This is a genomic window from Vibrio metoecus, from assembly GCF_009665255.1.
In the GTDB taxonomy this organism is placed as follows: Bacteria; Pseudomonadota; Gammaproteobacteria; order Enterobacterales; family Vibrionaceae; genus Vibrio; species Vibrio metoecus_B.
Map to the genome: position 1 here is coordinate 173014 of NZ_CP035687.1, position 115343 is coordinate 288356.

At 47.0% G+C, this 115343-nt stretch carries 101 protein-coding genes and 2 pseudogenes (2 of these 103 only partly in view); 50 read left to right on the top strand and 53 right to left on the bottom strand.

What is annotated here, in order from left to right:
• The 4 genes from phnW to rnk all read left to right on the top strand — a co-directional run.
• Nucleotides 1-305 carry the 3' end of a 2-aminoethylphosphonate--pyruvate transaminase gene (gene phnW / locus EPB59_RS14340; RefSeq protein ID WP_000786496.1) on the top strand. It extends 799 nt beyond the left edge of the window, so only the last 305 of its 1104 coding nucleotides appear in the window; its start codon lies beyond the left edge, outside the window; its stop codon occupies nt 303-305.
• Nucleotides 306-321: 16 nt separating this feature from the next.
• Nucleotides 322-1719 (top strand): aspartate aminotransferase family protein, encoded by a 1398-nt coding sequence (locus EPB59_RS14345; RefSeq protein ID WP_154173430.1) that lies wholly within the window; start codon nt 322-324, stop codon nt 1717-1719.
• Nucleotides 1720-1725: 6 nt separating this feature from the next.
• Nucleotides 1726-2541: a phosphonoacetaldehyde hydrolase gene (gene phnX / locus EPB59_RS14350; RefSeq protein WP_148532412.1), complete on the top strand. Its 816-nt coding sequence runs from the start codon at nt 1726-1728 to the stop codon at nt 2539-2541.
• A gap of 164 nt (nt 2542-2705) precedes the next feature.
• Nucleotides 2706-3113: a nucleoside diphosphate kinase regulator gene (rnk, locus tag EPB59_RS14355; RefSeq protein WP_000080747.1), complete on the top strand. Its 408-nt coding sequence runs from the start codon at nt 2706-2708 to the stop codon at nt 3111-3113.
• A gap of 124 nt (nt 3114-3237) precedes the next feature.
• On the opposite strand, the gene EPB59_RS14360 is transcribed toward rnk, so the two are convergent.
• From EPB59_RS14360 to EPB59_RS14380, 5 genes are all read right to left on the bottom strand, one after another.
• A complete protein-coding gene (locus EPB59_RS14360; protein ID WP_154173433.1) occupies nt 3238-5208 on the bottom strand; it encodes an alpha-amylase family glycosyl hydrolase in 1971 nt (656 codons plus the stop codon).
• Between the two features lie 37 nt (nt 5209-5245).
• Nucleotides 5246-6376, bottom strand: coding sequence for an ABC transporter ATP-binding protein (locus EPB59_RS14365; protein ID WP_053044879.1), 1131 nt, complete (start codon nt 6374-6376; stop codon nt 5246-5248).
• A gap of 128 nt (nt 6377-6504) precedes the next feature.
• Nucleotides 6505-6990 carry a glycosidase gene (locus EPB59_RS14370; protein WP_095464945.1) on the bottom strand — a complete coding sequence of 162 codons (486 nt, stop codon included), beginning with the start codon at nt 6988-6990 and terminating at the stop codon, nt 6505-6507.
• Between the two features lie 83 nt (nt 6991-7073).
• Entirely contained in the window at nt 7074-8084 is a 1011-nt protein-coding gene (lpxD, locus tag EPB59_RS14375; RefSeq protein ID WP_154173435.1) for a UDP-3-O-(3-hydroxymyristoyl)glucosamine N-acyltransferase, read from the bottom strand.
• Nucleotides 8085-8103: 19 nt separating this feature from the next.
• The gene (locus tag EPB59_RS14380) at nt 8104-9138 is read right to left on the bottom strand and encodes a hypothetical protein (protein WP_001904779.1); all 1035 of its coding nucleotides are present in this window, start codon (nt 9136-9138) and stop codon (nt 8104-8106) included.
• Between the two features lie 400 nt (nt 9139-9538).
• Between EPB59_RS14380 and EPB59_RS14385 the strand changes: the two genes are divergently transcribed.
• The 6 genes from EPB59_RS14385 to EPB59_RS14410 are packed head-to-tail and all read left to right on the top strand — an operon-like array spanning nt 9539 to nt 16452.
• Complete coding sequence (locus EPB59_RS14385) at nt 9539-10768, top strand: maltose ABC transporter substrate-binding protein (protein ID WP_154173437.1); 1230 nt, start codon at nt 9539-9541, stop codon at nt 10766-10768.
• Between the two features lie 2 nt (nt 10769-10770).
• Nucleotides 10771-12054: a carbohydrate ABC transporter permease gene (locus EPB59_RS14390; protein ID WP_154173439.1), complete on the top strand. Its 1284-nt coding sequence runs from the start codon at nt 10771-10773 to the stop codon at nt 12052-12054.
• Between the two features lie 2 nt (nt 12055-12056).
• Entirely contained in the window at nt 12057-12890 is an 834-nt protein-coding gene (locus EPB59_RS14395; protein ID WP_000359543.1) for a sugar ABC transporter permease, read from the top strand.
• Nucleotides 12891-12905: 15 nt separating this feature from the next.
• On the top strand, nt 12906-14699 hold the full coding sequence (locus EPB59_RS14400) for a glycoside hydrolase family 13 protein (RefSeq protein WP_154173441.1): 1794 nt from the start codon (nt 12906-12908) through the stop codon (nt 14697-14699).
• A 38-nt stretch (nt 14700-14737) separates the two neighbouring features.
• Entirely contained in the window at nt 14738-15586 is an 849-nt protein-coding gene (locus EPB59_RS14405) for an ROK family protein (protein WP_154173443.1), read from the top strand.
• A gap of 53 nt (nt 15587-15639) precedes the next feature.
• Nucleotides 15640-16452 (top strand): TrmB family transcriptional regulator, encoded by an 813-nt coding sequence (locus EPB59_RS14410; RefSeq protein ID WP_000138029.1) that lies wholly within the window; start codon nt 15640-15642, stop codon nt 16450-16452.
• 84 nt (nt 16453-16536) lie between these two features.
• On the opposite strand, the gene yjjG is transcribed toward EPB59_RS14410, so the two are convergent.
• Entirely contained in the window at nt 16537-17211 is a 675-nt protein-coding gene (yjjG, locus tag EPB59_RS14415; protein ID WP_055049887.1) for a pyrimidine 5'-nucleotidase, read from the bottom strand.
• 101 nt (nt 17212-17312) lie between these two features.
• Between yjjG and EPB59_RS14420 the strand changes: the two genes are divergently transcribed.
• The 6 genes from EPB59_RS14420 to msrB all read left to right on the top strand — a co-directional run bounded on the left by EPB59_RS14420 (nt 17313) and on the right by msrB (nt 23225).
• Nucleotides 17313-18221, top strand: a complete 909-nt coding sequence (locus tag EPB59_RS14420; RefSeq protein ID WP_000958247.1) for a LysR family transcriptional regulator — start codon at nt 17313-17315, stop codon at nt 18219-18221.
• A gap of 134 nt (nt 18222-18355) precedes the next feature.
• Nucleotides 18356-18532, top strand: a complete 177-nt coding sequence (locus EPB59_RS14425) for a hypothetical protein (RefSeq protein ID WP_195707158.1) — start codon at nt 18356-18358, stop codon at nt 18530-18532.
• A gap of 4 nt (nt 18533-18536) precedes the next feature.
• The gene (gene elbB / locus EPB59_RS14430) at nt 18537-19187 is read left to right on the top strand and encodes an isoprenoid biosynthesis glyoxalase ElbB (protein WP_000754779.1); all 651 of its coding nucleotides are present in this window, start codon (nt 18537-18539) and stop codon (nt 19185-19187) included.
• A 335-nt stretch (nt 19188-19522) separates the two neighbouring features.
• Nucleotides 19523-19933 (top strand): large-conductance mechanosensitive channel protein MscL, encoded by a 411-nt coding sequence (gene mscL / locus EPB59_RS14435; protein WP_000054763.1) that lies wholly within the window; start codon nt 19523-19525, stop codon nt 19931-19933.
• A gap of 230 nt (nt 19934-20163) precedes the next feature.
• A complete protein-coding gene (locus tag EPB59_RS14440; RefSeq protein ID WP_154173447.1) occupies nt 20164-21912 on the top strand; it encodes a formate--tetrahydrofolate ligase in 1749 nt (582 codons plus the stop codon).
• A 176-nt stretch (nt 21913-22088) separates the two neighbouring features.
• The gene (gene msrB / locus EPB59_RS14445; RefSeq protein ID WP_195707159.1) at nt 22089-23225 is read left to right on the top strand and encodes a peptide-methionine (R)-S-oxide reductase MsrB; all 1137 of its coding nucleotides are present in this window, start codon (nt 22089-22091) and stop codon (nt 23223-23225) included.
• Between the two features lie 80 nt (nt 23226-23305).
• Here msrB and folE read toward each other — a convergent pair whose 3' ends face one another.
• Nucleotides 23306-23959 carry a GTP cyclohydrolase I FolE gene (gene folE / locus EPB59_RS14450; RefSeq protein WP_033929320.1) on the bottom strand — a complete coding sequence of 218 codons (654 nt, stop codon included), beginning with the start codon at nt 23957-23959 and terminating at the stop codon, nt 23306-23308.
• Between the two features lie 151 nt (nt 23960-24110).
• On the opposite strand from folE, the gene moeA reads away from it, so the two are divergent.
• The 4 genes from moeA to sseA all read left to right on the top strand — a co-directional run bounded on the left by moeA (nt 24111) and on the right by sseA (nt 27488).
• A complete protein-coding gene (gene moeA, locus EPB59_RS14455) occupies nt 24111-25346 on the top strand; it encodes a molybdopterin molybdotransferase MoeA (protein ID WP_148515722.1) in 1236 nt (411 codons plus the stop codon).
• Between the two features lie 8 nt (nt 25347-25354).
• Nucleotides 25355-26110 (top strand): molybdopterin-synthase adenylyltransferase MoeB, encoded by a 756-nt coding sequence (gene moeB, locus EPB59_RS14460; protein WP_195707160.1) that lies wholly within the window; start codon nt 25355-25357, stop codon nt 26108-26110.
• A gap of 157 nt (nt 26111-26267) precedes the next feature.
• Nucleotides 26268-26636, top strand: coding sequence for a VOC family protein (locus EPB59_RS14465; protein ID WP_154173453.1), 369 nt, complete (start codon nt 26268-26270; stop codon nt 26634-26636).
• A gap of 21 nt (nt 26637-26657) precedes the next feature.
• Entirely contained in the window at nt 26658-27488 is an 831-nt protein-coding gene (gene sseA, locus EPB59_RS14470) for a 3-mercaptopyruvate sulfurtransferase (protein WP_154173455.1), read from the top strand.
• Nucleotides 27489-27683: 195 nt separating this feature from the next.
• Here the strand turns inward: sseA and EPB59_RS14475 are convergent, their stop codons facing one another.
• On the bottom strand, nt 27684-28979 hold the full coding sequence (locus EPB59_RS14475) for a glycoside hydrolase family 18 protein (RefSeq protein WP_154173457.1): 1296 nt from the start codon (nt 28977-28979) through the stop codon (nt 27684-27686).
• Between the two features lie 123 nt (nt 28980-29102).
• On the bottom strand, nt 29103-30095 hold the full coding sequence (locus EPB59_RS14480; RefSeq protein ID WP_055049896.1) for a sugar-binding transcriptional regulator: 993 nt from the start codon (nt 30093-30095) through the stop codon (nt 29103-29105).
• 616 nt (nt 30096-30711) lie between these two features.
• Here EPB59_RS14480 and tal point away from each other — a divergent pair.
• The 3 genes from tal (at nt 30712) to EPB59_RS14495 (ending at nt 34453) form a co-directional block, all read left to right on the top strand.
• A complete protein-coding gene (tal, locus tag EPB59_RS14485; protein WP_000066344.1) occupies nt 30712-31662 on the top strand; it encodes a transaldolase in 951 nt (316 codons plus the stop codon).
• Between the two features lie 96 nt (nt 31663-31758).
• Nucleotides 31759-33753, top strand: coding sequence for a transketolase (tkt, locus tag EPB59_RS14490; RefSeq protein WP_195707161.1), 1995 nt, complete (start codon nt 31759-31761; stop codon nt 33751-33753).
• Between the two features lie 187 nt (nt 33754-33940).
• Nucleotides 33941-34453: an RNA methyltransferase gene (locus EPB59_RS14495; protein WP_033928005.1), complete on the top strand. Its 513-nt coding sequence runs from the start codon at nt 33941-33943 to the stop codon at nt 34451-34453.
• 466 nt (nt 34454-34919) lie between these two features.
• Here EPB59_RS14495 and EPB59_RS14500 read toward each other — a convergent pair whose 3' ends face one another.
• From EPB59_RS14500 to EPB59_RS14535, 9 genes are all read right to left on the bottom strand, one after another.
• Nucleotides 34920-36608 (bottom strand): AAA family ATPase, encoded by a 1689-nt coding sequence (locus EPB59_RS14500; RefSeq protein WP_241666249.1) that lies wholly within the window; start codon nt 36606-36608, stop codon nt 34920-34922.
• An 8-nt stretch (nt 36609-36616) separates the two neighbouring features.
• Nucleotides 36617-37111, bottom strand: a complete 495-nt coding sequence (locus EPB59_RS18675) for an AAA family ATPase (RefSeq protein ID WP_241666250.1) — start codon at nt 37109-37111, stop codon at nt 36617-36619.
• 153 nt (nt 37112-37264) lie between these two features.
• Complete coding sequence (locus tag EPB59_RS14505; protein ID WP_154173461.1) at nt 37265-38305, bottom strand: AbrB family transcriptional regulator; 1041 nt, start codon at nt 38303-38305, stop codon at nt 37265-37267.
• A gap of 12 nt (nt 38306-38317) precedes the next feature.
• Complete coding sequence (locus EPB59_RS14510) at nt 38318-39289, bottom strand: D-2-hydroxyacid dehydrogenase family protein (protein WP_154173463.1); 972 nt, start codon at nt 39287-39289, stop codon at nt 38318-38320.
• Between the two features lie 36 nt (nt 39290-39325).
• Entirely contained in the window at nt 39326-40015 is a 690-nt protein-coding gene (locus tag EPB59_RS14515; RefSeq protein ID WP_154173465.1) for a DUF4336 domain-containing protein, read from the bottom strand.
• 34 nt (nt 40016-40049) lie between these two features.
• Entirely contained in the window at nt 40050-40571 is a 522-nt protein-coding gene (locus EPB59_RS14520) for a GNAT family N-acetyltransferase (RefSeq protein WP_154173468.1), read from the bottom strand.
• Nucleotides 40572-40580: 9 nt separating this feature from the next.
• On the bottom strand, nt 40581-41126 hold the full coding sequence (locus tag EPB59_RS14525; protein WP_154173469.1) for an isochorismatase family protein: 546 nt from the start codon (nt 41124-41126) through the stop codon (nt 40581-40583).
• A 141-nt stretch (nt 41127-41267) separates the two neighbouring features.
• Nucleotides 41268-41705, bottom strand: coding sequence for an NUDIX hydrolase (locus EPB59_RS14530; protein WP_154173471.1), 438 nt, complete (start codon nt 41703-41705; stop codon nt 41268-41270).
• 29 nt (nt 41706-41734) lie between these two features.
• Nucleotides 41735-42085 (bottom strand): GlpM family protein, encoded by a 351-nt coding sequence (locus EPB59_RS14535; RefSeq protein ID WP_154173473.1) that lies wholly within the window; start codon nt 42083-42085, stop codon nt 41735-41737.
• 191 nt (nt 42086-42276) lie between these two features.
• Here EPB59_RS14535 and EPB59_RS14540 point away from each other — a divergent pair, with 191 nt between their 5' ends.
• A complete protein-coding gene (locus tag EPB59_RS14540; protein ID WP_154173475.1) occupies nt 42277-43002 on the top strand; it encodes a tRNA (adenine(22)-N(1))-methyltransferase in 726 nt (241 codons plus the stop codon).
• Nucleotides 43003-43011: 9 nt separating this feature from the next.
• Complete coding sequence (locus tag EPB59_RS14545; protein ID WP_053055830.1) at nt 43012-43953, top strand: LysR family transcriptional regulator; 942 nt, start codon at nt 43012-43014, stop codon at nt 43951-43953.
• Here the strand turns inward: EPB59_RS14545 and EPB59_RS14550 are convergent.
• The 7 genes from EPB59_RS14550 to EPB59_RS14580 all read right to left on the bottom strand — a co-directional run bounded on the left by EPB59_RS14550 (nt 43950) and on the right by EPB59_RS14580 (nt 50627).
• Nucleotides 43950-44240, bottom strand: a complete 291-nt coding sequence (locus tag EPB59_RS14550) for a putative quinol monooxygenase (protein ID WP_000581562.1) — start codon at nt 44238-44240, stop codon at nt 43950-43952. The two genes, EPB59_RS14545 and EPB59_RS14550, sit on opposite strands and share 4 nt — an antisense overlap.
• A 3-nt stretch (nt 44241-44243) precedes the next feature.
• Nucleotides 44244-44897 (bottom strand): oxygen-insensitive NAD(P)H-dependent nitroreductase NfsB, encoded by a 654-nt coding sequence (locus tag EPB59_RS14555; RefSeq protein ID WP_055049908.1) that lies wholly within the window; start codon nt 44895-44897, stop codon nt 44244-44246.
• 234 nt (nt 44898-45131) lie between these two features.
• Nucleotides 45132-48290, bottom strand: a complete 3159-nt coding sequence (locus EPB59_RS14560) for an efflux RND transporter permease subunit (protein ID WP_055049909.1) — start codon at nt 48288-48290, stop codon at nt 45132-45134.
• 1 nt (nt 48291) lies between these two features.
• A complete protein-coding gene (locus EPB59_RS14565) occupies nt 48292-49296 on the bottom strand; it encodes an efflux RND transporter periplasmic adaptor subunit (protein ID WP_154173477.1) in 1005 nt (334 codons plus the stop codon).
• 108 nt (nt 49297-49404) lie between these two features.
• The gene (locus tag EPB59_RS14570; protein ID WP_154173479.1) at nt 49405-49863 is read right to left on the bottom strand and encodes a YeeE/YedE family protein; all 459 of its coding nucleotides are present in this window, start codon (nt 49861-49863) and stop codon (nt 49405-49407) included.
• 10 nt (nt 49864-49873) lie between these two features.
• Nucleotides 49874-50254 carry a YeeE/YedE family protein gene (locus tag EPB59_RS14575; protein ID WP_233420218.1) on the bottom strand — a complete coding sequence of 127 codons (381 nt, stop codon included), beginning with the start codon at nt 50252-50254 and terminating at the stop codon, nt 49874-49876.
• Between the two features lie 55 nt (nt 50255-50309).
• Complete coding sequence (locus EPB59_RS14580) at nt 50310-50627, bottom strand: ArsR/SmtB family transcription factor (protein WP_000165909.1); 318 nt, start codon at nt 50625-50627, stop codon at nt 50310-50312.
• A gap of 154 nt (nt 50628-50781) precedes the next feature.
• Between EPB59_RS14580 and EPB59_RS14585 the strand changes: the two genes are divergently transcribed.
• Together EPB59_RS14585 and EPB59_RS14590 are read left to right on the top strand one after the other, a co-directional pair.
• Nucleotides 50782-50967: a YgaP family membrane protein gene (locus EPB59_RS14585; protein WP_000151361.1), complete on the top strand. Its 186-nt coding sequence runs from the start codon at nt 50782-50784 to the stop codon at nt 50965-50967.
• A 69-nt stretch (nt 50968-51036) separates the two neighbouring features.
• Nucleotides 51037-52740 carry an FAD-dependent oxidoreductase gene (locus EPB59_RS14590; RefSeq protein WP_154173481.1) on the top strand — a complete coding sequence of 568 codons (1704 nt, stop codon included), beginning with the start codon at nt 51037-51039 and terminating at the stop codon, nt 52738-52740.
• Between the two features lie 69 nt (nt 52741-52809).
• Here the strand turns inward: EPB59_RS14590 and EPB59_RS14595 are convergent, their stop codons facing one another.
• The 7 genes from EPB59_RS14595 to EPB59_RS14625 all read right to left on the bottom strand — a co-directional run bounded on the left by EPB59_RS14595 (nt 52810) and on the right by EPB59_RS14625 (nt 58533).
• Nucleotides 52810-54555, bottom strand: coding sequence for a lysophospholipid acyltransferase family protein (locus EPB59_RS14595; RefSeq protein WP_000250863.1), 1746 nt, complete (start codon nt 54553-54555; stop codon nt 52810-52812).
• Complete coding sequence (locus EPB59_RS14600) at nt 54555-55004, bottom strand: hypothetical protein (RefSeq protein ID WP_154173483.1); 450 nt, start codon at nt 55002-55004, stop codon at nt 54555-54557. Before EPB59_RS14600 ends, EPB59_RS14595 begins: the two co-directional genes overlap by 1 nt.
• A 3-nt stretch (nt 55005-55007) precedes the next feature.
• On the bottom strand, nt 55008-55451 hold the full coding sequence (locus tag EPB59_RS14605) for a YHS domain-containing (seleno)protein (protein WP_055049917.1): 444 nt from the start codon (nt 55449-55451) through the stop codon (nt 55008-55010).
• A gap of 11 nt (nt 55452-55462) precedes the next feature.
• Entirely contained in the window at nt 55463-56209 is a 747-nt protein-coding gene (locus EPB59_RS14610; RefSeq protein WP_148535274.1) for an NRDE family protein, read from the bottom strand.
• Nucleotides 56209-56751, bottom strand: a complete 543-nt coding sequence (locus tag EPB59_RS14615) for a hypothetical protein (RefSeq protein ID WP_154173485.1) — start codon at nt 56749-56751, stop codon at nt 56209-56211. Before EPB59_RS14615 ends, EPB59_RS14610 begins: the two co-directional genes overlap by 1 nt.
• 70 nt (nt 56752-56821) lie before the next feature.
• Nucleotides 56822-57955, bottom strand: a complete 1134-nt coding sequence (locus EPB59_RS14620; protein ID WP_154173487.1) for a D-alanine--D-alanine ligase — start codon at nt 57953-57955, stop codon at nt 56822-56824.
• Nucleotides 57952-58533, bottom strand: coding sequence for a DedA family protein (locus tag EPB59_RS14625; protein WP_154173489.1), 582 nt, complete (start codon nt 58531-58533; stop codon nt 57952-57954). The genes EPB59_RS14620 and EPB59_RS14625 overlap by 4 nt, the downstream gene beginning before the upstream one ends.
• A gap of 250 nt (nt 58534-58783) precedes the next feature.
• Here EPB59_RS14625 and EPB59_RS14630 point away from each other — a divergent pair, with 250 nt between their 5' ends.
• Complete coding sequence (locus EPB59_RS14630; RefSeq protein ID WP_000005282.1) at nt 58784-59221, top strand: DUF3069 domain-containing protein; 438 nt, start codon at nt 58784-58786, stop codon at nt 59219-59221.
• A gap of 166 nt (nt 59222-59387) precedes the next feature.
• On the opposite strand, the gene EPB59_RS14635 is transcribed toward EPB59_RS14630, so the two are convergent.
• Nucleotides 59388-60827: a sucrose-specific PTS transporter subunit IIBC gene (locus EPB59_RS14635; RefSeq protein ID WP_154173491.1), complete on the bottom strand. Its 1440-nt coding sequence runs from the start codon at nt 60825-60827 to the stop codon at nt 59388-59390.
• Between the two features lie 300 nt (nt 60828-61127).
• Here EPB59_RS14635 and EPB59_RS14640 point away from each other — a divergent pair, with 300 nt between their 5' ends.
• Together EPB59_RS14640 and EPB59_RS14645 are read left to right on the top strand one after the other, a co-directional pair.
• A complete protein-coding gene (locus EPB59_RS14640) occupies nt 61128-62120 on the top strand; it encodes a LacI family DNA-binding transcriptional regulator (RefSeq protein ID WP_000157568.1) in 993 nt (330 codons plus the stop codon).
• 75 nt (nt 62121-62195) lie between these two features.
• Complete coding sequence (locus tag EPB59_RS14645; RefSeq protein ID WP_154173493.1) at nt 62196-63836, top strand: glycoside hydrolase family 32 protein; 1641 nt, start codon at nt 62196-62198, stop codon at nt 63834-63836.
• 127 nt (nt 63837-63963) lie between these two features.
• On the opposite strand, the pseudogene EPB59_RS14650 reads toward EPB59_RS14645, so the two are convergent.
• A pseudogene (locus EPB59_RS14650) lies at nt 63964-64883 on the bottom strand (aminoimidazole riboside kinase).
• A 397-nt stretch (nt 64884-65280) separates the two neighbouring features.
• Between EPB59_RS14650 and glpD the strand changes: the two are divergent.
• Nucleotides 65281-66819 carry a glycerol-3-phosphate dehydrogenase gene (gene glpD / locus EPB59_RS14655; RefSeq protein ID WP_154173495.1) on the top strand — a complete coding sequence of 513 codons (1539 nt, stop codon included), beginning with the start codon at nt 65281-65283 and terminating at the stop codon, nt 66817-66819.
• Nucleotides 66820-66894: 75 nt separating this feature from the next.
• On the opposite strand, the gene EPB59_RS14660 is transcribed toward glpD, so the two are convergent.
• Nucleotides 66895-68457 carry a methyl-accepting chemotaxis protein gene (locus EPB59_RS14660; protein WP_154173497.1) on the bottom strand — a complete coding sequence of 521 codons (1563 nt, stop codon included), beginning with the start codon at nt 68455-68457 and terminating at the stop codon, nt 66895-66897.
• A gap of 234 nt (nt 68458-68691) precedes the next feature.
• The gene (locus tag EPB59_RS14665; protein WP_154173499.1) at nt 68692-69306 is read right to left on the bottom strand and encodes an OmpA family protein; all 615 of its coding nucleotides are present in this window, start codon (nt 69304-69306) and stop codon (nt 68692-68694) included.
• A gap of 218 nt (nt 69307-69524) precedes the next feature.
• Between EPB59_RS14665 and EPB59_RS14670 the strand changes: the two genes are divergently transcribed.
• Nucleotides 69525-69998, top strand: coding sequence for an FKBP-type peptidyl-prolyl cis-trans isomerase (locus EPB59_RS14670; protein ID WP_000034752.1), 474 nt, complete (start codon nt 69525-69527; stop codon nt 69996-69998).
• Between the two features lie 55 nt (nt 69999-70053).
• On the opposite strand, the pseudogene EPB59_RS14675 reads toward EPB59_RS14670, so the two are convergent.
• A pseudogene (locus EPB59_RS14675) lies at nt 70054-70691 on the bottom strand (beta-phosphoglucomutase family hydrolase).
• A 147-nt stretch (nt 70692-70838) separates the two neighbouring features.
• On the opposite strand from EPB59_RS14675, the gene EPB59_RS14680 reads away from it, so the two are divergent.
• The gene (locus EPB59_RS14680; protein ID WP_154173500.1) at nt 70839-72605 is read left to right on the top strand and encodes a methyl-accepting chemotaxis protein; all 1767 of its coding nucleotides are present in this window, start codon (nt 70839-70841) and stop codon (nt 72603-72605) included.
• Nucleotides 72606-72943: 338 nt separating this feature from the next.
• The gene (dcuC, locus tag EPB59_RS14685; protein WP_055027746.1) at nt 72944-74311 is read left to right on the top strand and encodes an anaerobic C4-dicarboxylate transporter DcuC; all 1368 of its coding nucleotides are present in this window, start codon (nt 72944-72946) and stop codon (nt 74309-74311) included.
• A gap of 113 nt (nt 74312-74424) precedes the next feature.
• On the opposite strand, the gene EPB59_RS14690 is transcribed toward dcuC, so the two are convergent.
• The 3 genes from EPB59_RS14690 to narQ all read right to left on the bottom strand — a co-directional run bounded on the left by EPB59_RS14690 (nt 74425) and on the right by narQ (nt 78172).
• Nucleotides 74425-75795 (bottom strand): L-serine ammonia-lyase, encoded by a 1371-nt coding sequence (locus tag EPB59_RS14690; protein WP_154173501.1) that lies wholly within the window; start codon nt 75793-75795, stop codon nt 74425-74427.
• Between the two features lie 75 nt (nt 75796-75870).
• The gene (locus EPB59_RS14695) at nt 75871-76494 is read right to left on the bottom strand and encodes a response regulator (protein WP_055033638.1); all 624 of its coding nucleotides are present in this window, start codon (nt 76492-76494) and stop codon (nt 75871-75873) included.
• Nucleotides 76484-78172: a nitrate/nitrite two-component system sensor histidine kinase NarQ gene (narQ, locus tag EPB59_RS14700; protein ID WP_241666263.1), complete on the bottom strand. Its 1689-nt coding sequence runs from the start codon at nt 78170-78172 to the stop codon at nt 76484-76486. The genes EPB59_RS14695 and narQ overlap by 11 nt, the downstream gene beginning before the upstream one ends.
• Before the next feature lie 233 nt (nt 78173-78405).
• Between narQ and napF the strand changes: the two genes are divergently transcribed.
• From napF to EPB59_RS14730, 6 genes are all read left to right on the top strand, one after another.
• On the top strand, nt 78406-78900 hold the full coding sequence (gene napF, locus EPB59_RS14705; protein WP_055049929.1) for a ferredoxin-type protein NapF: 495 nt from the start codon (nt 78406-78408) through the stop codon (nt 78898-78900).
• A 26-nt stretch (nt 78901-78926) separates the two neighbouring features.
• On the top strand, nt 78927-79205 hold the full coding sequence (locus EPB59_RS14710; RefSeq protein ID WP_055033640.1) for a chaperone NapD: 279 nt from the start codon (nt 78927-78929) through the stop codon (nt 79203-79205).
• A 100-nt stretch (nt 79206-79305) separates the two neighbouring features.
• Nucleotides 79306-81795, top strand: coding sequence for a periplasmic nitrate reductase subunit alpha (gene napA / locus EPB59_RS14715; RefSeq protein ID WP_055049930.1), 2490 nt, complete (start codon nt 79306-79308; stop codon nt 81793-81795).
• Nucleotides 81796-81861: 66 nt separating this feature from the next.
• The gene (locus EPB59_RS14720) at nt 81862-82317 is read left to right on the top strand and encodes a nitrate reductase cytochrome c-type subunit (protein WP_002045214.1); all 456 of its coding nucleotides are present in this window, start codon (nt 81862-81864) and stop codon (nt 82315-82317) included.
• A 17-nt stretch (nt 82318-82334) separates the two neighbouring features.
• Nucleotides 82335-82910, top strand: a complete 576-nt coding sequence (locus tag EPB59_RS14725; protein ID WP_000670282.1) for a NapC/NirT family cytochrome c — start codon at nt 82335-82337, stop codon at nt 82908-82910.
• 11 nt (nt 82911-82921) lie between these two features.
• Nucleotides 82922-83050, top strand: coding sequence for a TIGR02808 family protein (locus tag EPB59_RS14730; protein WP_000105479.1), 129 nt, complete (start codon nt 82922-82924; stop codon nt 83048-83050).
• A 101-nt stretch (nt 83051-83151) separates the two neighbouring features.
• On the opposite strand, the gene EPB59_RS14735 is transcribed toward EPB59_RS14730, so the two are convergent.
• Nucleotides 83152-84429, bottom strand: a complete 1278-nt coding sequence (locus EPB59_RS14735) for an HD-GYP domain-containing protein (RefSeq protein WP_154173505.1) — start codon at nt 84427-84429, stop codon at nt 83152-83154.
• 308 nt (nt 84430-84737) lie between these two features.
• On the opposite strand from EPB59_RS14735, the gene EPB59_RS14740 reads away from it, so the two are divergent.
• From EPB59_RS14740 to fbpC, 6 genes are all read left to right on the top strand, one after another.
• Complete coding sequence (locus tag EPB59_RS14740; RefSeq protein WP_154173507.1) at nt 84738-85364, top strand: response regulator transcription factor; 627 nt, start codon at nt 84738-84740, stop codon at nt 85362-85364.
• A 2-nt stretch (nt 85365-85366) separates the two neighbouring features.
• On the top strand, nt 85367-86950 hold the full coding sequence (gene uhpB, locus EPB59_RS14745) for a signal transduction histidine-protein kinase/phosphatase UhpB (protein WP_154173509.1): 1584 nt from the start codon (nt 85367-85369) through the stop codon (nt 86948-86950).
• Nucleotides 86951-87017: 67 nt separating this feature from the next.
• A complete protein-coding gene (gene uhpC / locus EPB59_RS14750) occupies nt 87018-88328 on the top strand; it encodes an MFS transporter family glucose-6-phosphate receptor UhpC (RefSeq protein WP_154173511.1) in 1311 nt (436 codons plus the stop codon).
• Nucleotides 88329-88440: 112 nt separating this feature from the next.
• Nucleotides 88441-89475, top strand: coding sequence for an ABC transporter substrate-binding protein (locus EPB59_RS14755; RefSeq protein ID WP_154173513.1), 1035 nt, complete (start codon nt 88441-88443; stop codon nt 89473-89475).
• A gap of 109 nt (nt 89476-89584) precedes the next feature.
• Nucleotides 89585-91681: an ABC transporter permease gene (locus EPB59_RS14760; protein WP_195707162.1), complete on the top strand. Its 2097-nt coding sequence runs from the start codon at nt 89585-89587 to the stop codon at nt 91679-91681.
• Nucleotides 91682-91692: 11 nt separating this feature from the next.
• A complete protein-coding gene (gene fbpC / locus EPB59_RS14765; RefSeq protein WP_154173517.1) occupies nt 91693-92748 on the top strand; it encodes a ferric ABC transporter ATP-binding protein in 1056 nt (351 codons plus the stop codon).
• Nucleotides 92749-92833: 85 nt separating this feature from the next.
• On the opposite strand, the gene EPB59_RS14770 is transcribed toward fbpC, so the two are convergent.
• The 8 genes from EPB59_RS14770 to EPB59_RS14805 form a co-directional block, all read right to left on the bottom strand.
• Nucleotides 92834-94609 (bottom strand): class I poly(R)-hydroxyalkanoic acid synthase, encoded by a 1776-nt coding sequence (locus EPB59_RS14770; RefSeq protein WP_154173519.1) that lies wholly within the window; start codon nt 94607-94609, stop codon nt 92834-92836.
• Nucleotides 94610-94666: 57 nt separating this feature from the next.
• Nucleotides 94667-95014, bottom strand: coding sequence for a phasin family protein (locus tag EPB59_RS14775; protein WP_000287819.1), 348 nt, complete (start codon nt 95012-95014; stop codon nt 94667-94669).
• 29 nt (nt 95015-95043) lie between these two features.
• Nucleotides 95044-96249 (bottom strand): acetyl-CoA C-acetyltransferase, encoded by a 1206-nt coding sequence (locus EPB59_RS14780; RefSeq protein ID WP_154173521.1) that lies wholly within the window; start codon nt 96247-96249, stop codon nt 95044-95046.
• 12 nt (nt 96250-96261) lie between these two features.
• Nucleotides 96262-97002, bottom strand: a complete 741-nt coding sequence (locus EPB59_RS14785) for an SDR family oxidoreductase (RefSeq protein WP_055049940.1) — start codon at nt 97000-97002, stop codon at nt 96262-96264.
• Between the two features lie 669 nt (nt 97003-97671).
• A complete protein-coding gene (gene secF / locus EPB59_RS14790; RefSeq protein WP_055049941.1) occupies nt 97672-98574 on the bottom strand; it encodes a protein translocase subunit SecF in 903 nt (300 codons plus the stop codon).
• 2 nt (nt 98575-98576) lie between these two features.
• Nucleotides 98577-100415, bottom strand: a complete 1839-nt coding sequence (gene secD, locus EPB59_RS14795) for a protein translocase subunit SecD (protein ID WP_154173524.1) — start codon at nt 100413-100415, stop codon at nt 98577-98579.
• A gap of 70 nt (nt 100416-100485) precedes the next feature.
• The gene (locus EPB59_RS14800) at nt 100486-100941 is read right to left on the bottom strand and encodes a hypothetical protein (protein WP_154173526.1); all 456 of its coding nucleotides are present in this window, start codon (nt 100939-100941) and stop codon (nt 100486-100488) included.
• 77 nt (nt 100942-101018) lie between these two features.
• A complete protein-coding gene (locus tag EPB59_RS14805) occupies nt 101019-101678 on the bottom strand; it encodes a hypothetical protein (protein ID WP_195707185.1) in 660 nt (219 codons plus the stop codon).
• Nucleotides 101679-102084: 406 nt separating this feature from the next.
• Here EPB59_RS14805 and EPB59_RS14810 point away from each other — a divergent pair, with 406 nt between their 5' ends.
• Together EPB59_RS14810 and glgC are read left to right on the top strand one after the other, a co-directional pair.
• Nucleotides 102085-103959: a sensor domain-containing diguanylate cyclase gene (locus tag EPB59_RS14810; protein ID WP_154173529.1), complete on the top strand. Its 1875-nt coding sequence runs from the start codon at nt 102085-102087 to the stop codon at nt 103957-103959.
• 202 nt (nt 103960-104161) lie between these two features.
• Entirely contained in the window at nt 104162-105391 is a 1230-nt protein-coding gene (gene glgC, locus EPB59_RS14815; protein WP_055049946.1) for a glucose-1-phosphate adenylyltransferase, read from the top strand.
• 103 nt (nt 105392-105494) lie between these two features.
• On the opposite strand, the gene EPB59_RS14820 is transcribed toward glgC, so the two are convergent.
• The gene (locus tag EPB59_RS14820; RefSeq protein ID WP_154173531.1) at nt 105495-108635 is read right to left on the bottom strand and encodes a chitinase C-terminal domain-containing protein; all 3141 of its coding nucleotides are present in this window, start codon (nt 108633-108635) and stop codon (nt 105495-105497) included.
• Between the two features lie 551 nt (nt 108636-109186).
• Between EPB59_RS14820 and EPB59_RS14825 the strand changes: the two genes are divergently transcribed.
• Both EPB59_RS14825 and EPB59_RS14830 read left to right on the top strand, forming a co-directional pair.
• Entirely contained in the window at nt 109187-110335 is a 1149-nt protein-coding gene (locus EPB59_RS14825; protein WP_154173533.1) for an iron-containing alcohol dehydrogenase, read from the top strand.
• Nucleotides 110336-110457: 122 nt separating this feature from the next.
• The gene (locus EPB59_RS14830; RefSeq protein ID WP_176467023.1) at nt 110458-111075 is read left to right on the top strand and encodes a lysoplasmalogenase; all 618 of its coding nucleotides are present in this window, start codon (nt 110458-110460) and stop codon (nt 111073-111075) included.
• On the opposite strand, the gene EPB59_RS14835 is transcribed toward EPB59_RS14830, so the two are convergent.
• The 3 genes in view from EPB59_RS14835 to EPB59_RS14845 are tightly spaced (each overlapping or abutting the next) and all read right to left on the bottom strand, a layout consistent with a single transcriptional unit that may run on beyond the window.
• Nucleotides 111072-112334, bottom strand: coding sequence for a sigma-54-dependent transcriptional regulator (locus EPB59_RS14835; protein WP_154173535.1), 1263 nt, complete (start codon nt 112332-112334; stop codon nt 111072-111074). The two genes, EPB59_RS14830 and EPB59_RS14835, sit on opposite strands and share 4 nt — an antisense overlap.
• Entirely contained in the window at nt 112309-114678 is a 2370-nt protein-coding gene (locus EPB59_RS14840; RefSeq protein WP_154173537.1) for an ATP-binding protein, read from the bottom strand. Before EPB59_RS14840 ends, EPB59_RS14835 begins: the two co-directional genes overlap by 26 nt.
• Nucleotides 114675-115343 carry the 3' portion of an ABC transporter substrate-binding protein gene (locus tag EPB59_RS14845; RefSeq protein WP_195707163.1) on the bottom strand. It continues 624 nt past the right edge of the window, so only the last 669 of its 1293 coding nucleotides appear in the window; its start codon lies beyond the right edge, outside the window; the stop codon is at nt 114675-114677. The genes EPB59_RS14840 and EPB59_RS14845 overlap by 4 nt, the downstream gene beginning before the upstream one ends.

Genomic DNA, 115343 nt, shown 5'->3' on the forward strand with positions numbered 1-115343 from the left:
GCTATCAGCGTTATCAGACCAATCAGACCAAATTGGTGAAAGGCATGCGTGAACTGGGTTTTGCCCCGTTACTACCAGAAAAGCTGCATTCCCCCATCATCACCTCTTTCTATTCACCTGAACATTCGGATTACCAGTTTGCGGAGTTTTATCAGCGCTTAAAACAGCAAGGCTTTGTGATTTATCCCGGCAAAGTCAGTCACGCTGACTGCTTCCGTATTGGCAATATTGGTGAGGTGTATCCGCAAGATATTGAGCGCCTACTGAGCGCCATGCAACACGCTATGTATTGGCAACAAGCGTAAACGGTTAGGAAAAACGATGAAAGCATTCGAACCCCTCTCACCGCATAGCGCAACTCACTGGCGTAGTGAAGGTGATATCAATACCACCGCCGCACGTCGCGATTGGCTAACGCAGGTGAATGATGAAACAACCCAGAATTTGTTACAACGTGACGCGAATGTGTTTCTGCATCAAGCCATGTCCACACCTTGCCTCGATGCATTGGCCAGTGCAGCGGGCTGCTATTTGTATGATGTGTCAGGGAAAAGTTATCTCGATTTTCATGGCAATAATGTGCATCAACTTGGTCATGGTCATCCGCAGGTGATCGAAAAAATCACCGAACAGATGCAAACCTTACCTTTCGCCCCGCGCCGTTTTACCCATGACACCGCGATTCGCTGCGCAGAAAAGCTCACGGAGATTGCCGGCGGTGAGCTAAACCGAGTGCTGTTTGCTCCCGGCGGCACTTCGGTGATTGGTATGGCGCTCAAATTAGCCCGTCATGTCACGCAGAATTTTAAAGTGGTCAGTTTGTGGGATGCTTTTCATGGCGCGTCGCTGGATGCGATCTCCGTTGGCGGCGAAGCTTGTTTCCGCCAAGGCATGGGACCGCTGATGGCAGGCGTGGAGCGTATTCCTCCAGCCATCACTTATCGCGGTGCATTTCCCCGCGAAGACGGCAGCGATGTGCACTACGCCGACTACTTGGAATACGTGATTGAAAAAGAAGGCGGCATTGGCGCATTCATCGCCGAAGCGGTACGCAATACCGATGTACAAGTACCAAGCCGCGCCTATTGGCAGCGGGTGCGGGAAATCTGCGATAAACACAATGTGCTTTTGATCATTGATGACATTCCCAACGGCATGGGGCGCAGCGGCGAGTGGTTTACTCACCAAGCGTTTGGCATCGAGCCTGATATTTTGTGTATCGGCAAAGGTTTGGGGGCTGGACTTATCCCCATCGCGGCCCTCCTCACCAAAGAAAAATACAACACCGCCGCGCAGGTTTCTTTGGGGCATTACACCCATGAAAAAAGCCCGCTGGGCTGCGCTGCCGCATTAGCCACGATTGAAGTGATTGAGCAGCACAACTTACTCGCCAAAGTGCAGGCTGATAGCGTTTATATGCGTCAACGTCTTAGTCAAATGCAGCAGCAATTTTCACTGATTGGGGATGTGCGCGGTATCGGATTGCTTTGGGGCATCGAACTGGTGACCGATCGCGAGACCAAACAGCGTGCTCACGATGAAGCCGAGGCCATACTCTATCACTGCTTACGTAATGGGCTGAGCTTTAAAGTCTCACAAGGCAATGTGATTCAACTTAGTCCACCTTTGATCATTTCACGCCAAGAGCTGGATCAAGCTCTCGATATTCTCTATTCCGCTTTGCTCGCTGTTAGCCAGCAAATGGGTTACTCACGTTAAGGAAAAATGATGAACTCTCCGATTCAAGCCGTTATTTTCGATTGGGCTGGCACCATTGTGGATTTTGGATCCTTTGCGCCGACCTCGATTTTTGTTGAAGCTTTCAAGCAAGGCTTTGATTTTGAGATTAGCCTTGCCGAGGCTCGCGAGCCGATGGGACTGGGCAAATGGCAACACATTGAAGCTGTAGGAAAACTCCCCAGTGTTGCGCAGCGCTGGCAAAAGCAATTTGGACGCCCGATGCAAGCCAGCGATATTGATGCGATTTACGCCGCCTTTATGCCGCTGCAAATCGCCAAAGTCGCCGATCACGCAGCACCGATTCCTCACTCACTTGAAGTGGTTGAACAGATCCGATCGCGCGGGATCAAAATCGGATCTTGCTCTGGTTATCCACGCCAAGTGATGGATGTGCTGATCGCTGCGGCTGCCGATTACGGTTATCGTCCCGATTATGTAGTTGCCACTGATGATTTAGCGCAAGGTGGCCGCCCCGCCCCTTTTATGGCACTCAAAAATGTCATTGAGCTTGGCGTGACCGATGTACGCGCTTGCGTGAAAGTCGATGATGCCCTGCCCGGCATCGAGGAAGGCCATAATGCGGGTATGTGGACAGTCGGTTTACTGCTGTCAGGCAACGAAGCCGGGTTAACCCTTGAAGAGTACCAACATGCTGATGACCAAACGCTACAAGCGGCGCGCGAACGTGCACAAGCCAAACTGCAACAGGCAAAACCGCATTATTTGATCGATACGGTTGCAGACTTGCCTGCCGCGCTCGCACAAATTGAGCAAAGATTATTAGCCGGTGAACGCCCTTAAGCGGTCAGTTCGTTTACTCCATTTCTCGCTCCCCTTCTAAAAAACTGGTTACCTATTGGGGGCTTGAAATCTTCTGCTATGCGAGCTATGGTTAGTCAGACAACTTAACAAAACTGATTGATACCGCCCTGTTTTCAGGGCGGTATTTATTTGGGAGGAATAAAATGTCTCAACTTAATACTATCGTGGTGTCCACTCGCGATATGGACAGAATCAGCCAGTTGATGGATAACCTAGCCACTTTGTCGCCAGAGCTAGAGAAACTGGAAGAAGAATTGGATCGCGCCACTGTGCTCGAACCTGCAGAGATGCCAGAGGATGTCGTCACCATGAATTCTACGGTGCGCTTTAAGTTCTCAGGTAGCGATGAAGTGATGGAAAAAACCTTGGTGTATCCAAACGATGTGAAAAGCAGCGCGGATGTTTCGATTTTCGCCCCTGTGGGAAGCGCATTGCTTGGTTTAGCAGTCGGTCAACAATTGGCTTGGCCAATGCCGGGCGGTACTCTCAAAACCCTCGAAATCATCGATATCGTCTATCAACCTGAACGCGCTGGCGAATTCCACCGTTAATCAGGTATCCGGTGCAAAGTGTTTCACTTTGCACCAGGAGCGCCTCGCTTATGAATAAATAAAAAATCCGATCATCATTAATGACCGGACTTATATTCTCAGCGTCATTCAACCCTGTTTTCGGTTAGAAAGAACCTTGGCTGGCACTGCTACTGCTATGAAGTTGGTTATTTGCGCCTGATTGCCAAACCACATTCAACGCTGGATTGGTCTCATTGCGCTTTAAACACTTCCACTCAATGCTTTGTGTGGCCGGCACGCGAATAGTCGCACTCCACGTCGGATACTGTGTCGGAGCAAGCTTCACTGCATCTGCCGGCATCCAATTGCCGAGTTGAGCGACACTGCCCACTGCATAAACACTTTGACCAAGATTGGTGTAACCGTTGTAACAAGTGAACGTTACGCTTTTCAACGTTGGATCAACGCTACCACTATCTACGGCATGCAATACCACCGCTTGGTTTTGTGCCAAATGGAACGTCGCCTGCCCGCCAGTCACGCTCACACTATCGTCACCAATCAAGTTAATGTGGTTACCGTCCTGTAGTGCTAAGTTACTTACCGTGACCGACGTTGCAGGACCACGGTTGAGCGCCACGGTCACCACATCGTTGCCCTCTTTACGCTCATACACCAAAATATCGTCATTTACCCAACGCTGCGTATAGCTGCCGCGTTGAATCGCTAAGCTGTTTTGGCGTAGTTCAGTCAGCGCTTGGATGATCTTAAACGCTTGCGTATCTTGGCTAAAGCTTGGCATTTTTTCACGGTTGTACGGGTCACTCCCCACTTGACCAAACGCATTTTGAGTAAAGTTTGCCGAGTAGTGCTCCGTACCGTAGTAAATCGCCGGAATACCGCGCACCGTCATGGTCGCGACCAAACCTAAATTAACGCGCTGCTGGGCAAATACTTCACTCTGGTTGCCACCCGCTTCGTTGTTACCTGGGCCAAACGTCGAGGCACTAGAGCGCAATGCAGTCGAGATACGTGCCATATCATGGTTATCCATAAACACCACTTGCCAATCATCGCTGGTGAAAACAGATTTACGTGTTTCCAAATAGTTGTTCAGCGTTTTCATGCTGTTGCCTGCACGGCTGGCCAACACGCGCTCTAACGTATCTCGAAAACCGAAATCAAGTAACGCTGAGCCAGAGGTGTTGGCGTAGTCAATCGCGTAGCCATCAATTCCTGTGGTGGTATTGGCACTGGCACCAAACCATTCGCCGAAGAAGTAGAAGCCTTCGCGACCCAGCGTTTTGCTGTAGTTATGGATGTCCGTCGTCCACTGTTGGATAAAGGATTTATCCATGTGTTTAATGGCATCAATACGAATCGCATCCACCCCTGCATCTATCCAGAATTTTGCGCCATCTAACAAATACTGATAAACATTGGCATCGGATTGATTGAAGTCAGAAAGGTTAAATAAGTTGAAGTTACGGACTTGATACCAATCGTTCCAGTTGGTCACACCGCCGTTGTGGTGATACCAATTGGTGCCTGCTGCAACATCGCTGTTGTAATCGGTAATGAACTGCCCATCACGATACAGCGCGCCATATTCATTTTCATCGTTGCCATTCGAATGGTTAGGCGCATAGTCAAGAACCAACTTCATGTTGTATTCGGGGCTGTGCATTAGGGCGGTCAGCTCTTTGAAATCCTCCAACGTGCCGAAATGCTCATCGACGCGGAAGAAATCTCGTCCCCAGTAACCGTGATAGCCCGCGCCACCATTGGCATCGAGGTTATCGGCGTTGTCCACTGGTGGCGTGATCCAAATCGCCGTTATACCCAGTGATTTTAAGTACGGCAGTTTGTTAATTAAGCCACGAAGGTCTCCACCGACATACTTTTTCAAGTTGTTCGGATCGTAAGTCGCTGGATTATGGCCTGTGTTGTTACTCACATCGCCATCGCTGAAACGATCAAGAAAAACGAAGTAGATCGTTTCTTTGCGAAAATCGAGAAAAGTGCCACTTTCCGCCTGCGAACTGGTCGCAGCGTAAAGTGTTGGGCTAAACATCAGTCCATTTGCAGCAATAGCCGCCAGCAGCGCACTGCAAAGCAAAGTGCGTTTTTTCATTGGAGATCCCCCGTGGTTTGTGAAAATGAACCGGGAACTATTCCCGGTTGTTGGTTAAATTCTTTTCACTGTAGAAATCGAAGATATGGCAGAAGGCAGTATTGAGGTTAAAGCGAATCGGCTTACCAATATTGGCTGTAGTGATCGTTTGATCGTTCACACGGGCAATAAGCTCTTTTCCTCCGACTTTGAAATAGAGGTACTTTTCATTCCCCATGTTTTCAACCACCGTCAAAATGCCTTCGAAAGCGTTAATCGTGTCATCCGGTTCGGCAACACGAATATGTTCAGGACGAATACCAAAACAGACGGGTTTGTTGATGTATTCACGCAACGCCTTCTGCTTTTCTACTGGAATGAACATACGAATGCCGTTACTGATTTCGATATAGAGCTGTCCGTTGTCCTCACGGATCACGGTGTCAATCAAGTTCATTGCGGGTGATCCAATGAAACTCGCCACAAATTTGTTAGCGGGATAGTTGTACAAATTCGCTGGGGTATCGACTTGCATAATCTTGCCAAGGTTTAGTACGCAAATACGATCACCTAAGGTCAATGCTTCGGTCTGATCATGGGTTACATAGATCATGGTTGCCGGATTACCTTCTTCTTTTAGCGATTGATGTAACTGAGCAATTTTGACTCGCATCGACACACGCAGTTTTGCGTCAAGGTTGGATAAAGGCTCATCAAATAAGAAGACATCTGGCTTACGCACAATTGCACGCCCAACGGCAACACGCTGACGCTGTCCACCAGACATCTCTTTCGGTTTACGATACAAAAGGTCAGTGATTTCCAGCTTTTCAGCCGCTTCTTCCACACGGCGCTTAATCTCCTCTTTCGGCCGCTTTTGCATTTTCAAACCAAAGGCCATGTTATCGAACACGGTTTTGTGCGGATAAAGCGCATAGTTTTGAAACACCATTGCGATGCCTCGATCTTTCGGTGGTAAGTCGTTTACCACTTTATTACCAATGTGGATTTCACCGCCTGAAATGCTTTCCAGCCCCGCGATCATGCGCAAGGTGGTCGATTTTGCGCAGCCCGATGGCCCCACAAACACCATAAATTCGCCTTCGCGAATATCCAGATCTATGCCATGGACAGCTTTAAAACCGTTCTCATATTTTTTTTCTACTTTACGTAAGCTAACCGTTGCCATGAATCTCTCCACTTACCAAAAGGGTATAAAATTGGTTTTCAACTTACCGAGACAGACTGACTCACAATCTGCCTCGGTAAGTGAGGTAACTGAACCGAAATTCAGTTACCAACCCTGCATTATCAATATCACTGACACTCAGAAATCATCGCTAGCAATGGGGTTTTGTCCGCTGCAATTTGAATGCTCCAAACGTACTTGCCATCTTTGGGTATATTCACCACTGTATTTTTTGCAAAGCCGCCACGTTTGAGTTCTTTAAGTTGGCCGACCGTCATTTCCATGCCGGAAGCAGTAAACTGCGGCGTCCAACTCATAGTGGCAAATTGCAAACTCACGTTACCCGCTTTCTCATCTACGACCACTTGATAGAGACCATCACCTTTGTAACCCATTTTGTGGTTATCCATGTGAATCCACTGCCCTTCAGGAAAGGTACCAACGACAAATAATGATGGGCGAATTGGCCCACGGTCATCGGCTAGCGTTGGTAAAGTACAATCTGTAAAACGCGCATCAATATTGGTTGCTGCAGGAGCAGTTTGTTCAGTCGTGCTGGCACAACCGGCCAGTAACGCGGTGGCGGTCGCTGCAATAAGAAGTGTATGTTTCATAACGAATCCTTGGTTATTTCGTTCTCGTTTCTATCCAGCGGAGTCCGAACTGCCTGCTCCGCGTTGTCGATTGTGTTCGCTTGTTAGGCAGATTTCTTGTCAAACAGGCGGGCAAACCAGTGCTTTTGCTCAGGTGGCGATTTTTTAAACTGCTCATAGTGCTGAGTCAGTTTGTTCAAAACCGCAAGATTACGGTAATAGGCTTTCGATTCTTTAGCCGGATAACCAAACAAATCACTACCGGGTGGACAAGAATGACTCACCCCCGATTTGGCTTTGATCACCGAATGGCTGCCAATATGAATGTGTCCAGCGGTACCCACTTGACCATGGACGACAACATGATCACCCAATACGGTGTGCCCGGCGAAACCGCATTGAGAGATGATCAAACAGTGTTTACCAATGCGGCAGTCATGGCCAATTTGCACTTGATTGTCGATTTTGCTGCCTTTGCCAATCACAGTGTCGCCGAATGTGCCGCGATCTATGGTGTTATTACAGCCGATTTCCACATCGTCCTCGATAATGACGCGTCCAACGCTTTCCACGCGCTGATAGCTACCATCTTTGCCAGACATGTATTCAAAGCTGTAGTTACCAATCGAATTATTGGAATCGATGGTGACGTTGTTGCCGATCACCGTTCCCTCTTTGATCACCGTATTGGCGTGAATCGCCACGTTGTTACCGATGGTCACACCATTCATAATGCGGACGCCGGGCATAAAATGGCATCCTTCCCCTATTTGGCAATGTTTGCCGATATATACCCCATCAATGGTCGATGTGTTGCCTTGATCAAACAGCTGATATTTATGGACTTTGTAATAACGCAGTAATTGATTAATTTTCTCAACATCCAAGTGTTCAATCACAATGTGCGCTTTAACTGGGCTTTGTAAAATTGCCGATGGGCCAATCAGTACATCAGCTGAGGTTTCAGAAAGCTGTTTAAGATCCGAGCGAGCAAAGACAATCGCAAGGCCGCCGTGGATGTCACTGACCACTGGACGTATTGTCTCCACTATCAACGAGGCATCTCCCTCGACTCGCCCTGATAAACTTTGCGCAATTTCTGAAACACTCAGCATGTTGACCTCTTAACTCAAGTTAGAAACGATATAAAGCTTGGAAATAAACGGTGTGCTGTTTCAGCTCGCTTTCATTCTTAGCTTCCCATCCAGCCAGTTTACTTTTTTCTTCTACTTCATTGGCATACTCATACTCGCCTTTTAGTAACCAGCTATCGCCTACGGCTTGTTCGTAACCTAGGGTCGCTTTGCGAATGTCTTTGAAGTAATCGACGTTAGCATTGCCTCCACCGCTATTGGCGGCATTATTGGTTTCGTTTTTACCGACGCGAACACGAGCGTACAATACGCCAGCATCGTCAAAGCTATATTGCACAATCGGTTCAATATACTTTTCGTTGAAGTCACTGATCTCATTGATACCGCCATTGGCTTGGCGATCTTCATTGTCTTTAATTTGGTAATACAGCTCGACACCCAATTCCCAATTACCAAAGCGCTTATAAGGTTTAAACAGTAAGCTATACCCATCTTCAATACGCTCACCCCAGTCACTCTTATCTTCCTTGCTGTAGAGATATTCCAGATTCGAGTAAAAACCCCAGTTATGTTCATTGTTAAAATAGGTGAGATAAGGGCGGAAGCTGTGCTCAGCGAGCTCTTTGCGTAAACCACTCACATAAGGGGAAAACACTTTACTGTTGGTGTATTCGAGTTCATAGATAGCGCCCGTTGCCCAGCCATTACCTAAATCAAAGCCTTTGTTGAGTGAAAAAAGATGTTTAATTCCGTCTTCGTTTTCGTAGTAGCTTGGCTCTCTTTGTTCACGATTTTCCAATTTCAAGCCATACAGCGCACTGAAATTCCAACGAGCATTGTTGTAGTAAACACCAAACACTTCGTGCGTGGTCGTTCTCTCTTTTTTCTTGTTGCCATTGAAACCATCCGTCACTTTGTCCTCATATTCGAGTGACGTGCCGACATGCCCACCAAATTGCATCGCTTGGTCAAGAAAACCTGCGTCTGCATCCATGCCATGCTCACTGGCTGCAAAGGTAGGAAATGAGAGAGCAAGCGCTGCCGCTACGGAGACGGAAATTAACGTTCTTTTCACGATAGGTCCTTATCAACCATTGGGTTGTAAATCGTTGGTATAATCAAGATGAATGTTTAGTAGTTCACTGTGAACGCCTAGATATTCTTCTGCATGTTAATTTGTTTTTCTTCTTTCGTTTTCTTCAAATGAGATACCCATCACTCTCAACACAACAAACAAGTGACAATCATCACAAATACAGTCTAATCACCCGATCATTCGTTTAAACTGTGTGCGCTTTTTGCTGACAAAAATATCTAGATAATAGGAAAAGGCAAAAAGTGTCTCGAACGCAGTAATGACAGGTTTTTATTGATGAACATCACACTTGAAATCAAAGTTAGACTGAGAGTGGTTGACTTAAAATACCGCACACTTAACCTAGTAGTATATTATGAACTACTACAAGGTCGTCACAATGAAAAAGACATGGATAACAACAGCGCTACTTGCCACGTTTGTGAGTCTGCCAACGGCTATCTACGCTCAAGATATTCAGCCAGAACCTGATTCCGATCTTTTGATCTGGACTGATACTACGACTCTGGATTACATGAAGTATGCGGCGGAATCGTTTAACCAAGATTTTGGTTACAAGGTGAAATTTTCATTTCGTGGATTAGCCCCGATTGATGCAGCCTCTCGCATGATTCAAGACGGCGGATCTGCCCGAGTCGCTGATATTGCAGAAATCGAACACGATTTACTTGGCAAACTGGTTGTCGCAGGTGGCGCGATGGAAAACCTAGTATCCGCAGAGCATATTCAATCCACGTTTTTACCCAACGCTAACGCAGCCGCTCAATATGCTGGTAACTATTACGGATTCCCTGTGAGCTATGCGACTTTAGCGTTGTTTTACAACAAAGATTTGCTCCCTAAAGCCCCGGCAACCTTTGAAGAAATCATGGAGTTTGGGAAAGGTTTTAATAACGCCAAAGAAAACAAATACGCTCTGCTGTGGGATATCCAGAATTACTATGAATCACGTATGTTCTTGACTCTGTATGGTGCGTATGAATTTGGCAAAGGCGGAACTGATGCCAAAGATCTTGGTATCGATTCATCGCTAGCACAACAGGGTATGAGTGCAATGAAAACGCTCAAAGCCGCGAATAACTCGAACCCTGTTGATATGCGTAACCCACAAGTACGCCGTGGTCTGTTTGGTGAGGGGAAAGTGGCCGCGATTATTGATGGCCCTTGGGCGATTCAAGGCTATGACAACAGTGGTGTCAACTATGGTGTCGTTCCAATCCCAACTTTTGAAGGTAAACAGCCCCGAACATTCTCGACAGTACGTCTAGCGGTGGTTTCCTCATACAGTGAATACCCAAAAGCCGCTCAACTATTTGCGAATTATCTCTCTTCCGAAAAGATGCTGATGAAACGCTATCAAATGACCAAATCGATTCCACCAGTACAGAGCTTGATGGAAAAAATCATTGTCAATGCGGATGAAGCCACCTACGCAATTATCGCTCAAGGTTTCCATTCTGACGCTATGCCATCGATTCCTGAAATGGGCTACTTGTGGTCACCGATGGCGAGTGCCATCACAGCCATGTGGGTCAATGATCAAACACCAAAACAGGTTCTTGATCATGCCAAAGCGATCATTGAAGAGCAGATCGCGTTTCAGGAGTAACTATGTTGTTGTCGCAAACCTTCAAAGCACCCAATGTGTCGGTATCCTGGATTGTCATGGGCTCAACACAATTGGCGCATAAACATTGGATTACTGGCGGAGTTTTCTTCGCCATTCAATGCCTGTTTATTCTCTACCTGCCCGATTTAGCTACCGCACTCAAAGGCTTAATATCACTGGGAGATGTAGCCCAGACTCGTCAGGGTTTTAAAGTGATCCAAGGGGATAACTCCATCTTTATGTTGGTGGAAGGGGTTATCGCCCTACTGTTCCTCTTCTTAGTTATCATCGCTTACGTGATGAACGTTCGTCATGCGCAAACATGTGAACCATGCCGATTGACTGTACGTCAGCAACTTAAAGCAATCTACGACGAAAAATTCGCCTTTATTGTTTTATCGCCAGCATTCATTGCCAGTATCGCTTTCATCATCATGCCGATTGCGATCACCGTGTTGGTCTCATTCACCAACTACTCTGCGCCGCATCATATTCCGCCGAAAAATCTGGTCGATTGGGTCGGTTTTAAAAACTTTCTTACCCTATTTGAGCTAAAGATCTGGTCGAGTACTTTTGTAGGTGTAGCGACGTGGACGGTTATCTGGGCGATTGCAGCGACCATTTGTACTTGTGGTTTTGGCTTTATCCTTGCGTTGGCGCTGGAAAATCGCAACATCAAAGCAAAGAAGCTTTGGCGTTTTGTGTTTATCTTGCCTTATGCCATTCCCGCGTTTGTTACGCTACTGATGTTCCGTTTACTGCTCAACGGTATTGGGCCTGTGAACGCGACGCTCAATGCGTGGGGATTTGAGTCAGTTGCTTTCCTCTCTGATCCGTACTTAGCCAAGTTAACGGTCATTGCGGTCAGTGTCTGGGTTGGTGCGCCCTACTTTATGCTATTGATCTCTGGCGCCTTAACCAATATTCCCCGCGATTTGTACGAAGCAAGCGAAGTCGATGGTGCCAGTAAATTTCAACAATTTCGTGAAATCACGCTGCCGATGGTCTTACATCAAGTCGCGCCATCGCTAGTGATGACCTTTGCCCACAACTTCAATAATTTCGGTGCGATATTTTTGCTCACCGAAGGCGGTCCAATCAATCCAGAATACCGATTTGCAGGCCATACCGACATTCTGATCACTTGGATTTATAAATTAACCTTGGACTTCCAGCAGTACCAAATCGCCTCCGTGATTTCGATTGTGATCTTTTTGTTCTTGTCGGTAATCGCTATCTGGCAATTCCGCCGTATGAAATCCTTTAAAGACGATGTAGGAATGTAACCATGGATAAACTACTGACTAAACTCGCGACTGCTATCGTCTATTTGTTTCTCACCATCAATGCCATCCTCGTTTTAGGACCCGTGTTGTGGACGGTTTTAGCCTCCTTTAAGCCGGGCAATAACCTCTTCAGCTCCTCATTTGGTGAGTTCGCTTTTACGCTCGACCATTACAAAGCTCTGTTTACCGATACGCCGTATTTAGAGTGGTACAAGAACACCTTCTTACTTGCTACCGCCAACATGTTGATCTCACTGGTGGTGGTCACCATGACGGCCTTTGTCTTCTCACGTTACCGCTTTCAAGGTAAACGCAACGTGTTGATGAGCATTTTGGTGTTGCAAATGTTTCCCGCTTTTTTATCGATGACGGCGATTTACATTCTGTTGTCAAAAATGGGCTTAATCGATACCTATATCGGCTTGCTATTCGTTTATGTCACAGGCTCTCTGCCATTTATGACTTGGCTGGTGAAAGGCTATTTTGATGCCATTCCCACTTCTCTAGATGAAGCGGCCAAAATCGATGGTGCTGGGCATATGACCATTTTCCTTGAGATCATTTTACCGCTGGCTAAACCAATTTTAGTGTTTGTTGCTTTGGTCTCTTTTACCGGGCCTTGGATGGATTTTATCCTGCCGACGCTAATTTTACGCAGCGAAGAGAAGATGACTCTCGCTATCGGCATCTTCAGTTGGATCACATCCAACTCAGCGGAAAACTTCACTCTCTTCGCCGCAGGCTCGTTACTGGTCGCAGTGCCGATCACTCTATTGTTTGTTATCACACAAAAACACATCACCACTGGCTTAGTCAGTGGCGCAGTAAAAGAATAATTATCAGGAACTCGTATGATTACAAGAAGCTCATTAACTCACTTGGCAAAAAGCGCAGACAGCTATGCTTACGACAATAATACACTGCATATTCGCTTTCGCAGTGCTAAAGGCGAAGTCGACCGCGTAACGTTATGGATTGGCGACCCCTATATCTGGGCGAAAGGCGGATTAGACGGCGGCAACTTAGGAGGAAGTGACGCCCATGGCTGGATTGGTGGTACCGAAGTACCCATGTATTTAGAAGGCCAAAGTGAACATCATGACCATTGGTTTGCTTCCTTTGTTCCACCGAAAAAGCGTAGCCGTTACGGTTTTATCCTGCATGGTAAAGAAGGGGAAAAACTGCTGTTTGGTGAAAAACGCTGTGTGGATATTCAGAACAAGCGACAAGCAGATATTGAGCTGAGCAATTTAAGCAACTTTTTTTGCTTTCCTTACATCAACCCCAAAGACGTTTTAAAAACACCAGAATGGGTACGCAACACCATCTGGTACCAAATTTTCCCTGAACGTTTTCACAATGGACGGCCAGAGATTTCACCACCACAAGTTGAGCCTTGGGGAAGCACGCCAACCCGTCACAATTTTATGGGCGGTGATCTATGGGGCGTTATTGAAAAATTGGATTACTTACAAGATCTTGGTGTCAACGGACTCTATTTTTGCCCTATTTTTACGGCTAATGCTAACCATAAATATGACACGATTGATTACTACAACGTCGATCCACATTTTGGCGGTAATGAGGCGTTTCGCGCTTTGGTGCAAGAGGCTCATCGTCGCGGGATGAAAGTGATGTTAGATGCGGTATTCAACCATATTGGCCACCAGTCACCACTATGGTTGGACGTGGTAGAAAAAGGGGCTGAGTCTCGCTACGCCGACTGGTTCTGGATCAAACAATTCCCTGTGTATCCGGATAAACCTAAATCCGAGTGGGATTTTAGTAACCTCCATTATGAAACGTTTGCCAACGTAGCCGAAATGCCCAAGTTGAATACCGAAAATCCTGAATGTCGTGCTTACCTTTTGGATGTAGCCCGCCATTGGATCGAAGAGTTTGATATCGATGGATGGCGACTGGACGTGGCAAATGAAGTTGATCACGACTTTTGGCGCGATTTCCGCCGTTTAGTCAAAGGCATAAAACCTGACTGCTACATATTGGGCGAAATATGGCACGAAGGCATGCCTTGGTTGCGTGGAGATCAATACGATTCGCTGATGAATTACCCGCTCACACAAGCGATCACAGACTTTTTTGCGCTGGGTACTGATGATAAGACACGCTTTATCCACTCAGTTACCCATTCTTACCTTGCTTATCCACGCAATGTAAACGAAGCGATGTTTAATTTGCTGGAAAGTCACGACACGACGCGCCTGATTAGTTTGTGTGGCGGTGATAAACGCAAAGCGAAACTGGCTTATCTGTTCATGTTCACGCAAGTCGGAGCTCCCTGTATCTACTATGGTGGCGAAATTGGTATGGATGGACAAAAAGGAATTGGCTTAGAACTGAACCGAAAATGCATGGTTTGGGACGAGGATCAGCAAGATATTGAATTTAAATCTTTTATACAGAAGCTTATCCAGCTTCGCCGAGCCTATCCGGAATGTAACTACCCCTATCTAGAATGGATTGATGTAGCACATCCTCATGTCGTTGCCTTCCGTAAAGGCTCACTGCAAGTGGTGATCAATAATAGCGATAGAGAAGCAGTGTGCACCGTGAATGGCAACGAACTCACTCTTCCTGCATTTGGCTTTGAAGTGCGGGATCTTCAGACCTTACAAGTGTTATGAAATTAGGATTTTCTGTTGATTCCGAGTGGATATGGAGCATGCTCATCGATGACGGTGGGCAGCCTCTCTATCACGGCCAGTTAATTTCCCCCACCAACATGCAGCAAACCGCGGAGCTTATAACGAACGTGGCTCTTAACATGCAACGCATGTTTGGAACCTTAACGCTAATAGGCATTAATTTGATGCCTGACTGCTGGCAAGGGGCATTACCTAAGGCTAAAGAAACGCTGTCTCAGTGGTTATCAACGCACCTTACCGTTCCCTATCAAATCTTAAATCCGGCTGTCATTGCGCTAGCGCAAATACAGCCGCTACCTCAAGGCAATACCTTAAGTGCCGTATTAGACGATGGCTGCGAGTTGTACGTAACTGATCAACTCAATCCAAACGATCCCTATCGCCACGTGCTCGATTTAAGCTGGGCACATAAGCCACTGAAGGGATATCAAAGCTTAATTGATGGGCTGACGCCCCTTTGTACTTGCGGTAGTGATGAGTGCATTCGTCAATACTTATCGAGCAAAGGGCTTGAGCGCCAATATCATCAGCTCTCTTTACAACATTGCACCGCGAGCGAAATTATCCAAAATGTTGATCAAAACCAAGCATGGTCAACCCGTATCTATCGCATCTGGATTGATCAGCTCGCTCGCGCTCTATCCGATGCGATCATTCACTTCAAACCCAAGCTGCTCATCTTAAGTGGCGGTCTAATCCAACACCCTGATTTAGCCTTAACTCTAAGAAGCGCCTTAAGTCGCTACTGTCTATCTGAAGCCCTACCCAAAATCGAGTGTCTTAATAATGAAGGATACGATTTTGCTAAGGGCTCAGTCTCGATGTACACCGTAAATTGTGCACAACTCCCTACATTCACCTCATGATGAGTGGTAACCTTGACAGGAAAATTCGTGTGAATCATTACCGAGGAACCCCCGTGACCGAGCTGGTAACAAAACTGATGGACTTTGGCTTTACCAAAACCGATGCCTTGGTTTATATCAATTTACTCAAAAATGGCCGCGCCAGCGGTTATAAAATTGCCAAAGATATTTCACTTTCTCGCTCATCTGTCTATTCGTCGATTGATAACTTGTATAAGAATGGCTGCATTTTTATGTCTGATGGAGAGACGAAAGAATACGAAGCGAAATCACCCGATTTGATTTTTAGCCAGATTGAGAAAAAAACCATAGAAAACATTCAGATCCTGAAAAAAGAACTCTCACGGATGATGCTTCAGGAAGAGAAAGAATTTATTTACAACGTGTCCGGGTTTGAAAACCTGTTACAAAAAGCACGAGAAATGCTGAACTTGGCGCAAATCGAGGTCTATCTCAATACTGATTTTCATCTTGACCTTATCGCGGATGAAATGTGCCAAGCCATTGAACGCGGTGTGCGAGTGATTGTTTTCTCTTTCAATCGGTTAAGTCTGCCTCATCCGAAAATCGAGCACTACTCTCGCTCCGACAATGAGGAACAGCGCTACCCTTCACACCGTTTTATGTTGGTGGTGGATATGAAACAAGCCATGATGTTCTCTAACCGAGAAGAGACACAAGGGCTTTTTTCTAACAATCACTTAATGGTGAAAATGATGGCGGAACACATTCATAGTGACATCTACCTCACCGAGTATGAAAAACTCGCGCCAGAGAAGCGCTGTCGTATTGCCACAGTGCATGAATTAGAAAACAGCATGGTGATTGATGACCGCTTAAGCTTACAAGCTCAAATAAAAGCATAAGTGGAAAAACTGAGGCGGGATAGGATCCCGCCTTTTTTATCGATACAAGAGATTGACCTGCAAAAACGAAGTCATCTGGCAATCTTAGGCCAACAAAATCTCTCTCAGCTCATGCAGTGAAACCACTTCATAATGTGGCGTAATGCCATCTGGTTTCGGGTGCTGATGAACATTAAGCCAGCAAGTTTCGATGCCAAAATTCAAGCCACCAAGAATGTCAGAATGTGGATTATCCCCGACCATCAGCACTCGGCTTTTGGCTGGGTTCCCCATACGCTCTAGTGCGTGGGCAAAAATGCCAGCATCGGGTTTAGCAATCCCGACTTCTTCAGAAATCACAATCTGATCAAAAAAGTCAGTCATGCCGGTTTTAGCCAGCCGAACATCTTGTAGTTCTGTAAAACCGTTGGTGATAATGCCCAAACGCGCTTTACCTTGTAGCGCTTGCATCAACTCCATCGCTCCCGGTAGCAAGGTGCAAATATCCGCCATGGCTTGTAAAAATGCACTATTAAGCTCGTCAGTGGTGGTATTGAGCTTTTCAGCCCAACCAGAAAAGCGCGTATGTTTGAGCTGCGCGGCAGTAATATCGCCGTTTTGGTAATCCACCCACAGCGGTTTATTCACTTCTTGGTATTGGTGAAAATCTTGTTCGGTAAAATCCACGCCTTTGCGCGCGAACATCAGCTGCATGCCTTTAAAAGCATCGAAATGAAACAAGGTCTCGTCAGCGTCAAATAAGATCCAATCGTACTTCATGATGATCTCCTTAAAATCAGGCTGACAGTGTAGATTGTTTTTTAATTGATGATAATCTCCGATTATGGAAACTTTTTGTTTTTCTCTATTCAACAATCATTATGCTGACAACTTTTTCTTCTATTCCTGTTTTTGTTGCAGTTGTCGAATGTGGCAGCTTCTCTCTTGCAGCCAAAAAACTCAAAATCACCAAATCGGCGGTCAGTAAAAGGCTTTCTCAGCTTGAAGATGATTTAGGGATTCGGTTGATCAATCGTACAACACGAAAATTAAGCTTAACTGAAGCGGGGGAACGTTATTACTACCATGTTTCACAAGCACTGAGTTACGCCCGACAAGGAATGGATGCTGTCACCGAATTGCAAGGTGAACCACAAGGCAAACTAAAAATTACCGCGCCTATGTCTTTTGGCGTTCTACACATCGCGCCCATCATTGCTGACTTCATCTCTATTTATCCTAAGGTAGAAATAGATTTGCAACTGGAAGACCAAATGGTTGATCTGATTGAAGGTGGCTTTGATCTCGCCATTCGGATAGGACACCTACCCACATCGAACCTTGTTGCGAAACGCCTTGTGACTTGTAAAAGTGTTCTTTGTGCTTCACCTGAATACTTAGCGCGTTATGGCGAACCTGAAAAACCTGCCGATCTCCTTGAGCATAACTGCCTTGTTTATACTTATTTTCGCGGCGGCAATGAATGGACCTTTCACCATCAACAGCAAGAGGTCAAAGTCATCCCCAAAGGCAATCTAACGGTGAATAACAGTGAAGCGATTCGCAGAGCCTCACTTGCAGGGTTAGGTATTGCTCAACTGCCGACTTTTCTGGTCAGCAAAGATCTGGCTGGTGGAGCACTCCAATCGGTAATGACACACTATTCTCTGCCAGTCCATGCGGTCTATGCCGTTTTTCCTGAACGTAAACACCTACCTTATAAGGTTCGAGCTTTCATCGATTTCTTGCAGCAAAAGCTAGGAAATAATCAGCCTTATTGGGATAGCTAAATGTGAGCACAAGGTCAAAAGGCCAAATTCGAATGAGGAATAGACAGATTCGGTGACTTAGCGCAAAAAGTAGCCCGACATTTCTTTTTATAAAGAGCCGTGAAGCGATACATTGAACGGCAGAAGGAGTGGTTATGAAGCGTTTTTTCCCGTCAGCAGTGATGTTGATCCCGTTTGTGGTCAAACATTACCCCGAGCAGGAAGAGTATTCAGCGGCAGAAGATGGCACGGAGCATGACACTCCTTCCTCGATGGCTCAAGACCATCTCACCGACACGTCTAAGGCGCATAAGCAATCTATGGAGGATTAATGTCATGAAGAAAGTCGCGGTTATTCTCAGTGGCTGTGGAGTATTCGATGGAGCAGAGATCCACGAATCGGTGCTTGCGCTGCATGCCATCGAGAAACAAGGAGCCAGTTGGCACTGCTTTGCGCCGAATGTGCAGCAGATGCATGTCATTAACCACCTCACGGGTGAAGAGATGCCAGAAACACGCAATGTGTTGGTGGAATCTGCCCGCATTGCGCGCGGAAAAATCCAAGATGTAGCCACACTCAATGTGAATGAATTTGATGCACTTTTGCTCCCAGGCGGGTTTGGAGCCGCGAAAAATCTCACCGACTTTGCGGTGAAAGGCGCACAGTGCAGTATCAACCCGGATGTAGCTGCCGCTTGTCTTGCTTTTGCGGATGCGCAAAAACCTGCGGGTTATATCTGTATTGCCCCAACCATCATACCGATGATTTATGGCGAAGCCGCTCAAGGCACGATTGGCAATGATCACGGCACCGCAGCCGCATTTAACCAATTAGGTGGCCAGCACGTGGATTGCCCAGTGGAAGGCATCGTATTTGATGAAAGACATAAAGTGCTTTCCACCCCCGCCTACATGTTGGCAGAGAATATTTCCCAAGCCGCTTCCGGTATTGAAAAATTGGTTGAGCGACTACTGCAGCTAGCTTAGCGTTTTGCCAACTCAATCGACAACAATGCCCACTTTAGGTGGGCATTATTGGTTTATCCCATCTAATCCACATATCCCAAGTTGTTTCTATGCTTTTAAGCTGCAGCGGTATTGGCTGTAATTCAAGGTCGTTTGGGTACAGCGATTTGTCCAATAAATGAAACGTCCGCATCAATAATGCTAGGTATATAAAATTTCTGGATGACGAGATTGCGAACAACCAAACAGAGCTATACCCTTGGTAACGTAATCGGTAGCAGAAAAACGTTGGCTTCTCCTGATACCGCAGTCACCTTCAATTCAACAATTTATTTATTCAGTTTGGAGAAAACCCAATGAGCTTACTTAAAGAGTTCAAGGCTTTTGCATCTCGTGGCAATGTAATCGACATGGCAGTCGGTATCATCATTGGTGCGGCGTTTGGCAAAATAGTGTCGTCTTTTGTCGCCGATATCATTATGCCGCCAATCGGTATTATTTTAGGCGGTGTGAATTTTAGCGATCTGAGTTTCGTGTTACTTGCCGCGCAAGGTGATGCCCCTGCTGTAGTGATTGCCTACGGCAAATTTATCCAAACCGTGGTCGATTTTACGATTATCGCGTTCGCCATTTTCATGGGTTTAAAAGCGATCAATAGCTTGAAGCGTAAGGAAGAAGAAGCGCCTAAAGCCCCACCTGCGCCAACCAAAGATCAAGAACTGCTTTCTGAAATTCGTGATTTGTTAAAAGCACAGCAAGATAAATAACTCTGGATGATTCCCCCTTCTAAGGCGCTCACTTGAGCGCCTTTTTCCATTTTAATGCATCGAATGAGAGTAAAAATCTCGTGCTTCAATTGATCAAAATCAGCAATCCGCTAAAATCCCAATCGCTCGCAGAATTCACTCCATAAGAATCTTTACAAGCCACAATTTATCGCTATGATTTGCGCGCAAACGTTTTCCTCACCATTTTTACCGCTCTAGATGAGGGTTTTATGCTGCCAGATATTGAAATTTGCCGCGCTACATCATTAGCGCCTATCGATGCCATTGCTCAGAAAGCAGGATTACACGCTGACGAGTATGAAAGTCACGGCCTGCATAAAGCAAAAGTGTCACTGCATTGTCTAGAGCGATTGGCCAACAAGCCCAAAGGTAAATTCATTCTGGTCACTGCGATTACCCCAACACCATTGGGTGAAGGTAAAACCGTTACCACGATTGGTTTAGCACAAGGGTTGGCCAAACTTAATCACTCGGTCATGGCGTGCATTCGTCAGCCTTCGATGGGGCCGATTTTTGGGGTAAAAGGTGGCGCTGCGGGCGGCGGGTATTCACAAGTTGCACCGATGGAAGAGCTCAATCTGCATTTAACCGGTGATATTCATGCCGTCACTGCGGCGCACAACCTTGCTGCAGCTGCGATTGATGCGCGAATTTATCACGAGCAGCGCCTCGGATATGACGATTTTGAGCGTCGCACAGGCATGCCAGCGCTGCGCATTGACCCCAAACAGGTCATATGGAAACGCGTGATGGATCATAACGATCGCGCGCTGCGCATGGTGACGGTCGGCCGCAATGAGCCCGGAAAAAATATTAATGGTTATGAGCGCGAAGATGGTTTCGATATCTCTGCCGCCTCCGAATTGATGGCGATTCTAGCTCTCGCCTCGGATCTACGCGATTTGCGTCGCCGTATCGGTAATGTGGTGTTGGCTTATGATTTGGACGGTAATCCGGTCACCACCGAAGATCTGAAAGTGGCTGGCGCAATGGCAGTCAGCATGAAGGAAGCCATTGAACCGACCTTGATGCAGACTTTAGAAGGCGTTCCAACACTGATCCACGCCGGCCCGTTTGCCAACATCGCTCACGGTAACTCCTCGATCATTGCCGATGACATTGCTACCCGTTTGGCAGACTACACAGTGACCGAAGGCGGTTTTGGCTCCGATATGGGGTTTGAGAAAGCGTGCAACATCAAAGCCAAAGCCTCTGGTAAAACCCCAGATTGTGCGGTGATTGTCGCCACCTTACGCGGTTTAAAAGCCAATTCAGGCCTGTATGATTTACGCCCCGGCCAAGCGGTACCGGATGCCCTATTCGCGCCAGACAGCGCCGCTTTGCAAGCCGGTTTTGCAAACTTGAAATGGCATATTGATAACGTTAACCAGTATGGTGTGCCTGCCGTGGTAGCGATTAACCGCTTCCCACAAGATTGTGCCGAAGAACTGGAACAACTGGTTAAGCTGATTGAAGCCCTACCCAACCGTGTATCCGTAGCCATTTCAGAAGGCTTTGCCAAAGGTGGTGAAGGTACCCAACTCCTTGCCGAAAAAGTGGTTCAGCAGTGTCAACATCCAGCGAAATTCACTCCGCTCTATCATTCAAGCATGCTATTGGATGAAAAACTCAAAGCGGTCGCGGTAAAAGGTTATGGCGCTGCCGAGATTGCACTGAGTGATAAAGCCGCGCAGCAATTAGCCAAACTGCAAGCCCAAGGCTTTGATCATCTTGCGGTTTGCTTGGCAAAAACACCGCTGTCGATTTCTACCGATCCCGCAATCAAAGGCGCGCCACGTGATTTTATCGTACCGATCCGCGAACTGCGTTTATGTGCAGGCGCCGAATTTGTCTACGCCCTGTGTGGCAGTGTGATGACCATGCCCGGTTTACCGGAAAAACCTTCATTTATGGCGCTCGATATCGATCAGCACGGCAACATCGTCGGCTTAAGTTAATTCTTTTCCAACTTACTCCCGTGCTTCTCTTAGTAGCAGCACGGTGATTCTTTCCTAAAAACGTTTCCTCTAATAAAAAGTTATCTCTGACAAAAAGTTATCTCCAAGGCTGAAATTTCTGATCCGGTTTGCCGTTCTTTTTCTATAACTTTGTAAAGAACCAAAAGGAAATGCTCATGAAACGACTCTTTACTTGGGGAGCGCCACTGTTCGCCTTGCTGGCACTCACCCTTTCTCTGTTTAGCCAAGCGGACACCAAACCCAGTACCATCGCCTCAGCTTCAGCCAATTACCAGCAAGCGACATTGGCTGGTGGCTGCTTCTGGTGTACAGAATCGGATATGGAGAAACTTCCCGGTGTCGTGGATGTGATTTCAGGTTATGCCGGTGGAGATGTCGATAACCCGACTTATAAGCAAGTCTCATCGGGTAAAACGGGACACATCGAGGTCATTCAAGTGACGTTTGACCCGAAGATCGTCACTTATGAACAAGTGCTGGATAACTTCTTCCGACACATCGACCCAACCGATGATCAAGGCTCGTTTGTGGATAGAGGTGAACAATATCGCCCGGCGATTTTCTATCACAACGCCGAGCAACTTGAAGTGGCTAAACGTTTTATGATGGAGATTGATCAACTCGGCATATTCAAAAAGCCACTCAAAACCGAGTTGATTGAGTTTAAAAAGTTCTGGCCAGCAGAAGACTACCATCAGGACTACTACAAGAAGAATAAAGTCCGTTACAACTACTATCGCTACGCATCAGGACGCGATCAGTATTTGGATGAGATTTTCGGCGTTGACCGAAACACGCATCCGAAAACCCTTCGCCAGTGGATTGATGAAAAAAATGGGCAAGCTAATGTCAAAACTTATGTGCGTCCATCAGATGATCAAATCCGCGCTAAACTGACCAGCTTGCAATACAAGGTGACTCAGAACGAAGGCACAGAACGTCCATTCGATAATGAATATTGGGACAATAAAGAAGATGGCATTTACGTTGATATTGTATCGGGTGAACCGCTGTTTTCTTCTACCGACAAGTACAAATCAGGAACCGGTTGGCCGAGCTTCACTAAACCGCTCAATTCAGGTTACATTGTCACTAAAGATGACAATAGCCTGTTCTACACGCGTACCGAAGTGCGTAGCCGCTTTGCCGATTCACACCTCGGCCATGTGTTTAACGATGGCCCTGCTCCAACCGGTTTACGTTATTGCATGAACTCCGCCGCGATGCGTTTTATTCCAAAACACGAGATGGCAGCGCAAGGCTACGGTGAATATCTAGCACTGTTCAAATAACGTTTTAATTAGTCCTATCCCCGAAAAGCAATCAGCCCTCAATTTGAGGGCTGATTCATATTCACTTTTAAGAGAATGAATTAACGCAAACCGTGTAGGAATTCCGCACGCGTTGCAGGGTTAGATTTGAAAATCCCACCCAAAGCGGTCGTTGTGGTCACGCTGGTTGCATCCATCACGCCGCGAGATTTCACACAATAGTGAGTCGCATCGATGGTGACTGCCACATCATCCGACTCAAGCAACGTTTGCAGCGCAACTAAGATCTGCTGCGTCATACGCTCTTGCACCTGCGGACGCTGGGCAAAAAAGCGCACAATGCGATTAATTTTCGATAAGCCGATGATTTTGCCGCGCGGAATATACGCCACCGCTGCCGAGCCATCGATGGTGACTAAGTGGTGTTCACAAGTACTGGTCAGTGTGATGTCTTTCACTTTAACCATCTCACTCACTTTCATCTTGTTTTCGATAACGGTGATCTTGGGGAAGTTGGCGTAATCCAACCCTGAGAAAATCTCATCCACATACATCTTAGCGATGCGTTGTGGGGTTTCTTCCAAACTGTCATCCGTTAAGTCCAGTCCGAGCAGGTTGAGGATCTCACGCATGTGATGTTCTATTTTATCCTTTTTCTCTGCTGGGCTCGCCAAACTAGGTTGCATTGGTGTTTCCAACCCACGGCGCTCTAGCGCATCTTTCACCAACTTCGCGGATTCGCTAAGACCTGACATTCCTCTACCTCTTAAATACCCCTTTCGGATGGCTGACAAGAATACTCGGATTTAGCGACAATTACACCCCAAAATTCACGTGGATTCTGCATCGCAGAAGGATTCTGTGCTACAGTTTGCCGCAAAAGAACAACAACATAGGACATTCCCGATGGGCTGTTGCGATGCTCCCGGCTTAATGCCGATTGAAGATGCGCTTGAGAAAATGCTGTCACGTATTCAACCCGTGCAAACCACTTTACGTTTGCCTCTGCCTGAAGCGCTGGGCTATGTACTTGCCGAAGCGATTCTTTCGCCGATTCATGTTCCACCGTTTGATAACTCAGCGATGGATGGTTATGCCGTCCGTCGCGCAGAATTGGCACAACAAAAACCGCTGCCCGTAGCGGGAAAATCTTTTGCGGGTCAGCCTTTTGACGCTGAATGGCCACCGATGACTTGTGTGCGCATTATGACCGGGGCACAAATCCCTGCCGGTTGTGATGCGGTGATCATGCAAGAACAAACAACCATCACCGAAGAGGGTGTGGTGTTTTGCCAGCATGACGTCAAACTCAATGACAACATCCGCCCAACGGGTGATGACATACGCCAAAACGATGTGGTGCTGGAACGCGGCGCGCGCTTAACCGCACGTGATATTCCGATGATTGCGACACTAGGCATTAGCCATGTCACTGTCTATCGCAAACCGAAAGTGGCGTTTTTCTCCACCGGAGATGAGCTCAAACCACTCGGTGAACCGCTGCAAGCCGGACAAATTTACGACAGTAACCGCTACGGCATTAAACCCTTGATTGAAAACTTCGGCTGCGAAGCGATTGATCTCGGCATCGTGCCAGATTGCCCTGCCACACTGAAAGCCACGTTTGAGCAAGCGCAAAGCTTGGCAGATGTGGTGGTCACATCCGGTGGCGTCAGCGTGGGTGAAGCCGATTACACCAAAGATATTTTGGAAGAACTCGGCGAAATCGGTTTTTGGAAACTGGCGATCAAACCGGGCAAACCCTTTGCATTTGGTGCATTGCAGGATGCTTGGTTCTGCGGTTTACCGGGCAACCCTGTTTCAGCTGTGCTGACCATGTACGTGCTGGTGCAACCTATGCTTGCCAAATTGGCGGGACACAGCGCTTGGCAAGCCCCAGAATCGATCCCGGCGATCACGCGTAGCCCCTTTAAAAAAGCACCGGGACGGACGGATTTCCAACGCGGCATTTACCGCATTGAAAATGGTCAATTCGTGGTGGAAAGCACCGGTAACCAAAGCTCTGGCGCATTCCGCTCAATGAGCTTGGCTAACTGCTTTGTGGTACTTGAGCGTGAACGTGGCCGCGTGGAAGTCGGCGAAACGGTTCAAATCCAACTGTTTAACCCAACCCTGTACTAGGAGTGATGGTGGATATTCTCAGCGATGCAGAAATGCTGCGTTACAACCGACAGATCATTCTCAAAGCGTTTGATTTTGAAGGACAAGAGAAGCTAAAGCAGAGCTCAGTGCTGATCCTCGGTGCAGGTGGGTTGGGCTGTGCGAGTAGCCAATACCTCGCGACGGCGGGGGTCGGCCACATCACTTTAATTGATGATGATGTGGTTGAACTCTCTAACCTCCAGCGCCAAGTGCTACACCACGATGCGGATATTGGCCGCGCGAAAGTGGATTCTGCGGCTGATTCACTGCGTCTACTCAATCCGCATCTTCAAGTTGAAACGATCCAAGCACGTTTGAGTGATGACGAATTGGATGCGCTGATTGCACGCCACGATCTGGTGCTGGATGCTTGCGATAATGTCGACACGCGTAACCAGCTCAATCGCCTCTGCTATAAACACAAAACACCGCTGGTTTCCGGTGCAGCAATTCGCATGGAAGGCCAAGTGAGCGTGTTTATGTATCAAGATCCCGCGCAGCCTTGCTATCAATGCTTAAGCGCCCTATTCGGCTCATCGGCACTCAGTTGCGTTGAAGCGGGTGTGATGGCTCCGGTGGTAGGCATTATTGGTGCGGTTCAAGCAATGGAAGCCATTAAGGTGCTGACTGAATTAGGCACACCTAAGCAAGGTAAGATCTTGATTCTAGATGCGATGAGCATGACATGGCGAGAAATGAACCTGATGAAACTTCCTCAGTGTCCTGTCTGTCATACATCATGAGTGACCGAGCTAAATGTTTTAGAACAGATAGAGTGTGGCAACGCTCCAATTTTGGGGTGTTGCCATTCTTCTGCCGCCAAAACTGTGGGTGGCTCGCTGGTTCAGCATCATAAAGGTCGCTACAGTTACCTCAGTTGATGTGTTAAGGAGAGTCGCTATGCCCAATCTCGATGTGCTTGAAATCAAATCCTTTGTTCCTGCTCAGGACTTTACTGCCTCCAAACAGTTTTACTTATCCCTCGGTTTTGAACTGATTTCAGAATTTGGCGATGTGGCTTATTTGCGTTTAGGTCAATGCGCTTTTTTACTGCAAAACACCCATCAGCGCCCACATCAAGGGAATACTATGATGCATCTGTTAGTGGAAGATGCGCAAAGCTGGTTTGATCACGTGAAAACTTTGCAACTCGAAGAGCGTTTTGAAAGCAAAATGACCGATCTCGTCACTCAACCTTGGGGCATGCTGGAGTTTTGTTTGGTTGACCCGAGTGATGTTCTGTGGCGTATTGGTCAACGTATTGTGTAATCACAAAAATAAGGAATAACAATGACTTCCCCACTCGTCACGGCGCAATGGCTGCAACAACATCTGCACGACCCTAACTTGGTGCTACTCGATAGCAGTATAGAATTTCAAATTCCGACCGAGTCTGAAAAAGATTGGGTCAACAAGATCCCTAATGCGCAGCGCTTTGATTACGACAAAGTCTTTTGCGACCCTGATTCGCCCTTGCCGCACATGATGCCTTCTGAGGGGCGCTTTAATACTCTCGCTCGCGAACTGGGTATCAACCAAGATTCCTTTATTGTGGTGTACGACAACAGCGGCACGTTTGCCTCTCCCCGAGCATGGTGGATGTTCAAAGCCATGGGACACCACAAGGTGTATATCCTCAATGGCGGATTGACCGAATGGAAGGCTCAGGGTTACAACGTCACTCAAAACTATCGTGAACCCACAACAAAAGGGAACTTTGACGGCAAACTCAACCCACAAGCCTTTGTTGATGCGAGTTATGTTCTCAAACAGATCGATAATCCACATAGCCAAACCATTGATGCTCGCGGATTAGCGCGCTTTTTCGGTGAAGTGCCAGAACCTCGCCCCGGCGTGCGCAGTGGGCATATTCCAGGCTCATCCTGCTTGCCTTTTGCAGAACTCATCACTGGTCACAAGCTAAAAGAGCAAGCCGAGCTACGCCCGCTACTGACTCATATGTTGCCCGACACCGCCCAAGAATATCTGTTTAGCTGTGGCTCAGGCGTGACCGCATGTATTGTGCTGCTCGCGGCGTATGTGTGCGGCTACAAAAACCTCTCTGTTTACGATGGTTCGTGGACGGAATGGGGACAACGGCAAGATCTGCCGATTGAGTAATGTCTAAACATACAAACATTAGAAATAATATACCCAAACTACTTGGAGTTGCAGGTAGGCGGCAAGTGAGTGACTCCCCATGAGCATAGACAAACTATGTGATTGGGGTGAGTGAACGCAGCCAACACCGCTGCAGCTTTAAGTAGGAAGGAGATAAAGGCCACTGAAGTGGCCTTTATCTTGTGTCGAGCAAGATTATTTGATCGATTCAAACATGGTTTGAGTCAGCTTACCGGAAGGATCGCCAGAGAGTTCCCACGTGAAAATACCACCGAGCTTTTGCTCTTTCGCCCATTTGGCTTTCGCGGCTACCGAGCGTTCATCTTCAAAACTGATGAAGACTTTTTCCTCTGGGTTCCACAAATACGGTGCGTGTGAGGCTTCGTCATAATGGTATTGATAGCCTTGCTGCGCCGTATAGTTCTTCATCAAATCCCAATACATGAAGTAACCATTTTCAGTCGTACCAAACTGCGCTCCCTGCTCGGAGCTTAGCTCCGCAGTGGGCAAACCACCGTCATAATCTTTGGTGCCTTGCCAGCCACGACCGTAATAAGCCGCACCGATCACCAATTTTTCACGTGGAATGCCGAGCTCGACCATCTGATTGATAAACACATCCGAGCCCATTCCCCACCAACTACGTTCGGTGGCGTGCAAATTGGTGACATGACCCGTTTGTGGCCCCCATCCGCCAAGGTAATCGTAGGTCATGGCAAACATGTTGGTTAAATACGGTGCAGCGGCTGGCCAGTCAATTTGCGCCGCTTTTGCACCAACACCGACCGCAGTGGAAAGTTCATATTCGCGCTGTTTAGTTTTGCCTAACGCATCCAATTCCGCACGCAGAGTTTTCACTAAGTGGGTGAATGCGGCTTTTTCTGCGGCCATTTGCTCATCGCTAAGCTTGGTTTCCGGGTTCCAAGGTGAGGTGGTTAAGCCGCCACCACCGGGGTATTCCCAATCGAGATCCACACCATCAAAGAAATCGTACTGCGCGATCAACTGAGCCGCCGTTTTGGCAAACTGCTCGATCGATTTAGGATCTTTCGCCATTGCGTGGAATGGCTCTGACATGGTCCAGCCACCTAAGGAAGGCAAGATTTTCAGTTGTGGATGATCCACTTTCAACTGTGCTAACTGAGCAAAGTGGCCTTTGTAGGGCACCTTCACTTTGACTGCGCCGAAGTCTTTCTCCAACGCCGCTTCCGTATCCACCACAATGGCGGTGAAATCTGGTTTGCCTTTACACTGCTCGGCGACCAGTTTTTGCACCGTTTCATTCGCGCCTTTGTGCGGGCCACACATGCTCAAAAACGCGTAGATCACATGAGTCAGGTTCTCGGCTGGAATATCTTTTACAACGTAGGGATTGGCTGAATTGGCGTATTGCCAATCAGCAAAATAACCCGCTACTACAGGTTGATTAGCGAGCACCGCATGGCTGCACAATGCAGTAAATAATGCGGTAGCAATGACTGTTTTTTTCATATTTAGAGCCTCCGTTTCACTGCATCCAATACAACAAATTTACGTAGACTTGACTAAAAAACATGCAGAGCATGCGAGCCAGCATTAAAAACCGGCTCGCTTTTTCACCAATTTCACTCTGTATTATGAGCTTAATGCCGTTTGCATCTGCTCATCTAAGTTGAGTACCGTTAAAGCGTTACTCACGCTCGTTGCGATCACATCAATCGCGCCTGTCCGTAGTGCCCCTAATAATGCGAGAGGTTTACTGTTTTCTGCAGCAATCGCGATCACTTCGGCAATTGGGCGGAACTCATCAATTCCCAAACCAATCACGCGGTCATTCATCACGGTATTGGCGATACGTCCATGCACATCAAAAAAATCATGCCCGGCGAAATCCCCGACCACACCTTGATTCAGGCGTGATTGCACCACCTCTTCCGGCGTAAACCAGCCCAGATCGACCATGTAGCTGTTTTCACTCATATCGCCAATCCCGACCAGTGCGATATCCGCTTTACGGGCAAGATCGAGGGTTTGCTTCACCGTGCTGTTCTGCATGAATACCCGTTTCTGCTCTGGGTTTTCTGCGTAAGCTGGCGCATACAAGGTTTCCGAGCTGCCGCCGTATTTTTTCGCTAACTGACGACAAATATGGTCAGCATTAAACATACCGCCGCGTGGGTGAATGCCGCCGATGCTGCACACAAATTTGCAATCTCGCGGTGTGATCACCCCAACATGATGTGCCACGGCCGACACATTACGCCCCTGCCCAACGGTCACCACCATGCCGTTTTTTAGCGTGCTGGTGAGATAGTTGGATACCAAGCCCGCAACTTGTTGGCGCTGCGCTTCATCATTGGGTTGATCGAGGGCAATCAAGGCGCGGCGCACGCCAAAACGCTCGATCAAGCGCTGCTCGATTTTGGCGCTAAACACCGGATGATATTTGACGGTAATTTCTACTATCCCTTCATCACGGGCTTGTTTGAGTAAACGACCCACTTTGGCTCGCGAAATAGCGTACTTTTTGGAAATCTCTTCCTGTGTTGCGCCATCTTGATAGTAAGAGACGGCGATTTCAGTCAGCAGATCGGTACTTTCAACCGAAATCTCTGGAATTTGACTCATAGTGCTATCCTTTCTGTGGCAGCGGCTTTTTATCCGTCCCACGAAACATGGTTTATAAACCAGCGTTGCGTTCTAAATACAGTTCGTGTTCAAAACAAGAATGCGCGCTATGTTACTCGCCTTTGGAGGGTGAGCAAATGATCTTGGTCATAACATTTTCTCACTCAAGATAGGAAACCAAGATCGAGGCACTTCCGTTCACCTCAAATTTGAGCAAACGATTTAATGGCAGCAAGGGCTGCGAAGGCGAAAAAAAACTCCGCTCAACGCGTCATAAACCGGGTTGTTGAATTGACTTTCCCGACAGATAGGATAAATATGGCTCCATCATTTACTCAGCGAACGAGCAAATGTTCAGAGCAAAAGTTCGGGCGCTGAAAATTTTGCATTTACTGACTCGCACTCTCTAAATCTACCCAAACTACTTGGAGTTGCAGGTAGGCGGCAAGTGAGTTCATCCCCATGAGCATAGATGCACTATGTGATTGGGGTGAACGAACGTAGCCAACACCGCTGCAGCTTCAAGTAGGAAGGGGATAAAGTGATTGAGTCATTCAACTGCTTGCCCTATCTGACCCTCATCGGCAGATAAGCCCAACGAAATAGGACGATCGAAATGAGCAATAAATTAGCGCAACTTCGTAAACTGACCACAGTCGTGGCCGACACTGGTGAAATTGATGCGATCAAAAAATACCAGCCAGAAGACGCAACCACTAACCCTTCTCTGATTCTTAAAGCTGCGCAGATTGCTGAATACGCACCTCTAATTGATCAAGCTATCGCCTACGCAAAAACTCAAAGCAACGACAAAGCACAACAAGTACAAGACACTTGTGACATGCTGGCGGTCAACATCGGTAAAGAAATCCTAAAAACCATTCCGGGTCGTATTTCGACTGAAGTTGACGCGCGTCTTTCTTACGACACCGAGCGCAGCGTAGCGAAAGCACGTCAGCTAGTAAAAATGTACAACGATGCGGGCATCAGCAACGATCGTATCCTGATCAAACTGGCTTCTACTTGGGAAGGTATCCGCGCGGCGGAAATTCTTGAGAAAGAAGGCATCAACTGTAACCTGACTCTGCTGTTCTCTTTCGCACAAGCGCGTGCGTGTGCTGAAGCAGGCGTGTTCCTGATCTCTCCATTCGTTGGCCGTATCATGGACTGGTACAAAGCTAAAGAAGGTCGTGATTTCGCGGCAAACGAAGATCCAGGCGTACTGTCAGTCACCAAGATCTACAACTACTACAAAGAGCACGGCTACAAAACGGTCGTGATGGGCGCAAGCTTCCGTAACATCGGCGAGATCCTAGAACTGGCTGGCTGTGACCGCCTGACTATCGCACCTTCGCTACTGGCTGAGCTTGAAGCGGCTGAAGGCGAATTGGTTGCGAAACTGGTTGACTCAAAAGGCTCTAAAGCTCGCCCTGCTCCAATGACGCACAGCGAATTCCTGTGGGAACACAACCTAGACGCTATGGCCGTTGAAAAACTGGCTGAAGGCATCCGTAACTTCGCGGTTGACCAAGGCAAACTGGAAGCAATGATCGCGGCTAAGCTGTAATCCTGATTTTGAAGCGAGCTCCGGCTCGCTTCTTTCTGCTTTTTATTTTTGTTGAACGCACTCCGTTCAACCTCCTTTATTAAAATGAGTAACACTATGAATCGCAAACAACTTGCCAATGCTATTCGTGCCCTGAGCATGGACGGCGTTCAAAAAGCTAACTCTGGCCACCCGGGAGCCCCAATGGGCATGGCGGATATCGCAGAAGTGCTGTGGCGTTCACACTTAAACCACAACCCACAAAACCCAAACTGGGCTGACCGCGACCGTTTCGTACTGTCTAATGGCCACGGCTCTATGCTGATTTACTCGCTGCTACACCTGAGCGGCTATGAGCTGTCGATTGACGATTTGAAAAACTTCCGTCAACTGCACTCTAAAACGCCGGGTCACCCAGAGTACGGTTATGCACCGGGCATCGAAACTACTACGGGCCCACTAGGCCAAGGCATCACCAATGCCGTAGGTATGGCGATTGCTGAAAAAGCTCTGGCGGCGCAGTTCAACAAACCGGGTCACGACATCGTTGACCACTTCACTTATGTGTTCATGGGTGACGGCTGTTTGATGGAAGGTATCTCGCACGAAGCCTGTTCACTGGCGGGTACGCTGGGCCTTGGCAAACTGATTGCGTTCTGGGATGACAACGGCATCTCTATCGACGGTCACGTGGAAGGCTGGTTCTCAGACGACACACCAAAACGTTTTGAAGCCTACGGCTGGCATGTGATCCCAGCGGTTGATGGTCACGATGCAGATGCGATTAACGCTGCGATTGAAGCGGCGAAAGCAGAAACGTCTCGCCCAACGCTGATTTGTACCAAAACCATCATCGGTTTCGGCTCACCAAACAAAGCGGGTTCACACGACTGTCACGGCGCGCCTCTGGGCAACGATGAAATCAAAGCCGCGCGTGAATTCTTGGGTTGGGAACACGCTCCGTTTGAAATCCCAGCGGACATCTACGCAGCGTGGGATGCCAAAGCCGCAGGCGCAAGCAAAGAAGCCGCTTGGGATGAGAAATTCGCCGCTTACGCGAAAGCTTACCCAGCCGAAGCTGCTGAATACAAACGCCGCGTAGCGGGCGAGCTGCCAGCGAATTGGGAAGCCGCAACCAGCGAGATTATCGCTAACCTGCAAGCTAACCCTGCCAACATCGCATCGCGTAAAGCATCACAAAATGCGCTGGAAGCGTTCGGCAAACTGCTGCCAGAATTTATGGGTGGTTCTGCTGACTTGGCGCCTTCTAACCTCACCATGTGGTCTGGCTCTAAGTCACTGACAGCAGAAGACTTTTCAGGCAACTACATCCACTACGGTGTGCGTGAGTTTGGTATGACCGCCATCATCAACGGTATCGCGCTGCACGGCGGTTTTGTCCCTTACGGTGCAACCTTCCTGATGTTCATGGAATACGCGCGTAACGCGATGCGTATGGCAGCACTGATGAAAGTGCAAAACATCCAAGTGTACACGCACGACTCGATTGGTCTGGGTGAAGATGGCCCAACTCACCAACCGGTTGAGCAAATCGCTTCTCTGCGTATGACACCAAACATGAGCACATGGCGCCCATGTGACCAAGTGGAATCGGCAGTCGCATGGAAACTGGCGATTGAGCGTAAAGATGCGCCATCTGCGCTGATTTTCTCGCGTCAAAACCTTGCTCAGCAACCACGCAGCGCAGAGCAAGTGGCGAACATCGCTAAGGGTGGTTACATCCTGAAAGATTGTGCAGGTCAACCTGAACTGATCCTGATTGCGACAGGCTCTGAAGTAGAACTGGCGGTTGCCGCTTACGAACAACTGAGCGCCGAAGGCAAAGCGGTTCGCGTGGTCTCTATGCCATCGACCGACGCATTTGATAAGCAAGATGCCGCTTACCGCGAAGCCGTTCTGCCAGCCGCTGTGACTAAGCGTATCGCGATTGAAGCGGGCATTGCCGACTTCTGGTACAAGTACGTCGGCTTTGGCGGTCGCATCATCGGTATGACCAGCTTCGGCGAATCAGCACCAGCCGGTGAGCTGTTCAAACTATTTGGTTTCACGACTGAAAACGTAGTGAAACAAGCCAAAGAACTGTTGGCGTAATTAAAAGCGATTCATTTCTTTGTTACGCAAAGAAAAATCGATGATAAAAAATCCCGCTGCGGCGGGATTTTTGTTTTCACTAAAGCAAGCCGGACGATCAACTGGCTTTTCTCTCGTGTTAGAGCGACAATCGCGCCATTCGTGAGCCAAGCTCAAACCAAAGCAACACAGAAGTAGAATCACCGCAATGACCACCTCTTCCACCGTAATTATTGGATTGCACAACCCGAAAAGCCCAACCAACGTCGGCGCCGTGATGCGTGCCGCTGGCTGCTACAACGCCACCCAAGTGCGTTACAACGGTACGCGTTATGCTCGCGCCGTAAAATTTCAGACCGATACTCAAAATAGCCATGAACGTATTGGATTAGTCGAGATGGACGATCTCACCGCGGAATTGGATAGTGAAGTCAAAATCGTCTGTGTCGAGCTGGCGGTAGGTGCAACCGCGTTGCCTCACTTTACCCATCCAGAACAAGCGATTTATCTGTTTGGCCCCGAAGATGGTTCGCTGCCGCAAGAGGTGGTCGATCAAGCGCATCATGTGGTTTACGTGCCCACCCACGGCTGTATGAACCTCGCCGCCACCGTCAATGTTGTGCTGTATGACCGTTTAGCCAAAAGCCTCGGTGAGATTGACGATCAAGCACAAGTAATCGCCAATCGTGATAATAAAAATCGGTTGAAGGTGAAAAGCTAAACCGCGTTCACTCTTTACGTTAGCGATAACGAAAATGCTTCATGCCACTCCCCCTTTTAGGGGGAGGACGGGAGGGAGTATTTCACGCCAGCCTTACTCAACTGAGTGCAACTTTTAGGTCAGCGATAACTAAAATACCCCACCCTACCCCTCCCCTAGAAGGGGAGGGAACTGGATTTGTGGTCATTTGGATTTTGTGGCTGATTGTGAATGTATAACTCGTTTATGGACAGAAACGATTTAGAACAGATATTCTAAACCGTTTGACTCGGATAAATTCAGTTAGGGAAAGCGAAGTAGATGACTTTGTTGCTCAAGAAGGGGCATTTTGAGCCAGCGATGTTCGGCTGGTTCAATGTAGGAAATATACGTGTTGGTTAGTGTAGCAACTTAAGCACTAGCTGAAGTACCCAAGTTCGCCCTCTTTTCACGGAAACATCACCAGTACGAGTGGCATTTGCTAGCGTTAGGTTCTAATTCTGGACATTTTTTCATAGTGTTCAGGATAGCCTGTCTGTTCAAAAACCAATCTAAAGCCCTCTTTAAAATCGTGGTAATCAAACTCCTTAAAATCGAAGATATTCTGACCTAATGAGTGCGATTCGCGATTGATGTAACGTACAAATGACTGAAATCTTGGATTCTTCAATTCAGGTTTTTGAACCACATTACTTAGATCGGCTTTCTGCACGAAGTTAAAGAAATATTCAATAATATTTCTCATACAGTTAGCAATTAAAGCCGGTGGTTGTTTATCATCATTAATTACCGACCAATATGATTGGTAGTCATTTTGCACTTCTTCATATTTCATTGTGTTTATTGAACTACCGTTTTCGTTCTTCGACAGACGGTATAAATTTTGATTTTCTTTCCTTCTATTATGATTCGCATCAGCAAGTTCATAGAAAAAGTATAAACTATGAGTTAAGACAAATACTTGTTCAATGTCTTCTGAATTAAAAAAATCACTCTTGATTAATTGGCCTATGTTATAGACAAATATGTGTGACAAGCTTGATACTGGATCGTCAATAATAGCGACTTTTTTCACTTGTCCTTCTGTCGCGCTCCGCTTCCCTTTGAATAACTCTCTAAAATACAAGAAGCTGATAATCATCTTTTCACCTTCACTTAATGATGAAAAGATTTTCGAGTTAGAGTCAGTACGAACTAAACGATACAAGTCATCTTCATACTTCTCTATGTAGAAGCCTGTTATGCCAATATCCGTCAAACCTTGGTTAATACTGACTATAGCATCATCAATATTTACAGTTGATTTTTGATGCTCAGCCCTTTCAACGTCCTTTGCTTCTTCTAGATCTACTTTTGTAGCTTCCTCTTTAGTTTTTTCAGCGATGACTTTGTTAGCATCTTTTTGAACATCATTGAAATTGCTGATTGTTTGGTCATATTCGTATCGTAATATTCGCCAAAACTCAGCCTTAATTTTGGTTAATTCATTTGCGGAATTATCGATCTTAGCATTATGTTCACTTATAAGTTTATTAATAGACTCAACAACAAGGTTAAATGCTTCAACAGATTCAGAAACATCGGTCAAAATGACTTGTAGACTAGGATTTGAAACTTTTTGCTGGATTAGCTTAAGATTAGCTTCTGCATCTCTAGATAGTTTAGCGTAATGTTCATTTAATTGAGCTATATAGTCTGTAGAGAATTGAGTTGCTTTATAATCGTCTAGGCTTGGAATACTCTCAACTATTGTGCTGTAACGAGCCTGAATTGCTTTAACTTCATTCACGCTGTTTTGGTATGACTCGTCAAAATAGCCACGAATTTGTTCGGCTAGATGTTCTGTAATCGTCTCTGATTGACAGAAAGGACACTGAGAACCCTCGATGTGATCGAGATATTTAAGACCTTCACTTACCCAGTCAGAGTTTTTAAGTTTCCCGATAAGTTTTGCAACTGGACTGTCTTCGCTACCTACAATGATTTCATTTAACGAAGCTAAGTCATCAGCAGATAAATCAAACATGCCTAGCTTACTAAGAACAGAGTGTTTAATTGCAGTATCACCATCTATAGCATTTGCTTCTTCTTTGAGATCTGCAATTGTTTTAGATGGTTTAGATGCGGGTAGGGGTATAGAGCAAAGATGGTTGAAAAGTGGCTCTTTACCGCCCATTTTGCCTTTCAGACAAAATTCAAGTACTCGATCCCCACCTGCATAGTTGGTTTTGATTTCCCAAATTTTCTTCTGCGCCTTCTCCTTTGCGTCATTAATCTTAGAATCTTAGAACGTTGTTCACCAATTTCTTTTTGGATCTGCTGCTTATCTTTAGCAATTTTCTCCAACTCAAGAGTAATTGCCTCTACCTTCTCTTTCGCTTCTTTATTTTCCTTAGATAGGCTAAAAATACCGTTAAGAGTATCTTTTGCATAGAAGTTATCTTGGATGAATTTTTGGTTGTAAACGAGAACCGTATCACCAGTTCCACGGTGAGAGCACTGCTGATATTTTGTACTCTCGGGATTATAAAAATAGTTTGAAAAAGTACTTTTTCCTGACCCGTTCAGTCCATAAATTATATTGACTTTTTTGTTAGTTTTTAGCTCATTTTTTGACCTGTAGCTTGCTACATTTTCTAGTACAATATCAGTTATCACTAGTTTTCCCCAATAAATCATAATGTTCCGTAGACTCTACTGACACATTACATTGATTAGAAAATGTTGGTCAAATAACTGATTGACGAATTGAGATATAAAATTAGACTAACAAGATTTGGGGCACTTCTGAGCTAACCCCATCCACTAGCTAGCTCTTACTCAAGAATCCCATCACCTTCCCCTCAACTCCTCTAACTGCTTTTTCAGCATGGCGGGCAGCGAGTAGAGCAACAACAGGCGCAGAGCGTGGTTAATCATCACAAACGCGGGCTCCATTCCGAGCAGTAAGGCGACGGCGGTCATGGCTTCTACACTGCCGGGAACCCAAGAAAGCAGCAGCACGACCCATGATTTATCGATCAAAATAGAAAAGACACCGGAGACACCCACCGCGACCAAAAGGCCAATCATGGTGACCATTACCCCTGCGCGGGAATATGCCATGGCTTCGCGCAGTGTGGTATCGGCAATTCGTGAGCCGATCAAAATGCCGAGTAAAGCGGTGGCGAATATCACCATCCATTTCGGCAGTTGCATATCAATGCCGGTGGCAAAGCCATTAAAGCTGGCGGTGATAAGCAACGCAGCCAACATATAAGGTGCAGGAATGCCGAGTAAGGTGGAAGCTTTACCCAGTAGCAAACTCATCAGCACCAGACCCAATAAAATAAGCCAAGCGTAAACGGTCAAATTGCCGTCTACGGATGCGCTATCCGGCGCGCTGTTGGAGATCAACAGTGCCAACAAAGTGAGGATCATCAGGCGTACAGAATGGGAATAAACCACTTTGGTGGAAGGTTTTTCGCTTGATTCGCTGATCACCAAAATCGCGGCCATGGCACCCGGTACGGCACCGAGTAGAGATTCAAACGGCGTCCACCCCTCTTTTTTGGTTAGCCACAAATAGCTACTGATGATTTGCAGCGTTAAACAGCACACCAACCCCACGATCACCGGCAAGGTTAAGGTGGTACCTAGCTCACTCAAACTGATGGTCGCACCGACACTGATCCCAAGCACGACTTGCACAAACAGCAGCAGCCACGGCGGGGTATGAATAGTTAGCCAACGCTTCTTGTGCAGCACAATAACCAAACCCGAGGCAATAAACATTTCAGAAAGTGGGATGGAGAGTAGAGTCCCCACTCCCGCAGCCACTGCGGCGATAACAATAATTTGGATAAAGAGAGTAAAAGAAGCTCTTTCGGACATGCTGTGTTTCCTTTAGGCCTTATCGCTCAGTGACGCTTTCGCGGCCGAGTGAGCAAACTTGACCACATTCTCAAACGCAGCCTGAAAGTAGATCTCGTAGCTGTTTTTTTCCACATAACCGAGATGCGGCGCGCACAGCACATTGGGCAAACTCAGCAGCGGCTCATTGTTGGGTAACGCGGGCTCGTTTTCGTACACATCGACCGCGGCTTGGCGCATTGGGTTAGCCTGCATCACTGAGTAGAGTGCGCCCGATTCCACTAACTCCGATCGGCTGGTATTCACAAACAGCGAATCGGGTTTCATTGCGAGCAGATCTTGTTTGGTGACAATGCCACGCGTGGCGTCATTCAAACGTAAATGGAGTGAAAGTACATCGGCTTTAGCAAAAAACTCGGCTTTATCGGCAGCGGCTTGATAGCCCAACTCAAGCGCTTTTTGTCGTGAGGCTTCACTACCCCACACCAAGATTTGCATACCAAACACTTGGCCAAATTGGGCAATTCGCTGGCCGATTTTGCCTAAACCCCAAATACCTAAAGTGCGACCAGAGAGGGTTCGACCTAACCCTAATCCGCCATTTTGTTGCCAATGACCTGCGTGTAACTGCTCAATATAACTTGGCAAATGGCGCGAAGCAGCAAGGATTAAACCCCAGCACAGCTCCGCTGGGGCAACGGGAGAACCGATGCCTTCTAACACGGTCACGCCATAACGCTCACACAGTGCCACATCAATATGGTTGCTGACTTTTCCGGTCTGGCTGATGAGTTTTAAATTCGGCAGATGAGCCAGAAGATTTTCAGTGATTGGGGTGCGCTCGCGGATCAGCACCAAAGCCTCAAAAGGTTTGAGGCGCTCAATCAATACGGTTTCATCGCTCAGGCTGTCATTGAATACCGTAACATCATGCCCTTGTATGCATTGGAAGGCGTTTAGACCAATAACCACATTTTGGTAATCATCCAGAATCGCGATTTTCATTGTTTTTTTCTCTTCCTTGCTGTGATTTGCCCTGTTTTAAATCTTCAACCAACGGAATGAATGACGCAGAAATTCAACCGCCTGCTCTTTTATCCATTCACCATGCGCTAGGACAATTTGCGTTGGTTCCCAACTTAGCATGGTGGACATATGGCGACTGGTTTCAGCTTTGTTGAAATAGAAAGTGAGTCGCCAATCGAGTGGAGTTTGTCCGTTTGGAGCCATAACGCCTGCCCAACGAGCAATTCGTTGTCGCCAACCCGTAATCGCCGAGGGCGAAAAGTTTTCAATCAGATCGGTCAGAATCAAGGTGTGTGACAGAGGGTGAAAGAAAACGCTCTCTTGCATAACTTTCGAGCCAGTAAAGAGCAGATAAGCAATTTCATCTCCCCAAGGAGCTGCAAAATCCGAAGTTAACAAACCATCAAAATGAAGATCTGGCCGTTTTTTTGCCACTTCTTGTGTGCCAAAGGCTTGAGCTTGCGGAAAGGAATCTTGCCAATCTTTGATAAACAGATGATGCAAATGATTTGGAGCGATCAGATAAGCGATATCTCCCAAGGAATCGACTTCCGCTTTTAAAGTTTCCGTCAGTCGAATCGGGCTGTGTACCCATAACCGCCCATCATTCAGCTTAATAATGGTCATTCGTGTGGTGTACGGCATATTGAAAAATGGCACTGCCTCACCATCAAAAATCCAAATTCGCTCGCCGATCAATTGCATCCGGTCTCTCCTTATTGAGTGGTGAATGCTTCGCTCATTCTTTTAAATCAATCCAGTAACGTGCCAGCAAATTAGGGTAAAAATCCCCAGAGATGATGCTTTCCAACACTCCGCCATTGCGCTCAATAACAAGGCGTGAACCGCGGTTATCTTCATCGGCTACCAGCAGCACGCGTTTTAATCCCAAGCGTTTGGCCTCAATCAGCCCCAAGCGCAGCATCTCTGTGCCAATGCCCTGCTTACGTGCACTCGGCGTGACATCGTAACCAATGTGCCCCGCTTCTTGGGTGAGAAATGGCGTATCAATGTGGTGGCGTAAGCGAAGCGCACCTAAGATTTTCCCTTGCTCATCCTGATACCAAAAGTGGCTGCATGGCACATAGCCACAAGGCAGATTTTGACCGTGGGCGTTGTCATCCAGTAGTTGCACGTAGTCGGCAAAGTTTTCATTGCCTTGGCGGTAAAAATCACAGTTGATCGGATCGTTGCGCTGAAAATCTTGGAAAAATTCGGCAAAAGCCGTTTCATCCTGCAGAGTTAATCTGGTTAACGGCATAGTTTCTCCTTAACGTTTTGGCTGTTCAGCCAACAAGGATTGGGTAGTAATTGCAGTAATCGGCACACCAAAGCTCGACGTATGGCTGAGCGCATAAGTGTGATGGTGTCGGATCAGCTCTCCGCTTGCATAAGGGGTATCGTGTGTGGTGTGCCCATCGCTCACGATCTGAATGGAAAAGCCTTTACCCGCCGCGCTGCGAATGGTGGTATCCACACAAAAGTCAGAGGCGTAACCGGTCACGATTAAATGTTCGATGGCATTTTCTTCTAGCAACGCCGCCAATTCGGTACGCAGGAAAGAATCGGGGGTGGTTTTGCGAATGAAATGATCACTCACTGCGACGTTAAGTTGATGCTCAAGTTGCCAATCGGCGCTATCCGCTTCCAATCCAGGTTCTTGATGCTGAATAAACACCACGGGAAGCGAGTGTTGACGCGCCCAATGAGTCAGCAGATTGATATTACTGACCACCTCATCGGCGGCGTACGGTCTGGGCTTTGGAGCAAACAAACCCTGTTGTACATCAATCACTAAGAGTGCGGTTTTCTTCATATTTTCTTCCTTGAAAAGCTTATTGGCGCTAACCAGATATAGTGGATTAACCGCTTACCGCCTGTACTTACCTTAACAACGTGCCAGACAATTTGGGCGGCTGACTTGCCAAAATAGTGATCCCCCGCCGAAAGATTCGTTTTACGCTTTCAGTACGCCGCTTTGATAAAGGCGTTGGAACTCTTGAATCGCGATTTTATCGGCAACAGTTTCCACTGCATTTGGTGTCATTGGCGTCCAAAAAACTTCGTCAGCTTCATGGCAGACGATCTCACCTTGCCATTGATCCACCACGTAATAGTGCAGCAGTTGCAGCTCAAATTCTGTCGGATGATAGAGCGAGCAGAGATAAGCTCTACTTGTCGCTTCCACACCTAACTCCTCTTGCACTTCACGCTGCAACGCTTGTGCTTGGTTTTCTCCCGCTTCGATATGCCCACCGGGGATCGCGATGATATTCGGATCGCTCACTTTGGTTGCTGAGCGACGTTCAAGCAGACAAGAGCCCTCTTTGATCAGCAAAAAAGAGACACATTCGGCAATCGGCAGTTTTGCACTTGACCTGTTTTCTACAGGCATAATTTTCTCCTTAAATCCATTTCCAAGAATTAGGTCATACTCGGGTGTAACCGCGTCCAACCCACCAGCAAGAGTGCCGCGAACACCAGCCAAACCAAGGTGGCACAAACCAGAGTGCCAGTTAGGCTCAGGCGGTAGCTAAAGTAGTACACCGCCAGCAGATACGCCGCATACGGGATCAGCGAATACAGCCCAAACAGCGCGGTGGTACGCAAATCTTCCATCGTGCGTTCAGTGCCAACAATGTAATGGGCGATTAAGGCAAAAGTGGGAAACAGAGGCACAAGGCCAGAAATGAAAAAGCTTTTGGTTTTGGATAACAGGGCAATGATCAACACCGCAAGTGCTCCGAGCAAGCACTTGAAAAACAGAGCCGCCATGACATTTCCTTTTGTCAGAACAGGTTACAGGCAATCACTATAAATCACTCTCCCGTTAAGAAGAACAACTCATTGACTGGTTTGTTATTTTCTCTGCAACATTTTTCCGAACCTGAGTAAAATGGCCGCCTCAGTTTTGATTCGGCGGCCGATAGCGGCGGCTTCTTTTAGTTACGGCATGTAGGTACGGCATGAAATTAGGAAAACGGCTGACTCAATTAGTCCAACACGTAAAGCGCGACTACGACCATATTTGGGATTGCTGCTGCGACCACGGCTTACTCGGTGCGGCGTTACTCAAGCAGCACCCAAACAGCACAGTGCATTTTGTCGATATCGTCCCTTCTTTGATTGAGAAGGTAACGCTCGATTTAACCCGCTATTTTCCTGCCGCGACCGACTCACCGCGTTGGCGCACTTACTGCCTTGATGTGCGCGATTTACCACTCGAAGCCAACGCCGGATCGCATCTCGTCATCATCGCCGGAGTGGGCGGCGATTTGATGACGGAATTTATTGCCGAGCTTGCCAAGCGCCATCCGGCAACACCTCTTGACCTGCTGCTCTGCCCTGTTCATCACACCTATACCTTGCGCGAGCAATTAATCGCGCTGAATGCGGAGCTGAAAAGCGAGCGTTTAGTGGAAGAGAATCAGCGCATTTATGAGCTACTGCATGTGCAGATCAATCCCAGTTCAAGTGCTCCCTATCACCCTATCTCTTTGGTCGGTGAATTGCTTTGGCAAACGAACGGCGCAGATCAACAGCAGATCGCGCAGCGTTACTTACAGCAGTTGCAGCAGCACTATCAGCGTAAAGCACAAGGCGGTGATGCGGGCGCAGAGCAGCGTTGGCAAGCGTATCAGGCCGTGGAGATCCTTCAATCGATGGATACCACTCTAAAACTCGCTCAATAGGCTAGAAAGATGAAAGCACTTAATGATTTGAATTTGTTTGTCGAAACGGCGCGCCAAGGCAGTTTTTCTAAAGCGGCCAATAGCTTATCACTCACAACCGCCGCCGTGAGCGCTGCGATCCGCCGCTTGGAAGAGCAAGTGCAATTTCCGCTGTTTGTGCGCTCAACGCGACATATTCGTTTAACTCATGAGGGTGAAATCTTTCTTGCCAAAACCCAAACCGCGCTGGCCACCTTGCAAGAGGGTTTAGATCAGATCGCCTGTGCGCGTGGCCAGTTGGCTGGCCAACTGCACATCAGCGCGCCTTCCGATTTAGGGCGCAATTTGCTGCTCGACTGGATTGATGAATTTATCGCGCTGCACCCGAATGTCACGGTGAAACTGGATCTCTCCGACCGTCTGACGGATATGTACGCCAATCCGGTCGATATCGCGATTCGTTATGGTCAGCCCGCCGATTCCAATTTGGTCGCCATGTTGTTATGCGATTCTAACGAGCGCGTATTGTGTGCTTCGCCAGAGTATTTGGCCGCTCACCCACCCATTCTACATCCTGATGATTTACAGCATCACAACTGTCTGTGCTTTATGCTGGCCGATACGCTACACAACAAGTGGATTTTGAGCCGTAATGGCGAAACGCACAGTGTGGTGGTGCAAGGCAACCCAGCGTGTAATGACGGCGAAGTGGTACACAGATTGGCGGTAAAAGGCAAAGGCATTGCCAATAAATCGTTGATGGATATCAGTCAGGACATTATTGATGGGCGACTAGTACGAATTTTGCCGGAATGGGAAAGCGGCCCAGTACCCATTTATTTGGTGTGCGCTGACCGTCGTTTGATCACTCCAACCATTCGCGCTTTTCAGGAGTTCATTCGTGAAAAAGGCTGCCAACAACGACGTGCGGTGCTGACAGCCATTCAAGAGCGAGAGCAAATTCCTCGTTAGCCAACAAACGTCAGTGGGCGTAACTGCAGGTATTCCAACATCTCGCGCTCACCGATCTTTTGCTGAAAATGCTGGAAATGGGCGCTCTGTTGGTGCTTTTGCAAGCTCTCTTCCGAGCACCAAATTTCCTGCATTAAAAACAGCCCCTCAATCGAGTTGTCACGATACAGCTCATATTGGCAACACCCCTCTTCATTGCGACTAGGCTCAAGGAGCGCTTCAAGCAGCGCTTGCACTTGCTGCGCTGAATCGGGGAAGGCTTTGATTTCTGCGAGTAAATGGATCATAACTTACAGCTCGGTAAAGACCGCTTCCGCAGGCCAACGTGATTTAGGCAGTTTGGCGTTGAAGTCGTCTTCACTGTGGAAACCTAGTGGCACAATCACCACACTGTTGAAGCCTTTTTCGGTTAAGCCAAACTCTTCGTTCAGCACTTGAGCATCAAAACCTTCAATCGGCACGGCATCAATGCCCATTGCCGAAGCGCCGAGCAGCAGTGTACCCACGTTCAGGTAAACTTGTTTTTGAATCCAATGTTGTACGTCATTCAGCGTTTCACGATGCAGCCCTACAAAGTAGCTACGCGCACCATGCATGCCAGTTTTGGCTTCTTCATTCGCAAAACGGCCATCTTTGTCTTCGTTTTCGAGTAGAGACAGCAGGTAAGCCTCATCCATATCGGTTCTCGCGCAGAACACCATTACGTGTGACGCATCCAAAATTTTACGCTCATTGAATGAGAACTGGCCTTGCGCCGCTTTCGCAATGCGTGCTTTGCCTTCATCGCTACCAGCCAGAATAAAATGCCAAGGCTGAGAGTTCACGCTAGAGGCACTCATGCGCACTAGCTCTTTAATATCCGCAACTTGCTGTTCAGACAGCTTGCGACTAGCGTCAAACGCTTTGGTGGAATAGCGAGACTGCGACGCTTGTACAATATTCATGTTTCACTCCTAAGGATGATGTCTTTCGAGATGACGCTAAGATATCTGACTGACTCGAAACAAGAAACCACCCTCTGCTTAATTCATTTTCAAAAATTATTTGATAATGAAGCCTTGAAAATGAGGTTTGAAAACCCTTTAACACTTTTCAATCGCCGTTTCTGGCTCGTTAATCAAAAAAGAGGCTGACTCCAATGGCCAGCCTCTATCCATAAATTGTCTCGTCACTCTGAGTTAATGTGCCGCGAAGCGTTTACGCATCACCACATAATAGAGCACCGGAATGACCAACAAGGTCAGTACGGTGGAAACGAAAATCCCGAAGATCAAGCTGATCGCCAAACCATTAAAGATAGGATCATCGAGGATAAACACCGCACCAATCATGGCCGCCAACGCCGTCAGCATAATCGGTTTGGCCCGTACCGCCGCTGATTGAATGACCGCCTCAGAGAATTCAATGCCATGAGCCACTTGCTGGTTAATAAAGTCCACCAACAAGATGGAGTTACGCACAATGATCCCCGCCAACGCTATCATTCCAATCATGGAGGTGGCAGTAAATTGCGCCCCCAACAACGCATGGCCGGGCATGACACCGATGATAGTCAGTGGGATCGGAGCCATGATAATTAGCGGTACAAGGTAAGATTTAAACTGCGCGACGACCAGCAGATAAATCAGCACCATCCCCACAGCGTAAGCGATACCCATATCGCGGAAGGTTTCGTAAGTCACCGTCCATTCGCCATCCCATGCTACCGCTACACCGCTTAGGCCGTCCGGTTGATGGATGTAATACTGATCCAACCCCATTTGCTCATCAAGAGCGAAGCCAATCTCAAACATGCCGTACAGTGGGCTATCCAAATTGCCGGACATATCGCCGACCACCATCACCATTGGCACAAGGTTTTTGTGCACGATGTAATCATCCATACGGGTTTGCCGTACTTCAACCAGATCGGAAAGCGGATAAGCATAACCATTACTGCTACCCACTTTCATATTCAGCACCTGCTCTAAACGCACTTTGGCGGTTTCCGCAGCTTGAATCTGGATCGGAATCGGGTACTTGCTGTGCTCACTGTGCAGATACGTGATGGGTTTACCGCCCACCGCCGTCGCCAGTGCATCGACAATCGAGGCATAAGGCACTTGGAAATGCGCCGCTTTACTGCGATCAATCACCACTTGCCATTTTTCATGCATTTCCGGCAGGTACATGTCCACATCGACAATATCTTTCGTTTCACGGAAAATCTCACGCACTTGGCGCGCCGCTTCGTTACGAATTTCTTGAGTTGGGCCATACACTTCCGCCAAAATCGGCGACCAAACTGGCGGCCCCGGCGGCACTTCCACCACTTTGACTTTGCCGCCAAAGCGCAGTGCAATCTCATTCAGTTGTGGGCGCAGTTGACTGGCGATGGTGTGGCTATCTCTGTCGCGCTCTTTGCGCCCCAGTAAGTTTACTTGAATATCGCCTTGGTTGGCTTGGTTACGCATAAAGTAATGGCGCACTAAACCATTGAAGTTAATTGGCGCGGCCGTTCCAGCATAGATTTGATAATCACGAACCTCAGGAACGTTATTCAGCGCCGCGCCCATCTCAAACAGCACTCGTTGCGTTTTTTCCAGCGAGCTGCCTTCGGGCATATCCAGCACAATCTGGAATTCCGACTTGTTATCAAACGGCAGCATTTTCAGCACAACGGCTTGGAACACTGGCAACAACACCGATCCCGCAATTAAAGCCAGAATGGTCAGTAGCAAAAACAGTCGGTTACGCCCCTGTTTTGGTGCAGTGACAAAAGGCGACATAATTTTGTGGAAAATGCCATTCGCCGCTTTGCCTTCTTCCTGATGATGCCCTGCCTTGAGGAATTTACCCGCCAGCCAAGGGGAAAGCACAAAAGCCACCGCAAGGGAGATGAGCATCCCCATTGAAGCATTGATTGGAATTGGGCTCATGTACGGCCCCATCAAACCTGACACAAATGCCATTGGCAGCAAGGCCGCAATAACAGTTAGGGTAGCAAGAATGGTTGGCCCACCGACTTCATCTACCGCAGGAGGAATGAGCTCCGATAACTTGCGTTTGCCCATCGCCATATGCCGGTGAATGTTCTCGACCACCACAATGGCATCATCGACCAAGATACCGATGGAGAAAATCAACGCGAACAACGACACACGGTTGAGGGTAAAACCCCATGCCCAAGACGCAAACAAGGTAATCATCAGGGTAACGATGATTGCCATACCGACCACAATGGATTCACGCCAGCCCATAGTCAGCAGCACTAAAATCACCACCGCGGTAGTAGCGAAAGCGAGTTTACCGATCAAGGTATTGCTTTTATCAGCAGCGGTTTGTCCGTAATCGCGAGTAATATCTACATCAATCCCTTGCGGAATCAGCTGGTTTTCAAGACTGACTAAACGGGCTTCCACCGCTTTAGCCACATCGACCGCGTTTTCACCACCTTTTTTGGCCACCGCAATAGTGACCGCAGGATGAATGCCTTCACGATCCCCCGTCCATACGTTTTGAGTGGGCGTGTTGACACCAAAGGAAACGGTCGCGATATCTTCCAAATAAACGGGCGTGCCATTGTGCAGCCCAACCACCAACTGTTTCACCTCTTCCACACGAGTTAAGAACTGACCGACTTGCACCGGAAACTCTTGGTTATCGTGGGTTAAACGCAGCATCGGTGAGCTTTGATTAGCCGCCGGCAGACTTTGATTGAGCTGATCTAACGTAATGCCAAAGCTGTTCATTTTGGCGGGGTCAAGACGCACATCAACAATGGTATTTTGTCCGCCAACCGTGTAGATATCACGCGTGCCAGGAATGCGTTTGAGCTCGGTTTCTAAACCGTGCGCGACTTGCGTCAGTTGCTGTTGATTGAAGCGATCACTCTTATCCGCCAAAGTAATGGTGACAATCGGCACATCTTCAATCCCTTTCGGTTTGATGATGGGTTCACCCACACCAACGCCTTGTGGCATCCAATCTTTGTTGGAATAGAGTTTGTTGTAGATACGTACTACCGCATCATTACGCGGTACGCCAACTTTGAAAATGGCAACAATCATTGCGCCATCTGGTTGAGAAAACGAGTAGATCTTATCGATCCCTTCAATTTCGGAAATCACTTGTTCTGCCGGTGAGGTGACCAAACTTTCTACTTCACGAGGAGAAGCGCCGGGAAACGGAATATAGACATCCGCAAACGTCACATCAATCTGCGGTTCTTCTTCTTTCGGAGTCACCATAACTGCGAATAATCCCATCAGCAAACCGACTAAGGCAAGCAGTGGCGTCATGGCTGAATTTTGAAAGGCCGCAGCGATGCGACCCGAAATACCGAGTCGACTATCCATGTCATTCACCTTTTGCTGTTACTGCTCGTGTAGCAACCACATCACCTTGTTCAAGGCCAGAAAGCACTTCAACATAGTCACCATAAACTTGCCCCAAACGTACCGGGTTTAGTGCACGTTGGCCGTTATTCACTCGGTACACTGCACTCAATTCGGCGCGGCGCAAAACGGCGCTGTTCGGAACCACTAAGACTTCTCGTTGGCCATAGTTGAATTCGGTTTTCACCCACATGCCGGGGACAAGCGCAGCGGTTTTTTCCGGTAGCTCAAGGCGAGTTTTGAACGTATGTGACTGCGGATCGGCATAGCTAAACAAACTAAATTCTGTTGGCTTAAGTTGCTCACCTTGCGCGGTACGCACGGTAAATTGATCCACTTGAGCAACAAAAGGTTGATAACGTTGCGGAATTTCCGTTTCCACTCGCAGTTCATCGAGCGAAAAACCGCGGAGCAGTGGCGTACCCGGTGCAACAGTTTCACCCAGCTCCACCATGCGCTGGGTAACAATGCCATCATAAGGAGCGGTGATATTAGTGTAACCCAAGGACTCTTTGGCTTGTTCCACCGCGGCTTGTGCCGATTTCACCGCCGCGTCTGCACTGCGAGCGCGAGCTTCGGCGCTGTCCATTTGATCTTTGGAAATCGCCCCTTTGGGGAAAAGTTGACGATAGCGATTTAATTGCGCTTGCGCTTCACGGTTTTGCGCGGTCGCACTCGCCAGTTGGGCTTTAGCTGCATCAAGCGAAGCCGATTGCTGAACCGCACTGATTTCTAGCAGCACTTGGCCTTTCTTGACGTAGTCATTGACATCAACATATAAGCCAACCACTCGTCCCGAGGTTTGTGCCGCCAAAGAACCTTGGTTGACAGGTTGTACAACGCCATCTAATTCGACCACCTGCGAGATCGACTCTGTTTTCACCGTAAACAGTTCGTTACTGTCTTGATTTTGAGCATAGGCCGAACTGGCAAGCACCAGTGCGATACTCCAACTTAACGCTTTCATCCTCTTCCCTCGCAGATTCTACTTTCCCGCTTGTTGCCACACGGATCGCGGATGCTTCAAGCGGGTCAGAGTGTGATTTCCTAGATACTGCCTAATAGACTAGTTGCATTAGGCGGTTTGCGTCTGAATTTCTTTACGATTTTTAATACAGATCAATAAATTAGTAAGACCTAAGCCAAGCATCATCGCAGGAAAAAAGACCCATGATCCTAAATTCCCTAATGCTAAGCTGGAAACTATCGGCCCCGGACAGATGCCAACTAATCCCCACCCTAAACCGAAGATCACGGAACCTGAGATCAAACGACGATCAACTTTGGTGTTATTCGCCAAACAAAATACTTTGGCATTAACAGGTTTGGCTTTCGGTTTGATCAACAAGAAATAAGCAGGCATGAATACCGCTAACGCGCCACCCATCACAAACATCAATCTGGGATCCCAAACTCCTGTCACATCCAGAAAACCGATCACTTTGGCCGGATCAGCCATGCCAGATACCACCATGCCTACGCCAAATAACAGACCAGCGACGAGCGAAGTCACACGAAATAATACGTTATGCATACTAACCCACTTACATCAGATGAAGACGAACGAAAACCGTGACAGCAGCAACGACCATAAATACACAAGTCGCAACGATGGATCGCTTAGACAAGCGACCAATACCGCAGATACCGTGTCCACTGGTGCAGCCATTCGCCAGTCGTGTACCCACGCCAACCAATAAACCTGCAGCTGCAAGCACAACACCACTCACACCAAAATCGGTTGGGACATGATGACCAAGAAGCCTAGCACCTATCACACCACCGCAAACCATGCCAACCACAAACAGCAGTCGCCATGCAAAGTCGCGCGATTTAGGCGTCAGTAAACCCGTCAAAATGCCACTGATCCCAGCAATTTTTCCGTTCATCAGCAACATCAATGTCGCTGAAATCCCTAAAAGCATCCCTCCAATTAACGAGTCCCAAGGAATAGAAAACGTCATACTTTCCTCTACTTAATTATCGACAAAACACATTCTGTAAACTTTGAATCAACGCGGTGATTCGGCTGTCAGCTAGGCTATAGAAAACTTGTTGTGATTCTTTACGCGCCTGAATAATGCCGTGCTTACGCAGCACGGTAAGATGCTGAGAGAACGCAGACTGACTCAATGTTGAACCTTGTTGTAGCTGCCCAACACCCATCTCACGATTGGTCAGTTGGCACAACACCATTAACCGTTCCGGATGAGCCATCACGCGCAGTAATTCAGCAACTTCCACGGCATTACTCTTCATTTGTTCGATTTCAATGTGGTCACTGGCTTGCTTAGTCATGGCTTATCCTCTAACTAAAATTTAACGAGATCATACAAATATATTTATATTAGTCAATTCTTATTTAGCTGAAAGCATTTTAGATAAAATTACATTAGACACGTCTAATTTAGAGGCGTATAGTTTTGAACAAACAACAATGGAGGTTACCAACATGACGATTGAAAACGGTGTAAGAGTATTAGCTGGCAGCATGATTCTGCTTTCAGTCATTCTCACTTGGTTTGTTCACCCTAATTTTCTGTGGCTAACAGTATTTGTGGGCGTAAACCTGATCCAAAGCGCATTCACAGGATTTTGTCCTGCCGTCTTCTTTCTGAAGAAACTAGGATTACGTTAACGACAGCCCAATACACTCTGTCTCATCGGACTTGTGTGTTGGAATCTAGCAACTGATTTGGAGTAACTCATGACAAAAATAGTGATTATTGGTGGCGTTGCAGGTGGTGCATCCGCAGCGGCTCGTGCTCGTCGACTCAGCGAAGACGCTGAAATCATCATGTTTGAACGCGGCCCTTACGTTTCTTTTGCCAACTGTGGCCTGCCATATCACATCGGTGGTGACATCAAAGAACGCAGCAATTTGTTGCTGCAAACGCCAGAGAGTTTTTTAGCGCGTTTTAACGTGGATGTGCGCACCATGAATGAAGTGCTGCGCGTGAATCGTGCGGCAAAGACCATTACGGTACGCAATCTGCTCGACCAATCTGAGTATGATGAAAGCTATGATTTTCTGCTGCTTTCTCCTGGTGCTGGCCCAATCGTGCCACCTATCCCCGGGATTCAAAACCCACTGACTCATTCGCTGCGTAACATTCCCGATATGGATAAGATCATCCAAACGCTGCAAATGAATAAGCCAGAACATGCCACCGTGGTTGGCGGTGGTTTTATCGGTTTGGAAATGATGGAAGCCTTTCACCAACTCGGCATCAAAACCACGCTGATTGAAATGGCCGAACAAGTGATGACACCGGTCGATCGCGAAATGGCGGGCTTTGCTCACGCTGAAATTCGCGCTAAAGGCATCGATTTACGTTTAGGCGTAGCTCTTAAATCGGTCGAATATAGACCCGCAGCCACCTTACCGAGCACAGAATCGGGTGAATCCCTTGAACATAAACACGTGGAAGGCGAATTGGATTTGGTGCTCAGTAATGGTGACACCCTAACTACCGACATTTTGATCATGGCGATTGGTGTCCGCCCAGAAACCAAACTGGCCGCGGAAGCCGGTTTGCAGCTCGGTGAACTCGGTGGTATTTGGGTCAACGAGCAGATGCAAACCAGCGATCCAGCGATTTACGCGGTCGGTGATGCGGTTGAAGAGAAAGATTTTGTGACAGGTAAGCAAACGCTGGTTCCACTGGCGGGGCCTGCTAACCGTCAAGGTCGTATGGCCGCAGATAACATGCTTGGCCGCAACGAAAGCTACCAAGGCACACAAGGTACCGCGATTTGTAAGATCTTCGATTTAGCGGTGGCTTCGACCGGTAAAAACGAGAAACAGCTGAAACGTGAAGGCATTGCTTACGAAAAAGTGTATGTACACACCGCAAGCCATGCGAGCTACTATCCGGGGGCGGAAGTCGTGTCGTTCAAGATGTTGTTTGATCCACAAACAGGCAAAATCTTCGGCGCACAAGCCGTGGGTAAAGATGGCATCGATAAACGTATCGACGTGATGGCGGTTGCACAACGTGCAGGCATGACGGTTGAGCAGTTGCAGCACCTTGAACTGACCTACGCTCCACCGTTTGGTAGCGCGAAAGATGTGATTAACCAAGCCGCCTTTGTCGCGACTAACCTAATGAAAGGCGATGCTAAAGCGATTCATTTTGATGAGATTGATAGCCTCACCGATGATCAAGTGTTGCTCGATGTGCGTAACCCGATGGAGTTACAAAACGTGGGTTACTTGCCCGGTGCAATCAACATTCCTGTTGACCAGTTGCGCCAACGCATGAATGAGCTGCCGAAAGACAAAGAGATTGTGATTTATTGCCAAGTAGGGTTACGCGGTAACGTAGCGTACCGTCAACTGGCCAATAACGGCTTTAAAGCACGCAATTTGATTGGTGGTTATCGTACTTATAAGTTCGCCAAAGCTTAAATCACCCTTTAAGATTCGGACAAAATATCCCTCAGCCAGTACCTCAATACTGGCTGATTTTTTTTATCCTCACCTCAGATCAACAAGATACTTCTGCGCCGCTTCTTTCCCCATGTATTTACCAAGCGTTTTTAGTGGTACTTGCTTTAAATTCACCACAATTAAACCATCCAACGCATCGTTGAACGCAGGGTCAACATTAAAGCAGACTAACTTACCATTCATGCCAAGGTATTGGCGCAATAGCACAGGCAACCCATTACCCTGCTCCATTCGTGCAATCACTTTTGAGAGCAAAGAGACACTGGCAAGTGCCGATAATAAGCTTTTTTGCCAGAACACTTCCGCCCCTGCCCGTAGTGGTGTCGACGGGTTAACCAATGCGGCTTTATTTTGATCATAGTGATGGATCGATAACGTCGCCGCCATCAATTGTCGAGCCGCAGGGCTGTAATCATTGCTGATACTGACTGGTCCGAACAAATGGGTATAACGCGGGTTCAGTTCTACGAAACGCGCAATACCTTTCCAGAGTAAAAGCAACGAGTTGAGATTGCGTTGATACTGTTCTGCCACCACTGAGCGTCCAAGCTCAATCGCATTATCTAAGGTCGCCAAAAATGCTTGGTCATACTGAAACAAACTACGCGAATAGAGGCCTTGTAACCCTTTTTCCGCCAAAATTCTATCCACAAGCCCCATGCGGTATGCACCCACTAGCTCGCTTTTATCTCGGTTCCAAACGAACAGTTGCCAATAATGTTGATCGTACGTATCGACATCACAGGCATTCCCACTGCCTTCACCCACCGCGCGGAAACTGATTTCACGCACACGACCAATCTCTTGCATCATGCGGGGAATGTGCGTTGAAGGTACGCAGTACACCGTGAATTCGCCCTGTTCTAGCAACGTCGCTTGCTGCTCTAATTGGGCTAGTTCTGCGATGAGATCAGCTTTGGACACAGGTTCAATAACCGGAGTAGCAAAAGTGACTTTTGCCAGTTCGGGTTGGCCATGCGGGCTCATCAAATAGGTGTTGAGCCGCAAGTAATTCACTACATCTTCATCTTGCGTGAACTCTTTCAGTTCTGAATAGGGAATCGGCTGACCAATACAGAGTGAAATGGTGCTCGCGCTTTTATTCAACAGCTCTCTACCTAGCATGGCGGTACGCAATAGAGGATGAATCTTTCCTGCGCGATAAAACCAAGGGCTATTACGACCATTGATGTAAATCGGCACACACGTCGCTTGGCTGCGCTGAATGAATTTCGCAACGGATTGACTCCAACGAATATCACTCAACTGCCCTGTTTCTTTCTGTGGTGTCGAAACTTCCCCAGCGGGAAATACGATCAATACGCCACCTTCAGTCAAATGACGGTGGGCTTCACGAATGCCTCGCGCATTGGTTTTACTCGCTTGCGCGCCATTAAACACATCCACGCCAATGAAGAGTGGATCGATTTCTGGCAGACGTTTGAGTAACTGGTTGGCAAGCACTTTCACATCTTTGCGTACCTGCCCAACCAGATCCGCAAGGATCACGCCTTCAATCGCCCCTAGTGGATGGTTAGCCACAATCACTACCGGTCCCTGCTTAGGTATTTGCTCGATGCTGCCTCTATCGACTTGATACTGCACGTTCAAAGCATCTAAGGTATAGCGCATGAACTCAAAGCCATCATGTGTTGTAGGGCGTTGTTGATAGTAACGTTCTAGCTTGCTTAAGCCTGTGGCTAACTCGACCCCTTTTTCTATCACTCCAAACGGGGTGTAGCGCGGCAAGCGAAATGGATGTGTTTGTACCATCAAATCCCCCCGAGAATGTTGCGTAGGCTACTGTTGACTGAGCGCCAATCGCGTAACGTGAGATACACACCGCACAGCCAAACTAAGCAAGCCATGATGAATAACAATCCACCATCCGTACCTATCATTTCCCCGACTTCGTTGAATTCTGGCATCACTACACCTAACGGAGTGAAAAGGTGGAAAAATATCGCTCCACTCATAATGCCAACACTCATGAGTGCTCCAAGCCCATGCCAGCGAGTAAACAGTAAAATTGAGGCGATCAACTCCGCACCACCAATCAAGTAAGCCCCCCAATCGCCAAACCAAATGAACCCAGACCATCCACCTAAAGTTTTAAAAATAAACTGGGTTTCATAGGAGCCGGAGAATTTATAAAACAGCGATTGCACAAACACAAAGGCAATGAATATTGCAGGCAGCGTTTTACTGAGTCGAAGTTTCATGGTTTATTCCTTACCAATTAACGTTGGCCAGTTTTTATTGGCTTGTTCGATATGGTGCGCGCGATCTTTATCCCACAATCCTTTGATTTTTTTGTCGTAGTTCAGGTATAGCTTACCGTCTTCGATCGCCCAATATTGTGGATCCCCTGGAGCAAAATCATTCTTCTCAGACACCGCCCAAGCACAATATCCACCAAATTGCGGAGCGTACTTCTCAGGATCTGCCACGAAGGAGTCAAGGTTTTGTTGAGAAGAGAAAAACCACTGCGCCCCTTTGTACTCGGTTTTAAATTGTGACAACCCTTTCACGGGTTTATTTTCGGTGAAATAGGCAACGGTATCGTAACCATCTAGTGCTTTATTACTGAAAATACCTGTGTAAATTTGATCTTGTGCGATGACCAAACTACTGAAGAATAGCATGGCTAAGCCAATCCAATATTTCATTGTGAACTCCTTTACGATACAAGCGAAACCCGTTGTGGGAATTGATATTGCTGTTGTTGCAATATCTGTTCTGTCAGCAATGTTGGGCGACCTGGGATATAACTCATCCCCAATTTCCCACCGCTGACATGGATATGAGTGAAACTCACTGTGTGAGCCTCTTCCCGCTGCATCGCCACTGAAAGATGCGAAAATAGCGGATGTTGATGACAATGAAACGCCAGCAGCTTTTCTGGTGTCACCCCATTAGCCATCATTTGTTGATAAATCTGGGTGCGATAACGCTGTACCTCGCCCAACACCACCCCTGAAGAAAAGAGTGGCGATGAGGTCGCACCATACACAAACTGCTCACCATCCCAAGCATAAGCAAAAACATCACCTTGCTTCCGAGTGAGTAACGGATCAAAAGCAAGCAGGGTAAACGGCGCAAACCGAGCCAGATTCAAAGACGCAAAAGCCAAATTTACTTGCTCAACGTGAGATAGGCTTGCCAGCGATTTGAGTAATAAACCACGGCTGATCAAGTTCCCTGCGGGCACTTTGCCCTGATAGTTATTGAGCAAACAAAGCGATAAACCGAACTCATTCAGGCTGATCCAACTGCCTTGCCCTTGCGGATCCAACGGCATCAATACAGACGTTTCCTGCAACTCATACGTCTTAGGTGGCAACGCGAGAGCACGGCTTCGTTGTTCATCTCGATTAAAAAACACCTGATAGCCAGTATCGCTGAGATACCAAGTCACTGAACACATTACGCGTTTCCCCGTAAGAAAGTCGCTGTCGCAGGGGCAATGCCAAACGTACTAGAGGTTTCGACTTCAAGTAGACTGGTCACCACTTTGGCCATCGCGAAATGGTGATTAGCATGTAAGGCTGCAAACGCTAATTCACGCTCTAAGGTAGAATGAAACGTGCAACTTTCGGTTTGTGATAGCGCCACTTCCGTCACCACATCAATCTCCAGCGTTGGAGTCATGTTCTGTTCCGACTCCAGCCAATCAATCAAACCATCGATTTCGCTCAGAGCCACTTCTCGGGAAGATTCAACGGGATGACCGCGGCGACGTTGGTTGTAATCCACTGTATTGGGAGCAGATCGCAACGCATGGAAAATATCTAACCAGTGGCGAAAATGTTGGCCAATACTGCTGCTGACATAAGGTTCAGCAATATAGGTGTAATGTTCATCTTGAATACCATTTAGAAAATCACGACCTTGTTCTAATGTCTCTAAGCAGCCATGAATAGCAGCAGAGTAATGGTATGGTTGGGCTAAATTGGTCACAGCAAGCATAAAATCCCCTTTCCTATCTTTGTCTCTAGTTCGGCATGTTTGAACCGATATTTCTGATTCACACTTTGAGTTAGTCGGTTTCTGGGTAGTGGCGAATCAATTGTTTCTCTTCTTTCCAAGCCCGCAATAAATCACGCAAGCTAGGGGGTTGATGACCACGCTTTTTCTGTTCAGCACCAATGGCATACAAAATTCGGTACTGCTTGAGCAACATGGCAAAAATTTCATGCAATCGAGTGTCACGATCCCAAATGTGCGCGGCTTCGCTACTGGCTCCATTGACTTCTAAAATGGTGAACGCTTCACCGCGCATCAGCGCAGCAATATTGCTGAACTTCACATCCAACCGTCCGTAGTGAAAGCCGGGGAAATCATCGAATATCGCATCGAGCTGATGTACAAGAGCCTGCGTGATGTAGCGATTGCCATTACGGAAAATTGAACCTCGGCTATGGCTGCCTGCAAACGCCAATTGGAACTCTTCTCCGGCTGGGATTACCCAGTCGAGCTTGTCGGGGTGGCGAGGTAAATAGAGATGAGCAAGCTGCCCTGCACGTGGACAAGCCAAAATCAGCTCACGTAAAGTACGCACCCCATCCCCAACTACGCTAGGCGCGTATTTCAAGGTCATAGAAATGATTTTCCCCTGCGTATCGCCGGGAAAACGCACGTAGAAAATCCCCGCTTCAGCGCTATACGGCGCTTTTTGCTGCAAAAGAAAACGAGCTTGGGCAGGAAAGCGGCGTAGATACTCGCTCAGTTGTTCATGGGATTGGATAAGCTTTACCCCAACACCGCGGCAACCAAGATCGGGTTTGGCTACCAGTGGAAAATTCAGCCCCACTTTCTCTAAACGCTCAGTAATCATGTCTAGCTGGTCTGAGGTAGGTAATTCATTCACCGTACAAGCGATAAATGGAGAGATCCAACCACGAGCCTTTTCACCGGCTAGGCTCAAAATATCGTGTTTAGACTCTCCCACCATCCCACTCAAGCGAATTGACGGATTAGCAACTAACGGCAATCGCCAGTCTCGGTAATAAATGCCTTGCACCAAACTTTGCAACACCACCGGAGTGTAAAAAAACCAACTGGGTAAAAATTCAAACGGTGAAATGACCCGCTCGGTATCAGCCTCTAATAGGGGCATTCCGGCATTAACTTTATGGTCGGCGATATAAGAGACAGAAGAGAAAGCTGTCATGCGATTTCCTTAATAACTTTGGCGCTCAATAAACGATTAAAACCGAGTAACAACACAACCAATAAACACAACCACCACCAACGGTATTCACTGGCCTGAAACCAAGCTTGACTGCCTAATTGATAAACGGTGAAAAAAACCAATACCGTCCACAGTGCAGTTGCAACCAACACTACGGTTAAAAACAGTCGCAAAGGCATGGCAACATAACCACTTAACGTAAAACCCACCGTGCGTAGTCCCGGAATAAAACGAATAACAAAAAGATTAATAAACGGCCTTTGTAATAAACGGCGACGAACGAGTCGAAAATAAGGATTGGTCAATAATCGATAGCGGACGGTTCGAAAATATCGGCAATACCGCCCGAGGTAATATAACGCCACATCTCCCGTCGCAATCCCCACAAACACCGCCATCAGCGCCAGCGGTAATGAAGTGATATGTTGGCTGGCAAGCCCTGCTGCGGTCACAATCGCGACATCCTCTAATAAATAAGAGAGCAAAACGATGCCAATAAATAACCAAATTGGCGAATCGCTGTGCACGCTGATCCATTGGCCTAGGGCGATATCCATAAATTATTCCGTTATAACCATTCACTCTACTTATCAATCTAGACCGTATCTGACTAATTAAAATTTCATGACGTGATTAAATGTGCCAAGCCGTGTTGGCCAAGCGAGCGAAAGATGCTTGAGTCCTTTGCACCACAGTTGGTGCGAAAAGAAGCGATAAACGTGCTCTAAACGGCAATTTATCGCTGTTGTATTGACATTTTGAGATAAGTTTTTAGCATGGCGTTTTTTACTCTAATGAGAATTTTCCATGTCTGAGACAAACCAAACCGAAACACCAAAAGTGGATCTCGAATCCATCTCTCCTGAACTACGTCAGGTTCTAGAGTTTGATCAGGTGCCTGAAGCAATGTTCCACATGGTGACTTCAATCCATGAAGTCTCTGAAGAAGTGGTTCGCGAAGCATGGGATTCACTGCCAGCGAGCGCGCAAAATATTCTGGATAACTTTGAACAGTTCCACGCGCTAATTTCAGTAAGCCAAGCGTTTGCTGGCCTAAATGTGATGGAAGAGTTCCCAACGCTGAACCTTCCTAAAGAGATGAGCGAAGAAGATAAAGACGCGTACCGCGCTCAACTGCTTGATCAAGTGCTACACAACTGTGTGAAAGACATGGTTAAGCAGATCAAAAAAGCCCGCCGCGACCCGATTCTGAAGCGTGACTTCAAAGACGTGTTTGCTAAGTAAGTAAACCTAGCCCTCCTGCACATTCGTGTTTGAAAGGCAAAAAGATAACGAAGGAGCGCCAAAGCGCTCCTTTCGTTTTTCTATCTTTCAGAGATTCACCTTGGTATTGAACTATCAAAAAAGCCCACTCAAAGAGTGGGCTGTGTAGCCAAGATAGGGGGAGCAGTTACGCTGTTACCTGAGCCGCTTGTTTGGTTTTTTCACGCATCGTAAGCAGGACAGTCAACGCAAAGGCGGCCACAAATGAGATCGCCATACCCATGATGTAGTAACCAATTTGCTGTGGATTAATCGAAATGATCCCTGGCAAACCAGCCGCGCCTAGCGCTTGGGCTTTTACATTGAATAAAGTGATGAAAGCACTGGCTAAAGCTGCACCACAGATGGCAGCAATAAACGGATAACGCAATTTCAAATTCACGCCAAACATGGCAGGTTCAGTGATCCCCAGCAGCGCGGTCACACCCGAAGGAATCGCAACCCCTTTGAGTTTGGTCTCTTTCGTCATCACACCCACAGCTAAAGCCGCGGCGCCCTGCGCAATGTTAGACATCGCAGCGATAGGGAAAATAAAGGTGCCACCCGTGGTCACGATATCGGCAAGTAGCTGAGTTTCTATCGCAATAAAGCTATGGTGCATTCCGGTGATCACAAAAGGAGCATAGATAAAGCCAAACAGTGCGCCACCGACAAACCCTGCCGAATCATACAGCCAGTTCAGTGCATCTCCCAACATGAAGCCGACATCACGCGTGAGCGGTCCGACCACAGTAAAGGTCAGAAAACCCGTGATAAAAATCGCCAGCATTGGGGTAAGCAAGTTATCCAGTACGGACGGTACGATTTTGCGTAAGCCATTTTCAATTTTGGCCAGAATGTAAGCGGAAACCAGCACGGGCAATACCGAGCCTTGATAACCCACTTTTTCGATTTCAAAACCGAGAATATTCCAAGTTGGAACGGTGCCAGATACGGATGCACTGCCAAAACCCCAGCCGTTCAAGAGATCGGGATGCACCATCAGCATACCCAGCGCAGCGCCCAAAAAGGGGTTACCGCCAAACTTGCGCGAGGCAGAAAATGCCAACAATACAGGCAAATAAACAAAAGGGGCATTCGCGAAGGTGTTGATCATGCTCGCGAGATCAGCCAATCCCGGATTGGCATCAATCAATGATTGGCCTTCAATAAACAGTCCCGGTGCAGTCAATACGTTGAACAGTCCCATCAATAAACCACCCGCCACGATCGCGGGGATGATAGGGACAAAAATATCGGACAATCCCTTTACTGCGCGCTGTGCCCAATTCTGTTTCTCGGCACCCGCGGAAGCGACATCATTGGTTGACATCTCAACCAAACCGGTCAATTTCGCCATCTCAGCATAGACTTGGTTGACAATGCCTGAGCCGAAAATGATTTGATACTGTCCTGCGACCTTAAATTGTCCTTTGACACCTTGCAGTGATTCAATGGCGCTCTCATTAATTTGCGTTTCATCGTTAAGCACTAAACGTAAACGAGTCGCGCAGTGCGCGAGTGCTTGGATATTACTTTTGCCACCCAAGCTCTCAAGAAGTTGTTTTGCTATGACTGGATAGTCCATAACTCACCCCGGTAGTTATCCCCTTTCAACTTGAATTGTATTACCTACTGCTCCAAGTCGTTTGGATGTTGTTGTGTAATTGAATGGTTCGTTGGTTTCGATATTAGTTTTGGGAACGTTTGCAAAATTGATTCTTGTCTTTTTCGGAGTGATGGTCAAAATCAACACAGTGAAAATGTGAATAGGATCGCCAAATTTCGTGAGGATAAACCTTAGAACGGGGTTAAAATCCGATCATTCGTTTGATTGCTGTACTGATTTCTGCAATCCATCCCAGTTTTTGAGCCTACAGGATACGTTATGGCCAGTTTGCATGATGTCGCCCGTTTAGCGGGTGTCTCTAAGTCCACCGTCTCACGCGTCATTAATGATGAATATGGCGTTAAAGAGTCTACAAAAATCAAAGTGTTAAAGGCGGTTGAGCAGTGTGGCTATATGGTCAATCAAGTCGCTAAAGACCTCAAATCACAAAAAACCAACTTAATTGGCGTGATTGTGCCGCGCGTCTCCTCTCACGCAACAGCGCAAGGTGTGGATGGACTTACCGCTATTTTTGAGCAAGCAGGTAAACATGTTTTACTGGCCAATACTCATCAAGTCCATGCAAAGGAAATTGAATATATTCAGATATTTAATCAAAAGCGGGTGGAAGGTATTGTGTTTTATGCCACTCACCTTGATCAGCCGCTGATACATGCGATTCAACACTCGGCGGTACCTGTGGTTTTGGTTGGTCAAGATGGCTCTTTGTATAACATTCCCAGTATTGTGCATGACGATCACCGTGTCGGCTTCGAAGCAGGACAACGCTTAGTCAAAGCAGGCTGCAAGCAGATCGGCTTTATTGGGGTACAAAGTGATGACATTGCGGTTGATGTGCTGCGTTCACAAGGCTTGCAGCAAGCACTGGGGTTCCATCAACAAACGTTGCTGTTTCATGCGCGCGGTAATTTTTCAATAGAATCGGGCTACCAAATGGCAAAACAAGCCTACCTTGACTATCCACAGCTCGATGGCCTTTTCTGTGCCACCGACAGGCTAGCGGTTGGCGCCATTAAAGCCTTGCAAGAGCTTGGGGTTCACGTTGGACAGCAAGTCAAACTGCTCGGTGTCGGTAATGATGAGTTGGCTTATGTCAGCAATCCCCCACTCTCCACTTTTAACTATGCTTTTGATAAAGCAGGAGAAAATGCTGCGAAAATGCTATTAGAACGCATCGCCGGACGTGGACAAGAGATGAGCAAAGTGGTACTGACCTTCCAAAACATTCAACGTGAGACTTGCCCAGTCTAACCATGAAATACTTGCTTTACCGATTTTGCGGCGCTAAATTGAGAACGTTCCCGAATTTAGTGGTTAGGTAAGTCCATGTTATTAGATACGCTGCTCGAACTCGCGGGTGGAATAAACAATGTCACGCGCATTTTAGCTCCACAGGGGCAAGTGGTTTTGGCACTAAAACATCCCCCGCATACCCCTCACCTTCCTGATGATGTGAGTTTGCAATCAGTACTCGGAGAGTGGCAACTCTCTGTTCAACGCACTGCTGAAGTGTCCGATCAGCAACTCGCCGCGATAGGTAAAGCGATTGCCGAGCGCCAAAAGCTTGAAACTCTCCCTTATCAAACAGCCTTAGACTGCCCTTATCGGCCCCAGTGGCATATCTCACCACCACAGGGCTTACTCAACGACCCTAACGGCTTTATTTATCATCAAGGGGAATACCACCTCTTTTATCAATGGCATCCTTTCGCTTGCGAACACAAAGATAAATACTGGGTGCATCTTAAGAGCCTCGATTTAGTCGATTGGCAGTGGCAGTCGGTCGCCCTAACACCTTCGGATTGGTTTGATAGTCACGGGGTATTTTCAGGTCATGCGGTCAGCCATCAACAAGATTTATGGCTTTTCTATACCGGCAACACGCGCTTAGGTGCAGAACGCCAACGCCAAACCATGCAGTGCACCGCGCGCATGAGCGCCAATGGTGAGTTTGAAAAGTTAGGGCCTGTGATTCGGTGTTTACCTGAAGGCGTGACCGAACATATCCGGGATCCTAAAGTGATTTACACCCAAGGAAAGTGGCAGATGTTGCTTGGTGCGCAAACGCTCGCTCATCAAGGACGACTGGCGGTCTACCACTCAGATGACTTACTCCATTGGCATTTCGATAAGCTCTATGGCGATGAACTTGGCGATTACGGGTATATGTGGGAGTGTCCTGACTGGTTTGAACTGCAAGGTGAAGCCTTTTTTGTGTTCGGGCCACAAGGCATCGCATCGGCGAATCCTCATCACACCATTGAACATCAAAATCGGATCTTTCGAGCGACCCAGAATACACAAGGCGAAATAGCGTTACTGCAGGGTTGGCCACTGGATGAAGGCTTTGATTTTTATGCACCGCAAACTGCGCAAACCGCCGATGGACGGCGAGTATTGTGTGGCTGGATGGGACTACCCGATGAAACGCAGCACCCAAGCTGCGACCAAGGCTGGATTCATCAACTGACCGCACTCCGTGAACTAGAGTGGCGTGAAGACAAGATTTATCAGCACCCATTGCGTGAACTCGACACACTGCAAAGTGAACCGCAAACCTTGCTTTTGAGTGACACCGTCACTGAGCTAGAGGCTAAAAGCTTTGATCTGCAAGTGACTCTGCCTTGGGGATGTGAGCTACGCTTGATGCAAAATGCGCAGTATCGCGTCACGCTAACGTTAGATGCAGAAAATCGACTATTACGCCTCGATCGCTCTGCGACTCAAATTCGCCAAGGGGACACCATTCGGGAGCTGAAGCTCGATAGCCCAACGGTTGAGTTGCGCATCTTGGCTGATCAATCCTCATTAGAGATTTTCATCAATCAAGGCGAACATGTGATGACCAGCCGCATCTTTACCCCACGCGATGCCAGCGGTATTTCATTGCATGGCGCGAGCGTAGACGCAAAGCTGTACTACATGGCTCCAGCTTCTGCGCCATTTAACCTAGAAGTGAATGTGTAGCCTTGAATAAACAACTTGGCGTGGCAGATATACTGCTTCAAGTTGCAAGGGGATATATCTCAGAGAGATATATCCCACTATGCGAAGAGTCAATATGGCCAGAGTCAATCTTCACTCTGGCCATATTTCATTCTAAAAAGGCATGCAGCGCCGCTTGATTCGGAAGTGCGGTCATGGCTCCTTTCTGTGTGGTCGCTAAAGCGCCACAGCCATTAGCCCATTTGACGGCATCTAAAATCGTGGCTTGGTTATGCCAATCTTGCGCCACGGATAATCGATAGAGCAAGCCGCCAACAAACGCATCTCCCGCGCCCGTTGTATCAATCGGTTTGACTGCCTTGCCCGACACAATTTGCTGCGAGTTTGGCGTTACCACCAGCGCCCCTTTCGCGCCTAATGTCACGACGACAAGAGGGATCTGGAAATCAGCTATCACCTGTAATCCTTCTTCAATCGACTGAGTTCCGGTTAGAAACTGTAATTCCTCCTCCGAAAACTTCACCACATCCGCCAAACGAACGGCACGCATGACAGTGGCCTGTAATTCTTGCGGCTCTGACCATACTTCTTCACGCAGGTTAGGATCAAAGCTGACATATCCCCCACCTCTTTCATTTGCGCAATTGCGGCAAAGGTCGAGCTGCGGCTCGGTTCATTGGCCAAAGCAATCGAACAGACATGCAGCCACTCCCCTTTTTGAAAAGAGGGAATATCACTGAGTTGCAGGAATTGATCCGCGCTCGGTTTCACCATAAAGGTAAAACTGCGCTCTCCATGCTCATCAAGGTCAACAACCACAGTGGAAGTGCGATGTACGGGGTCGAAATACAAGTGCTGGCAATCCACTTGCTCGGCAGTGAGTGTCTGTTGCATAAATCGTCCAAAGGGATCGTTCCCGACTCGACCAAAAAAAGCACTGCGACCGGATAAGCGGGCGATCGCGACGGCAACATTAGCGGGTGCACCACCCGGACACTTTAAATAATGCTGTTGCCCATCTGGGATCAGATCGACCACCGCATCGCCTGTCAGCCATACTCTTGACATAGAATCACTCCTCAAAATGTGCTTTGAACTGAGTCTAACCAAAGCGTTCAAGAGGGAAAACTGCCTTATTCGAGTTCAGGTCAGGAATTGCTCATTTCTGTGAGCTTAAATAGAGATTGTGATCTCTATGGTAAATTTCTCTTTACTTTTTCGGGAACGTTACCTACCTGAAAAATCATCACGTCTTATCCCATACCCAAACGGATTGGTACAGCAGCCACACACATGCGGATCCAGTAAAAATGGAATATTCGAGCGCTCATTACACCCATTTCCCTCGTTCATTTATGATCAAGATCAAAATTCATAGTAGAAATATTGCGCATTCCTATGTTTTAATGCTTTCATACGAACATTAAAGAACAAAAACGAAAACAATTAAGCGCGGAGATAGAAAATGAACGCTCGCTCAACACGTTTTACCCAAGATGAAGTGCTCGATTTGATTATTGTTGGCGGTGGTATTAATGGCGCTGGCATTGCCGCAGATGCGACAGGACGAGGATTAAAAGTTGGCTTATACGATGCCAAAGATTTTGCTAGCGCAACCTCTTCTGCCAGCTCAAAGTTGGTGCACGGTGGTTTGCGCTATTTAGAACATTATGAATTTCGCTTAGTCAGTGAAGCACTGGCGGAGCGCGAAGTGCTTTTGAAAAAAGCGCCGCACATCGTGACGCCGATGCGTTTTCGTTTGCCACATCGTCCTTTCTTACGCCCTGCATGGATGATCCGCGCCGGTCTGTTTCTTTATGACAATTTGGGCAAACGCACTTCCCTACCTGCAAGTCACAAAGTCACCTTAAAAGCAGGCTCCGTGACTAAACCTGAAATGCAAATTGGTTTTGAGTATTCCGATTGCTGGGTTGATGATGCTCGTTTAGTGATCCTCAACGCCATGCAAGCTCAAGAACAAGGCGCAGAAGTGTTGAACTACTGCACAGTCGAAAAAGCTGAGCGTATGGGCGATTTATGGCATGTGACGCTACTTGATGAGCAGACTCAACAACGCTTTGAGCGCCGTAGTCATGCACTTGTGAATGCAGCAGGCCCTTGGGTAAAACAGTTTTTAAACGAGAATGCTCACGTCAGCTCCCCTTACGGTATTCGTTTAATCCAAGGCTCACACATTATCGTGCCACGCATTCACGATGAGCCGCAGGCGTATATTCTGCAAAATGAAGATAAGCGCATTGTCTTCGTCATCCCTTATCTTGATGCATACTCGATGATAGGTACAACCGATGTCGAATACAAAGGCGACCCAAGAAAAGTGGCGATTACCGATGCTGAGCGTGATTATTTGATTTCGATTGTGAACAAGCATTTTATGCGCGAAATCACGCGTTCGGACATCATTGCTGAATTCAGTGGTGTACGCCCATTGTGTGATGACGAATCGAACTCGCCACAAGCCATTACTCGTGACTACACTCTGTCTCTGGATCAACAAGCTGATGAAGCGCCGCTGCTGTCCATTTTTGGCGGTAAACTCACGACGTATCGCAAACTAGGCGAAGCAGCGATGAAACATCTCGCTCCTTTCTTCCCGAAAATGAAAGCCCCTTGGACAGCGGATGCACCTCTGCCAGGTGGTGAAAACTTTGACTATGCAGCCTTAAAAAACCAGCTGGTGGTGGCCTTTCCTTTTATCACTGAGTCAGTGATTGAGCGTTGGCTGCGCAGCTATGGCAGCCGCACTTCACAATTACTTGCTGGAGTGACGGGTATCGAGGATTTAGGCATCGCCTTCAGCGGTGAACTTTATCAAAGAGAAGTGGATTATCTTTGGGATAACGAGTTTGCCCGTCACGCACAAGACATTTTCTGGCGCAGAAGCAAACTCGGTTTAAATCACGATACAAGTGTGGTTGAGGAAGTGGAATCCTATCTACAGCAGAAGCTTCATGCTGAGCAACCGCTAAAAGCGACCGTTTAAAATCAAGCACTCGCTAAAACTGAAATGGCCACATAATGTGGCCATTTTTTGTAATACTCGCTAAGTCAGTGGCACTTATTTTTCTGCAAATTGCTGAGAAAGTGCACTGAACTCCGTCACTTTCCCACTCATTGCCACTGCAAATTCCTCAACGGTGTGTGTCGCCATCAAGTTTTGCGTTGCGGCGCTAGCAATCGAATGGATGTGTTGATTGACTTCTGCCGTTAATTCACGTTGATGTTGAGCTGCGCTAGCCACTTCTCCAACCACATGCTGCATCTCCCCCATCACGCATTCCACCTCGTGTAACTGACATAATGTGGTATTGGCATCTTGAGCACATTGCTCGGTTTGATCTCGGCTAGCAGAAATATCGGCTCGCCATCCATCAATGGTTGCCAGCATAGCGTCGATACTGGTTTGGATTTGCAGTGTCGCGCGCTGCGTTCGTCCTGATAAAGCACGTACTTCATCCGCAACGACCGCAAACCCCCGTCCTTGTTCACCGGCTCGGGCGGCCTCGATAGCCGCATTGAGTGCTAATAGGTTGGTTTGCTCAGCAATCCCACCGATTTCACTCATCAATTGCCCAACTTGCTGTGCTTGATCGCTCAGTTTTAGTGTTGTCAAGGCAGCACTATCAGCTTGCGTGGCCAGTCGCTGTAAATTCTGATGGGTAACATTGATGCTGTGCTTGGTATCGGCACAATGATGTTGCACTTGATCAATCAATTGATGAGCCGATTGAGTATGGCTCGAAACCCGCTCAGCGGCGCTCTCGACAGCATCGGTGGCCAGCGTTACGGCTTGGATGTTGCTGTTTTGTGCAGCCAACGCTTGATGTACTTCTTGCGTCGTCACATGCAGCTGATTGGCAAGTTCACCCAATGGACGTGCTGAGTCCATCATTCGCCCCAAGATGGTGCGGATCCGCGCCGACGCCATTTTTAAATGGTAATCGGCAACAGAAAAGGAACTCGAACCCGAGTAAACAAAGCGACTGACGCTATCATATTCATTCTGTAAGCGTTTCAGTTGGAGTGGTGTGTACAATAACTCCTGACGAAACAGTAAAGCCAATGCTCCCAAAGGCATTAAACTGCTTAACCATTGCCATGCTTCATCCACGTTAAACCAGTGTGCCAACGCAGGAGACATTAGCGCACCAATCAATAAGGCATAACGCAGCGACGCATTCAGTTTTAGCTGAAATTGCTTTCCCGCTTTTTCTGCGGCAAGCAAAGCTTGATAGGCCTTATTAGCAATATCGACCCACTGCCTTTGGGCTTTGACCCGAACGGACTGGTAACCGGCTATTTTTCCGTGTTCATGAATAGGCGTTACATAAGCATCCACCCAGTAGTAACCACCCGTTTTTGTTTTATTTTTTACAATACCTCGCCATGCATGACCTTGCTTTAGGTGACGCCACATATCAGCAAACGCCGCTTTGGGCATTGATGCATGTCGAACAATATTGTGATTTTGTCCAAGTAACTCATTGGGTTCAAATCCTGCGATCCGACAAAAAGTGTCATTGCAGTAAGTAATGACACCTTTTAAATCCGTCGTGGATACCAGTTGTTCATGATCACCAACGAGAACTTCTTGTGAAGCAGAGGCTAAATAGGCTGACATAATACTTTGTTGTTCTAGTGTTGTTTTTTATGAACGCAAATGTATACACACTTGTTTCCAAAAACTCAAACCGATAAACCAGATGAAATATGCAAACGTGAATTACATCAAAATTAGTAAGGTTAATGCTTTCAAAGAAATAGAAAACGGAAACTCATGCTATGAATTTCCGTCAAACTGGTGCTTCTGTTTGTTTTGATGACTATCTCATTTAAAAGACAGATCTTACATCCTTTAATTAGAAGACAGGATAAACCGAACTTCTACTCGGCGATTACAAGCTCGTCCCTTTTTGGTGTTATTGTTACACGCAGGAACATGTTCACCGTAGCCGCGAGTATAAATAACATTCTGTGCAACCTGCCGATGCACCAGAGCAGACTTCACTGAGGTGGCACGTTTTTCCGATAACTTATCATTAAATTTTTGAGTTCCAGTGTTGTCTGTATGCCCTTCTAACACTATATCGACACCCGATTCTCCGGCTAAAAATTGCGCCATTTTATCGAGCCATTGCTTTGAAGAGGCGCTGACTTTGGCTGAACCCGTCTCAAATTTAATGGTGTTTTTGAGTTTGATCATTGGGTAGTCACCGGGCATGATTTCGTGCTCAATACCGTTACTCACGAGATATTGGCGTAGTTGTTCGTAACTTGAAGATCTCGCCTGCATTTTTGGCGTTTGAGCTACACTCACACTCTGTTGTGGCGCATAACCCCATTCTGGATAACGAACATCGAAGTCCCCTTTCGGAGCAACATCGAGCATATTGTCGTTAAACATGCGATCCGTAGCTAACGAACCACACCCGGTTAGAACAAATGCAATGCACAAAAACCAGACTTTCATTTCCAACACTCAGCCATTGAACTCTATTAGGTTATCGGCACTTTTTGAAAAACTTTATCGTCCATCAACAACAATTTACAAATGGCTGGCTTGCCATCACATAATCCCTCGTTAGAATGTCAGCCATTCATCACTCCCTGATGGCCTCATGGTCAGACGCTTTCATTTTCAAACAGCGTTGATGGGAAAGACATTTGTTAAAGGACGATATACGCTTTATGTCTAAAATTATTATTCCCTTAGTGGTTGCTCTACTCGCTGGCTTCATGATTTATCGAACTTGGACTAATCATAAAGCTGCCGACGCCAACTTTTCTGCTGGCCAGCAGTTTTTAGCTGAAAATGGTCAACGTGAAAATGTGATTACAACCGATAGCGGTTTGCAATATGAAGTGTTGCAAGCAGGAACAGGCACTGAGCACCCAGGCCCGAAAAGTCGAGTGAAAGTGCACTATCATGGTGAGTTGCTGGATGGGACAGTGTTTGACAGTTCCGTCGAGCGTGGTGAACCTATCAGTTTCGGTCTCAATCAAGTCATCAAAGGCTGGCAAGAAGGTGTACAACTGATGGTGGTGGGTGAAAAAACACGCTTCTATATTCCCAGTAACCTAGGCTATGGAAAAAGTGGTACAGGCCCGATCCCACCTTCTGCTGTGCTGATCTTTGAAGTCGAACTACTCGCTATCGAATAAGTGACAACAGGATTTCGACCTGACAATAAAAAAGCTGCCGAGGCAGCTTTTTTATTTACGCCGCACAAGGATAAAAGGCTAATCCCTGCTGCGTCACCAATACACAATCCATGCCTCCAGCGTGTGCAGCTTGTAAACCCAACTGAGTATCCTCAAAAACCAAACATCGCTTGGGTTGCAGTTGCAGTTGTTCGCACGCCATTAAAAAGGTTTCAGGGTGTGGTTTATGCTCCGTTACATCGGTTGCCGTTACAACCGTATCAAATTTATCCAGCACTTGTGCGGTTTCCAATAAACGCAAAGCACTATCACGTTGGCTGCCCGTTCCAATCGCCATCTTCTTTTTACCATACCATTCACACAATAAAGCGTAGGTTGCAGGGATCACCTCAGCTTGCATCCCGATACTCGCAAACCGATCCATCTTGTAACCCGCAACGAGATCCGGATTGAGGGTTAATCCTAATTTTTTATTGATATGCATCGTAATTTTGGCACTCGGCATACCACCTAAGCCATGTAGCCACTGTTCATCAAATGGGAAGCTAAAATGCTCAGCAGCCTCTTTCCAAGCCGCTAAATGGGCTGGCATGGTATCGAGCAGCGTTCCATCCATGTCAAATATAAATCCGTCATAATCATCAAAGTCGATCTCAAACACATCATCACCCATTTCTGTAATAAATTTGTCATTAATATTTAATATAAAGCCGAAAACCATGAACGACACTAGTATTGATAGTTTAATTATTCTCGGTACACTGCCGAATGGTTTGCACCAAGACACCTATCAACACTTATTGGTTGTCAATTGAGCAAGAATAATAAGTAGGTAACACCATGAATATTAGAATTAAGCTTTACACTTTAGGCATCATAGCCATTTTAGGATCCATCGCAATTTTCTTTACTACCTCACAATTTGCCCACACCAACGATGAACTCAATCGAGCAATCAACCAAGTCGACAAACTGGAAGTAAGACTCCTCAACTTAAGACGCAACGAAAAAGACTTTTTGCTACGCAGCGATGCTAAGTATCTGGATACCTTCCAAAAAAATAGCGACCTCTTCCTTAGCTTACAAGCTGAACTTGATGCGATCATGCTCAAATACAAGCTCGGTGATTCCAATGCCCTGCGTACTGACTTGTTGCAATACAAACAAGGTTTTGAACAATTGGTTAAGGCTTACCAAACTCTCGGTTTAGATAAAGAGAGTGGCCTGCTGAAAAATTACTATCAAGCACTCAACCAAGCCAAACAGCAAGCGACTGCCGAAGAGTTATTAGCCCTTACTGATTTTCATCAGCAAACATTGGCAGGTTCCGTCAATTCGACAGCGCTAGGTCAATATGCACAACTGATTACCGCAGCGCAGGCGGTGGTTGCTCAAGAAAAAGTGATCGGCTTGAAATATAACGAAGGCTTACTCGGTAGCACTCGCTCCCAATCTCACGATGTAGAAGAGATGTTTAAAACCTTTTCAGAAACGCTCACCAAAGCGGTCGATGAAAAGCAGCAAAGCATGAACAACATTAAGCTAGCGGTCACAATTACGGTTGTATTAGTGATTTTATTGGTTATTTTCCAGATCAGCCGCTCGATCAACTTACGCGTGAGCCAGCTACTTCTGGTGATCCAACGTATTGCAGAATCTAATGACATTTCATTACGGGCTGAGATTAAAGGGCAAGATGAGATCACCTCTGTCGCTCGTTACTTCAATGGCTTATTGGATAAATTTGAAGAGTTGATCAGCGGCTCTCAAAGCAAATCCCACCAACTGTATACCAGTACCTCTAGCATGCATAACGAGTTGGAAGGCGTGATCGAACAATTCAATGTGCAATCGGAACACATGGCATTGATGGCAACTTCAGTGCAACAAATGGTTTCCACAATCAGCGAAATTTCCGAAAGCACCAACGTAGCAGCAGAGGGCGTAAACCAAGCCGCGCGCAACGCAGAACATGGCCGTAGTGTGGTGGTTACCACAGTGAAAAATATCGATCTGCTTTCTTCTACCTTGCAAAAAAGCCAGCACTCGATTGGTTCGCTGAACGAATTTGTTGAGAAAATTGGTGGTGCTGTCAGCATCATTCAAGGAATTGCTGAGCAAACTAACCTTTTGGCACTCAACGCCGCCATCGAAGCTGCTCGTGCCGGAGAACAAGGACGTGGGTTTGCAGTAGTTGCCGATGAAGTCCGTTCATTAGCCACCCGAACGCATCAGTCGACAGAAGAAATTACTCGTGTTGTTTCAAATATTCAGTCACAAATGAGCCAGGTGGTTGATGATATTGATCTCTGCAACAACCAAGGACAAGCCACTCTTACGGCATCGACTCAACTAGATGAGAGCTTACAGCAGATCCTGCGAGACATGAGCACCATTCAAGATAATTCTCAGCGCATTGCCGCCGCCATTGAAGAGCAAGGCAGCGTAATGAATCATGTCAGTGAATCCATCACGGAACTCAATACTATTTCAGAGAATAACATGCGTTCAGCACAACAATGTCTCACTGAAGTCGATACGGTATCTCGCCAAGCTCATGCCATGGATGAGGCTGTGGCGGAATTTCGCACCAACCGCCGTCACTAATCTAAAACTAGCGACGACTCATGAATTAAGGCTCCTTTAGGAGCCTTTACTCTTTTTGGAACACTCAACTAAGGGATGATTAATATTCACTCACCACATCTATCGCCACACCACGAAATCATCCACTTTCGATATAAATAACCAAAAATTAACCACAACACATTATTAACCAATAAAGAACAAACAATTATCAAGAATTAATCACCAATAATAATTGATATATTTATTGCTTTAGATCATGCAAAGTGCAAGTTGAACTCGTGCTACAAATTAATTTTCAGTAAATTCCTGACATACATTTTACAGTTTGAAATAAACGGACATTTTTGGAGATTGCTATGCTTGAGCTTCTGATTGGCTTAGTCGTAACCTTTGCGGTTGGCTATTTCATCGTTAAGGGCTATAAGCCTGCGGGTATCCTACTCACCGCAGGGATTTTGCTATTGATTTTGACGGGGATCTTGGGTCACAAGGTTCTGCCTGGAAAAATGGACACCACCGGTAACCTACTCACTGACTCAATGGAGTATGTGAAATATATGCTGCAAAACCGCGGCGGCGGCTTAGGTATGCAGATTATGTTGCTGTGTGGTTTTGCCTCTTATATGACCCACATCGGTGCGAATAATGTGGTGGTCAAACAGTTTTCTAAACCGCTTTCTTTTATTAAATCGCCATACGTTTTACTCGTGGCGGCATATATTGTGGCGTGCTTAATGTCACTGGCCGTGAGCTCAGCAACCGGTCTCGGTGTTTTGTTAATGGCAACCTTATTCCCAATGATGACCGCGATGGGTATTTCTCGCCCAGCCGCCGTGGCAGTGTGTGCCTCCCCAGCTGCGATCATTTTGTCACCAACCTCAGGTGACGTTGTCATCGCGGCTGAAAAATCAGGCCTACCACTGCACGTATTTGCGGTTGAAACCGTATTACCTGTTTCTATCTGCGCGATCATTGTGATGGCAGCGGCAGCCTACTTCTGGAACAAATACCTCGACAAAAAAGACAATACTCCGATGGAGAAAGTAGACCTTTCTGAAATGGAAGTGAAAGCGCCAGCGTATTACGCCATTCTGCCTTTCCTACCTATCATTGGCGTGTTTGTTTTCAATGGTGAAACTCTGCCTGGCATTACGCTAGATATTTACACTATCGTTGTTCTTTCAATCTTTATTGGTGTGATTGTGGATTACATCACCAAGCGTTTCAACGGTAAGAAAACCTTGGAAGATCTTGAAGCCTGCTACGAAGGTATGGCGGATGCGTTCAAAGGCGTGGTGATGCTATTAGTCGCGGCGGGGGTTTTTGCACAAGGTTTGATGTCGATCGGCGCGATCGATAACCTGCTGCATCTAGCGGAAGTCGCCGGTGCAGGTGGTATAGCACTTATGTTAATCCTAACGGGCTTAACGGTAGCCGCAGCAATTGCGACTGGATCTGGTAACGCACCTTTCTATGCGTTTGTGGAACTCGCGCCATCACTGGCGGCAAAAATGGGATTAAGCCCTGCATTCTTGATTATCCCAATGCTACAAGCCTCTAACCTTGGTCGTACGATTTCTCCGGTTTCAGGTGTAGTCGTTGCAACCGCAGGTATGGGTAAAATCAGCCCATTTGAAGTGGTAAAACGGACTTCGGTTCCTGTTTTACTGGGGCTTTTAACCGTTATCATCGGCACTATGGTTCTGGTACCTATGTACGCTTAATTGTGCGAGCAATGAGCAAAATTCAAAAGGGCGTGAATATCACGCCCTTTCTTTTTGATTCTGAGAACGACTGGATTCAGAGAACCGCGCTTTTTCCTATTACCAATTTTCGATCACTCACAAGGTGGTGCAAGGTGGATTAGCGCCAACCCACCTAATGACGTTTCTCGGTATTTCTTGTTCATGTCTTTTCCGGTTTGATACATGGTCTCAATCACCTTATCGAGTGAAATCAAACATTTGCTGGTACGTTTGAGTGCCATGCGTGAGGCATTAATCGCTTTCACTGCGCCCATCGCGTTACGTTCAATACAAGGCACCTGTACCAATCCCCCGATGGGATCACATGTCATGCCCAATGAATGTTCCATGGCGATTTCTGCCGCCATGCAGATTTGCTCGTTACTGCCGCCACGTAAAGCCGTTAAGCCTGCCGCAGCCATAGAAGACGAAACGCCAACTTCGCCCTGACATCCGACTTCGGCTCCAGAAATGGAGGCATTGGTTTTGTACAAGATGCCGATCGCGCCAGATACGGCGAGAAAATCCTTGAGTTGCTTGGTATCGAGCGCCTTGATAAAGCGGTGGTAATACATCAAAACCGCAGGGATCACGCCCGCCGCCCCATTGGTTGGCGATGTCACCACTTGTCCGCCAGCGGCATTCTCCTCACTCACCGCAAAAGCAAAGAGATTAATCCAATCCATCACTTCCATCGGATCGTTTTCAATCGCCGCATTCGCTTCTAGCTTTTTGAGTAAATTAGGTGCACGGCGAGTGACATTCAATCCGCCCTCTAAAATACCTTCGGTGGCAAAACCACGTTCCATACATTGGCTCATCACTTGCCAGATTTGATCGGCTTTGGCATCAATCATCGCCATGTCTTGAAACGCCAGCTCATTACGCAAAATTATTCCGCCTAAACTCAAGCCATTTTTTTCAGCTTGGTGCAGCATTTCATCTGCGCTTCGGAAAGGATAAGTGACAGAAATATCGGCACTGGCGGTGCCATTTTTCAGTTGCTCAGCGGTGGCAACAAACCCGCCTCCAACAGAATAATAGGTTTCAAAATCAATCTGCTGCCCTTGTGCATCAAACGCACTCAGCGTCATACCATTTTCATGCAGCGGCAGATTATCTTGATGAAAAAGAAGATCGTGATGGTAATCGAAGACAATGTCATGCTGACCATTAAGATGCAGCTTACCCGTTTGCAACGCTTCACGCAGAGTCTGGTTGGCTTCACTAATCTTGATAGTGGCTGGTTGATTGCCCATTAAGCCAAGCAAGGTAGCACGATCAGTATGATGGCCTTTGCCAGTCAGTGATAACGAGCCATACAGATCGACCTGTATGCGACCAACCTTATTGAGTTGTGGCAATAACTGCTGCACAAAACGGTAACCTGCAATCATCGGCCCATTAGTATGCGAGCTGGAAGGACCAACCCCAATTTTGTAGATATCAAAGATTGAGAGCATCACTTTCCCCTTAATCCGTAAGAGTTCAAGCTATCTTATCAACCAGTATATACCTTCTCGTCTGAATGCTGCTGTTTAGCTTGCGTATCGTTCTAAATAAAGAATCGTGGCAGCGGTGCGCGAAGGCACATTCAGTTTTTTCAATAAACTTTTCATATGCACTTTCACCGTCGACTCTGAAATAAACAATCGATCGGCAATTTGTCGGTTGCGATAGCCTTTCGCGACTTCTGACATAATTTGCATTTCACGTTCCGTCAGCGCTTCAAAAGGGTTACTCGCTGCATCGCGATTTAAAAGGTAACGCTCTACCGACTCACTAAAGGCTTTTTCGCCTTGCATGGCTTGTTTTAGTAACGACACAAGCTGGTCTGGCTCGGTATCTTTCAGTAAATAGCCGTCAGCGCCAGCTTTGACCAGTGCTTCAATATCTGCTGCACTATCGGAGACAGTGAGGATCACCACTAAGGCGTCACATTCATCGGTACGCAATGCCGTCAGCGTATCCAAGCCCGACATGCCTTTCATATTGAGATCGAGCAGGATCAAATCAGGTTGTAAGTCATGCGCCAGAGCGATCGCTTCCGCACCGTTACTTGCTTCGGCAACCACCTCGAATTCAGCTTCAAAACTTAATAATTGATTGATACCACGGCGCATCAGCGGGTGATCATCCACCAATAATACTCTACAACTCATTTTTATTTTTCTCCTCGCCCTGTTGGTAAGTCAGCACAATTTTGCAGCCTTTACCCGGAGCGGATTCCACTTTTAATTCGCCGCGCAAGCGAGCGGTACGTTCTTGCATAATGCTCATACCATAGTGGTTGAGCTTGTGATCTTGTGGGTCAAAGCCCACGCCATCATCTTCAATAGTGACTTGAACTGTATCACCGACTTCTTGGCAATTGACCACAATTCGATTGGCATTAGCATGCTTGATGGCATTGATGGTCGCTTCTCGGATCAACTGCACGAGATGCACTTGCTGATGAGCATCCAACGCTATTGAGGAAAGTGCATTGTGCAGTTCAATTTTAGCTTCCGTTTGCCCCGAAAGCTGGCTCAACATGCCTTGTAGAGACTGACCAAAACTGCCCTCCGTTAAAGTGAGGCGGAAAGTGGTCAGCAGCTCACGCAATTGGGTATAAGCATCCGATAGGCCTTTATCGATCTCGCTGATAATACTTTCCGTCTTACTCAGATCACCACAAGGTTTTAATGGCATCACTGAACGTTTCAACAGGGTTAATTGAATTTTCAAATAAGAGAGCGACTGAGCCAACGAATCATGCAATTCACGTGCTATGGTGGCTCGCTCCTCCATCAAAAGCAGCTGCTCAGCTTGTCGCTGCGCCTGATTGTAATAAATGGCTCGCGACAATATCAGCGCAAAGTTATCAATCAGAGCCCGATCCGGCTCTGGCGATCCTGCATCCCAATATAAAAGGCCAAGATGGTGTCCATCCAACGTCAGTGGAGTGTGGAACATCTCCGCTCCGCTTGGTTCACCTTCTTGCAAAATTAATGACTTACCCGCTTCTTCTTCAATTTCCAAGCGTAGTGCGTTAATGCCATCGACCCGGATCCAATGGCGAAGAATGGTTTGGAAATTACTCGCGGTGATGCGTGATGCCGTCAGCTCTTGTGAGGAGTGGTACAACACCTGCAAGGACTGATTTGCCATTTGTAGTTTGTGTGTTTTTTCATTGACCGCATGCTCTAACCCACGGTACAGCTTGCCGAGATCCCCCGCCATACTGTTAAAGGTACGGGTCAAAATCCCCATTTCTGTGCTGCTGCTTTCATCCAATGAAACCTCAAAAATGCGGTTTTTAATCTTCTCACTGGCGGCCACCATCGCATTGAGCGGACGTACGACTTCTTCTCGAATGTAGTAAACCACGAACAGGGAAACAGCAAAAATCCCCCCTAAGCCAAAACTGCCGACTGCCGCTAAAGCAATTAACTTACGCTCAGAAAAACGCTGCAGCTTAAGAACGAAGTTGTCGACTAAACTGACAAAAGGTGCGACATGATGGAGATATTCCGCTTTGTGCTCACTGTTAAGCACTTTTTTCAGTCGATGCCAGCGTTCTATTAACTGGTAATAATCCTGTTGAATATCATCTGGCACTGTCCAATCTAGCAGAGCAAGCATTGAAGGCGAATAGAGCGAGTTTTCAAACAAAAATATGTGGGCAGGATAATCCGGCGATTGGGTTTGGATATCGTACGCTAAACGGTAGCTTTGCATCCGCATCGAGCCTGACACATTCACCGCTTCCGCATCATTGAGAGAAGACGCCAACGTTACGATCGCCACCCCCGTTGTCAACGCTGATAGAAACAGAATCAACAACATGGCTTTCGCCATAGTACGAGTTAATGATTTACGAACTGGACTCGACAATGCGGTTTCTCTTTCATTAATGACCAAAGCTCCACCTCTTTAGGGCTACACACTATCCGAAACGCGCAGGTTAATTTATTGATCCAAAACAATCCACCACCCCATTTACCTCCTAAGAGGTATTTATACTAATATGTCAAAAACTACAATTTGTGTATCGAAATGTGGCAAGTTGTGAACGGTTTGGGAGAGATGAGATGGTCGATTTAAGTAAACGACGCTGGTTTGCCCCCGCTCGTCAGTTAGACCAGAGCCAAGTCCGACTACCTTGGTTAGCACGTCCACAAACTTTTATCGATGAATGCACCCGTTGTGGTAAATGCGTAGATGCCTGTGAAACCCACATTATTGAAAAAGGTGATGGCGGTTTTCCACGGGTCAATTTTACTGTGGATGAGTGCACATTTTGCTATCAATGCGCTCAAAGCTGCCCTGAACCAATTTTCCTACCACAAGACCAAACCCCTTGGATAGCTGCGGTTGACATCTCCAACCAATGTTTAGCGAATAACCAAGTTGAGTGTCGTTCTTGCCAAGATGCCTGCCCAGAAGAGGCCATTCATTTTGCGCTACAAATTGGTCGCACTGCGAGCCCACAAGTGAACTCGCAAAACTGTTCTGGTTGCGGTGCTTGCGTTCCAGTTTGTCCAAGCAACGCAATGACGGTTCACTATACTCAAAACATCGCTTAGACGGCGTGGATAAATGGGAGAGCAATATGTCACAACCTGTAGCTTCACTGCATGAAGTACACATCTCCAGCTTGGTGGTTCACACCTTGCCAGAGCATCTACTCACCGTAAAACAGCAAGTGAGCGAACTGCGTGACGTGGAAATTTACGGCGAAGATCCGCAAGGCAAACTCGTCGTGGTGATTGAAACCGATCGTCAAGGATTTATCACCGAAACAATTGAACAGATAAATAATCTTCCTAATGTGCTTAACGCTTTTTTGGTTTTCCATCAGGTAGAAACAGCAACAGAAGAAGAACTATAGCCAAACTGCTGAGATAGCCTGTCGCCGATGTCGTGACGGCACTCCGTAGGAAGGAATTATTACACACTGGAAATACCTTTTCTGAACTCGAGGGTAATGTATGAAAATGACCAGACGTGCGTTTGTGAAAGCAAACGCAGCCGCCTCAGCTGCGGCGGTTGCAGGGATCACCCTCCCCGCTTCTGCCACCAACTTGATCGCTAGCTCCGATCAAACCGCTATTCATTGGGACAAAGCGCCTTGTCGTTTTTGTGGTACAGGTTGCTCTGTGCTGGTCGGTACCCAAGATGGTCGCGTTGTCGCCACTCAAGGTGACCCTGAAGCGCCAGTGAACAAAGGCCTTAACTGTATTAAGGGCTACTTCCTCTCAAAAATCATGTACGGCCAAGATCGCTTAAAAACGCCTCTGCTGCGTATGAAAGATGGTCAATACCACAAAGACGGTGAATTCACTCCAGTCTCTTGGGATACCGCATTTGATGTGATGGCTGAAAAATGGAAAGCCTCGCTTAAAGCCAAAGGCCCAACCAGTGTAGGTATGTTCGGTTCTGGTCAGTGGACAGTCATGGAAGGTTATGCCGCGGTGAAACTGATGAAAGCCGGTTTCCGCTCCAACAACATTGACCCGAACGCGCGCCACTGTATGGCTTCTGCGGTAGTAGGCTTCATGCGTACCTTTGGTATTGATGAACCTATGGGCTGTTATGACGACTTTGAACATGCCGATGCTTTTGTGCTTTGGGGTTCAAACATGGCGGAAATGCACCCAGTTCTCTGGACTCGCATCACTGATCGTCGTCTAAGCCATCCTCACGTTAAAGTGAATGTGCTCTCAACGTATTACCACCGTTCATTTGAGTTGGCAGATCACGGCTACATTTTCCACCCACAGTCTGACTTAGCGATTGCCAACTTCATCGCCAACTACATCATTCAAAACGATGCGGTGAACTGGGACTTTGTGAACAAACACACCCACTTCAAACAAGCGGTAACGGATATCGGTTACGGTCTGCGTGACGATGACCCACTGCAGAAAAAGGCGAAAAATCCCAACTCTGGTGATGTCAGCGATATTTCGTTTGAAGAGTACAAAAAATCGGTTGCGCCATACACGGTTGAAAAAGCCTCAGAAATTTCAGGTGTGGCACCGGATAAACTGATCACGCTCGCGAAACAGTATGCCGATCCAAACACCAAAGTAATGTCGCTCTGGACCATGGGTATGAACCAACATACTCGCGGTGTATGGATGCAAAGTTTGGTGTACAACCTGCACCTGCTTACCGGCAAAATCGCTACCCCAGGCAACAGCCCATTCTCACTGACCGGTCAACCCTCAGCCTGTGGTACTGCTCGTGAAGTCGGTACCTTTGCACACCGTTTGCCAGCCGACATGGTGGTGGCTAACCCTAAACACCGTGCGATTGCAGAAAAAGTATGGAAACTGCCTGAAGGTACTATCCCACCTAAACCGGGCTTCCACGCGGTACAGCAAGACCGCATGCTCAAAGATGGCGTACTGAACTGTTACTGGGTGCAATGTAATAACAACATGCAAGCGGGTCCAAACATCAATACTGAGCGTTTACCGGGCTACCGCAACCCTGAAAACTTCATCGTAGTGTCTGATGCTTACCCAACCGTAACGGCGCAAGCGGCTGACCTTGTTCTGCCAACCGCCATGTGGGTAGAAAAAGAAGGGGCTTACGGTAACGCGGAACGCCGTACTCAAGTGTGGTATCAACAAGTTAAAACTGTCGGAGAATCTCACTCAGATTCATGGCAAGTGATTGAGTTTTCAAAACGCTTCAAAGTGGAAGAAGTGTGGCCGGAAGAGTTACTGGCGAAAGCACCGCAATACCGTGGTAAAACCCTGTATGACGTACTGTTCAAAAACGGTCAGGTGGATAAGTTCCCACTGAGCGAAGCGCGTGAACTCAACGATGATGCACACCACTTTGGCTTCTACATCCAGAAAGGGCTGTTTGAAGAGTATGCCGAGTTCGGTCGCGGCCATGGTCACGATTTAGCGCCTTACGATGTTTACCACCAAGTTCGCGGCTTACGTTGGCCGGTTGTCGATGGTAAAGAGACTAAGTGGCGCTTTAAAGAAGGATCTGACCCTTATGCGAAAGCAGGTTCAGGTTGGGACTTCTACGGCAAACCGGATGGTAAAGCGTGGATCATCTCCTCGCCTTACGAAGCACCACCAGAAGTACCGAATGAAGAGTACGATCTGTGGCTCTGTACAGGCCGTGTTCTTGAGCACTGGCATACCGGCACCATGACACGTCGTGTCCCTGAGCTGTATAAAGCGGTGCCAGATGCGCTGTGCTTTATGCACCATGAAGATGCGCAAGCACGCGGTTTACGCCGTGGCGATGAAGTGCTGATCTCCAACTCGCGTGGTGAAGTTCGAGTACGTGTGGAAACTCGCGGTCGTAATAAGCCGCCAAAAGGCTTGGTGTTCGTGCCTTTCTTTGATGCTCGCATTCTGATCAATAAGTTGATCCTCGATGCAACCGACCCACTCTCGAAACAGACTGACTTCAAGAAGTGCCCGGTTAAGATCACCAAAGTCGCGTAACCCTAATTGCACTGGGCTGCCCGTCAGCCCAGACCAAGTATTAAGCCGCAAGGCGGAGAATTTACGATGAAAAAACAACTCATTGCCTTTCTTTCAGTGTTTACTGTGCTGGCAGGTATCGCTCACGCTGAGCTGAACAATCCAGGCGGTATCGGTGGTTTAGAATCACTGCGTGGGGCGAGTGAAATTGAAGCAACTCGCGCTGCAGACCCAATGAAGAAATACCCACGTGAGCAAGCGTTGGACAGTGACTTTGTCTATCAGCCACCACTGATCCCACACAACATTCGCAACTATGAAGTGTCGTTGAATGCGAACAAGTGCCTCTCTTGTCACAGTTGGAAAAATGCCAAAGAGATGGGCGCAACCAAGATCAGCGTGACTCACTTTGTGAATCGTGAAGATGCGGTACTGTCGGATGTTTCTCCACGCCGCTACTTCTGTTTGCAGTGTCACGTCCCTCAAGCGGATGCAAAACCGCTGGTAGAGAACGATTTCGAACGTGTTGATTCACTTCGTTAACCGAAAAGAGGCCATTTATGAAATTTCTGAAAGCGTTTTGGCTTCGTTTGTCTCGTCCAAGTAAAGCCGCCGTGGGTGTGGTTTTACTGATGGGCTTTGTGGGCGGCCTGCTATTTTGGGGCGCCTTCAACACCGGAATGGAAGCGACCAACAGCGAAGAGTTTTGCTCAGGTTGTCACGCGCCGATTGTGGCCGAAATCCAAGAGACGATTCACTATTCAAACCGCTCTGGGGTTCGCGCTATTTGTTCTGACTGCCATGTCCCTCACGAATGGACAGATAAAATTGTGCGTAAAGTGCAAGCGTCCAAAGAACTGGTCGCGCACTTTATCGGCACTATCGATACTCAAGAGAAGTTCCAAGCCCGCCGCGCACATTTGGCGGAACGTGAATGGGCTCGGTTGAAAAAGAACGATTCATTGGAATGTCGAAACTGTCACCAGTTCAACTACATGGATTTTTCAGAGCAAAGTAGCCGCGCAGTGCAACAGCACTCTACGGCATTGGCCTCTGGCGAAAAAACCTGTGTTGACTGCCATAAAGGTATCGCGCATAACCTACCCGACATGCATGGTGTTGAAGGCTGGCAATAAGGAGATCCATTATGAGTACTCTTGAATCGATTTTTTGGCATGTACTGGGTTACAGCGCCATGCCAGTTATTATTCTGGCAGGTTTCCTTGGGGTTGCCGTTGTCTCGATTGGCCTGCTGGCCATGACCAAAGACAAATAGAAAAGACAGAGAGAAAAGTCCGGTGCCTGCACCGGATTTTTTATTCCACATCAGTAGACTGTGTGCCTTCAATCAGCGACTGGGATTGTCACAAATACACACTAATGAACAGACACCCATTCATTGACACTTTCCTGAATAGACAAATCATAAAACGCTTGGTCATTACGCACTATCACTTCAAACACTTGGTTATCAAGGCGTCCACAACTGACTTCGTGAGAAAGAATATTCATCACCTCTTTGAGTGACATTCTCCCACGATAAGGCCGCGCTTGGGTTAACGCTTGAAATACATCGGCCACAGCAATAATCCGAGAAGGCAGATCAATCTCTGAACCTTGCAGCCCTCTAGGATAACCGGAACCATCCAACCGTTCATGATGATTACCCGCCCATTCACAAATCATGGAGTTACCAAACATCATCTGTAAGGTGTAGCGAGAATCGGTAGAGTGACGCTGAATGCACAAATACTCACTTTCATTGAGTTTGCTAGGCTTATGTAAAATATCTTCTGGGGTATGGAGCTTACCAATATCGTGTACTAAGCCTGTGAGGTATAAAGCCTTTTGCATCTCAGGATCCAACCCAAGTTCCTTAGCTAACCGCTGACAAATCTCAGCCACTTTTTGCGAATGGTAGAAAGTGAATTGGCTTTTGGCATCGACGATATTCGCCATCAACATCGCAATCGACATCACATCATCAACTCCGAGCTTCTGCTCAAAGAATGGAATAGATGGTAAGGTCTGCCCTAACGCTTCAACATGCTGATAATCCATGGAGAACCAAATAAACTCCTTCTCCAATAAGTTTTGCATTTCACGGACTAAGTCACGCTCAAACAAGGTGCCACTTAAACGCCCAATCTCTAAGCAAACTTGATTACGCGCCTCTTGGGTTACATTGCCAAATTGATCTTTGGGGTACAATTCTTTGAGGTAATCAATCCGGTCTGATAAAAAAATCAATGCAGCAAAACGTTTATCTCGATCTGCAATATCAATATTTTTCAGATCTTTCCAAGGCGTGTGGTGATACAAGATCGCATCGGCAAACAGAGACAAAGGAGGGCAATGCGAAAGCAGCTCATAACCTCTCACACAGTGTTGACGAACATTATCCGGCTGCATATTTTCAAGCAGATTGTAGAAATCACGCTTCTGGGCTACGCCACAGTCATGGATCAAACCTAAAGAAAAAACTAATTGACACTCCTCCTCACTCCATTCCATCGCTTTGGCGCAGGAATACGCCATATATCCAACACGATGACCATGATTGATATCATCAATACCCACCGAATCTAACGCTCGCGCGATGCAGAAAAATGTTTGTCGTAAATTGACATACCATTGGATTTTTACTGATTTCATTATATGCATCTCGTGCCTAACCGCTCGGTTGTACAACCGCCATATAATAAAAATATAGTAGACCATGGCGAGCTTGCTAAACGAAAGTTTACTTTGGTGTAACGTGCCAGCTCGGTAGTGGTATTGTTTAAAAAATAACAGCGCTGAATGCGCGGTTAAAACCATCCAACCTATTGTTATAAAAGTTATTTTATAAATACCTTGTTATTGATTAGATCATCAATCGTTCTTCGTGCGACATGTCTCAGCCATCCCTGCGTAAAAACATTACACTTTTGTGAATTTGATTTTGCTAGGTGATAAACATCATGATTACCATTGCGCTGGTGGATGACCACACGATTGTTCGTTCGGGTTTCGCTCAGCTACTCAATCTTGAGCAAGATATAAGGGTGCAAGGTGAGTACGAAAGTGCAAAAGAGGCCTTTCATGCCCTTACCCAATCGGAGGTTGATGTTGCTATCATCGATATTTCGATGCCGGATGAAAATGGGCTGAGCCTGCTAGAGCGGTTGCGCCAACATAACCCGCGTTTCAAAGCGATCATCCTCAGTATTTATGATTCTGCTTCATTTGTGAAAAAAGCCTTGGATGCTGGAGCACAAGGTTACCTATCCAAACGATGTGGTCCAAGCGAGCTAGTGAGTGCGATTCGTACCGTTGCCTCTGGCAGACGCTATTTGTGCGCCGATGCCTTGGTCAATTTGAGTAATCCCGATATCAATAATGTGCTTGCCGACCTTACCAAGCGTGAAGTTGAAGTGTTTGATTTATTGGTACAAGGCAAAGAAGTGAAAGAGATCGCGCAAACGCTGTTTCTCAGCCATAAAACCGTTCACGTTCACCGAGCCAACATTTTGAGCAAATTAAACCTAACCAATAACGTGGATGTGATCCGCTTTGCTTTGCAGCACCACCTGCTCGTGGATGGTTAACGATGGCCAAGCTGTTTCCACTGATTTTTGCTTTTGCGCTCTACAGTATTAGCCAATTTAGTCTATGGAATGTCAGCCAATATTTGAGCCACAATCCGCTCCAAGCCTACTTACTTTTCCCCACCGGCTTACGCTTGGCGGTCTATTTGTTAGCACGCCCAACACAGACTTGGGTTTGGTTACTGAGTGACATGCTTTTGGCTGGCGCGATCTTGGTGTTACTTCCAGACCAATCCAGCCCTTTGATGCTGCTGATGCCTTGGGTGGTTTGGCTAGCTGTAGTCATTGCCCGCCGACACTGGCCGAAATTACATTTGTATTGGCAAAAGTTACTGCTGATTGTGGCACTGGTGCTGCTGCACACCATTTTGGTAGGCCTGACTTTTACCTTGTTGGCGAAACCGCTACAAATGGGGGCGGAGACGTTAATTGCCGTGAGTATCGCTTCGCTCACGGGAGGCATTGTACTGACCCCATTTTTGTATCTGGTGGCCGACTATCTCCGTCACCAAACGTGGCATCCGCTTTCTCCACAACTGATTCACCACGATGTGAAACTTAAACCGAAAATGTTGATGTGGAGCTTACTGTTTTTCAGCTTAGGACTGCTGGCGGAGCTGACGTTACTTGAGCAGATGAAGCCGTTTGCCCTATTGATCATCTTGCTCCCGACGATTTTTCTTGCCTATCGTTATGGTTGGCAAGGCGGCGTGTTGGCGAGCAGTTTAAACTGCATTCTGCTAGCGACGGCACGCCAGTTCAGTGGTTCATTCTCTTCGGATCAAGAGCTGCTGATTTTTATGTCGAGCCAAGCTTTTGTCGGGCTTGGATTGGGTATCGCCATTAGCCGCCAGCATCAGCTCGCTTTATTGCTGCAAAAAATGAACACCCGCTTAGCCAAAGAGCTGCGTGAAAAGCAAGATCTCGCGCGCCAGCTTGTTTCTGTGGAAGAGCAGATTCGCAAATCCGTTGCCCGTGAACTGCACGATGAGATTGGCCAAAACATTACCGCGATTCAAATTCAATCCATGCTCGCTGAACGTTTAGCCAGTAATGATCAAGCCAAACAAGCGGCTTCTACTGTGCAGTCACTCGCCATGCGGATTCATCAATCCACACGTCAGCTCTTAAAGCAACTACGCCCGCATATTTTGGATGAACTCGGATTAGAACATGCCATTCGCCAACTGGTGCAAGAAATGCGTTTTGCCGAACAAGGTATGACGGTTCGCCTCAATATGGGGGTCAATCCGCAAAAGCTGGACGATACCACGCGAGTCACTCTGTATCGGATTGTGCAGGAGTTGCTGAACAACATTTCCAAACATGCCAAAGCCACCCGCGTACACATCAGCCTATTTCCGGGAAGTGAAATGGTTTTGGAAGTCAAAGACGATGGCATTGGTTTGCCTACCGACTGGCGGGGGCGTGGGCAAGGCTTAAAAGGATTGAGCGAACGTGTATCTGCACTCGGCGGTCAATTAAAGATGACGTCATCCACTTTCCAAACTGGCACGCGAATAATTGTTAACTTACCCACAAAACGCTCAATAACCAGCGAAAAACTAGGAAATATTCCTAGATGAATACAACTCCTTCCCATGTTTTTCCCACCTCGCTTGATTAGGATGAAACTCAATAAGGACAAGCAATATGAAGATTGTACCTATGGTGCAACCCATTCAGGCAATGGAAATCGATCAGGCTTATCGCCACTGGCGCATTCATTTAATGATTTCCATGTATGTCGGTTATGGCGTGTTCTATCTCACTCGTAAAAGCTTCAATTTTGCGATGCCGCAAATGCTCAGTGAGTTAGGACTCGATTATTCCGATTTGGGTTTTCTCGGTACGCTGTTCTACCTCACTTACGGGGTGTCTAAATTTGTTTCAGGTTTGATGATTGACCGCTCCCGCTCGCCCTATTTCATGGGGTTGGGATTGATGGCCACCGGCATCATCAACATCGCTTTTGGTTTTAGTTCGTCCTTGTTGGCTTTTACCTTGTTATGGACGGCGAACGCTTTTTTTCAAGGCTGGGGCTGGCCTGCGTGTGCCAAGGTGCTCACCCACTGGTATTCACGTAGCGAGCGGGGATTTTGGTGGTCAATTTGGAATACTTGCCACAACTTAAGTGGCGCATTGATCCCCATCGTGATTGGTTTTATCAGCTTAACCTTTGGCTGGCGTTACGGATTCTTGTTTGCCGGCGGAGTTGCGATTTTCGTTGGGCTTTGGCTCTGTTATCGCATCCAAGAGAAGCCAAGCGAAATGGGGTTGCTTTCAGTCGGTGAATGGCGCGGTGATGCACTTGAACTCGAGCACGAAAAAGAAGGCCAAGGTCTCGCCTTCCGCGTCGCGGTTTATCGCTATGTACTGACTAATCGCTACATTTGGCTGTTGTGTGGATCTTACTTGCTGGTGTACGTGGTCAGAATTGGCATTAACGACTGGGGATCGCTTTATCTGGTTGAGCGGCACGCGTACAACATTCTCAGTGCCAATAGCGCAGTAGCCATGTTTGAAGTGGGCGGATTTTTGGGCTCGTTGCTTGGTGGCTGGGGTTCCGACTATTACTTTCGCGGCAACCGTGCCCCGATGAATTTGATTTTTGCGTTAGGCATTTTTGCCTCCGTTGCGGCCTTATGGCTGACACCTATCGATCATTTATGGTTTTTGGCTGGCTGCTTCTTCTGTATCGGATTTTTTGTCTTCGGCCCGCAAATGATGATTGGTATGGCTGCCGCAGAATGCGCAAGGAAAGATTTGGCAGGCACCGCGACCGGGTTCGTTGGCTTATTTAGCTATCTCGGTGCAGCGTTAGCCAGCTACCCCATGTCACTGGCTATTGAAGCATGGGGCTGGGAAGGCTTCTTCTGCCTAATTACTGCGGCAGCAGCCGTGATCAGTTTACAACTGCTGCCCTTTATAAAAGCTCAGCAACCGGTGACGGAAGATGAGTGATAAACATAACCAATCTTTACCATCCAATAACGTAACTGTGCTCCACTTTATGACCTGATGCAGTACCGACCTGACAAGGACACAAGGGAGCATCAACAAGAGGGAAAACCCAATGATTGTTAATGCAAAACGCACGCTGCTGGCACTGAGTGTTCTTGGTTCAATGATGAGTGCGCCGCTGGTTCATGCGGAAGGCCGTTTGGTGGTGTACTGCAGTGCTACCAATGCGATGTGTGAAGCTGGAACCAAAGCGTTCGCTGAAAAATACAATGTGAACACCTCCTTTGTACGCAATGGCTCTGGCAGTACACTTGCAAAAATTGATGCAGAGAAAAACAACCCACGCGCGGATGTTTGGTACGGCGGCACACTTGACCCACAATCACAAGCGGGTGAAATGGACTTGCTCCAAGCTTACCAATCCCCAGAATTGGCCAACATCATGGAAGGTTTCCGTGATCCTGCCAAACGCAAAGGTAACTACTCTTCTGCGGTATACATGGGCATTTTGGGCTTTGGTGTGAACACCGAACGCTTGGCACAAAAAGGCATTCCGATCCCGCGTTGCTGGGCGGATTTGACCAAACCAGAATACAAAGGTGAAATTCAAATCTCCGACCCACAAAGTTCTGGCACTGCTTATACCGCACTCGCAACCTTCATCCAGCTCTGGGATGAACCCACCGCATTTGAGTATTTCAAAAAGCTCGACAAAAACGTCTCTCAATACACCAAATCTGGGGTAACGCCATCACGTAACTCGGCGCGTGGTGAAGTAGCGATTGGTATCGGCTTCCTGCACGACTACTCGCTGGAACAAGCCAAAGGTGCACCGCTGGAACTCATTTCTCCTTGTGAAGGTACTGGTTACGAAATTGGTGGCGTCAGTATTATTAAAGGTGCACGTAACCTTGATAACGCCAAACTGTTTGTTGACTGGGTATTGTCGAAAGAAGGCCAAGAAGTGGCATGGAAACAAGGTGAGTCCTACCAGATCTTGACCAACACCCAAGCGGAACAGTCGCCTAATGCTCTTGATCCGAAAGCACTCAAGCTGATCAATTACGATATGGAAACCTACGGTTCTTCTGATGAGCGTAAGCGTTTGATCACAAAATGGGTTAACGAGATCAAAATGGGTAACTAACCCGAAATCGTAGTCGCACCGCCACTCGGTGGCGGTATTTCTCCCCTGACACTTAACCTGCTCACTGCTTGCGGGCAGGTTAAGTGCGACTCAATAATAAGGTTTGACCATGCATGAGCCTTCTCAAGCGCTGAAACTGACACTCCACCAGCCAGTCAAAACCGATCCGGTTTTTTACTGGCTGGCTGCGGTGCTGTTTAGCTTTATTCTTCTGCCATCCTTTGCTCTGGATTATGGGCTATTTGAATCCACTCCAGATGAATTTTATGCCGCTATGGGTTGGAGTGAGCCAAACATTTCCTGGTTCTGGTTTAGTTTGCCTTTATTGCTGGCTTTTCGGCCTCGGCAAGCTCAGGGACGTCAGTCCACAAACCGCCACTATCTCGACATTGCGTATTCTGACTTCTGTATGCTGGCTATTTTGTTCAGCGCATGGCTAAGCGGCAAAGGATTGGGTTATTCCAGCATCATTCTGTTCACTGCCCTTGGTGCTATTATGACGCTGGCCTTCGCCCGCTTGGAATACCTCGGTGGCGACCATTTTGTCATTGGCTCGCTGATCAGCATCATTCTGCTGATTGTGATTTTTATTGTTTATCCGAGCATCGCCATTTTCCTGCCGATGTTTAAAGATGACATGGGCAACTGGACGGCATGGCAGTTCATGACGATCCTTTCTCAATCTCATACCCTCACCGTCATTTACAACTCGATTGCACTCGGCATTGCGGTAGGTGTTGGTGCAACCTTCTTCGGACTGATTTTTGCCATTTACACCACACGTATTGCTAAACGTTCCGCCTTTATCGCGCGCGTGTTTTCTATTTTACCGATCGTGACACCGCCCTTTATTGTCGGGTTGGGCGTGACTTTAATGCTGGGGCGTTCGGGTTATATCACTGAGTTGATGGTCGATGGGTTTGGTTTACAGAAAACTAACTGGCTGTATGGCTTCACGGGCATTTGGCTCGCACAGGTGCTGGCGTTTGCGCCGATGTCATTCATGATTTTGGATGGCGCACTCAAGTCACTGCATCCTTCGTTGGAAGAGGCTTCCTACACCCTCAAAGCCAACCGCTATCAAACCTTCTTCGGCATTATCATGCCGCTACTTAAACCTGCGTTAGCCAACTCATTTTTGATCATATTCGTGCAATCATTGGCAGACTTCAGTAATCCCTTGGTACTAGGCGGCAGCTTTGATGTGCTCGCGACGCAGATCTATTTCTATATTGCAGGGGCACAACTGGATTACGCTTCAGCCAGTACACTCGGCTCGGTTCTGCTGCTGTTCTCACTCGCGATTTTTGTTGTGCAGTATCTGTGGATCGGCCAGCGTTCCTACGTCACCATTTCTGGTAAAGCCTACCGCGGCGATGTGCAAGAGATGCCCACCTCACTGAAATTGGGCGTCACTGTGACTTTGTATGCGTGGATGATCTTTAACGTTCTGCTCTACGGCAGCATCTTCTTCGGCAGCTTTACGGTGAACTGGGGCGTCGATTACACCCTGACCGTCAAAAACTACCTCAATCTGTTTGGGAATGGTATGTCTGATGGCGCTTGGCCGTCACTGATCACCACCATGATTTATGCAGGAGTGGCCGCTCCGATTACAGCCCTGTTCGGCTTATTGATTGCTTATGTGGTGGTGAGACAGCAGTTCTACGGCAAAAAAGTGATCGAGTTTTCCACCATGCTCTGCTTTGCCGTACCCGGTACAGTGGCAGGCGTTTCCTACATCTTGGCGTTTAACGATGCGCCGATTTATTTAACTGGCACCGCGGCAATTGTGGTGATCTCGATGGTGATGCGAAACGTGCCTGTGGGTATCCGCTCTGGAATCGCCGGCCTTGGTCAGCTCGATAAATCACTGGACGAAGCATCACTGAGCTTACGTGCCAGCTCATTACAAACCATTCGCTACATTATTTTGCCACTGCTGCGCCCCGCGATTCTTTCTACGCTGGTGTACAGCTTTGTGCGGGCGATGACCACAGTCAGTGCGATCATCTTTCTGGTTACACCGGAAACCCGCGTTGCAACATCCTACATTCTGAACCGAGTCGAAGATGGTGAGTACGGCATCGCTATCGCCTACGGTTCCGTGCTGATTGTCGTGATGTTAGCCATCATTTTGTTGTTCGATTTACTGGTCGGTGAAGCTCGCGTTTCTCGTTCCAAAGCCACCAATCAAGATTCTTAGGAGACATCACCGTGGAAAAACAAAACTTTGTTGTACTCAAAAACATCTGCAAACGCTTTGGTAGTAATACCGTGATTGGCAACTTGGATCTTGAGATCAAAAAAGGCAGCTTGGTTACGTTACTTGGCCCTTCCGGTTGTGGGAAAACCACCGTTTTACGTTTGGTGGCTGGCTTAGAAAAACCGACCAGCGGGCAGATTTTTATTGATGGTGAAGACGTCACCGAACGTTCCATCCAACAACGCGATATCTGTATGGTGTTTCAGTCTTATGCACTGTTCCCGCACATGTCTCTGTACGAAAACGTGGCTTATGGCTTGAAAATGCTCAAATTGCCGAGTGAAGAAGTGCGTCAGCGCGTTGATGAGGCACTCAAAATTGTTGATCTCGAAGGGATGGGTGAACGCTATGTTGACCAGATTTCCGGCGGCCAGCAGCAACGTGTTGCCCTTGCCCGGGCTTTGGTGCTCAAACCTAAGGTGCTGCTGTTTGATGAACCGTTGAGTAACTTAGATGCCAACTTGCGCCGCAGCATGCGTGAAACGATTCGCGAACTGCAACAGCGTTTTGATATTACCTCGCTCTACGTGACGCACGATCAGGCAGAAGCCTTTGCGGTATCAGATACCGTTATCGTGATGAAACAGGGCGACATCATGCAAATCGGCACGCCACAAGAGTTGTATAAAGCGCCTAAGTCGATGTTTATGGCAAACTTTATGGGTGAAGCCAACATGTTCCAAGGCCATTTTGACGGGCAGCAGATCCACATTAATGGCTATGCGATTGATGCCGATCTTGAAGTGACGCGGGATAAGCCTACCGGCGAATATCAAATTGGCGTGCGGCCAGAAGCCATTACCTTACATACGCAAGGCAGTGAAAGCCAAGCCTGCCAAATCCTCAAATCTGCGTATATGGGTTCAATGTATGAAGTGACCGTAAAATGGCACGATCAAGAACTGCTGTTACAGCTCAATTCCGCGCAGTTTAATCACGCATTAACTCAGCACGCGTATGTAGTCTTTAACCCTCGTGGCCTATTTTTGCTGCCCTATGCAAAATAGTGATAACACCTTGAGTAAAGCCGTCTCTCTCGACATTTAAACTCAAGTACAACAAGAATAACGCCACCCTAAGGTGGCGTTACTTTTAGGCGTCTTGAATGGGTAAGACCTGTTTTACATACTCACCCGGTGCACTGTACAACACCGGATAGTCGGCATTGCCTAATGGATAAGGTTCAACTTTGCTGCCATCTGCAAAGCCGTTTAACCACTCATTCCAATGCACCCACCATGAACCTTCTCGGTGCAGGGCCGTTTCCAGCCAATCTTCCGCAGAATCATCCAAGGTGTCGTTAACCCAGTAACCATACTTACGTTTGTCAGGATGGTTAACGATTCCCGCAATATGCCCAGATTCACCCAGCACAAAGGTTTTGTTACCACCTGTACGCAATGCGCCGCGGTAAGTGCCTTGCCACAGAGCGATGTGATCTTCTTTGGTAGAAATGAAATAACTCGGCACTTTGATTTTATCTAAATCAATCCAGACACCACCGACTTTTACGCCCTTGTCCTGAACCAACTTGTTCTCAAGATAGAGCTCTCGTAACAAGAAGTTATGGCAAGCACCTGCCACGTTAGTGCTATCGCTGTTCCAGTACAGAAGGTCAAAATCAACCGGACTCTGCCCTTTCAGGTAGTTGTCCACGTAGTAATTCCAGTACAGGCTATTTTCACGGAGCAAACTGAATGTCACGCTGAGTGAGCGGCCATCCATATAGCCTTTGGCATTATTTTGCAGCTCAATGGCTCGAATGATGGTGTCGTTGATGTAGGCTCCCACTTCTCCCGGTTGAGAGAAATCGAGCAAAGTGGTGAAAAAGCTCGCGGTTTTGATGCGTTTTTTCATGCGTTTAGCCGCGTAGTAAGCAATGGTTGTCGCTAATACTGTTCCGCCAATGCAATAACCTGCCGCGTTGATCTGCTCTTGTCCAGTGATCGATTCAATCGCATTCACCGCTTTAACGACGCCCTCTAGCACATAATCTTCAAAATTGAGTTGGGCTTGCGCCGCACCCGGATTGCGCCATGAGATCATAAACACAGAGTGCCCTTGCTCGACTAGCCAGCGCACCATGGAGTTTTTCTCACGCAAATCAAGGATGTAGTATTTGTTGATAAAAGGCGGAACGATCAACAGTGGCGTTACTGCCACTTGCTCAGTCAGAGGTTTGTATTGAATGAGCTCAAACACCTCATTTCTGAACACCACTTCACCCGGCGTGTTGGCCACATCTTCGCCAAGACGGAAAGCATTGTTGTTGGTCATGCGGATTTTGAGAATATCCGCACTGGAAGCCACGTCCTCTTTCAGTTGCTCAAGACCCGCAATCAAGTTTTCACCGTTTTTCTCTAAGGTTAGACGCAGCAACTCTGGGTTCGTCGCAATGAAATTGCTTGGAGAAAGCGCATTGATCATCTGACGTGAGAAGAACAAAATCCGCTCTTTGGATTTCTCATCGAGGCCTTCAATAGCGTTGATGGTATCGAGGTACGTTTTGCTAAACAACAGATAGGATTGTTTGATGAAATTGAAGAAAGGATCTTGCTGCCACGCTTCATGGCTAAAACGCTTGTCTCCTTTTTCGGCTTCCATGATGGATTGAACTTTGGACTCTAGCACCACTTTTTGCCAAATCTGAAGTTGTTGCTCCCACCATTGAGTTTGCAATTTTAACAAGGCAGCCGGTTGGTTGACCGCTTGCTCAAAAAACTTAAGTGAGTCTTCCAGATTCACTTCTTGCATCGCTTTGTTGAGTGGGGAATTTACGGTCGCTTTGCTCTGTTCAACCTCTTTCCACCAACGTTGATTCACTTGTTGTAATTGGACAAGGTAGTCCGTAAAGGCATGTTGGAACATACACTTACTCCTTAAAACAGAAAAAAGCGCCGCCCGAAGGCGGCGCGAAATACAGTGTTACGCAGGGGTCACTGTCTTAAGGTTTTCAGAGGCAAGTTTTTCTACATCATCTTTAAACTCTTTCGCGATGTTTTGCAGTTTTTTGCTGTCATCCATCATTTGCTGAGAGAGCTTGTTCAGTACGCCCAACTGTTGAGAGTTGAACGAAGTTAAGGAAGTCACATCTTTGATCTCACTGGCCGCTTTCATTTGCGCCAAACCCAGATCGCTGTATGTGCGGATAGCATTCAGTTGCAGCTCAGTCAGCACTTCAACATTCTTGGTCACCAGTTTGTTGAACTTGATATACGGTTCGAAGTTTTTCTCTGTCTGATCGCTGAATGTTTTAAAAAATTCCGTGTACATACGTTATCTCCTAGTGAATGATTTTTAAATTAAACGGTTTTAATCACGATCGCGGTGCCCATGCCACCACCAACGCACAATGAAGCAACACCATATTTTTGATGGCGACGCTGTAATTCATGAAGTAAAGAAACCAAGATACGATTACCCGATGCGCCTAATGGATGCCCTAAAGCAATCGCTCCACCATTCACATTGGCTTTATCTAAAATAGCTTCTGATTTGATTGAATGCTGATCCGCAAGCCCATGTACTACGCCCAGAGCTTGTGCAGCAAAGGCTTCGTTAAGCTCAAACAAATCAATATTCTCGATGGATAATTCAGCCTTTGCCAACGCTTGTGTCACAGCACTGACTGGGCCTAATCCCATAATTTGAGGGTCTAAGCCTGTTTGTGCGTAACTGATGATCTCTGCCACTGGTGTTAAGCCAAGCTCCTGCACCGCACTTTCACTGGCAATAATCACCGCACTCGCACCATCATTAATGCCTGAGGCGTTACCAGCCGTGACCGTACCTTGAGCATCAAATGCAGCTCTCAACCCTTGCAGTGCCGCCAAAGTAGTATTGGGTTTAGGATATTCATCCGTATCAAAGATCACCGTTTCACGACGTTTTTTGACCGAAATAGGCACGATTTCTCGCTTAAAATGCCCTGCTTCAATAGCTGCCGTCGCTTTCATTTGGCTCGCCAACGCAAATTCATCCTGCGCTTCACGTGAGATGGTGAATTGCTTAGCTACGTTTTCTGCCGTTACCCCCATGTGGTATTGGTTAAAAACATCGGTCAAACCGTCATGGATGAGCAGATCTTTTATTTCAAATGCTCCCATTTTGTGGCCATCACGCAGACTGGCAGGTGTCGCAAATGGAATCTGAGACATCACTTCAACACCAGCGGCCACTACCACAGCGGCATCTCCAGCTTTGATGTGTGAAACCGCATCCATCACGGATTTCATCCCACTGCCGCACACCATATTGATGCTGTAGGCCGGAACCGATTGTGGTATCCCCGCTGCCAACGCAGCTTGACGACCAACCCCCATGCCTTGTCCAGCACTGATGACGTTGCCAACAATTACTTCATCAACGGCTTCCGGTTTGACTTGTGCGGCTACAAGAGCCGCTTGGATGACTTGCCCTGCCAAAGTGCCTGCAGAACAATCTTTGAGTGAACCACCAAAAGCCCCGATAGCCGAGCGCTTAGCGCCCACAATATAAATTTTTTCCATACGTCCTCCGACTTAGCGCATGTATAAGCCGCCGTTCACCGACAAGGTTTCCCCTGTGATATAGGCGGCAGCATCACTGGCTAAATAACTGACGGCGCTGGCTATTTCTTCCGGCTTAGCTAAGCGTTTCATAGGTACTTGATCCACAATCGATTGCAAAACTTCAGCACGCATTTGTTCAACCATCGGCGTCAGCGTGTAACCGGGAGCAATCACGTTAACCGTCACGCCATAACGAGCACCTTCTGCAGCTAATGCTTTAGAAAAACCAATCATCCCCGCTTTGGCTGCTGAGTAATTGGTTTGACCGAATTGGCCTTTTAAACCGTTGACTGAAGAGATATTGATAATGCGACCAAATCCTTTCTCACACATGGCAGCAAACAAAGGTTGGGAAACATTAAATACACTGTTGAGATTCGTCTCTATGACTTCTTTCCACGCTTGAGGCGACATTTTTTTAAATACACTGTCACGCGTAATGCCTGCGTTATTGACGATGACATCAATGGTGCCTTCTTCTTGAAGCAATTTCGCTAAACGCTCTGCACACTCTTCGGTGTTGGTAACATCCAACTCCAAAAGCCGAACTTGATCCTCGGTAAATTGCTTTTCATTAAACCAATCTAACGCACACTGATGATTACCCGTGTAATAAGTGGCAATCACCCGATAACCTTCACTGACCAACTGGGTTGAAATAGCAGAACCTATCCCGCCTTTCGATCCTGTGATCAAAGCGATTTTTCTCATTAAAGACTCCATTCTCAACAGCAAATTTATATATCTTTACTACGAGTGTGACTCACCATCACAGTAGTAAATCGTTTGGTTAACGTTTGGAAGAATATTTTCACCAACAAGTTATTTTTCATGATCGGATATTTATCAAACAATCAATTAGCGAGACCATGACTATTTCCTTGTCATCACTAAAGCTAATCCCTGTTTATGACAATTCCAATTCAGTTGGATGTATTTTCTGAATAGATTGATCCAGCTCTACCTTCTCATGAAATGAAAACAAATTGTTAAATAAATAAATGATGATGAAATTTAAGAGATTTTTATTAAAATCGGCAAACTTAAAAATCAGTTAACTGTCATAAATCAATAGGTTAATGTTATTTAAACTGTTACATGCAAAGCAGAAAGCCTGCCACAGTGCCAGTAAGATGCTTTTGATAAAAGTTAAAATAATCAACATGCCGAAAAATAAGTGACAATTAAGCCATTAATAAACTTAATTATGTGAATAAGTTAGCATGAGAGCCTATATTAACAATCACTGCTATCGATAATAAAAATAAGACTGTTGATAATAGTGTCTTGGGGGAATATAGGACTAAATTAGTTAATTAATTATTTTATAGATAATAAAAAAGCCAGTATAAACTGGCCTTTTTATTGCTTGAATAAAGATTATGGTGCGGCATCTAGCTCTACGGGAAGATAATGCTTCGGCTCTAACCCTAACCATTCCGGTAATACTGTACCAATGGAAATTGAAGACCAGGTTCCTGAAATAACACCAATAAACATTGCAATCGCAAAGCCTTGTAATGGTGCACCGCCCATCAACCATAGAGCTGAAATTGTCATCAAGGTTGTTCCTGATGTCACCATAGTACGTGAGAAGGTAGCAATGATAGCTTGGTCATTGATCTCTGCCGTGGGGGTTTGCTGTTTTGCTAACAACAGCTCACGAATGCGATCAGCGATGATGATCGAGTCATTCAATGAGTAACCGAGTACAGCCAAGACCGCAGCAAATACCGTCAAATTAAATTCCATCTGGGTGATGGCAAAGAATCCGAGTACCAGTACCACATCATGCAACAGAGCCAATAAAGCTCCACTTGCCAAACGCCATTCGAAGCGAAAGCTCAAATAGCCCAGAATGGACAATAGACAAATCAGTAATGCCAAGCCGCCCTGATCCACTAATTCTTGCCCAACCTGAGAACCGACCATGCTATTGCTGACGATCTGTACTTGATCTGAGAGTTGATGCAGTTCTGCGGCGATATCAACTGGTGTTGAGTTTTCTGCGGGTAATGGGTAACGAATCACCCAACGCCCATCTTCTCCTGAAGGCGTAACGGAAACCGATTCACCTAATGTCGGTTGTAGCTTTTCAAGTAACTGAACTTTCGTCACAGAAGGATTAATCGTCGCTTCTGTGACCATTCCACCCGTAAAATCAAGCCCCATGTTTAGGCCTTTAACGGCAAAAGCGCCTAACGAGATCACCATCAATAACAGAGAAATGATGCCCGTCACATAACGAATTGGACGAATCCGAGATTTTAAATATTCAACCATGATTAGACCCTCACATCACGACGCGTATCGCGTCCCCAGACCAAATTAATTAACGCTCGTGAAGCAAACACCCCACTGAACATACTGGTGAGTAGGCCTAAGCCCAACGTCAGTGCAAAACCCTGAATAGGGCCATTACCAATCGAGTACAGAATCACCGCTGTGATCATGGTTGTGACGTTGGCATCCAAGATGGTACTGAAAGCACTATCAAACCCCGTGTCAATCGCTTGTGCAAAATTACGCCCTTCGCCGAGTTTGTCTCGGATCCGTTCAAAAATCAGTACGTTAGTATCCACCGCCATACCGACGGTTAATACCAACCCCGCTATCCCTGGCAATGTCAGCACTGCACCGGGTAACAGAGCGATAAGCCCTAATAAGCAGGCCATGTTGATCAACAAAGCGACATTGGCAACCCAACCTAAACGACGGTACCAAAGCGCCATGAAGGTTAATGTCATGGCCATACCCAACGCTAATGCGGCAAAGCCATTAGCAATGTTCTCTTCACCCAAAGAAGCTCCAATCGTGCGCTCCTCAACAATCGTGACAGGTGCCGTTAATGAGCCCGCACGTAATAGCAATGCTAATTGCTGCGCTTCTTCCATCGATCCAGCGCCAGTAATTCGAAATTGGCTACCTAGTTGAGATTGAATGGTCGCCACGCTGATCACTTTCTCGCTGCGAACCGTTTCTCCACGCGCATTGGTTTTATACTCGCGATACACGGTCGCCATGGGTTTACCAATGTGTTTACCGGAAAAATCACTCATGATTTTGCCGCCTGCGTGATCCAGTGAAATATTCACCTCGGACATCCCCATGTTGTCCACACCCGCACGAGCGTTGACAATGTGCTCACCACTCAGCACAGGGCGTTTGGCCAGAATTACTGGTCTGCCATTACCATCGGCCAGAATTAAATCGTCGAAACTGCGAGCATCCGTTGGAGATTTTGCTTCATAGAACGCGAGACTGGCGGTCGCTCCGATCACATTCTTAGCTTGTGATGGATCTTGCACCCCAGGAAGTTCAATACGAATCGCATGTTCACCTTGGCGCTGAACAAGAGCCTCAGTGATACCCAGTTCTTCAATTCGATCCCGCATGATTTTCAGGTTTTGCTGAATGGTGGCGGTTTGAAATTCCGTTTTATTTTGCTGTGAAGGCTGAACCTGCAAATGATCCGAACCCTGACGGATGTCCCAACCACGGTAGTTTTCTTGCAGGTATTTACGTACATGAGTCAAAGCTTGTGGCTGTTCGGCTTTTACCTCAAACCCATCATTACCAAATGCCACAATTGAAACTCCGCGTAAACGCTCTGTGCGCAGTGAATCCTTAACGGCATCGATCATGCTCTCTCGCTGTTCTTGAAAGGCTTTGTCTACATCGACATTCAACAAAAATTGCACGCCACCACGCAAATCCAGCCCTAATTTGATCGGAGAAAAACCCAAATCATCTAGCCATTTAGGTGCTACCGACACATAGGAGTATGTGATGGTATCCCCTTCTTTCACTAGCGAATCCAGTACATTTCTCGCTTGTGATTGCTGGCTTTCATTGGCAAAAACTAAGGTTGTTTTATCACCCTTCTGAGTGATCTCATCAGCGGTAAGATTCTGTTTGTTTAAGATCTGAGCCAGTTCCGGCACATTACGCAAAACGCTGGATGCATCTTTGGTTTGCAGTTGGATCGAGGGTTGCTCGCCATACCAAGTTGGAATTGCACTTAACGTAAGGATGATGATGGTGGTGATTAACACCACGTATTTCCACGCAGAATAGTGGTTAATCAGACGCTTTATCGCCTGTTTTTGTTCTCTTTTTTTCATAGTTTTTCCTCTCAGCCTAAACTGAGTTATTCAACAAGTGACAATGTCACACTAAATTTTGAATATGGAACTATGAATACTGGCTGTTAAGAGCAACATACATGGCATTACTCTCTTTCCAGCCAGCGAGTCTATGAGTAGAAGTGAAAAAGTCGTAGCTTCGATTCGAATAACGGATCGCAATAAACAGAGGTCGACTGACAGAGCCTAATTGAGGTTCATCGGCATCAAAATCGAAAGGAATATCAGAACCAAAACCAGTGAGTACACGTTGAGTTGGTGCACTACGAGAGTGGTTCAAAATGGCATAGGAGCGATGGGTTATATGTGACTGTGAGCTCGGTATCGCAGGGGGCGATGCCGAATCTAACAACCAATCATGATTAATCGTCTGGCCTTGAGAAAGAAGTGAGTCAAGGCTTGGTAGCACCGTGCGTTCATTATCCAGCGCACAAGCCATCACTTGCGAAGGCAGTACCATCGCAAGCAGAGCAAACCAACACTGTATAAGGACACGCCAGAACATGAACAAAGCTCTAACTTACATCAACAAGGCTGCAGTGTAGGCCGATGCCTGCTTTTGCTCAAGAGAAAAAATGTGATCTAACGATAGAAAATTTTCCCCGTATCCACATTTAGGTAAATTTTATTAGCCTGACTCAAGCCCCCACAATAAATAAAATACACTTGTTGTTTTTCAAAAGTCACCGAACGAACCCAGCCACTCAGCTCTGAAAAATCTTTGGGAGAACAAATACCTTCCTTGAGTAAGGTATCAGTTGTTTTAAGGAATATTTCTTGGTAGAGCAAAAAGTCATCCGAACCTTCAATATATCCCTTTAGGGTTTTTGTCCGTTCTTCTTGCGTGATCACTGGCGGTTCAACCACCAATCCATCTAACGGGATCCACTCCGCGACTTCAGGACCTCCATCTTGATAAACGTAATAATCGGAAATACGCCCCCACCCTGCTTTTTTCTCCAGTAAGTGGACTTTATCCCCTCGATATAGCTGTTTGTCGACATCAGGATACACGCTTGAATCCGGCTGATCCCGAATGCCAAGCGTTGTAGCATCGACATAAAAATCCATGATTTCAGGCTTAGCTTCAGCAGCGGGTGTGGGCGCTGTAGGTTCGGTTGCCGGTGCCGTTTCCGCAGCAGCATTAGCCTTTGCCGCTTCTGCATCCATCTGTGGTTTGAGGTAAAACAAATAGTAACCCCCACCAGCACACCCCAGTCCAATCAATAACACGAGTAGCATTAGTATTTTTTTCATTTACCCTCGCTCGTGAGATCCATAAAAGCGCAATGTTCTCAGCAAGAAAATGCGACAGATTTTACTTTTCTTATCAATATAGCGGGACAAATGCACAAAACTTAACCAAAAATCACAGAGTGAAGGATCTTTTTTGAATTAGGAGCACAATTCTGTATGCATTGATGGCTTGAGTAACGCCCACTCATGCTTATTCATCCTGTCAATCACTGAAACTGGTAAACAAGATTTACAATGTAAATGTTGTACATCGCTTATTTATGGGGATATTGAACTCGATCGTTGTGTTGAAGCACTCGAACTATGATCGAGTGCACGAAGTGAAGTTTTGGAAGCGAAATCTCATTAAAATCAATATATAGTATGCACTTAAATACTTATAAACAGAATTATGTACACGTCAGCTCGAAAATACCTTATTCAATTCTCAATTGTTGCGTTTGTGCTCGGTTTTATTCCTTCACTGTATTTTATACATGAAGCCAGTAAACTTGAGACCCAAGCCGTCAGCCGCGTAGAAAAGCAGACACGCTTACAACTTGAATTTAGTCAGCATGATTTATTACAAATGCTGAAAAAAGCACATCAATCCACTGAAGTATTAGCCAGAAGTGACACCTTACTCTCCGCAGCCAAGGAACTGAATACGAGTACGTTCCATCAGTTAAAAACGTTGTGGGATGTCACCTTGCAATCTCAAGACATTTTTTCCTCATTCCAGTTGCTGGACCTTCAAGGACGCGAACAACTTCGGGCCATTTATGATGGGAAGAAGGTGGTTTTTGTCGAATCCGCACAAACTACTGATGCCTTTAGCCAAGCGATTGTTGCTAAATATGCCAACCTTCCAACCAACCAAGTGTGGGCAAGCGGTTTAGCCATCAATCCCGGAGACCCATCGGGAGCTTTACCTGCTTTTCGTTTTGTCACACGAATCGAACAGCAAGGGCAATCTCAAGGTTACCTTACCGTGACCGTGAAATTACAGTCGCTTTATCAACGACTCTCTTTTATCTATGACCAATTTGATTCCCCCGACATCCTAAATTTATCGGGTGAGCTACTACTGAGCGAATCAAAAGCGGATAGCGACTCTCACTTTAGCTTTCCTAACCAACATCCGGGTTTATGGCAAAAAGTGTTAATCAACCGACAAGGATTCGCTCTATCTAACCAAACTTGGTTTAGTTACGCACAAGTTGACCTTAGTTCTGTACTGCCTGACGCGAAACCATTGGTATTGATACTACGCGTCAACAAAAATGAGATAGAAAATACCTATGCCAATGCACAGTGGTCCTTACTAAGCCAAGCGGTAACCGTGCTATCACTGCTCACCATCATTGCTGCAGGATTCGCAGCATGGAATATCAACCATCTAAAAAATAGCCTCGACAGCAAACTGGCACGCGCGGCGATGGATGGCATGTCGGCAGTAGTTGTCACCGACCGTAGTAACCGGATCATCAAAGTCAATCATGAGTTTACTCGGCTTAGTGGCTATACCTTTGAAGAAGTCAAAGGTAAACAACCGTCTATTTTTGCTTCTGGCTTACATCGAACAGAGTTCTACATGCAGATGTGGAAAGCGCTGCAAGACAATGGCGTATGGGAAGGTGAAGTTATTAACAAGCGGAAAGATGGGGATAGCATTACCGAGATTTTGCGCATTCAAAGCATTCGTGATGAAAACGATATTATTCAGTTTTACGTTGCCTCTTTCGTAGATATTTCTCACCGCAAAGCGTTGGAAAATCGACTGCGCGAATTGAGTGAGAAAGATGCTTTAACCGATTTATGGAACCGACGTAAATTCGATCAAACCATCCATTTAGAATGCGCCAAGATCCGCCGTTACCCAAACTTAGCACAAGCTTGTCTAGCGATTGTAGATATCGACCATTTTAAAAAGATTAACGATAAATGGGGACATAGTGAGGGCGACCATGTTCTGCGTACTGTCGCGCAAGGGATACAAGAACAGTTGCGTGAATCTGACTTTGTGGCTCGTATCGGTGGTGAAGAGTTTGCCATTATCTTTCCACATACCTCCGTAGAAGAAGCGGAACGCGTGCTCAATCGTGTTCGTCTATACATTGCTTCCATTCATCAACAAAAAGTCACACTAAGCGGTGGCGTCACCGATCTCTGTTCCATTCCCGATCAAAGTTATAAACGTGCTGACCTTGCATTGTATGAGTCAAAATCATCCGGCCGCAACCAAATTGCTGTACTCACCACAGCGGAAATGCATCACTTTGCCTGATGTAAAATTTTACAAAGTTCGAGAATTACTAAGAGCTATCTCACAGCTTGTGTATGTTCATATAGTAACTTTGCCGTTGTATTACAAAGCGTTTATCTAACCTCTCCATCCTGTACTACGCTTGATATATTTGTTTCAGCTCACATTTTGCACAGGGATTCCCCCCTAAAGCAGTGTGCAAATATCTTCATGGAGATAAATCATGCAGGACTCTTTAGCTGTCATACTGGCTGGAGGAATGGGATCGCGCCTTTCCCCACTTACGGATGACAGAGCCAAACCCGCAGTGCCTTTTGGTGGAAAATATCGGATTATTGATTTCACATTAACCAATTGCTTGCACTCGGGGCTTCGCCGAATTTTAGTTCTCACCCAATACAAATCTCATTCGTTGCACAAGCATTTGCGTAACGGTTGGTCTATTTTCAACCCTGAATTGGGTGAGTTCATTACTGTCGTTCCACCACAAATGCGCAAAGGGGGTAAATGGTACGAAGGTACAGCAGATGCCCTATTCCACAACATGTGGTTGCTGGCGCGCAGTGATGCCAAGTATGTCGTCGTTCTATCGGGTGATCACATCTATCGCATGGACTATGCTGCCATGCTCGAAGAACACATCAGCAAAAATGCCACTTTAACCATTGCCTGTATGCAAGTGCCTCGACATGAAGCCTCCGCGTTTGGCGTGATGGCCATTGATGACGACTCTCGTATTACTTGCTTTGTTGAAAAGCCCGCAGATCCCCCTTGTATCCCCAACAGACCAGATCACAGTTTAGCCTCGATGGGTATTTATATTTTTAATATGGATGTCCTTAAAAAGGCTCTTAGGGAAGACTCGGAGATTGAACAATCTAGCCACGACTTTGGCAAAGATGTGATCCCCAAATTAATCGAAACCGGCAGCGTGTTTGCTTACGCGTTTTGCTCGGGTAAAGGCCGAGTTGCTCGTGATTGCTACTGGCGTGATGTGGGTACCATCGACTCTTTTTATGACGCCAATATGGATTTATTACAACCCGTACCCCCAATGAACTTGTATCAGAAAAACTGGGCGATCCGCACTTATGAGCAGCAATACCCACCAGCAAGAACGGTTTCCTCTGCCACAGGGAATGAAGGGATTTTTATTAACTCAATCATTGCTAACGGCGTTATCAACTCTGGCGGTTCAGTGCAGCATTCGATTATTTCTTCCAATGTACGCATCAATGATTCTGCATTGATTGTGGATAGTATTCTGTTTGATGATGTTGAGGTGGGTGAAGGCTGTAAACTGGTTCACTGCATTATAGATAAACATGTAAAAATCCCACCCAATACTGAGATCGGGTTGAACCCGAATGAAGACAGTAAACGCTTCCACATTTCGGAACGTGGCGTCGTTGTGGTTCCCGAAAGTTATCAGTTTTTCTGTGAGCTGAATTAAATACGGTGATGAGCCTTCTATGCGCTATGTGTGAACTGCGTAAGTAATAATAAGAAACCCCGCTTAGCGGGGTTTCTTGACTTAATGGAGCTGTCCATTAATTCTAAGGACAAGTCACTTCAGTCCAGAACCAATTTGATTGAGTGGGTGATTCCCAAACACCTGGGTTATTCTTTGCAACAAAGCATTTGCCATTGAAAATCACAGTGTCTCCACTTTTCACTTGTGTGGAGCCAGCAACCCATTGAATTATAGAACCTGTTGAACCACCGCCTGTATTACCTCCGGTATTGCCTCCCGTATTACCGCCTGCAGAAAGATCTGCTACTGGTAAATCAGGCTGTTCAAAGGTGAATGCATATTCAACGTTGTTGATCTTCACTGAATAGTTCGCAGGACCTGAGATTGGCAGGTAGTACACCATATCCAATTCATAGGTTGCCCCTGCAGGAAGTGACTTCCAAGCTGGCAGTGAGAACGCTACGCGATGCATCGTACCGTCTAACCCGCCAATGTTATTGGCACGAGTATGGCCTGATGCAATCACTTTCAAGCCGCCACCCGATTGATCCTTCGCGTTATCCGGAGCAGAAACAGGAATATCGAATTGGAATTCCGTTCCTCCAGGGATATCAACACCTGTATTGTTCGTGAAAGTGATCTTCGGATTGATTGGGTAGTTTTGGTCACCCACTTTAAAACCACCCACTTTCACCGCAATATTCACCGCTTCCGTTGGTGTGGCACCTGTAGCCACTTTATTACCATAAGGTGTCGCGGCTTTGAACTTGTCGTAGATGGCTTTGGTCATGGTATTACCCATGTGGTACTCACCTTTACCGGTGGCACACGCTTGCTCAGTCGGATCCACTGAGGTACGTTTGCCGTTGGCATCAAGGTTATAACAGCTGTAGTCACCTGCTAGTTCCCAAAACATGATACCGCCAATCTCTTTGTCGATAACGTAATCCGCTTTCACATCAATTGACTGTTTATCTTCGGTCGACAAGAACACTTTCTTCTCTGCGTTCCACAACCAAGGAGCAACCGCCACGCTGTCATAATTACGCGTGTAAGTACCAATCAGTGGTGTGGTGGTTGGATCGAGTTTGTAAGCCGCGGCGTATGAACCCCAAATGCCTTTTTCTAGGTTCTTCGCATGCCACATTGGGTTAGAACCTGCGCCCATTTCGTCACCTGCAGCGTTAACATCATGCCACATGTTGTCGATACCGGTTGCACCGTGACCACAGTTGTTTTTCTCACCCTCACCCGTTCCTGGTGCACAGAGGTTTTGGTTCGGTAGTGCTGCTCGTCCCCATAGGCCATTGTCACCACCCGTTACTCCTTGCCAACCACGGGTATAGTAAGGCACACCAATGTTGATACGACCTGCAGGCATTGAGCCGCGGAAGTAGTGATATGCCCAGTCCGTATTCAGGTAACCGATACCACCGTATTGCGCTGTACCGTAAACGTTCCACTGCGCCAACTCAGAGTCTTTACCTGTGTCGTATAGGGCTGCGTTGTGGCCAACGTGATCGTTCCACGCACCATGCAAGTCGTAAGACATGATGTTGACGTAGTCGAGATACTTGGTGACATCAAAGGTTTCCATACCTCGCAGCAGGTAACCAGAAGATGGTGCGGCAATCGTCAGCATGTAATGATGACCATCTTGTGCCGAAGCTTGATCGAGTTTTTCACGCAGAACACGCATCAACTCTTGGTAAGAAGCCCACAAATACGCACGACGTGGTTCCATCTGCGCTTTGTCATCTGGGTTTCCAGCGCCCGCCATAGAGGTGGGGTATTCGTAATCGATATCCACACCATCAAACTTATACTTACGGATCATCTCAACTGCAGATGCCGCGAATTTTTCAATACCGGCATGGTTAATAGAGCCGTCTGCATTGGTGGTCATCGAATAGAAACCGCCATCTGCGACACGATTACCATCGTTATCAAAATGCCCACCCGTTTCAGCCCAACCGCCAATCGAAATTAATGTTTTTACGTCGTATTTCTTCTTGTAAGTCGCTAGCGCGCCGAAGTGACCTTTAAAGCCTAGCGTTGGATCAATCTCCACTCCTGGCCACTCTTTACCAACGGCCGCGTTGTTTGGATCGTTCACATCACCAACATTCACTTTTCCATCAGAACCAATGCTGACAAACGCATAGTTAATGTGAGTCAATTGCTCCCAAGGAATATCTTTTACTAAATAGGCCGTTTGATCATCATCTCCTGAACGCCAACTGGTGAAGTAACCAATGACACGACGAGGATGATCGGCCCCCATCTTCTCACGCCCCGCTTCATCATAAACTGTGCAATAAGGTACTTGAACACCTTCGGTTTGATACAAACCATCAGGACGGCAGCTTGCTACAGGAGCAACGCCATTCACCACCAACGTGGCTAATGCAGAATCGGTCACCGCGCCTAGATTGTCTGTTGCACGCGCATAAACAGCCAGTGACCCCGCTTTGGTTGTGGTGTAGTTTAACGTGTACGGTGCTTTAGCGGATGTGCCAACCAAGGTGCCGCCCACATAGAAATCGACCTTATCAACAGAGCCATCTGCATCCGCAGCATTCGCGGTAAGGGTCACGACTGCACCAACATCCACAGTGGCCGCAGAAAGTGTAATGGAGACGGTTGGAGCTTGGTTAGCTGGGCCAGAAGCCTCTTTCACTGTCACAGTTACTGCATTTTTGGCACTCACCGCGCCTTTGTCATCAAAGGCTATTGCACTGAATTCATGTGCACCTTTAGTCGCTGTCCAACTTGCGGAATAAGGCGCTTTGGCAGCTTGACCAACCAATACGCCATCCACTGAGAACTCAACACGAGCGACAGAACCGTCTGCATCCGCAGCATTCGCCGCCAAACTCACTACCTCACCCTCGGTGATCTGTGCAGTGGCAAGTGGAGAGGTTAAGTTTACCGTTGGAGCTTGATTAGCACCGCCGGATGTCGAACAAGAGTCCACCCGTTTCCACTGAGCGTAGTTGCCAGAAAACTTTTCTGGGTCGTTATTTTGTGTCCAGTAGTTGGCTTGATAAGCATTGCCCTTGTACTGAACCTTCGCGCCACCGTTATACACAGCAGATGATTGCCATTCTGGTAGTGCTGAACAATCTACTGCGGCGTAGCTATTAAACGCCATCAAACACGAGGCGGTTAAGGTACTAAGAGTAAAAATTCTCTTCACGCCCGTTCCATCGTTAATACGCATTTTTATGTTTCCCTTAAGTTATTGTTTCACTAATTAAATAAAACCACGTCGACATGGGTTCACTTAAATTCTTGCGTAAAACAACTTTAGAATAGCGGAATAATTTGGCACTCAGAAAAGTGTGAATTTTAATAATGACTCGCAAATGACTGTCTATTTTATGCAATGAGCAAGGGGTTATTTTGCATCAATAACCAATTATTCATTAATTTTTAGCCATAAAAAAAAGCCCCGTTTTTCAGAACAAAATACGGGGTTCAACAAATTTTTTGTGACAAATTTTCCTAAGAGGGAGCGTTAGCCTACAACTATGCTTAATGTTGCAAAAGAGTAAAAATCACATCTCCAGACTTCCTCTTTTCTCAATTTTTTGATTTTTATACTCATTCAGACACATAAAAAACAAAAAATTCTCGTAATTGACCTATTTAACACAGTAACTACGTATGAAAGTCGGTATCGTATTTCTTAATCGCTTTCACTCACAAACTACATGGCGAAATTAACGCCAAATGTAAAAGTAAACTCTCCGCACAGATAAGGTGAACACTATGTACTTTAGTTATGTAAATCCAACTAAAATTCACTTTGGACAAGGCCAAATCGCCAGCATTCGCAAAGAAATCCCTAAAGATCACAAAGTATTAGTTATTTACGGTGGCGGTTCTATTAAACGTAATGGCGTTTATGACCAAGTAGTTGAGGCACTAAGTGAACATCAATGGGTTGAGTTTTCCGGTGTTGAGCCTAATCCAACCAAGGAAACACTGGATAAAGCGGTGCACATAGTGAAAAACCAGCACGTGGATTTCATTCTTGCTGTCGGCGGTGGCTCGGTCATCGATGGCTCGAAGTACGTGGCAGCAGCGGCATTTTATGAAGGAGATGGTTGGGATATTTTGACCGGGCAACACACCGTAAAACAAGCTACCCCTATCGGTGCAATTTTGACTTTGCCAGCAACGGGCTCTGAATCCAATACTGGAGCGGTGATCACCAAAGCGGAAACTCAAGATAAATTGGCGTTTCTCTCTCCCGCCGTTCAGCCACGCTTTGCGGTGCTTGACCCTGATGTGATGAAAACCTTGCCCGAACGCCAATTAGTCAACGGTTTAGTGGATGCTTGGGTTCATGTTTGTGAACAGTATTTGACACTCCCCACTCAAGCTATGGTGCAAGAAGGCTATGCCGAAGTGCTGCTACGCAACCTGTTAGCCTTAGGCGCAGACTTTGTAAATCGAGACAATGACGCATGGCGAGCCAATTTAATGTGGACAGCCAACCAAGCGTTAAATGGCTTAATTGGCACTGGAGTACCACAGGACTGGGCAACGCACATGATCGGTCATGAACTGACTGCGTTATGGCATGTAGACCACGCTCGTTCGTTAGCGATAGTGCAACCTTGGCTGCTACGCAATCAACTGGAGCACAAAAAAGCCAAACTCGAACAAATGGGCAAAAATGTCTTTGGTCTACCGCAATCCGATGATTTAGCGGAAAAAACTATTGCGGCCATTGAAGCTTTTTACCACCAACTCAATGTGGCAACCCAATTTGGGGAACACGGCATGGAAAAATCCGCCGCAGTTGACGCTGTCATTCAGCAATTGACCACCCACGGAATGCTGAAGCTAGGTGAACAAGGTACCATTACCTTACAAGAATCACGCAAAATACTCGAAAGCGCTTTGTATTAAATCTGAGGCAAGCAGAGCTATTCTGTCGTCAACAAATCCTGTTACACTCTCGCGGCACGCTAATCCATTATAGATTGCGTGCCTACTGAGGTGGTTTGGGATACGTTGTTGCGGATAAGTTTATGTGGCTGTTGATTATTGCTTTCTGTATCGTTCAATTAATTACGATTGATCGCGGCTCGCGTTGGCTATTTTATCTCTCTAAGCCTACCCCCATTTTGCTCATGGCGCTGACAATCATTGTAACTCCACATCCTTTATCGGATTTCGCGTGGTGGATTGTCGCAGGTCTCCTACTTTCCGCACTGGGAGATGTGTTGTTGATGCTTCCCAAAGACAAATTTGTCTCTGGCTTAGTGGTTTTTTTACTCGCACACATTGCATACACCCTAGGTTTTAGCTCCACGATCACGCACATCACTTGGTGGCCGCTCGCCATTTGGTCAGCACTGGGCGTAATCGCTTTTTTACTGCTACTGCCCAACCTTGGCAAAATGACGTTTCCAGTCGCAGGCTACATTGCCGTTATCGTATTCATGGCGTATACCGCCACCGAATATTGGCTGGGTTATAACAACTACGCCTCACGCCTTGCTCTCATGGGTGCGGCGATGTTTATGCTTTCCGATTTGGTACTAGCCATTGACCGATTTCGCTCTTCATCACAGTTCTCACGACATGTGGTGATGTTTAGTTACTACAGCGCGCAGGCTTTACTCACCTTGTCCGTGATCCCCTAACCTCGGGCTTTAAACGCATCTTTCTCTAAACCATGCTTTTTCATTCTCAGATAGAGCTTTTTACGCGGCACTTGTAGATAATTCGCAGCATCAGCTACTCGGCCAGAAAACAGAAACAGCGCATCTTCGATCACTTGCTTTTCGTAATCGTCCACCAACTCATCCAATGGCGATAACATTTCTTCCTGATTGTAGAGACGCTCTTTGCCCGCCAGTTTTACAATACCGATCGCGTACAGTTCCGCCACATTACGAAGCTCACGCACATTCCCCGGCCATTGGTGGGCGCGCAGCAAGGCAAGATAATGCGGCTCAACATTGGGCATGGGTTTGCCGAGCTTATAACAGCTCTGTTTTAGGAAGTAGTGGAACAGCGCCGCAATGTCATCCGGTCTTTGGCGCAGTAACGGCACATCGATCTGCCCTTGATTAAGCAAATAGTAAAGCTCTGGCAAAAGCTGGTTTTGTGCAATCAGTTGTTCCGGTTGTTGGTCAATCACCGCAATCACTCGCGTTCTTGGACGGTTTAATCGCTCTTGGTTGAGTAAACTCTGTACCAAATTGCGCTGCACTTCCTCGCTGAGCAGCTCAATATGGTCAATCAACAAGGTTCCACCCGCACTCTCTTGCACTTTAGGTTCAACGGTACTCCACTCAGTTTTGGCCGAAGCGACTAACTCAACCCAGGGCTGGTGGCCGTTATTGGTGGTCAGTTGATGGATAAGGTAGGCGATAGTGTGCCGCCCACAGCCCGACTCTCCCACTATCACCACATGGCGATTCAGCAGCGCATATTGCGCCACATGAGAGCGAATTTGCTCCATTTGGGCAGATTTTCCGACTAATTCACGTTTGACTGAACGGGATAACAGCAGCTTTTGCTCGATGAACGAGCGACGCAGCTCAAGATGTTGCTTGATCAGCGTGAGCAATCGCGGAGGATTGATCGGTTTTTCGAGAAAATCACACGCGCCCATTTTGACTGCTTCCACCGCCATCGGGATATCACCGTGTCCCGTGATCACGATGACCGGAATTTTGTCGTCTATGACTTTGATCTGCTTGAGCAATTCCATGCCATGCAGTTGGGGCATGTACATATCCAGCAGCACGACGCCATTCCAATCGGGTTGGATGTGGCTCATGGCTTGAGTGGGATCGATCACCGCTTTGGCGGTCAACCCCGCTATCGACATCAAATGTAGATAGGAATCCAACACATCCTGATCGTCATCAATCAGCAGTACGGTACTTTTCATCTTGCTGTAGCTCCAAAATTACCATTGCACCTTTTTCCAAATTAGAGGCCAGTGCAATCCGGCCTTGCATCTTTTCCACTAATGACTGGCAAATGCTCAGCCCAAGTCCCAAGCCCACCTCTTTGGTGGTCGTAAATGGGATAAATAATTTATCAACGACCTCGTGTTCGAAACCCTGCCCACTATCAATCACCGCAATCCGCTGCATCCCTTGCTCTGTGCCTAACGCAATCAGCTTGACCCAAGGTTGCGCGCAGGTTGTTGAAGCATCACAGCCATTCACAATCAGATTGATTAAGATCTGCTCTAAACTCAAAGCATCCGCCATCACCATGAGATCATCAGGTAAGGTATTGATAAGTTTGATCTGCTGCCGTTTCGCTTTGGTTTGCACCAATACCCATGCTTGTTCTACAACGCTGTTGAGCCGCACTGGCTGCAACGATTCATCGCTGCTGTTTTTGCGGGCGAAATGGCGCAGACTGTTCACAATCTTACCCATTCGCTCAGTGAGATTTTCGATATGGTCGAGCGATACTGCCAGTTGAGCTTGTGGTGCCTCATCTAATGCCAATCGAGCTGAAAACAGATAAGTCGACATCGCGCTTAGCGGCTGATTAAGTTCATGAGCCAAACTCGTCATCGTCTGACCGACCACCGCCATTTTTGCCGCTTGGATCAGCTCGCCTTGTGTTTTCTTCAAGTGCGCTTCAGCGCGCTGGCGCTCTTCGATCTCCGCTTGTAACTCACGGTTTTTCTCGCGCAATGATTGGGTTTTCTCTTTGACTCGCTGCTCTAACAAGCGATTGGCGTGTTCTTGGTCGGTCACATCGGTGATGGTGACAATGATCTTGTCCTGTAGCCCTTGGCTGTAGCGGCGTAAATAGAGGCGCAAGTAATGAGGTTTTTCTGGATTACCGAGCGATAAGGTTAAACTCTCCGCCCCTTTCTGAATTAAATTCCCTTTCGTATCAAATAATTGACCGACTTTAGGTTGTACGTGTTCAGCAAAACAGCTCCACAGCGTCAACGGTTGCGCAAGAGATTCTAAACGCAGCGTGGCCATCGCACTCGGGTTAGCGGATTCAATTTGCCCATACCGATCACAGGTAATCAGACTCGCTTGCGTGTTATTGATGAGGCTCAACGCGTTAGTGCGTTCCATCTCTTCCACTTTTTTGCCATACAAGATGAGCTGCTCACTCAATGCCCCGATCTCGTCTTTACCATCCACGGTGATCGGGTGAGAAAGATCGTTATGAATAATCGCATCCAAACTTTCACTTAAGCGGTGTAAGCGTCCGACAATCCGTTTATGCACAAAGTAATACATCAGCAACAAGCTCAAACCGATGGAGAGCCCAAAGCAGATCAGCAGAACTCGGTTGCCTTCTTGCACCAGTTGAGCCGTTTGTCCCTTCACTTGCACAAACAGAGCATCGGCATTCGCCACCAGATCCGCAATTGCGTTATGTTGTTGATCCAACTGAGTCTGTAGCTGCTCACTCATGCTTTGTAGTTGCTGAGTGAGCTCTACCATGTCACGTAAGCTGTGGTGAAACTCACCTTCAAGTTGCAACACTTCACGCCACTCTTCTAAGAGTTGCTGATAAGCAATCGAAGAAGGTTGAGAGAAAAGCGGCTGACTGAGTCGAGTGAGTTCATCAAGCCGATATTGCAATACACGCATGCCGTTATCGACTTGTGTTAGATGTCTCGCAGTCAATAGTTCGTTCACAAACAAGAAAGCTTGTGTCTCACCATCCAAAATGGCTTGGATAAGGTTGATGGTTTGAAACATGATCTGAGCTTGTGGCTGTGGCGCACCGCCGCGTTCAAGCTGCCATTGCAGCTCTTGACGCATAGGCGACAGCTCCATCCCAATATCTTGGTGGAGCCAATCAAGCTGTTCAGCAAACAGAGCTAGACGACGATTCACATCAATACGAGCTGATACCAGTTCGTTGATCCGCTGCGTAATTTGTTGCAACTCAGCATAACCTTGCTGTAATGCGGCTTGCTCCTCGGTTTGCTGCAAACTCGACAAGGCTGAATTGATCGCCGTTAGATCATCTTGCAAGCGTTGATGTTGCTGATTAAGGAGCACTTTACTGGTCGCGCTGACAATCAATTGGATGCGGCGGCGAATCTCCGCACTGCGCGTTTCCAATACATAACTGGTGTTGTATTTCGGTACGCTCTGGTTAAGCAATTCCTCAACTTGGTAATCCAATCGGCTCCACGTACCCCACGCGACCAAACTCACAATCGTCAGTAGCGAGGTGCTAAAGGCGAAGGCAAGCAGCAACCGAGCGCCTATCGTATGTCGAGTGCGAAAGCTCATTGTGCTTCCTCAGCCAACAAGATTTTCAATTGTTGATTGGCCTGATCTAACTGCTTCTCCAGGCGGACTTTCCATTCATGCGCTTTTTCCGCCAGCAACATGCTCTGTTCGGCTTGCTTCTCTTCAGATTCTGTTGCCGGAGATAACTGCTCGGCTAAAGCGTTCACTTCTTCCTCGGATATCGGCATGGCAAACACCGACGCTTCAATCTGCTCTATCTTCGCCAAGATAGACGGACGGCGAGCAAACTGTGCTTTAGCATCAAGTAACGCCAGCAAAGTATCTTTTAATTGGGGCAATTGCTTGGTGATAGAAAGATCAAACAGGGTATTGATGCACTCTTCTCGGAGGATAATCTTGTTCATAGATAATTGAGTGAAACGCTCATTAAACAAAGATTTATCTTGAGTGCTGTGCTTGGCGAAATCGTTACTCTCCATATTGGTCTGTACCGAAGTCGACATCAAAAGCTCAATAAACGCTTTCGCGTATTCGTCGTTATGATTCTGTCTGACTTGCGCCACATACGTCGGCATTAAGGTGAAACTCTCATCGTACGCAAACTGTACGTAGTCGAGTTTACGGCCAAGAATCAAGGCATAGCTGTCTATGGTTGGGCCAACACCAAACTGACCATTGGCAATATAGTCACTAACGCCGAAACT

What these genes read in the sequence shown, in the direction of transcription:
- folE (WP_033929320.1), bottom strand. Translation starts at nt 23,959, where the DNA reads ATGTCAGGTCTTAGCGAATCCGCGAAGTTGGTGAAAGATGCGCTAGAG.
- EPB59_RS14590 (WP_154173481.1), top strand. Translation starts at nt 51,037, where the DNA reads ATGACAAAAATAGTGATTATTGGTGGCGTTGCAGGTGGTGCATCCGCA.
- EPB59_RS14760 (WP_195707162.1), top strand. Translation starts at nt 89,585, where the DNA reads ATGCATGAGCCTTCTCAAGCGCTGAAACTGACACTCCACCAGCCAGTC.
- EPB59_RS14555 (WP_055049908.1), bottom strand. Translation starts at nt 44,897, where the DNA reads ATGAATATTGTACAAGCGTCGCAGTCTCGCTATTCCACCAAAGCGTTT.
- EPB59_RS14525 (WP_154173469.1), bottom strand. Translation starts at nt 41,126, where the DNA reads ATGAAGAAAACCGCACTCTTAGTGATTGATGTACAACAGGGTTTGTTT.
- EPB59_RS14540 (WP_154173475.1), top strand. Translation starts at nt 42,277, where the DNA reads ATGAAATTAGGAAAACGGCTGACTCAATTAGTCCAACACGTAAAGCGC.
- EPB59_RS14400 (WP_154173441.1), top strand. Translation starts at nt 12,906, where the DNA reads ATGATTACAAGAAGCTCATTAACTCACTTGGCAAAAAGCGCAGACAGC.
- EPB59_RS14625 (WP_154173489.1), bottom strand. Translation starts at nt 58,533, where the DNA reads ATGGATATCGCCCTAGGCCAATGGATCAGCGTGCACAGCGATTCGCCA.
- EPB59_RS14630 (WP_000005282.1), top strand. Translation starts at nt 58,784, where the DNA reads ATGTCTGAGACAAACCAAACCGAAACACCAAAAGTGGATCTCGAATCC.
- EPB59_RS14480 (WP_055049896.1), bottom strand. Translation starts at nt 30,095, where the DNA reads ATGAGTCAAATTCCAGAGATTTCGGTTGAAAGTACCGATCTGCTGACT.
- EPB59_RS14440 (WP_154173447.1), top strand. Translation starts at nt 20,164, where the DNA reads ATGCTGCCAGATATTGAAATTTGCCGCGCTACATCATTAGCGCCTATC.
- tkt (WP_195707161.1), top strand. Translation starts at nt 31,759, where the DNA reads ATGAATCGCAAACAACTTGCCAATGCTATTCGTGCCCTGAGCATGGAC.
- EPB59_RS14585 (WP_000151361.1), top strand. Translation starts at nt 50,782, where the DNA reads ATGACGATTGAAAACGGTGTAAGAGTATTAGCTGGCAGCATGATTCTG.
- EPB59_RS14740 (WP_154173507.1), top strand. Translation starts at nt 84,738, where the DNA reads ATGATTACCATTGCGCTGGTGGATGACCACACGATTGTTCGTTCGGGT.
- EPB59_RS14530 (WP_154173471.1), bottom strand. Translation starts at nt 41,705, where the DNA reads ATGCCTGTAGAAAACAGGTCAAGTGCAAAACTGCCGATTGCCGAATGT.
- EPB59_RS14710 (WP_055033640.1), top strand. Translation starts at nt 78,927, where the DNA reads ATGTCACAACCTGTAGCTTCACTGCATGAAGTACACATCTCCAGCTTG.
- napA (WP_055049930.1), top strand. Translation starts at nt 79,306, where the DNA reads ATGAAAATGACCAGACGTGCGTTTGTGAAAGCAAACGCAGCCGCCTCA.
- EPB59_RS14570 (WP_154173479.1), bottom strand. Translation starts at nt 49,863, where the DNA reads ATGCATAACGTATTATTTCGTGTGACTTCGCTCGTCGCTGGTCTGTTA.
- EPB59_RS14730 (WP_000105479.1), top strand. Translation starts at nt 82,922, where the DNA reads ATGAGTACTCTTGAATCGATTTTTTGGCATGTACTGGGTTACAGCGCC.
- EPB59_RS14505 (WP_154173461.1), bottom strand. Translation starts at nt 38,305, where the DNA reads ATGTCCGAAAGAGCTTCTTTTACTCTCTTTATCCAAATTATTGTTATC.
- tal (WP_000066344.1), top strand. Translation starts at nt 30,712, where the DNA reads ATGAGCAATAAATTAGCGCAACTTCGTAAACTGACCACAGTCGTGGCC.
- EPB59_RS14605 (WP_055049917.1), bottom strand. Translation starts at nt 55,451, where the DNA reads ATGAAATATTGGATTGGCTTAGCCATGCTATTCTTCAGTAGTTTGGTC.
- EPB59_RS14365 (WP_053044879.1), bottom strand. Translation starts at nt 6,376, where the DNA reads ATGGCAACGGTTAGCTTACGTAAAGTAGAAAAAAAATATGAGAACGGT.
- dcuC (WP_055027746.1), top strand. Translation starts at nt 72,944, where the DNA reads ATGCTTGAGCTTCTGATTGGCTTAGTCGTAACCTTTGCGGTTGGCTAT.
- EPB59_RS14560 (WP_055049909.1), bottom strand. Translation starts at nt 48,290, where the DNA reads ATGGATAGTCGACTCGGTATTTCGGGTCGCATCGCTGCGGCCTTTCAA.
- EPB59_RS14405 (WP_154173443.1), top strand. Translation starts at nt 14,738, where the DNA reads ATGCTCATCGATGACGGTGGGCAGCCTCTCTATCACGGCCAGTTAATT.
- EPB59_RS14820 (WP_154173531.1), bottom strand. Translation starts at nt 108,635, where the DNA reads ATGCGTATTAACGATGGAACGGGCGTGAAGAGAATTTTTACTCTTAGT.
- EPB59_RS14475 (WP_154173457.1), bottom strand. Translation starts at nt 28,979, where the DNA reads ATGAAAAAAACAGTCATTGCTACCGCATTATTTACTGCATTGTGCAGC.
- napF (WP_055049929.1), top strand. Translation starts at nt 78,406, where the DNA reads ATGGTCGATTTAAGTAAACGACGCTGGTTTGCCCCCGCTCGTCAGTTA.
- EPB59_RS14595 (WP_000250863.1), bottom strand. Translation starts at nt 54,555, where the DNA reads ATGGTACAAACACATCCATTTCGCTTGCCGCGCTACACCCCGTTTGGA.
- EPB59_RS14520 (WP_154173468.1), bottom strand. Translation starts at nt 40,571, where the DNA reads ATGCCGTTAACCAGATTAACTCTGCAGGATGAAACGGCTTTTGCCGAA.
- lpxD (WP_154173435.1), bottom strand. Translation starts at nt 8,084, where the DNA reads ATGCTGAGTGTTTCAGAAATTGCGCAAAGTTTATCAGGGCGAGTCGAG.
- EPB59_RS14840 (WP_154173537.1), bottom strand. Translation starts at nt 114,678, where the DNA reads ATGAGCTTTCGCACTCGACATACGATAGGCGCTCGGTTGCTGCTTGCC.
- uhpB (WP_154173509.1), top strand. Translation starts at nt 85,367, where the DNA reads ATGGCCAAGCTGTTTCCACTGATTTTTGCTTTTGCGCTCTACAGTATT.
- EPB59_RS14515 (WP_154173465.1), bottom strand. Translation starts at nt 40,015, where the DNA reads ATGCAATTGATCGGCGAGCGAATTTGGATTTTTGATGGTGAGGCAGTG.
- EPB59_RS14425 (WP_195707158.1), top strand. Translation starts at nt 18,356, where the DNA reads ATGAAGCGTTTTTTCCCGTCAGCAGTGATGTTGATCCCGTTTGTGGTC.
- EPB59_RS14620 (WP_154173487.1), bottom strand. Translation starts at nt 57,955, where the DNA reads ATGACAGCTTTCTCTTCTGTCTCTTATATCGCCGACCATAAAGTTAAT.
- EPB59_RS14690 (WP_154173501.1), bottom strand. Translation starts at nt 75,795, where the DNA reads ATGCTCTCAATCTTTGATATCTACAAAATTGGGGTTGGTCCTTCCAGC.
- glgC (WP_055049946.1), top strand. Translation starts at nt 104,162, where the DNA reads ATGCAGGACTCTTTAGCTGTCATACTGGCTGGAGGAATGGGATCGCGC.
- EPB59_RS14580 (WP_000165909.1), bottom strand. Translation starts at nt 50,627, where the DNA reads ATGACTAAGCAAGCCAGTGACCACATTGAAATCGAACAAATGAAGAGT.
- narQ (WP_241666263.1), bottom strand. Translation starts at nt 78,172, where the DNA reads ATGGCGAAAGCCATGTTGTTGATTCTGTTTCTATCAGCGTTGACAACG.
- EPB59_RS14755 (WP_154173513.1), top strand. Translation starts at nt 88,441, where the DNA reads ATGATTGTTAATGCAAAACGCACGCTGCTGGCACTGAGTGTTCTTGGT.
- EPB59_RS14645 (WP_154173493.1), top strand. Translation starts at nt 62,196, where the DNA reads ATGTTATTAGATACGCTGCTCGAACTCGCGGGTGGAATAAACAATGTC.
- yjjG (WP_055049887.1), bottom strand. Translation starts at nt 17,211, where the DNA reads ATGAAGTACGATTGGATCTTATTTGACGCTGACGAGACCTTGTTTCAT.
- EPB59_RS14420 (WP_000958247.1), top strand. Translation starts at nt 17,313, where the DNA reads ATGCTGACAACTTTTTCTTCTATTCCTGTTTTTGTTGCAGTTGTCGAA.
- EPB59_RS14395 (WP_000359543.1), top strand. Translation starts at nt 12,057, where the DNA reads ATGGATAAACTACTGACTAAACTCGCGACTGCTATCGTCTATTTGTTT.
- phnX (WP_148532412.1), top strand. Translation starts at nt 1,726, where the DNA reads ATGATGAACTCTCCGATTCAAGCCGTTATTTTCGATTGGGCTGGCACC.
- uhpC (WP_154173511.1), top strand. Translation starts at nt 87,018, where the DNA reads ATGAAGATTGTACCTATGGTGCAACCCATTCAGGCAATGGAAATCGAT.
- EPB59_RS14780 (WP_154173521.1), bottom strand. Translation starts at nt 96,249, where the DNA reads ATGGAAAAAATTTATATTGTGGGCGCTAAGCGCTCGGCTATCGGGGCT.
- EPB59_RS14550 (WP_000581562.1), bottom strand. Translation starts at nt 44,240, where the DNA reads ATGATCCATTTACTCGCAGAAATCAAAGCCTTCCCCGATTCAGCGCAG.
- EPB59_RS14360 (WP_154173433.1), bottom strand. Translation starts at nt 5,208, where the DNA reads ATGAAAAAACGCACTTTGCTTTGCAGTGCGCTGCTGGCGGCTATTGCT.
- EPB59_RS18675 (WP_241666250.1), bottom strand. Translation starts at nt 37,111, where the DNA reads ATGATTTATTGGGGAAAACTAGTGATAACTGATATTGTACTAGAAAAT.
- EPB59_RS14640 (WP_000157568.1), top strand. Translation starts at nt 61,128, where the DNA reads ATGGCCAGTTTGCATGATGTCGCCCGTTTAGCGGGTGTCTCTAAGTCC.
- EPB59_RS14465 (WP_154173453.1), top strand. Translation starts at nt 26,268, where the DNA reads ATGCCCAATCTCGATGTGCTTGAAATCAAATCCTTTGTTCCTGCTCAG.
- EPB59_RS14615 (WP_154173485.1), bottom strand. Translation starts at nt 56,751, where the DNA reads ATGCTTGCTGTGACCAATTTAGCCCAACCATACCATTACTCTGCTGCT.
- EPB59_RS14805 (WP_195707185.1), bottom strand. Translation starts at nt 101,678, where the DNA reads ATGCTACTCGTGTTATTGATTGGACTGGGGTGTGCTGGTGGGGGTTAC.
- EPB59_RS14825 (WP_154173533.1), top strand. Translation starts at nt 109,187, where the DNA reads ATGTACTTTAGTTATGTAAATCCAACTAAAATTCACTTTGGACAAGGC.
- secD (WP_154173524.1), bottom strand. Translation starts at nt 100,415, where the DNA reads ATGAAAAAAAGAGAACAAAAACAGGCGATAAAGCGTCTGATTAACCAC.
- elbB (WP_000754779.1), top strand. Translation starts at nt 18,537, where the DNA reads ATGAAGAAAGTCGCGGTTATTCTCAGTGGCTGTGGAGTATTCGATGGA.
- EPB59_RS14535 (WP_154173473.1), bottom strand. Translation starts at nt 42,085, where the DNA reads ATGGCGGCTCTGTTTTTCAAGTGCTTGCTCGGAGCACTTGCGGTGTTG.
- EPB59_RS14500 (WP_241666249.1), bottom strand. Translation starts at nt 36,608, where the DNA reads ATGGGCGGTAAAGAGCCACTTTTCAACCATCTTTGCTCTATACCCCTA.
- EPB59_RS14800 (WP_154173526.1), bottom strand. Translation starts at nt 100,941, where the DNA reads ATGTTCTGGCGTGTCCTTATACAGTGTTGGTTTGCTCTGCTTGCGATG.
- EPB59_RS14830 (WP_176467023.1), top strand. Translation starts at nt 110,458, where the DNA reads ATGTGGCTGTTGATTATTGCTTTCTGTATCGTTCAATTAATTACGATT.
- EPB59_RS14545 (WP_053055830.1), top strand. Translation starts at nt 43,012, where the DNA reads ATGAAAGCACTTAATGATTTGAATTTGTTTGTCGAAACGGCGCGCCAA.
- EPB59_RS14495 (WP_033928005.1), top strand. Translation starts at nt 33,941, where the DNA reads ATGACCACCTCTTCCACCGTAATTATTGGATTGCACAACCCGAAAAGC.
- secF (WP_055049941.1), bottom strand. Translation starts at nt 98,574, where the DNA reads ATGGTTGAATATTTAAAATCTCGGATTCGTCCAATTCGTTATGTGACG.
- EPB59_RS14665 (WP_154173499.1), bottom strand. Translation starts at nt 69,306, where the DNA reads ATGAAAGTCTGGTTTTTGTGCATTGCATTTGTTCTAACCGGGTGTGGT.
- mscL (WP_000054763.1), top strand. Translation starts at nt 19,523, where the DNA reads ATGAGCTTACTTAAAGAGTTCAAGGCTTTTGCATCTCGTGGCAATGTA.
- EPB59_RS14810 (WP_154173529.1), top strand. Translation starts at nt 102,085, where the DNA reads ATGTACACGTCAGCTCGAAAATACCTTATTCAATTCTCAATTGTTGCG.
- EPB59_RS14390 (WP_154173439.1), top strand. Translation starts at nt 10,771, where the DNA reads ATGTTGTTGTCGCAAACCTTCAAAGCACCCAATGTGTCGGTATCCTGG.
- moeA (WP_148515722.1), top strand. Translation starts at nt 24,111, where the DNA reads ATGGGCTGTTGCGATGCTCCCGGCTTAATGCCGATTGAAGATGCGCTT.
- EPB59_RS14610 (WP_148535274.1), bottom strand. Translation starts at nt 56,209, where the DNA reads ATGTGTTCAGTGACTTGGTATCTCAGCGATACTGGCTATCAGGTGTTT.
- EPB59_RS14660 (WP_154173497.1), bottom strand. Translation starts at nt 68,457, where the DNA reads ATGTCAGCCTATTTAGCCTCTGCTTCACAAGAAGTTCTCGTTGGTGAT.
- EPB59_RS14735 (WP_154173505.1), bottom strand. Translation starts at nt 84,429, where the DNA reads ATGAAATCAGTAAAAATCCAATGGTATGTCAATTTACGACAAACATTT.
- msrB (WP_195707159.1), top strand. Translation starts at nt 22,089, where the DNA reads ATGAAACGACTCTTTACTTGGGGAGCGCCACTGTTCGCCTTGCTGGCA.
- sseA (WP_154173455.1), top strand. Translation starts at nt 26,658, where the DNA reads ATGACTTCCCCACTCGTCACGGCGCAATGGCTGCAACAACATCTGCAC.
- EPB59_RS14785 (WP_055049940.1), bottom strand. Translation starts at nt 97,002, where the DNA reads ATGAGAAAAATCGCTTTGATCACAGGATCGAAAGGCGGGATAGGTTCT.
- EPB59_RS14345 (WP_154173430.1), top strand. Translation starts at nt 322, where the DNA reads ATGAAAGCATTCGAACCCCTCTCACCGCATAGCGCAACTCACTGGCGT.
- EPB59_RS14575 (WP_233420218.1), bottom strand. Translation starts at nt 50,254, where the DNA reads ATGCTTTTAGGGATTTCAGCGACATTGATGTTGCTGATGAACGGAAAA.
- EPB59_RS14635 (WP_154173491.1), bottom strand. Translation starts at nt 60,827, where the DNA reads ATGGACTATCCAGTCATAGCAAAACAACTTCTTGAGAGCTTGGGTGGC.
- EPB59_RS14835 (WP_154173535.1), bottom strand. Translation starts at nt 112,334, where the DNA reads ATGAAAAGTACCGTACTGCTGATTGATGACGATCAGGATGTGTTGGAT.
- EPB59_RS14695 (WP_055033638.1), bottom strand. Translation starts at nt 76,494, where the DNA reads ATGAGTTGTAGAGTATTATTGGTGGATGATCACCCGCTGATGCGCCGT.
- EPB59_RS14680 (WP_154173500.1), top strand. Translation starts at nt 70,839, where the DNA reads ATGAATATTAGAATTAAGCTTTACACTTTAGGCATCATAGCCATTTTA.
- EPB59_RS14775 (WP_000287819.1), bottom strand. Translation starts at nt 95,014, where the DNA reads ATGTACACGGAATTTTTTAAAACATTCAGCGATCAGACAGAGAAAAAC.
- EPB59_RS14370 (WP_095464945.1), bottom strand. Translation starts at nt 6,990, where the DNA reads ATGAAACATACACTTCTTATTGCAGCGACCGCCACCGCGTTACTGGCC.
- EPB59_RS14670 (WP_000034752.1), top strand. Translation starts at nt 69,525, where the DNA reads ATGTCTAAAATTATTATTCCCTTAGTGGTTGCTCTACTCGCTGGCTTC.
- EPB59_RS14600 (WP_154173483.1), bottom strand. Translation starts at nt 55,004, where the DNA reads ATGAAACTTCGACTCAGTAAAACGCTGCCTGCAATATTCATTGCCTTT.
- EPB59_RS14510 (WP_154173463.1), bottom strand. Translation starts at nt 39,289, where the DNA reads ATGAAAATCGCGATTCTGGATGATTACCAAAATGTGGTTATTGGTCTA.
- EPB59_RS14385 (WP_154173437.1), top strand. Translation starts at nt 9,539, where the DNA reads ATGAAAAAGACATGGATAACAACAGCGCTACTTGCCACGTTTGTGAGT.
- EPB59_RS14725 (WP_000670282.1), top strand. Translation starts at nt 82,335, where the DNA reads ATGAAATTTCTGAAAGCGTTTTGGCTTCGTTTGTCTCGTCCAAGTAAA.
- rnk (WP_000080747.1), top strand. Translation starts at nt 2,706, where the DNA reads ATGTCTCAACTTAATACTATCGTGGTGTCCACTCGCGATATGGACAGA.
- EPB59_RS14770 (WP_154173519.1), bottom strand. Translation starts at nt 94,609, where the DNA reads ATGTTCCAACATGCCTTTACGGACTACCTTGTCCAATTACAACAAGTG.
- EPB59_RS14720 (WP_002045214.1), top strand. Translation starts at nt 81,862, where the DNA reads ATGAAAAAACAACTCATTGCCTTTCTTTCAGTGTTTACTGTGCTGGCA.
- EPB59_RS14565 (WP_154173477.1), bottom strand. Translation starts at nt 49,296, where the DNA reads ATGAAAGCGTTAAGTTGGAGTATCGCACTGGTGCTTGCCAGTTCGGCC.
- glpD (WP_154173495.1), top strand. Translation starts at nt 65,281, where the DNA reads ATGAACGCTCGCTCAACACGTTTTACCCAAGATGAAGTGCTCGATTTG.